We start from the raw sequence: 115,343 nt of genomic DNA, 5'->3' as shown, positions 1-115,343 counted from the left end.
AGTGTCAGAAGCATTTAGGTCTGCATAAAGTCCTTCAGGTTCGCGCTGATAGCGACTAGTTTGGACTAATGAAGCGGCAATTTTAACGGGAACACCATGGTTCGTCAAGTTAGCTTGATATTGTTCATCTGAGATTTGTACCCATTGTAGATCGGGCATGTTTAAGGCGTCGCGCAGATCAGCAACGAATTGGTCACCGGTGAACGTATCACTGAAGGCATACTTGACGGTGATACCGGCTGGCGTGTGATCAATTAGGGGATAAACGACACTGGCAATGTCTTCGGGAGCAACGTATTTTTGTGCTGAATCAGCAGGCGTATTGGAATAGATTTTATGCTCAGCCTTGATTGTTGCTAAGTTACCGAACAAGTTAGCATAAAATCCGGTTGGACGGACAAAAGCCAGATTAACCCCGTCAAGTTGTCGTAATTCATGTTCAATTAAGTTGTAAGCATGTAGCGAGCCAGCCACTTCATCGGCGTCTGCGCCAATGCTACTGAGGTTGACGACGTTGGTGACGCCGGCATTTTCAATTGCTTGTTTCCAGATTTTAGCCTGAGCCACGGCCCCTTCGAAGGGATCGTCACCGATACCACCAGAAAGCATGAGGTAAACCACATCTTTACCGGTAAAAGTGGTGGATAAGAAATCAACATCAGTCATTGTACCGATAGCGGCATGGGCGCCGACAGCTTCAATTGAAGCTTGGCGCTTAGGGCTAGTTGAGATAACGGTGACATCATGACCAGCTTGGACGAGTTTAGGAACAACGATCCGATTAATGTTTCCTAATGAACCTAACATTGCAATTTTCATAATTATAGAACCTCTTTAAAGTTTGATTTTGTTTTAAAAGATAATATTATCTTTTTACATTTACTATCATAAAAGATAAAGTTATCTTTGTCAAGCTTGAAAAAGATATTTTTATCTTTTATACTGAAACCATGAAAAAAAAAGATATGAATAAACAAGTTAAGATTCAAGATGCAGTTGCGGCGATTATTCTGACTGAGGGTCCAGCCGGGGTTTCAACGACTAAGGTGGCTAAGCGCGTTGGGATTGCACAATCCAATGTTTATCTCTACTTTAAGAATAAACAGGCTTTGATCGATAGTGTCTATGCACGCGAGACAAACCGAATTCTTAGTACTACTGCTTTAGACCGGTTAAGTGACCCAGCAATCGATGTGACGACCCGGATTCGACTATATGTGCAGCAAGTATACGACTACTCGTTAGCCAATCCAGATAGTTTAACGATCATTCAACAGATCAAAGCGTTGAATGGACAGGGGATGACAATTTCGGTGGCGGATGCTGACCCGAACAATATTGTCGCTAGGCTATTGACATCAGCTATCGATGCTAAAGTAATCAAGCATTTACCGGTTAGTTTGCATATGGGGGTCGTGTTTTCAACTATTCATACGCATACGACGAATATTAGTAAAGGACGGTATGATCAGGGCCAATATACATTTGAAGATATTTTTCAAATGATTTGGGACGCGATGAAACAAGATTAGGCGGTTTAATGACAAAAGACGCGACTTTATTGATGGGTACGAGTGGTCATCCATCGAGTCGCGTCTTTTTTACTTTTATGTATGAGTTCATGCAGCGACTAGGTGTCTTGAAGTGATGGTTTAGTATCTTAAAGCCTGGTTGAATAATTCGATTCATTGTGTATTCTTTTCAAGCGTTGGTGAGTGTTTTAAACTGTAGATACCAGTTTGAATGACCAATATGTAAGGGGGACTTTGATGGCACAGTGGGTGAAGCAGTTCAGTGAAAAGAAGGGGCCGGTCATGCTAAACAGTTATAATCAAAATAGGCGTGTCAGCCAAATAGTGACGTTAATGATGAGTAGGTTGGAGTTGTGGGGTAGCTGATGAAGATTATTTTTGTGCAAATGCTGTTCCTGTTCTTGTTTGTTAAGGTGCTTTTGCGTGATTGGCGGGTATTTAGTATTTGGGATATTAGTTATGCGGTGGTCGGTAGCTTAGCGAGCGGCTGGATTTTTTCAGTAATCGGGCAATATGCAGCATTGCCATTATTGGTACTGGTGGTACTATTTACTTGGTGGCATACGCATAGCTTTAGTGAGTCATTATTTGTTAGCCTACAGGTGATCATCTGGTCAATTGTCGTCGATCATATCAGTTTACTTTTAATGTATATGTTGAAATTAGATGACGGGTATCTTTTGATTTTTATGGGATTACAGTTGGTTAGTTTAATCACATTGAATATAATTTTAATGAATACGCATATCCAGACGACGTTTAATCGTCCCAGACTGAACCGGGTTACGGCCTTACTATTACTCGCCATCTACTTATACATCATGGTCAGCGAGGGCCTCGACAGTGAATTGAGAATGGTCGTCAGTAACTTAGTCGTGTTGCTGGTCGTCATAGGCCTTGCAATTGCCATCTATGATGAGTATCGGATTACGATTCGGGCCAAGTACCAGGTGCAACAACAACGCCTACAAATTAAGAATGATACACGGTACATGCATGAAATCGAAACGCATTACAATGAATTACGACGGTTTCGTCATGATTATCAGAATATAATGTTGTCGATTAATGAGTATTTGAAAACAGATGATTTGGCAGGCTTGCAGCAATATTACCAACAAAATATTGCCCCAGTAACCAAGCGTGTCTCGGATGAGCAGTATAATCTTGAAGATTTAAGTCGCGTTCAGGTAAAATCGGTCAAGAGTATTCTGTTTAGTAAACTCAGCTATGCGCAATCGCAGGGGGTTAAAGTTCAATTTGACTTGAAGCAAGTGCTTGATGGGGTAGCAACGAATGAATTAGACTTGGCGATTGCACTAGGTATTATTTTAGATAACGCGATTGAAGCCACGGCCGGTCACTATCATGGCGAGTTGATGAGTGCCATTTTTGTGACGGCCCACAGTACGGTGTTTTTAGTTCAAAATAACGTTTTTGACTCCTTGCCACCCTTATGGCAACTAAAGGAAGCGGGTTATTCAACGAAGGGGCAAGAGCGGGGACTAGGATTGAGTCAGCTTAGTGCCATCGTTAATCGAAATGAAAATATGATATTAGAAACGCGGTTATTGGCCTCAGCCTTTGTCCAGCGTTTAACGGTAAAGCGGGAATGATAAAATGATCAAAGTATATATTTGTGAAGATGATACTAAACAGTTACAAACCTTGCAGCAACTGGTCAGTAAAGTGATTATTGATCACCAATTAGATATGGGCTTTGGCCTAACAAGTCCTGATCCACATGAAATATTAGCGCATGTTAAAAGTCAACAGCCCGCCCAAGCCGTCTTTCTTTTAGATATTGCGTTAAATTCGGATATTAATGGCATTCAACTTGCCAGTCAAATTCGCGATTTAGGTGTTCGGAGCAAGATTATCTTTGTGACAACGCATACTGAGCTATCATTGACGGTGTTTCAGTATCAAGTGGAAGCTTTGGACTTTATCTTGAAGGATTTTCCAGAGCGCTTATACGAGCGATTAAATACCGTCTTACGCGTGGCACAGGAGCGTTTCAAAGCTGAAGACAATGATCAAAATAGTTATATCCAGATCAAAATTGGTGAGACGATTCGATCGATGGACGTGCAACACGTGTTATTTTTTGAAAGTTCAATGAGTCCACATAAGATTATCGTTCATTTGGATGATGGTGAGCTCGAGTATTACGGTTTATTAAAGGACGTGCCGGATCTAAATCGTGATTTTTACCGGTGTCATAAGTCATACGTCGTTAATCTGACGCGCATTCGGTCATTGGATAAACGGTATCGTCGACTAACGATGGCTAACGGTGAAACCGTCCTGTGTTCCGCAGCGGCCAGTCGTTACTTGGCAAGGCAGATTGGCAAAAGCAATCGTTGATTGGAATCTTGGTCAATTTATATTGACAATGATGAAAGCCAAGTTGGTAAGAACTGGTTTACTAATCGGTAAAATAATCGTTTCAGAAATCCTATTTTTCTGAAACGATTATTTTTTTACGCCGTATTCAGGTGTACTGATATGGGCTTGAGCGGGGGCGTTCTGAGCAATTCGATTTTACTTATTTTGAAATTATCTTCAACGGGCCAAATAAGGTCTTAATGCGATGTAATTGCTAGTCGGCCTGTCTTAAAACGGCCGTTGCGACGGGTTGTACTAAATTATAATTAGAAGCAATCAGTTTGAATCAAGTAGTGTATGTCCACTACAAGTACGGTTGTCAATTATGGTCAAGTCTGGGGTGCTGTCATTTTAAAAGTCAAATCGCCGTACTAGGCATGGATTGTCTATGATTTAAGTGTGACTTGTGATGGGGCGCCAACGATAATGTTGGTAATCAGTAGCAATAACTTTAAGTGTGGGAGTGAGTAGAATGTGCGGCTTAGTTGGGTGTTTAACGGATCGGCGCAAGGCTGATAATGCCACGTATGATCAGGTTGTTCGGGAAATGACTAAAATGATTGTGCATCGGGGTCCGGATGATGAGGGTTACTTTGCGGATGATAATATCACAATGGGTTTTCGACGATTAAGTATTATTGATTTGGCGGGTGGTCATCAACCACTATCTTATGATAACGAACGTTACTGGATGACATTTAATGGCGAGATTTATAACTATGTTGAACTACGTGAACAGTTAATCCAAGAAGGCTACACGTTTAAGACGGATTCCGATTCAGAAGTGATCTTAGGAATGTATGCCAAATACCAGGCCAAGTTGACGACCTATCTGCGGGGAATGTTTGCCTTTGTGATCTGGGATAAGCAGGAAAAAACGTTATTCGCGGTGCGTGATCAATTTGGAATCAAACCGTTTTATTATGCGATTGCCGGGAATGATTTTTACTATGCGTCTGAGAGTAAGGCAATTTATAAGATTTTAAAAGATAAGCATTTTGATCAAGAGGCGTTACAAGATTATTTGACGTTCCAATATGTGCCGGAAACTGAGACCCTGACAAAGGAAATCAAGATGCTGGCGCCGGGCTGTTCATTAACAAAACAGTTGGGACACGCGCCGCAAATCAAGCGTTATTATCATCGGGAGTTTCATCCAGTCGTCCGTTCTGAACAGGACTACGCGACACGGCTTAAGGAGACGTTGATTGATTCGGTTAAGATCCATATGCGTTCCGATGTCCCAGTTGGGGCGTTCTTATCGGGCGGGATTGATTCGTCAATTGTGGTGGCGATTGCCAAGCAGTTCAATCCAAATCTCAAGACAATCTCAGTGGGCTTTGAACGACCTGGCTATAGTGAATTAGACGTCGCGCAGGAAACGGCTGCTAAGTTGAATGTCGATAACGTCCAAATGACCATCACGCCGGAAGCATTCATGGCAGCCTTTCCACATTTTGTCTGGAGCATGGATGATCCGTTAGCTGATCCGGCCGCTGTTCCGCAGTATTTCTTGACTAAGGAAGCCGTTAAACACGTTAAAGTTTGTCTCACCGGTGAAGGGGCTGATGAACTTTTTGGCGGGTATACGATTTATCATGAGCCCGAATCCTTGAAAGCCTTTCGGTATACGAAGCCAATCAACGAGGCCCTCCAACGGATAGCGGCGATGATGCCAGCAGGAATGCGGGGTCGTTCGTTGCTCATGCGGGGAACCACACCGTTAGAAAATCGATACGTTGGCAATGCGTTTATCTTCAATGAAACTGAGAAGCAACAGTTTATGAAGCATTACAATCTTAACCATTCGTTCCAACAGACAACCCGGGTATTTTATGATGAAGCCAAGCACTATGATTTAATCTCTAAGATGCAATTTATTGATATGCACACGTGGTTAAACGGGGATTTGTTGCATAATGCGGACCGGACAGCGTTAGCCCACAGCCTCGAATTGCGGACGCCCTTTGTTGATCGTGACGTGTTCAATCTGGCAGCGGAAATTCCAGCCAACTTGCGAATTAGCCACGGTACGACGAAGTACATTTTACGAAAAGCGGTTGAAGATATTGTACCAGCGCACGTGTTACATCGCAAAAAGCTTGGTTTTCCAGTACCGATTCGGTTGTGGCTCAAAGATGAGATGTACGATTGGGCTAAAAATATTATTGTGACATCGCAAACCGATCAGTATTTTGATAAGACTTATTTCTTAAAACTATTGGATGACCATCGAGCGGGTGTTCGTGATAATTCGCGTCAATTGTGGACCGTGTTGACTTTCATGATGTGGCATAAGCTATACGTGGAAGCTGATATGTTAATGGATAGTGTAACGGCCAATCATCTTGCTGAGCAAGTCGAGATCGGCTAGGCTGTTCATACTAAAACTAAATAAGAACTAGTTAACATGCCAATGATAATAAAAATCATCCAGCGACCTGATTGTCTTAATACAAATAGGTCGCTGGATGATTTATTTGGGTAGTTTTGTCGTTGTGTTTGTTAGTCGATGACGACTTTAGTGCCGTACTTGATATTGTTATAGACCCACTTGGAATCTGCAACGCTCAGATGAATGCAACCGTGTGAAGACGGTCGCTTGCCAAGATCAGCAGCGTCTGATTTGCTAAAGTGACCTTGGGCATCTACGGGTGTGGAGTGGAACAAATATTCACCATGGTTGAGCCATGAGACCCAGTAATAGGCACCTTCATCAACACTAGCACTATAAAAATATTTTCCCCGTTCGGCTTGCACATGATAGGTGCCACGGGGTGTTTTGCGGTCAGCAGTTGGCACGCCACTGGAAGCATACATCGTATACAGGACGTGGTGATGGTTCATCAGGTATAGCCGTTGTTTAGCGAGCGATACGTGAATCCATAAGTCCGGATAGCGGTTGGCATTGGGGTACGCGACTGTTTCGGACGATTTACGCCAGTTGATTGGTGTGCGCATGACCGTTGATTTAGATTTGGCTTTGGATTTCGTCTTTGAAGTAACTTTTTTGGTGGTTACCGTTGATTGGCTAGGTTTGTGGACATCGCCAACCACCTTGATCGTACCGACCGCCAGTAAGCCGATAATTAAAGTGATGCTAGTTAATAAAATTAATGTTGGTTTGCGTTGCATGTTGCTCCCCCATACCATAGTTGGTTGTTCTGTCCTGACTTGATAGTTAGTTGGACTGGTCAATATTGATTAGTCCATAAATGCCTTCTCAGTGAAAGACGAGTGAAGATGAAAATCAATTGTATATTACTGTTATAACTTTCTGAAAGTAAAAATGCAACCTAGTCAAATGACGGATAAGTCAGCTTTACCAATAAATCTTGATCGAGACGGCCAAAAAGGAGATGTATTTGGGCGTTAAGTTAATACAAGTAGTCTAAAAGGGCAATAATTGGACTTCAAAGAACATCATAAATAAGCAATACATTTCAACTAAAAGTTTGAATGGTGAGGGTATCCTCTTGCCAGCACTCTGAATTGCAAACTAATAGGATCACAGATTTAGTGGTGGCTAATTGGAATTAAACAGTCTTTAAAGAATAATTTACACAAAGGAAAACTAGTGATAAGGGTGACCTGATTGTCGGTCGTTGTTAAGCCACTAAGCTTAGTGTTTTCGATGGTCGTTTAAGACGACTATGTTTATTTAGTTATTAATCTTGAACGCAATGTCGTTCGGTACTTTTTGTGGGCCGTGCTAACCAAATTAGGCCTAACAATAGGACTAGGCTAACGGCGACCATGACGGCACCAAAGATCGGTGTCCAGTCTAAACCGAGATTGGTTGTGACTTGCCCACCAATACCGGAGCCGAGTGCGATACCGACGTTAAAAGCGGAAATGTTTAACGCTGAGGCCATCGTAATATCGTGTGGTGTATTCTGTTCAGCTAACTGAACAATATAGAGTTGGAGCCCAGGGACGTTCATGAAGGCAAAGATGCCCATCAGTAGGACGGTCAATAGCCCTAACCAGTGACTGTACCCGGTGACACTTAGAATGAGTAAGGTGATGAGTAACCCACTGAACATCTTGAATAGTGCAATTAAGGGCCGTGCATTGGCCCAACGACCACCCAGTGTATTACCAAGGGCGACCATTAAGCCGTAAACGACTAGAATCAAAACGACAGCGCTTGCTGACCAATGCATCTGCTGTTCTAGTAGTGGTGATAGGTAGGTGTAAACTACGAAGGTACCACCGTATCCCAGCGCCGTGACGAGTAAGGCGAACAGTAGTTGTGGATTAGTGAGTACGCGGATAATACCCCGAACCGTGGCTTTGCTGGGTAACGGCAGATTACGTGGAATCAACCAGTAATCTGCTAACAAACCAATGACACCAATCATGCTAATAAAGATAAAGGACCAGCGCCAACCGCCTAATTGACCAATCATCGTTCCCAACGGAACACCAGTAACCGTTGCGACAGTCAGTCCTGTAAACATGATGGCAATCGCCGAGGCACGTTTGGCAGGTGCGACCACGTCAGCGGCAATCACTGAGGCGACGGTCATAAAAATACCGTGGGCCAAAGCGGCCACGACCCGGCCTGCAAGTAGGACACCAAAGGTTGGGGCACTTGCTGCGAGTAAGTTACCAATAATAAATAAAATCATAATTAACATCATCAAGCGGTGACGGTTAAGCCGACCGGTGAGTAATGTCATGACGGGCGCGCCGATCATGATACCAATGGCGTAGATCGAGACGGTCAGCCCGGCTTGCGCCAAGTTGATGTGAAAGCTGCTAACGAGTAGTGGCATTAAACCAACGCTAATAAATTCCGTTGACCCAATGGCGAAGGCACTGATTGCGAGTGCCAAAAGTGTCCAACTGGGATTAAACTGTTTTGTCATAAGATAAGCCTCCTGCTATTGCTAAGTTGATAAATAATGATTATACTAGCAAGTAACTTTTAGACAAGTACCGACTTTAAAGTGGGATACCAACCAAAAAGTAAGTATAGAATGGAGGCACAATTATTGGAAATCAAAACGTATCATATTGGGGTTGAGGCCACAATGGAAATTATCGGGGGTAAGTGGAAATCAATTATTCTGTGCCATCTGCGTACTCAGACGATGCGGACGAGCGAACTGGAACGGGCGATTCCACAAATCTCGCAGAAAATGTTAGTGCAACAACTTAGAGAGTTGGAAGCTGCTAATATTGTGACGCGCAAAGTGTACCAACAAGTGCCACCGCGCGTGGAATATGGACTAAGTGATTATGGCCGGAGCTTGTCCGTTGTCTTACATGAGCTGTGCGTGTGGGGTGAGAATAATATTGATCGCCGCCGAGCCGCGGGTGAGGAGATTGCCTTGTTGCATCGCGACGATTTATAGACAATCACTGAGCTTAGATTAAAAATGATGCGTCAAGAATGAAACCATTCTGGTGCATCATTTTTAATTAGGGCGAGTTAACGTTGGGTCGGTTAACGACTAAATAAACCACACCTCATAGTCACTAATCTAAATGAAGTGAACTTGTTGCCACTAGCTATTGGGTAGTGATTCAGCTAGGAACTCAATTACGACTTCTGTTGAAAGAATTGCGGGACTATTTTGTCAACTGATTAGCATCTAGAAAGTCGTACAAAATTGGCAATAGTCAGATATAGCTTTAAAACTTTATATTAACAATGATGGTCTCGCTTACATTTATAAACGGTTATGATAAGCTTAGATTATTGACAATAAATAGACTGGAGTTGGCGAGTATGACGAAGGCAGTTATTTTTGATTTAGACGGATTATTGATTGATAGCGAGGTTATTTCATTAAAGATGTATCAACGAATCGTACAGGATTATGGACAGACGCTTTCCATGGCGACTTATGCACAGGAATACAGTGGTAAGTCGGCGGTGACGAATATGCAACACTTGATTGAACGTTTCGACTTGCCGTTTGATGTTGATACTGGATTGAAGCGGGCGTTAGCGTTGGAAAAGACGTTGATGCAGGATGGCGTTGAGCTCAAACCGGGAGCACGGGTGTTGTTACAGTTTTTACACCGGAATCATTATTCAGTGGCCTTAGCTTCATCTAGTATCAAGTCGCGGGCATTAGCCATTTTGACATCCCATGATGTGGCGCAATATTTCGACCAGTTTACCTTCGGACCAGATGTCGATCGTGGTAAGCCTTATCCGGATATATTTTTAATGGCATGTGCCAAACTCCAACAACAACCTGCAGATTGTTTGGTTCTGGAAGACAGTGAAGCTGGCATTCAAGCGGCGACGTCCGCGAAGATTCCGGTAATTTGTGTGCCGGATATGAAACGGCCTAACCAGCCCTATGCTGATCAAACAACTGCAATTGTGCCATCGCTAACGGATGTGATAGCTTACTTAAATTCAGTGCACTAAGCCTCATTTGTTATGTTTAAAAGGAAAATATTATTAAATTATTAATAAAGGTCAGTCGTTCGCTAAAAAAACTGCTATACTACGAGACGGTAAATAAATCACTGACAAGTAGGCCAGAGGAATGAAGGAGTTTTGAGCAATGAAGAAATTGATGATTGCGGTAACTGGGTTAGCCATAGCAGCAACGCTGGGAGCAACAGTACCTGTTACCGGGATTACAGCGAACGCTGCTACTAAGAAGACAACGGCCACGAAGAATATGGCACCGAGTTTGAAAGTCAATGCAATTTACAATAATACGAAGCAGATTACAGGGACGGCCACTAAGGGTGCTAAGATTACTGTCAAAAGTACGGTTAATGCCAAGAAAAATGTAGGAATCGCTACAGCTTCTAAAACAACGGGTAAGTATACGGTCAAATTAGCCAAGACGTTGACGGCCGGAAGCAATGTTTATGTGTATGCCACGAATCCAACAACCAAGGCTTATTTCTATCGCATCATTCGTATTCAGAATGCGAAAGCGACGGCTTCTTCAGCTAAAACAACGACTAAAAAGACATCAACGACTAAGAAAGCCACGACCTCGTCGGCTAAGAAGACGGTTACTAAATCGTTCAAGGTCAATTCACCAGCAGGTACTTGGAAATCAAATACCGCTAATAAGTATTCACAAACGTTAACATTTAGTACCAAAAATGGCTTTAATCAGATCCTTTATAAAAATGGCAAACAGGTCAAGAAACTTGTCTCATATGCGAACTATAGTATGACTGCCAAGACGCCAATGTTCTGGAAGGTCAATTATAAGTCAGGGTCAACAACCAAGACTTTATACTTACGGTACACGGCAACAAATAAGTTTACGGTTGTTAATGCTAAAAATCAGATTGTGAAAGTAAAAGTTGGCAACGCCCCAGCGGCAGTTTGGACTTTTACAAAGTAATCGGTTGCTATAAATGTTAATTTTATTAAAGCAGATTAAAAACAACTTCTCTGGAATTCTGGAGAAGTTGTTTTTAATTGTTAGGATTTCACTTGATGCAGACGGTTAACGAGAAGGATTTTTTTTGATGCCATCAGGATCGGTAAAGTCAATGAAACCAACGTTATCATCAATCATACCGCCCTCGCCATTAAGTTGCAGAGTATTCTGGTGAGAATTTAATCGGATTGTCATGGTTTGTTGCAGGTCTGCTACTGAATAGTCTTTGACAGCAACTGGCCCAAGATTGGAATCAAGAATTGTATTATAGCCATCGATTGGTGTTGTCGTTGTGACGATATTGAGTGTGAATTGAGTTTGCATGTGAAGCATGGCGTGTTGTGAAAATGCGCCAACGCCATCTTCAAAAGTTAATAGTAGTCTTTTTTGACCATCTAGTTTCGATGACAGCTTGTTAACAACAGCTGAATCGAATGTTAATTGACGATTAGACATAAATATCAGGCTCCTTGCTTACTTTTAATAAGTATTATAAAACGCTGCTTAATGAATTACTAGTATTAATACTAAAACATATAAAATAGTTCTATCATGAAAAAACATTATTAAAATTTTTTACTCTCGACGGCTTTGATTCCAGTATCTGGCTAACAAGCACAACCGCTATATCCCAGATGCCTAACGGGATAGTTGGTTTTCAAGGCGGTTTCGACAGTAAATGGTATGCTTGATACGGATGTATCAATGCATGGTGCAAGTGCCATGGCGAATAGCGGTACTTATCTAGATATACTTAATATGACATGAATCTGACAATGATAATTTCAAAATAGTAAGTGGTTCAGTTCAATTCATAATTACGACTTAAAGATCACTCATCAATTTAGACAGCAGTGTAGAGATTAAGTCGGGCTGGTTTGGTCATTGCTGATGATGTGATGAGGTAAAAATATAAATAGAGTTACCATATTATCCGTTAATTAGGTGAACGCGGTGCGAGAAGGCTTGTTTCTAAGTATAATGAAGGTGTGACTAACGTAAAGGATGTGAACAAAGATGAAATATGAATGGCGTAGACAAGAAAAAACAATTTATACTACCAAGAGGCAACCACAACTTTTAACCATTCCGGCCCAAACTTTTATAACCTTACATGGAACGGGCAATCCCAATGGCTCAGAATTTCAGGCGCAACTACAAACGTTGTATCCGGCTGCATATGGTTTGAAGCATGCGTACAAACAATATGCACAAGCGCAGGTGTGTGAATTTGATGATTACGTGGTTTTTCCGCTTGAAGGTGTCTGGTCATTGACAACTAAGGGGCAGCAACTTGACCATCTGGATAAAAATGAATTCAGTTATGATATTATGATCCGAGTTCCGGATTTTGTTCCCACTGAACTGATTGCACCGGCTTTAGCAGCCGTTAAAGCTCGAAAACAAGTGCCCACTGAGCAGATTGAGGTGCAGCAGTTTGCAGCCATGCAAGTTGCCCAGATCCTCCATATTGGTGCTTATGATGATGAACCAGCGAGCTTTGCTAAGATGGACCAACTGGTGGCTAGTCAGGCCATGCGCCGTACTAGTAAAATTCATCGAGAAATTTACTTATCAGATGCGCGGCGGGTGGCACCTAATAAACTGAAAACCATTCTGCGATATCGAGTGACGCCTAACTAACCGTGTAGCAACTTTTAACGGTCATTCTTCAGCAAACACCACTATAAGTTAAATGAATTAAAGACTATATAAAGCTACAATTTTAAAGTGTTGGCAATATGACTCAAGTAGCAATTAGTGATCAGTTACAAGTTATATTAGTTGTGAAGGGATTTGATCAGAAAATGTTGGTCTTAGTAGTGGATGATGGGTGGCAGCAAGTACTCGTTGCACAGGGGCATGCATTATTAAGGGAAAATTACGCTAATCATGCTTGATCCATCAGGCCTAGAGTATAATATTGCGGTGGTCAAGAATCAGAATGCCTCTCCGTATATAATCTTATCTTCTTTAAAGGCGGGATTAAGATGGCTTATGAGTAGGGACGAATTGTCATTAAAAATAAGGACGTTAAAATTGCCAAGAATGCGGGAGGATTAGTTGTTTTTGAACAAGGCGGCCCAGCTAATAATTTAAGTATCGGTAGTTATAATCGAAATATGGTTAAAGCTATTAATTACATGAGCCCGCTTATCTGGAGTGAATGTTTCAGATCATGATTTAGATGTAAAAGTGAAGGTCAGTTTACAAATGAGATGTCAAAAGGTCCAGAAAGCGGTGAACTAATACTGCTTTCTGGACCTTTTTAGTTTGTTATAACGGTTAACTCAGTAAAACATGTGTTGGACTGAATGTGGGTTAACGTCGTGAGAAAGCTAAGATATCTTAAAATAGTGACGATAAATAAAAATTAATTTGTTAGTGAAATTTGACGATCTAATTAATTTATTTGTTTTAGAAGGCAGACATTTAAAAGATCAAGTTTTAAAGGAAGTTCGCTTAATTATCTCTTGAAAGCCAACTATAATAGCGCTTTCATAGATGTACCGGGTTTGTAAATATAGTTAACGTTATACATTATTAGCGCTGTTTCTTATGGAATTATATAATTTAAATGTGGTCAATTGGTTCAACGTTAAAATTAATTAATAAATTAAAAATTATTATTGAGGGAGGTCACGAGTGATTTAATTCCTGTAGTTGACGCATTGTTGATAATGACCACCGTTCTTAGTTGATCAAGGTTGAACGAGTGCTGGTAAATGAAAAGGGGGATTTATATCATGAAATCGATGTTAGGACACTTATTAATGGCAGGAACTTTATTACTAGCAGGTAGCGTACCCATTGTGGTCAATGCCGCGGAGAATCGTAGTGGGAATACGGACATCAAGGCGGAATTCACCAAGAGTACGGAAACGGTGACGCCAGTCGATCCATCAAACCCGAATGTACCAAATACTGATGGTGACGGTGATAACGGGGCAACACCTGGTGGTGACTTATCTTTGATCTTTGTTTCCAAATCGTTAGGATATGGGACTCATGAATTGGACGTTTTAAATGATCAACAATACAAAGTTGATCCGACTAGTTCGTACACTTTATTGTGGCAAGATAAGATGGTCGTAGAAGTTTCTGATGTTCGTGGGACCAATGCCGGTTGGAAATTAACGGTTACTGGTTCAAACTTAACGGGAACTGATGGCACGGCGGCTAAAGGTGCAACATTAAGCTTACCAAAGGGTGATGTGGTTAACAGTGGTTCAGAGGCCAACGGTGCAGTAGCCACAGCTTCAGAAGTCGCTTTAAACAATAGTGTAGGGTCAAGCGCTGTCTTAAATGCTGATAAGGGCGGAGGTTCAGGTGTTACCGTTAGTCGTTTAGATCCAAAGACATTAACGCTGAATATTAAAGCCAATACGGTCAAGGCCCAAGCATATAGCGCTAATCTTAATTGGACATTGAGTGATTTACCAACTAACTGAGTGTCATGGGGGCGATGGATGCGCCCCAAATACATAACTTAGTGATGGAGGTGAGAAAATGCAGTCCATGAAGAGAATCATAGCAATTATTGGTACTATAATTTTAAGCTTACAGGTTGGCGGCGTTAATGGATTGACAGCCGGTCGTACAAGTAGTAGTAAAACTACTCAGAGTAATGATATTGGTTTTAGTGTTGCCGCCAAGATTCCCAATAATCAGATTGACCAATACAATTCTTACTTTGATTTAAAAATGACGCGTGGCCGGCAGCAACAGATTAAGACGACGATTTATAACGTCACTAATGCGGATATCAAAGTTCAAACTGCAATTCACACGGCCTATACAAATGGAAATGGCATTATCGAGTATGTAACACCGACTAAAAATTATGATTCTTCCTTGAAATATCGAATGGATCAAATTACAAAGATACAAGGTTCAACGACCGTCACGATTCCAGCTAATGGGGCGAAAGTAGTAACGGCGATGATCAAAATTCCAAAACGGGCAGTACATGGCGTGCTCCTAGGTGGGTGGTACTTCAAACGGGTGACGAATAAAGTGACTGGCAGTGTTAAGGGTTCTATGAACATTGCGAATCAGTATTCGTATGTAATTGGGCTGAAATACACAGTTGGTTCAGTGCCCAAACCGCAGTTGAAGCTCGACAAGATTACTGCGGGAATGCAGAATTATCGTCGGGGTGTTTTTCCACAACTACGTAACGTTACTGCGGTAATCGTGCCAAAGTTAACGGTTACGGCTGAGCTAACCAGTAAAAATAGCGGTCAGGTTGTCAAAAAACTGACACAGAAGAATATTCAGCTTGCCCCTAATTCAGTTTATAAAATGCCAATTTTGACTGGGACTAATCGATTACAGGCGGGGACATATCACGTACATCTGGTCGCAAAGAATGCAGATCATCACTGGGTTTTTGACAAAGATTTTATCATTAGTACGGTTGCGGCGGATAAGTATAATCAGGCTTCTGTTGATAATTCGGGGATGAGCGTTGGCTGGTTTATTTTATTCGGCGCGTTAGGAATGTTAATCGTTGGTTTAATGGGACTATTAATCTTTTTCTGGGTTAGAAAACGACGGCGTGCTTAGTTCTGCAGATAGAATGGGGGAAGAACGATGCCGATTAAATGGTGGCGATTAATATTAGGAGTGACGCTGATGCTGAGTTGGCCATTACCAGTACAGGCGGCCATGCACGGTCAAACCGAGATTGGCGTTGGTTTTTATGAGACCAGTTATAGCACTGACCGAATTGTTTCAACCCACGTGGTTCCCGATGGTGGCCACCCATATTTTGTTAAGTCAGTTTACCCAGGTATACAAAATGGTAGTAAGCAACCGCGAGCTAGTATGCTGCGACAGCCGGGAATTATTGCCGGTTGGATGGGTGATCCAACGCGCGATGCATTACGACTACCGCAAATGAGTGAACGACTCATTGTTGGTGGTATTCTTGGTGGGATGGGCTTGTTAGCCAGTACATTAGTTACTGCGTTGCATCGAATGCTAAAACAGCAAGATGGAGGTGCATGAGATGTTTAAAGGACGAAAAAGCTGGCTACTAATTCTTGTTCTCAGTGTACTTGGATTACTAAATATATTTAGTTTAGGCGGCATGGCAGCAACTTTAACGGATAAGATGACTGATGTGAAAGCTAACAAGGCCTTTCAGGCGGTGCCGTTGGGTAATGTTGTTGGGAGTAACGTTGATAGTGGTTTATCGTCGTATCCTGCACTCGGGGCCGTGACCGCTAATTATGCCGATAATGGTCGAATCACGAACCAGACGACCAAAATTACAATGACGATGACAGGTTCGATCGCACTAAGGTCTAGTAATACGATGGCAAAAGCTTATTTTGATATTATGACCAATCCAGCGAGCGGTAGCTATACAGGGACGACACTGGTCACGTCAACACCTACTAGTCTAGGTAGTGGTAATTCGATTACAATTAGTTCCTTAAAACAAACGCAGACGTTAGCAGTCAATTTTCAAAATATAAAAAGCAAGTTGCCAATCTATATTGGTTTCCGGATTATGGTTAATGGTGAGGAAGGAACTTATCAAATGGGGCGTTTCAATGTGCAGACGCTGACACCTAAGATTACGGGGACCCTTTATTCAACTGATACGCTGATCAAAGGAACTGGAACAACCGGCAACACGATAAGTAGTAATATTAATGGCGTGACAACAACGGTCGGGAGTGATGGCACATACACATTGAGTCTTGGGACTACTTTAGGAGCTTTGAGTAGTGTCACCGTTACTGAAGTCGATGAGATTACTGGTGATAAGGGAACGGCGACAGCAACGGTGACACTCAAAAAATTAAATATCACTAGTACGAAGTCGGAAATTGAGCTTTATCCCAGTGATTTAGATGCATTAACAAGTGATAATGCTGTCATTGCCTGGTTGGTTAAACAGGCTGGAATTGTCGTGACGAACCCAGATAGTGCAACTGATACGATTACTTATATGGCAAAAGAGACTGATTTGGCAAGCAAACTGAACAGTCTGGCCGCTGGTGGTAGTACAATGATCAATATTTATGGTCAAGGAAGCTCTGGGCTCAGGTCTGACGCCAAAACAATTACTGTAACGATGCGCGATGGAACTTTGAGCATCGAGACATTACCAACAAGTCTGACATTTGGAATATTGTCAATTCCGTTCAAGGAGACATTATATCAACCAACGAGTGGTTGGAACATCTCTATTAATGATACACGTAAAACTGGCTCACCGTGGTATTTGCGGGCGACGGCAACTGCAATGACGTCTAGTACGCGTACAATGAGTGGCAACTTGATTTATCTCAATGCGGGTAATAAGCAAGTTTTGACAAATGCCTCGGTAACCGTTAGTTCTGGAAAGAAGATTGCGGGGATAACGAGTACTAATGCGACGAGTGGTTGGTCAAGTGGTCAGGGAATTTTACTGGATGTCCAACCGAGCGTGCAGATTGATAGTTATAATGGTACCGTTAATTGGACGTTACAAGATATACCTTAAAATTAATATAAATGGTCAACAGATATTGCAAAAATGTATTAATTCGCAATATCTTTTTTTGTGAATATTCAATAATAAAATTGTAAGGGTTTTATTATAGGCTAATTTTAATTTATGTTTACAATGTGTAGTGGGAGGATTTGATGGATTCGTATTTTTAATATAGTAAGGTGAACTAACAAACGTGTTAATAACAATGAGGTGAGTAACATGTCAGCAGTACTCTTAGCGTTGTCTTTAATTTCTGGTAGTTATGAAATGCTATTTTTGATGATTGGTTTTAGAGAATATGTGACTTGGCGGATTGCAATTGTTTGGGTGAGTCTGGTTATGATAACAATGAGTTTGGGGGCAGTTGCTTCAAATCTGTGGCCTCAAGTTCCACTAGCCTATTTTTGGATTATTCCGATTGTTTGTGTGACAACTTTCATGAGTTCTAGATTATTGTACACACAATGGATATTAATGTTGCCGGTAGCCATTTTTTTAAACGCGCTTAAGCGGTTAATTGGTGCTATTATGGGGGTGGTTGCTAAGACGCTTGCGCACTCAGCGTCACCGATGTTGTTACGACAAGCAATTGGTTTGCATTCTACGGCTGATATTAATCTTTTTTTAGCATCGATGATGATGCTGCCAATTATCATTACTTTAGGACTGCTTGCTCATCGATGGCTAGTAAAAGTATCGGCCGCGGATTTCTTGCAGCGAGCCTATGTCAATATTAGTGATTATTTACTAGTTATATTATTTTTTGCGATTTACATCATGGCATATGTCTTTGCGCTGGAATGGTCGGTCAATGCACAAACGTATATGGCAATTGCGGCTACCATTACATTTGGTATTATTGGTTCGTATTTAATTAGCAACAAAAATAGTCATTTGAATGACGCACAGCTACTATTGCAGGTTTCAAACTACAACGAATTATTAAGTCACCATAATCGTGATTTGCATTTATTTAAACACGACTATGAAAATATTTTACTGAGTATGGCGGCGTTTATTCAGAATAATGATATGCCAGGATTAAAACGTTATTTTGATACTGAAGTAATGCCGGTAAGAGCAACGCTGAATCGACAGTCAGAACTGAATGATTTAAGTCAACTGGATATGCCCACAGTCAGTGGTTTAATTTATGCAAAATACGAGGCGGCTAGTGGACGGGATGTTCATCTGGTGGTGACAATCTTAGAGAAAATCACTTTGTCAGATATTCCACAGATAAAAGTGGTGCGGATTCTAGGCAATTTACTGGATAATGCTACAGATGCCGCGGTACGTACGAATCATCAAGTTCTTTTGACTGTCAACAATCGTGATGCCCACACAACGATATTCTCGATTACAAACCAAATTCCAATACATGAGTTGATTGATGTTTCAGTCATAAAAAAAAGCCGGTTTACAACTAAGCCGGGACATTTGGGTTACGGATTGAGTAGCATTGAACAATTAATCACAGATCAGTTGGTGGTCAATTATTGTATTGAGGAGGGTAACTTTATAGCGGAATTTGTTATAAAACATTAAGCTATTTTTGATAAATTGCAAGGAGTTGGTTTTAGTGACTGAATTAACAGCATTGCCTAATATTGGTTTAACATTAGCCAAACAGTTACAAGCAGTAGCAATTATGACACCTGAACAGCTAAAGGCAACGGGGAGTAAGGCCGCTTTTGCAGCTATTAGGGAAGTAAATCCACATGCTTGTATTCAATTATTGTATTCGCTACAAGGAGCAATTGAGAATCGGACTTATTCACAGTTAGCGCCAGCAACTCGGGAAGATTTAAAGCAATATTTTAGATCGTTGTCATAAGTTATGAATGGTAAGATGAGTTCACAATTTGCGACAAGAAAGGGTGTTGATTGCAGTTATTTCGAGTGACTGACGTAATCTTTTAGATAATCAAAATGTTATTTATGTGTTTCATGTGAAATAATTAATATTAAAAGCATCACTTTGGATAGCGGTTATCTCTGTTACTAGGGATAGCCGTTTTTGTGTATTGATTGTTAAATAAAAATTATTTGTTAGAATCATTAGTGTATAGCGGAATTGATTAGTATTATAAATTGTCAGATGGTAAATGTAAATGGTATTACCGCCGGACATCTGTTAAAATGAGCATTATTTTTGGGTTAACAAATTTTGACCAACAACGTAAAGGGGTTACAGATTATGGGGACAGAACTACAATTTGTACAATATTTACATCAAATGCGTGATTATAATGATCAGCACCCGACAACTAAAGGACTGATATTATTAGGATACTTAGAACGAGATTTCATTCGATTTTACCGGGCTGGCAAGATTGAAGAGGGCATTCAGTTTGCTAAGAAGAACTTAACCCGTTCACGAGACTTATTAAATAAATTATCGAGTGAGGAAAAGCAACTTCAACTTAGTGCCCTCGTAGATGTCTTAGCCTTTGAAGGAATTCAAAATCATGCTGAAATTTATGAATTTGTTAAGCTACGCAATGATTACCACCGTTGGTTAGTCAAGTTGCCAGTGACAACCGAACGCTACCAGCCATTAGTTGTGCAAATTATTCGTGATTTTGCGGCGATTGCGCAACCGAACGCTTTAGCTTACAACGCCCATTTGGAGTCGACGCTGGATGTGATGTACTATACCAACGCTCATTTGCACGATCAATTATCAGTGAAAAAGGTGTTGGCTCACGTCAATAATCGGTGCAATCCTGAGGCGGTTCGGCGATCTTTTAGTCAAGAGATGCATATGTCAATTCGCGATTATATCAATGCCAAAAAAATTCAGGAGGCTGAACATATGCTGCTAGCATCGGATTTAACCATTCGAGCGATTGCTGCCGAACTTTGTTTCTACGATGCGGCCGATTTTTCAAAACGCTTTAAGAAGGAGACCGGGCAGACACCATTAGAATTTCGACAACTTAATACACGAACGGACTGACACTTGTACTTTTGGAGATAACCTTGTTCACGTAAATACAAATTCTCGTTTTGACGTTTATAATGCGGGTATACTATGCCTCAAAATTCAAAATATGTCGATATTTGACTAAGATTAACAGGGGCAAGTAATGATGCAATATTCACGGGGAAATCAGCGTGTTCATAAACCAACGATATGGTTATTTTCAAGTGTTCTAATTTTAGGATGGGGATTAGCCCCAACAGCTGTTCAGGCAAGCCACATAGATACAACCGCGATGGCGAAGCAATCTGTTAGTGACCATTCTGGGAAGGCAGTTGTCAGGGAGACATCAGTATCAACGGCTAGTGGCAGTATGGACCCTGAACAGAGGCAAGCGACCAGTGCCATTAGTGCGGCTAACTCATCGATAGCTAGTGAAGGCCCACTGAGCCAGGCAATGCCAGTAACTAGTGGCATAACTAGTTCATCTGATAATCGTCAAGGGCCAACTAGTCAGCTAGAACGAGCGAGCAATACAGCAAGTCAAGTACAACCTGACAGTGTGAAAAGCCAATCGGCAACTTCAGTCCGAGCGATGACCGTTACTCCAAACGCTCATGCGACAGCTGAGGGAACTAGGGTATCAAGTCCAGTAACACGTGTGGCAAAAGAATCTACGCTCAAAAGGCATTTATCAGCCAGTTCAACTAATGCGTATGCCGTAAAAGCTAATGACGAGATAGGCGTAAAGTCACAGGCGGCAGTTCAAGTACCTAGTGTGATTCCAACAATGAAAAAGGCTCAAGTAATGCAACGTGCAGTCATGGCGTCATCATTTTTAACAACGGCCAAGAACTTATCAAATCAGGATTACCTTGACCAATACGTCAAACAGTATGGTCAGCCAGCTTTGATCGCGATGATTCAGGATTGGCTCGCGACCTATCGGATTATTTCATTAACCGGTATTACGATTGTTAATAGCTCATTTGATGGGAGTGTCGCTGCTATTAGTGGTGGTCTACATGTCATTAATACTAATGCTACGATTCGTGCTGGGCAGGACACTGAGTGGGCAACTATTGTGAATGGTGGTTTATCGGTCACGAATAATACCATCACTTTTACTACCAAAAATGCTTTGACTGACCGCTCCCTAACCAATCAGGAGATGGATTATGCTGAGGCACGACCAACGGGGAATGGAGCCATTAAGGGGGTTCCAACCGATAACTTAACCGTTGACGATACCATGGTTGATCCTCGTGAGTTCCACCGCGCACAAATTAATGTTAGCAACTTTTATAATCGATTAGTAACAACGGAAGCTGTTTTCCCGGCTGCGAATGGCGGCATATTGTCAAAGAATGTCATTGGTGAGCAGGGCACGGCCGATTTAGGTGTTTTTCAAGGTCGGCATTATTATGCCGTTAATCTTGATTTGAACGATTGGCACAGTGGCATTCGAACGATTGGTTTTACGGCGACTGACGTGGTGATTTATAACGTTGTAACGACGGCGCCTCAGTTGACAATTGGAGGTGGCTTTACCAGTAGTACCCCTAACTTGGTATGGAACTTTAATCAAGCCACTCGAATTATGAACACAACGGCCATCACTGGTAAAATGGTTGCGCCCCACGCGGTGTTGACAACGAATCAAAATGTTGATGCGGCAGCAGTTTTGCAATATGGGTTTGGTGATGGTAATAGTGCAGTGTGGCAAACAATTACGAGTCAAAATGAACATAATTATGGTTTTGGACAATTGGTGGGTGACAACCCACTAGCGTATTTGATTGCGGTCATTAAATCGGATGGTACGGTTGTTGATACTTTGACTGGCTTTCAAGAATTATTAGCAATGGGAGTCTTGAAGGTGGCTATTACAGATACAAACGGTAATCAACTATCAGGTCTAAAAGCAATCAATACGCATATTGCGGGACAGCATCGGTATCAAGTCACATATACGGATGGTACGCGTTCGGCGACAACTTGGTTAAACGTGTTACCAGCACAGGAGCCAGTAGCAACAGTTGAAAGTGTACCTGAATATCGAGCTGTGACGCGCACGATTCAATATCAAGATGAGCGGACGGGGGCTGTTGTTGCGGCGCCAGTGAAACAATTGGTCCGGTTTACTCGTCACGTGATTTTAAATAGTCAGACTAAAACTGTACTCGGGTATGATACTAATGGCGATGGTGTGGTGGATACAACTGATGGTGCGCTGGCTTGGCAATTCGTTGAGCCAGAAAATTCAGAATGGTGTGCCGTTGTTTCTCCAGACTTAACTGCTCAGGGTTATCAAGTTCCGGATTTGGTAGTTGTGCAGGCGAAAAAAGTTGCGGGTAACGGGAGTGATTTAACGGTGATTGTAAAGTATAAACAAATAACCCACGTGCAAATGACACAGCACGAAATTATACGTACGATTAATTATATGGATGGTGAGACGTTGCGCCCCATCGTAACACTGACACCCGTTATCCAGAAGGTGATCTATGAATTACTAACAGTTGTTGCCCATGATGGGACTGTACTCGGGTATGATACGGATGGCGATGGTCAAGTGGACACCCACGATCCAAAACAATCTTGGCTATTGGTCGGCTCAGCACCTTGGTTTACGGCGGTCAAGTCACCTGATTTAAGCGGTGCAGATTACGCAGCGCCAGATCTCAAAGTAGTACCACGTCAAATGGTGACCAGTGCTGATAGTGAGAATGTTACGATTAATGTTTATTACCGACTAGCAACACAGGCCATCACTGAATACAAAAATAAACGGCGGATTACCACGTATCTTGATCGTCAAAGTCATCAGACAATTGCCCCAGCAGTGCAACAACTTGTAGTTTACCGACGAACGGCAATTGTTGAGAAACGAACGGGATCTTTACTTGGATATGATTTAAATGGTGATGGAAAGGTTGATACCGGGTTAGCTAATCAGGCTTGGGTGTTAGAAGGGACTGGGCAGTACACGACTGTCCGCTCACCCGATTTAACGGCTAACGGTTATACAGTACCGGATATTGATGCCGTGACTTCCAAAAATGTGGCGGTTACCGATCCTGATTTAGAGACGATAGTGGTCACTTATGGTCATCGCTTGATGACCATAACACCGGATCAACCGGGAATGCCGGGTGTTCCAATTAATCCTAATAATCCAATCATTGTCTATCCTGATATTAGTGGTCAAGACGACTTAACACATGCAGTACGGCGGACTATTAATTACGTCTATACAGATGGTAGGTTAGCCGCTCCATCAGTAAGCCAAACCGTTTATTTCCAACGAAATGCAACGATTGATCTAGTGACGGGTCAAGTGACGTATGAGAAGTGGATGCCAGTAACAACAGCTACTATGGCAAAAGTCATATCACCAGTCATTGTGAATGCGACCACGATGCTAACAGAAGTTGCGGCACAAACTGTTAGCCTGACAACTGGTAATCAAGTGGTTACGGTTAGCTATCAAAGAGCACCAGTTAGTCCCAATCAGCCAGCCGGTAAACCAGGTCAACCCGATAATCATAATGATCAGTCGAATCAGCCAGCCGGTAAACCAGGTCAACCCGATAATCATAATGATCAGTCGAATCAGCCAGCCGGTAAACCAGGTCAACCCGATAATCATAATGATCAGTCGAATCAGCCAGCCGGTAAACCAGATCAACCCGATAATCATAATGATCAATCGAACCAGCCAGATCAATCCGGTAATTGGCCAAGTCAAGTTGATGATCATGTCAGCCGGTCAAATATCCCGGCTGACCCAAGTCACCAATCAGCGGTACCCATCAAACTAGGGCAACATCAGCAGATTACCGAGCAAAATCAAGTTGATACGATAACAACGGTAAAGGCACAACCAACAAAGGGTGCTAGGTCGACAAGTCAGGTTACACCTAAACCAGCGCTGACTAATACTTCAGTGATCGGTTGGGTCAGTGCACAACCTGCTAAGAATAAGACAACTCGACAACAAAACCAAATGTCAACGTTACCTCAGACTAGCGAACGTCATAATCATTTATCAATATGGGGTATCATTGTGTTGGTACTTAGTTCAATTGTTAGTTGGTTTAAGATTAAACAACGGGACTAAGCTGTTGCTCAAAAATTGGCTTAGAAGAAAGTAATGGCTTGATATCGAGCTAATCTAACATGTCTCTTTTTTGAAGTGTTGTTGTTCAATATCAATCTATTAATGCACGAACGAAAATTTAAGTGATTGTATTCCACGACTAGTGTTTTATTGGTCATTCAGCCGATTTCAGAAGTTGAATGAGACTGGAGACGGTATGTTGATATATGAAAACTGGTATGTAGCACATACGTTGCTAAATTATTGGTGACGTGATAATCAACAATTGAGGGCAAGAATGAATTTTACATTCTTGTCCTCAATTGTTTTATTTTAGTTTCATATACAGCGATATTGAGTTAGTTGTGATAGAAATTATAGTGTTGTGGATTACGATGTAATTAAAGTGCATAATTTGCTAATGCCGGTACATCTTAGCTGAAATTTACATCAAAAGCTGGATAGCCTGAGGGGTTATCTAAAAATAGCATTTATCGTTGACAAATGTAAACGATGGTATTATGATACTTATATCGATTACAAATGTAAACGAAGCGGCGATGTGAAAGGACTGGTAATGATGGTTATTAAAGGATTAGTTTTGTTAGTTGGCTTATTAGGGATTGGTTTTATTCTGTGGTGGTTTTTTGGTAAACATACCACGACCACAGCGACTGCAAGTGCAGCTGGTGGCTTACAACGGGTTGACGTCGAGGTTAAGGGTGGTTATTCGCCAGAACAAATTGTCTTAAAAAAAGGAGTTCCTGCGGTGCTTAACTTTACGCGCAAGGATGCATCTGGTTGTCTTGATCACGTGGTATTTAGTGATTTTGGAATTAATCAGGAATTACCACAAAATCAAGTTGAAGCAATCACGATTGACACGAGTAAGTCTGGTGAATACCAGTGGGCCTGCGGTATGGATATGTTTCATGGCAAATTAATTATTAAATAGTGGAGGAAAAAATAATGGTAGCACAACAACATATTAATGTAACAGTGAACGGTAGTTATGAACCATCAACAGTGACTTTACAACAAGGTGTACCGGCCCAATTAACGTTTACGCGCACGAGTACGCAGGGGTGCTTAGAGCAAGTACATTCAACCGACTTGCACTTTACGACTGAGTTACCCCTTGACCAACCGCAAACGGTGACGGTACCAACTGATCGAGCCGGTGAATTTCACTTTAGTTGTGGGATGGACATGGTGAGTGGCAAGGTGGTGATTGTGTGATGAGCACGACGAAACGGTTTTGGATTTCATTAATATTTTCCCTGCCACTACTGGCTAATATGATTTTGATGCCCTTTGGCTGGATGCTTCCGGGTGGTGATTGGACGCAGTTGATTCTGACGACCATCATTATGGCTGTTTCGGCTCGGCCGTTCTTGCAAAGTGCGTGGGCGTCTTTTACTAAGCACCATGCCAATATGGATACTTTGGTGGCAATTGGCACCGCGACTGCTTATTTTTACAGCTTATACGCAATGGCAACGGGGCAAGCAGTCTTCTTTGAAAGTGCCGCACTTGTGACCACTTTCGTTTTGCTCGGCCAAGTCTTTGAAGAACGAATGCGGCACAACGCGTCCAGCGCGGTCGCAAAGCTAGTGGGCTTACAAGCCAAGGAAGCGGAAGTGTTACGCAATCAAGAATTTGTAAAAGTGCCGTTGGATCAAGTAGTAGTCGGCGACATTATTCGGGTCAAGCCAGGGGAAAAAATTCCCGTTGATGGTGTAATTACAACTGGCCGTTCAACGGTTGATGAGTCAATGGTGACGGGAGAAAGTATGCCGGTTCAAAAAACGGTGGCGGACGCTGTCATTGGTTCAACGATTAATAGTAATGGGACCTTTCAGTTCAAAGCTAGCAAGGTCGGTGACCAGACAATGCTGGCTCAAATCGTTGAGCTCGTTAAAAAAGCACAAAACAGTCACGCACCGATTCAAAAGCTGACCGATAAAGTTTCTGATATCTTTGTGCCGATTGTGCTAATTATTGCTATCGTTACCTTCTTGACCTGGTATGTTTTCTTGAATGCTAGTCTCGCGAATGCCTTGATTTTTGCGGTCGCTGTGGTCGTGATTGCCTGCCCGTGTGCGCTAGGTTTAGCTACGCCGACCGCACTAATGGTCGGTACCGGCCGTGGTGCCAAGATGGGGATCCTGATTAAAAATGGTGAGGTCTTGGAAGCTGTCAATGACGTTAAAACGGTGATCTTTGATAAGACGGGAACGATTACGGTTGGTCACCCACAAGTGACCGATGTTATCGGCGACGAAGCCCAAGTACTGCGCGTTGCCACTAGCTTAGAAGCGGCTTCGGAACATCCTTTAGCTGCGGCAATATTAAAACGTGGCACGGCCCGTGGTATTCAAGCACCAACCGCCACGAACTTCCAAGCCATCGAGGGTAAAGGTGTGACTGCTCAAGTTGAAGGCCAATTAGCGGTGGTCGGTAATCATAAATTATTAACTGATGAGCCGATTAGTGCTGAATTACAACGCCAAGCCACCGAGCTTCAGGACGCGGCGAAAACGGTCGTGTACGTGGGCTTAAATCACGAAATCATTGGATTGATTGCCATTCAAGACGTCGCCAAATCGACGTCTGAGGCAGCCATTGCGAGTTTGAAAGCACGTGGCTTGAAGACGGTCATGTTAACCGGCGATAACGAACGGGTCGCACAAGCTGTGGCGGATCAAGTCGGTATTGATGAAGTGATTGCTGATGTGCTGCCAGGTGATAAGGCTGAGCACGTTCACACGTTCCAGAAGGCTGGCAAGGTGGCCTTTGTCGGCGATGGTATTAATGACGCCCCCGCGTTGACGACGGCGGATGTTGGGATTGCCATGGGTTCCGGAACTGATATTGCAATCGATGCTGGTGGCATCGTGCTCGTTAAGAACGATCTGCGTGATGTTGACCGGGCGTTGGCATTGAGTAAGAAGACGTTTAACCGTATCAAACTTAATCTGTTCTGGGCTTTCGTGTACAACGTGCTCGGGATTCCAGTCGCGGCGGGTCTCTTCTTTGCCATTGGGCTGACGCTTAGCCCCGAATTGGCCGGATTAGCAATGGCCTTTAGTTCATTGTCCGTAGTCACGAGTTCGGTATTGCTAAATAAAGCTAAGATCAGTTCGAACGCCCAACCTGCGTAGACGATGAGCAGATAGCGTCGGATGAAATCGGGCTTGTTAAACAAGCAGAAATGTGTGTTAATGGTACAAAATATGCGGGTGTCTAACGCCAGTTCACGTTGTTGAGCTGGCGTTAGACACCCGCTTTTTGAGTCGACAATTTAAGAAAGGAAACTGGCTATAAATTCCTCACAATCAGTAAAAAAAAAGTATTAGATTTACACTAATTAAGTATCATATCGTTAGTGTAAAATTAGAAGAATGCCCATTTAACGGAGATAAGTGTGGTGTTAGATGCTTTTGTAAGCGCTTGAATCAAATTGTGTATTGTGTAACAATGTTAATTGTAAGCGGTTTACATACTATTTGAAACGAGGGTTTGAACATGAAAATTAAAGCAGCAGTGGTTGATAAAGTAAACGATCCATTTGTCATTAAAGATGATATTGAATTAGCTGAAATGAAAGCAACTGATTTACAAATCAAAATGGTTGCGACTGGAATTTGCCATTCTGATGAAGCAATTCGGCGGGGTGATGCGTCGCTAGGTTATCCAGTAATTTTAGGACACGAAGGTTCTGGAATCGTCGAAAAGGTCGGTTCAGAAGTAACTAATTTTGAAGTGGGCGACCATGTTATTCTATCATTTTACGCTGACGGAACATGTGATAACTGTCTGAAAGGCATGCCAACTAAATGTCGGAATTATGCCGACTATAACTTGAGTGGGACTCGTCCCGATGGTTCCGACCATTTCCAAGAAAACGGGCACCATATCAGTGATATGTTCGACCAATCTTCCTTCACGACTCATACGGTAGTTGACCAACGTAATGCGGTTAAAGTACCAAAAGAACTAGATTTACGTCGCTTGGGACCTTTAGGCTGCGGCTATGTCACCGGGAGTGGCACTGTTTTGAACAGTTTACAGCCGCGCCCAGGACAAACAATTGCAGTCTTTGGGACTGGTGCGGTTGGTTTAGCGGCAATGATGGCTGGTAAGATTTCAGGTTGTACTGAAGTGATTGCGGTCGACATTGTTGATTCACGGCTAGAACTTGCTAAGGAATTGGGTGCCACCCATGCCATCAACAGTAAGGAAGAAGACCCCGTTGAAGCCATCAAGAAGTTAACGCACGGTTACGGGGTCGACTTTGCCGTTGATACGACTGGGGTAGAACCAGTTATGGTTTCTGCAATCCATGCACTTGCTCAAGGTGGGACTGCGGCCTTGATTGCCGTTACGGCCAAAAATATCACCATTAGCTCATGGAACGATTTGTGTGTTGATGACAAGAAAGTCATCGGTGTTAACATGGGTGATGCCATTCCTGGCGTTGATATCCCACGGTTGATCGATTTCTATCAACATGGTATGTTTCCATTTGAAAAGACTGAAAAGTTCTATAAGTTTGAAGATATTAATCAAGCCAATGCTGATTCCGGGAGTGGTAAGACCATTAAGCCGGTTTTGATTATTGATGAGGATTATCAACCCGGCAAATAGCTGACGGGTTGGTGTTATTAGTGAGTTTTACAGGCGGCTGTGCTAAAAGTTAATTTTGGGGCAGCCGCTTTTTAGTATGTCATCATGTTGAGAATCTAAGGGCATTGATAAAGAATACTGAACCAAGTTAATTGGTGACTTTGGAGATTTATGCCGTAGTTTCACAATCATACATAGGAAAGTCCGCCTAATTACAACAGTTGTGATTAGGCGGACTCTTATGCAATATTGGAAGTTATATCAGTCTAGTACCAGTGATGATGTTGCCAGAAACGTTTAGCGTTGACCCAAGAACCATAGCGAGCAGCCACGTAGGTATTAGCGCGTCTTTCTTGATTCAGTGGCGATAAGTTGCCGTGCAAATATGAGCGTAATAACTGGTAGCGACCATAACAGCGGCCGTTACGAGCCGTGTAGCTGTAACCAGATTCACGATAAGCAATCCAATTTTTGGCGGCGCGGTTAGCCTTGGAAAGCTTAGCGTTGACCTTAGTAATTTGCTGGGCTTGACTAGGCTTTTTAGCAGCCTGAGCTGTTACTGTGATTGAGGGCACAAAACTAGTGGTAATGTTAGCGGTAATTCCGAAGATGCAACTAGCCAGAGCGAATAAGAGTATGGTTTTTAACTTGAACTTTTGCATTGTATGTATGACCCCGTTTTTTATAAGCTGATAACCGTAGCTTACGCTAATTATGTTTCAGTGATGTTAAAGAAAAGTTACCATGCTATTAAATGGAAGTTGTTCCGAATAAAACAGGGATCATTACTAATTATGAGAGGGGTTGTTTAGATTAATAATGGTACTAGTTATCACATAGAAAAATCATAATATTGTTAGGAAAACTAAAGCGCTTTATTGCATTCTTACGGTAATCTTAAAATTGAAACAACTTTATAAAAGTATTGAAGGAGTAAGGGAGTGCAATAATGGCAGAAAAAGATAATGAGAAGATTACACTGATGGCTTTAGTCATGATGATCTTCACCACGGTTTTTGGATTTGCCAATAGTACGGTTGCCTATTACTTGATGGGTTATAGCTCTATTTTATTTTACTTAGTAGCAGCAGTATTATTCTTTATTCCGTTCGCGCTAATGATGGCGGAGTTCGGGGCGGCAGTTAAGTCCGATAGTAGTGGAATGTACAAGTGGTTGGAAGTGAGCGTGAATGCGAAGTTCGCGTTTGTGGGCACGTTCATGTGGTTTGCCTCGTACATCATTTGGCTAGTCTCAACGTCGGCTAAAGTCTGGATCCCGTTTACGACCATCTTCTTTGGGAGCGATCAGACCCAACGCTTTGCGATGTTTGGCCTGAATGCGACGCAGATGATTGGACTTTTATCCTGTCTATGGATGGTGCTGGTGACGTTCGTTTCCATCAAAGGGATGAAAGGCATTGTCCGGGTCACAAGTTTAGGTGGCCTGGCAGTAACGAGTTTGACGGCGATTCTATTAGTCGTTTCGGGTATTGTTTTAGCCTTGAATCACGGGCAGTTTGCACAGCCGTTACAACATGTCATGACTTCGCCTAATCCGAGTTATCAACACCCAGTCGGGTTACTTGGATTTGCCGTTTTCGCCATTTTTGCTTACGGTGGGCTCGAAGTTCTCGGTGGGATGGTTGATAAGACCAAGAACCCCGAAAAGACCTTCCCACGCGGAATTATCATTTCGGCCATCGTCATTACCTTAGGCTATGGCCTGGGAATCTTCTGCTGGGGGATTAGTACGAACTGGCAAGCCGTTTTGTCGAATCCAACGACTAACCTTGGTAATATTAGTTATGTCATGATGCAAAACTTGGGTTATGTCTTAGGGCAAGCGCTTGGTTTGAGTACAGCGGCGGCTAAGACAATGGGACTGTGGTTCGCACGGTACACCGGCTTAGGGATGTTCCTCGCTTACAGTGGGGCGTTCTTCACCTTAACTTATTCACCATTGAAGACGCTTATCTTGGGAACACCTAAGGAACTGTGGCCGAAGAAATTTACGAAGCTCAACAAAGCTGGTATGCCAAGTTATGCCATGATGGTTCAATGTGCCATCGTGATTGTGATCATCTTGGTGGCGTCTTTTGCAACGGCAGACGCGTCGGCCTTCTACAATGTGTTGACGTTAATGGCGAACGTTTCGATGACGTTACCATACCTCTTCTTGCTATACGCGTTTCCGAAGTTTAAGGAAAACCAGAACATTGTTAAGCCTTTTGAAGTGTACAAGTCATTGACTTGGACGAAAATTATTAGTTGGGTCGTGTTCATTGTCGTCTTAGGTGCGAATGTCTTCACGTTGATCCAGCCAATCTTGGAAACTGGGCAGATTCAAAATACGATTTGGATGCTAGTTGGACCAATTGTCTTCGGTGTGGCCGGGATTATCTGGTATCAAGTGCGAGAACGGCATGTCAATTAAATAAACATTTTAAAAATATCATTCGATTGATTTTGCAAGCGAATGGTATTTTTTTGATGTCAAAATGCTTGGAATTTAGTACACTCATTAGTAAAAGTTACCTGAGGAGGAATGATCATGTCATTGGGGACTACGTTAAAACAAGCACGTAAAGCCCAGCGACTCAATCAACAGCAAGCCGCGCAGGGAATTTGTGCGCAATCAATGCTTTCGGCAATTGAAAATGATCACTATGTGCCGAATGCTCGCCTGTTACTCGCGCTGTGCCGGCGATTAGGAGTCGCGGTAAGTACATTGAGCTTAGCGGACGATTTTGAAATCAGTGCCGACCTGGCGTTTAATGCTCGCGTTCAGCAAATTTGCAATGCTCATCAATACCAGCAATTGAAGAATTGGCTATTACAACCAGCAGCGTTAGAGCATGTTCAAACGGATGAGCAGACGCAGGCTTACTATTATTATTTAGGTGTGGCTTGTTGGCAGGTTGACCGTACCTCAGATGTGGCGCAACAAAATTTACGCTTGGCGATCGGCATGGCTGCGTCCAATACGCCACTGACAACGTTGACGCGCTTAGCACTGATTTCACTAGCCGTCGTCAAGGCTAGTCACCATCCGCAAGCTAAAGTCACGACTCTGGTCACACGGGCATTAACCGGTATTGACGAAGGGGCGTACGCAGAAAACGATAATATTGTCTTTTACCTTGCTGGATTAGTGGCCTACGAACAACACGACACCCAACTGGCATTGACTCGTTTGACGCAGGGCTTGGCCTTTGCAACGACGCATAATTCGCACTATATGCTGGCAAATATTTATCAACTGATGGCGCAACTCGCAATGTTGGCGGGGGAGAGCGCCACGGCACAGGTTGCCAGCCAACGGTCACAAGTTTTTAAAGACCTATTTAAAGAACAAGTTAACGACCGCTTGTAAATTATCAGTATTCTGATTTTATGTTGGCGTCCCCACCGTGTATTTTATAATCACCAACTAAATACATGTGCACTTGATCTAACGGCCCGTTATTGATTTGGAGTGGTTGGCCGTAATAACGATGACCGGGTCAGGGTGAACATTGGGGGTTATCAAATGACAACAGCATTATTTACCAATCAAGTATTAACACAGGCAACTCCAGCAACGGTGCGAGCATTGCTAGCAGATCCGCTGAACTTACCAGCATGGGCGACTGCCATTACCACGGTCAAGCCAACCGCGACGGGGTACGTGTTACAGCGGTCCGGTTCGGCTTTTGATCAGCCGGAACAGTTGCAGGTTACAGTCGGCGCTGACCAGGTCGTTTATCACAGTGAGGGGGGCCAATTGGGATATGAAATTGTGTTCACCATGACGCCATTGGCCGAGCGAACTGCGGTCCAGGAAGAAGTCTCCCTTACGACTACACCGCCGAGCTGGCTACCGTTGCCACTAGTGAAGCCCGTCATGCAACGAGACTTTCAGCGGAAGTTGGGTCAATTGGCAACATTAGCGGAGGAACAGCCGAATGACGATTAATGATGGGATGACGTTAATAAAAGTGTTAGTGACGTGGTGGTCTGTCAGTTGGTTATTACGGGCCACTTTGATCGGCGTTGTTGGAATAATTGCCTATCGTTTTTTGAAGCAGCGTCAATTTAAGTGAGTTAAGACGATGACAGCTTTTATGCCTAATATCTAATCGTAACTATTATTATTTAGTGTGCGTTTAACTATCATCCGAAAACTAATTCCGGTATTCTATGGGTATTCTTTTGAAGGAGGAAATCTCATGAATCAACCAGAATTACGTGACCCACGCTATTTATATAAGACAGATGGCTTTGATAAGCAGGATCAGGAGACGCCCGCACTACAAGCTAAGATGCGTCCTGAACCCGATTGTGGTGAGAAGAGTTACCAAGGACATGATAAGTTGTTGAATCGACGCGTTTTGATCACGGGTGGTGATTCGGGAATTGGCCGGGCCACTGCGATTGCTTTTGCACGGGAAGGCGCTGATGTTGCAATTCAGTACTTGCCGGGCGAGGAGACGGATGCTGAGGCGGTTGCCGAACTAGTGCGCGCTGCGGGCCGTCAAGCGTTATTACTACCTTGTGATTTTAAGGACGTTGACGTTGTGACCGACCTCGTGAACCGAACGATTGCTGAATTCGGTGGTATCGACACGCTTGTCTTAAATGCCGGCCAACAGATTTCACAACCTTCACTGACTAAGCTGCCAATCGAACAGGTGCGTGCGACCTTCGAAGTGAATATCGTCGCGATGTTTGCGTTAGCTCAGGCGGCCTTGCCAAAGATGCCCGCTGGCGGTAGCATCGTCACCACGACTTCGATTCAAGCCTATGCGCCGAGTGGTCATCTATTAGATTATGCGGCGACTAAGGCGGCTATTAAGAACTTTACGATTAATTTAGCAGCCGAAGCGGCCGAAAAGGGGATTCGGGTCAATGGCGTTGCTCCCGGGCCAATCTGGACGCCCTTACAACTAGATCAAGGTCAACCAATTGAGGCATTGCCAAAGTTTGGGCAAGACACCTTGCTCAAACGAGCGGGACAACCCGCAGAACTAGCACCAGTGTACGTCTTTTTAGCTTCTAACGACGCGAGCTATGTGACCGCGCAAATTTATGGCGTGACTGGTGGCGGCGTGATTAATTAAGCTGTCAATGTAAGTTAAATACCGATTGACTTAAATAATTAATAAGCGGCTATCTTGAATGAGTTGGATTAACTCATTCAAGATAGCCGCTTTAGTAGGCTGAACGATTGAATTATGGGTGCATTAAATAGTCTAGCGTCGCGGTTCCCACCGCTTTGGCTGCAATCAACAAGCAGTCTTCATTCATCATAAAATCGGGGCTGTGATGCGGATGATTCTCGCCTGGCGTCGTTTGACAGCCGGCGTAGATAAAGGTGCTGGGCTTGACTTGTGCAAAATAGGCGAAGTCCTCCGAGGGGTCTTGGGGACCGCAGTCGAAAATTTTAGTAATCTCTGGAATTTGAGCAGCCTGAATACTCCTGACGACGCGCTGTGTCAGACTCGCATCATTCATGAGGACCGGATAATTATCATCATAATCAAGCACAACTTGGACGCCGAAAGTCGCACCCACGCCGTTCGCAATTTTAGTAATCTGGTCACGGATTGTCTGGCGTGTGTTTTCATCCATAATCCGCACATCACCTTTAAGGGTGACTTGCGCTTTGATAGCATTGAAGGAACCGACGCCATCGAACGAGCCAATGGTGACACTGCCGGTATCAAACGGGTCAATCCGACGGGAAACGACGGTTTGTAAGGCGGTCACAAAGTAACTCCCGGCAACAATGGCATCGTTTGAGAGGTGGGGCATCGAGGCGTGCCCACCCTTACCCGTGAAGGTGACCGTAAAGTTAGCCCGCCCGGTCTGCGTCGCATTTAAGTGATAGGCAATTGAGCCCGTCGGCATGGTACTCATAACGTGCAGCCCAATGACGTTATCGATGCCGTCTAGGACGCCAGCGGCCAACATGCCCTTAGCACCACCTGGTGAAACTTCTTCAGCGGGTTGGTGAATAATGCGGATGCGACCACGCAACTGGTCTTTCAGACCTAGCAAAGTCTTCGCCAGTACCATGAGATAAGCAGTATGACCATCGTGTCCACAGGCGTGCATGACGTTTGTGTTTTGTGATTTGAATGATAAGTGGTTGTCTTCTTGGATCGCTAAGGCATCAAAATCAGCGCGTAATGCTAATTGAGGTCCAGGGTGACCGCTATCAATGTCGACAACGAAGCCGTACCCATCACCATAAGCGGTGGTTGGAACCCCCAGTTCACGATAGAATTGTTTAATGTAAGCCGCGGTTTGTTTTTCATGAAATGAAATCTCGGGGTGGGCGTGTAAGTGGCGACGAATCTTGATCATTTCCGATTCGGCCGCTGTTAGTTGTTGCATGAGTTGTGCTTGAAGGGACATTAGAATCTTCCTTTCTGATCGTTAGTCAGCGCTATCGCTAGTGTAGCATCAAATAAGAAGATTAGTGGTAATTATGCAACGGGTCAGGTCAATAAATTGGGGAACGTGAGGGGCATTAAGAATATTGAGTATTAGGAGGCGCGATGACTTCAAAATAAGCCAATGGATTGTCACAACCCACTGGCTTATTTTGAATTTGATTATTATTAGAATTTGCAGCTCCTTTTAACATTAATTTTTACTATGGAGATTACAGTAACTGAGTTCGATAACTGAATGATGTGACTAGGCAGGCTATAATCGAACATTGTATTCATTAATTGCGCCCACACATACCGAATTATTAACATTGTAATCTGTTTTTGCAAAAGATATGATATATTGATTGTCCTGACTGTTAATTTCAGGTACCCTAAACAGGGAGACCACAATTATGAGGAGGAACGATTGATGAAGATTTTGATGCCATATTTTAAGCGGTATCGACTAGACGTCTGGATTGCGATGTTGTCGGTCATCGTCTTAGTGTTTGCGACGTTATGGCAACCGCGATTATTGCAAGTCATTATGGAAGCTATTATCAAGAATGATCAGGCTACGGTATTCCGTGAAGGGCTGATGTTACTTGGTTTAGCCGTACTGGGAATTATCGGTGGGATTGTGAATACGATATACGCAGCCCGGGTGGCCCTTGGTGTGGCGACCGACTTGCGAGCTGACCTATACGCTAAGGTCCAGTCATTAGCCTACGCTGACGTGGAAAAATTTTCACCGTCCAACTTAGTGGTACGAATGACGAATGATATTAATCAAGTCCAACAGATCGTGATGGCTGGCTTTCAGCAGATTACCCGGATTCCATTACTATTCATCGGGGCACTGATTCTCGCTGTGATGACGATGCCTGAGCAGTGGTGGGTTATTGTTGTTATGATGGCGGTAATCTTAGGGGTCGCACTGATTGCAGTGCGGCGGATGACTAAATACTTTGCACAAACGCAACAAGATATTGAAAACGTTAATACGGTTGCCCGCGAAAACTTAATGGGGATTCGGGTCGTTAAATCGTTTGTTCAAGAACCAAATGAGATCAAAAAGTTTTCAGCTGCGTCCGACGAACTAACCGCCGTGACCGCTAAAATTGGTTACTGGTTCGCTATTCTAATGCCAGCATTCTTTCTGACGGCCAACGTGGCAGTTGGGGCAGCGGTATACTTGGTTGGTCAAACGATTACTACGCACCCGTCTTATTTATCAGCTATTACGAGTTTTATTTCTTATCTAATGCAGATTTTATTTGCCGTAATCAATGGTGGCTTTCTCATGACTTTTGCGTCGCGGGCCGTTATCTCACTTGGTCGGATCGGCGAAGTGATGGTCACCGAACCAAGTATGACTTACGTTGATGGCGACGCAGCGCCCGTAGCTGGTGATATTCATTTTGACCACGTGACCTTTACTTATCCGGGGGATACGCAACCAACGTTAAAAGATGTGACCTTTACGGTAAAAGCAGGATCCATGTTGGGAATCGTTGGCGCCACTGGCTCTGGTAAGACGACGTTGGCGCAGTTGATTGCCCGGCTATATGACCCGGATAGTGGGACGGTCTCCATCGGTGGGATTGATGTGCGGGCCTTACCGGAAAAAGCACTTCGGTCCACAGTGGCCTATGTCTTACAACGGTCCACGTTGTTTTCTGGCACGATTGCGGGTAACTTACGGCAAGTTAAGCCGGATGCCCAGCCTAGTCACATGCAATGGGCGGCTAATATCGCGCAGTCCGCTGAATTCATTGAACGGTTGCCGCAGACGTACGATGCCCCTGTTGAAGAACGGTCACAGAACTTTTCGGGTGGTCAGAAGCAGCGACTGGCGATTACGCGTGGCGTGATTGCCAATCCAGAAATCTTGATTTTAGATGATGCCACTTCAGCATTGGATGCCCGTTCTGAAAAACTCGTTCAGGAAGCTCTGGACCGTGAATTGAAATCAACAACGACTGTGGTGATTGCTGAAAAAATCGCCTCCATTATTCGTGCGGATCAAATCTTAGTCTTAGATAGTGGTCGGATCTCAGGTAGTGGGACCCACCAAGAATTGTTACAAGACAGTGCGATTTATCGCGCTATTTATCAAACGCAAAAAGCACGGGAGGAGGGCTTACATGAGTGATTTACGCAATGCTGGTAAATATTACTGGCACTATTTAAAACGCTACTGGTTAGGCTTCTTGCTAAGTGTGATTCTGATTGCCTTTTCAACTTGGTGCATTGTCATCGCACCGACTTATTTGGGACGGGCCGTGGAAGAACTGACGCAGTACTTGCAACAGTGGACCAATCAAGCGACCCGGACACAAGCGAGTTTGCAACCGTTCAACCGGACGCTGATTATCTACGTTTTGTTGTATGTTGGTGATGCTAGTACGATTTTTATTGCCAGCTTGATTTTGGCACGCGTGACGGCCTTTTCGACCGGGACAATGCGGGTGGGCCTATTTCGGAAGATGCAACGGATGAAGGTTCAGTACTTTGATACGCATAGTGATGGCGATATTCTGGCTCGCTTCACCTCTGACCTAGATAATATTTTTAATGCCATGAATCAAGCTTTGCTAGAAATTTTATTAGCCGTGGCGCAGTTTGTTGGTCTACTAATTGTGATGTTTAATCAAAACACTACGATGGCGTGGGTGACGATGGCTTCTACGCCGGTTGCATTAATTATCGCGGCGTTTGTCATGCACAAGGCTGGCGTCGCGGTGAACCAACAACAGGATGATATCGGTCAACTGAATGGTTATATCAATGAACAAATTACCGGTCAAAAAGTCTTGATTACCAACGGCTTACAGCAGGACTCCTTGAAAGGCTTTCATCAGTATAATGGTAAGGTTCGGCAGTCAGCGTTGACGGGTCAAATCTGGTCAGGTATTTTGAATCCACTGATGCAAGGGATGTCACTGCTTAACACGGCAATCGTTATCTTCTTTGGTTCGTGGTTGGCGTTAAATGGGAGTATGTCGACTGGGGCAGCCTTGGCGCTGGTTGTGGTGTTCGTTAACTATGCTCAACAGTATTACCAACCAATTATGTCATTGACCAGTTTATATAGTATGATTCAGTTAGCGATTACTGGTGCGCGGCGGGTCGATGAAGTCCGTAATCAACCGGATGAAGTGAGCCCTGCTAACGGTCAAGCGCTCGACGGGATTCATGATGAATTACTGATTGATAATGTGCGCTTTAGTTACTTACCAGGTAAAGAAATCTTACATGGGGTGTCGATTCATGTGCACCGCGGTGAGATGGTGGCACTCGTTGGCCCGACTGGTTCGGGGAAAACAACGGTGATGAACTTATTGAATCGCTTCTATGATGTTGATAGTGGTGCGATTACGTTTGATGGGGTGAATATTCAAGACTTTGATCTCCAGGTGCTACGGCAAAATGTCGGGATTGTCTTACAGGAACCCCAGTTATTTACGGGCACGATTGCGGATAATATTCGTTACGGGGACCCAACGGCTAGTATGGATCGGGTCATCGATGCGGCGAAGCAGGCTAATATTCATGACTTTGTGATGAGCCTGCCAGATGGCTATCAGACGCGCGTTTCCGACGAACAGAGTATTTTTTCTGCTGGTCAAAAGCAGTTGATGTCGATTGCCCGGACGATTTTAACCAATCCGAAATTATTGATCTTGGATGAAGCGACTTCGAACGTTGATACGGTGACGGAAGCCAATATTCAAGCCGCAATGGACAACGTCATCCAAGGGCGAACCAGCTTTGTCATTGCTCACCGCTTGAAAACAATCCTGAATGCCGATAAAATCGTTGTATTGAAGGATGGTCAAATTATTGAACAGGGGAACCACCATGATTTATTAGCGGCAGACGGCTTCTATGCGGAACTGTATCGTAATCAGATGGTCTTTGAGTAATGAAAGTATAAGGAGTCGGACATGGCAGGGCAAGAGCAACAAGTACGGGTCTCAATTCCAGTCTCAGCATTAAAACGAGCCGGGATTGACCGTGATGATCAGTTACAGTTAAAGGTGCGTAATGACGCACTAGTCTTAGAGAAAATTCAGCCACGGCAACCGCAGTGGCAGCAATACTTGATAATCTGGCCGCTGTTAGTTGCAATCCTATCAGGGTTAGCCAGTTACGGGTACTGGTGGTTTCAAAAAGTTCGGCCAGTTCCACTGACGGGCGCACAATCAATCGGGAGCTTGACAATTGTGGCCGGCGTGGTTACCGGCGCCGTGTTATTTATTGGGTTCTTCTTAAAAACACGTAATGATCCAGAGAATCGATTTTCGCGGCATATTTATTGGCGGAACTTCCCAGTCATTACGATTGCATTTATTATGATCTTAGCCTTTGCACTAGTCGGGGCTTTCTGGGTATTAGAATTATTGTTTCCAGATGTCATTTTCGATCGCTTTACGTCTATGTTGCTACTGGTCTTGTTTACGTATTTTGCGGATGCGTTCATGATTAGTGCCGCGCTGACGATTAATGCGCGGTCGCTATCAACGATTTTAACGGTGGTGATTGTCAGTGGCTGTGTTATCTCAATGGCGGCTAATGGTCAACGGCGGTGGTGGCAGCATAATTTAAGCTTTCTGGGAACGCATGCCGCTGAAAATGCTTGGCAATTCAATCTCACACTGATTTTTTCGGCGCTGTTAATGGTCGTGTTAATCGATTACCTGTTTGTCTCGCTTAGCCGAATTTATCCACGTACTTGGCGGACATCAACGTTGCGGATACTATTGACGTTGACCGCCATCGATTTCGGAGCGGTCGGGCTATTTCCTAACAACCTGACGTTTCACTGGTTACATGACTTAGTCGCTGGTGGCTTGGTCACGTTACTAGTCTTGTTGATTGTGGGGGTGCGCTGGTTATTACCAGCCGTGACGAAAGATTTCCTGTGGTTATCTTACGGCGTTGGCGTGGTACTATTATTGCTCAACTTCGGCTTTCGCTGGTTTGGCTACCCGTCACTAACGGCATTTGAAATTCAAGCCTTTGCGATTTCGTTTGGCTGGTTGCTGATGTTATTTTCACGCCTGCAAGCGTTAGTTAATGAAGATCCGGGATTACTGACGATTAAGTTGGAACAGGAAAGTGCAGCAGCTGATAATTAGGTCGTATAGTCGATGTTCTCAACTTATCGAAAATCAATGTTTTAAAAATAATCTTGTAAGTCACGGTGGATAGTGAATTACAGGATTATTTTTTGATAAAAAACTAGTATTCACATGAGTTTTATTTTATAATTATGGGTGGGGAACAAGTGTTCTGACACGTTTTAAATTAGGAGGTGGTTACGATGCAGCGTACTTACATGGCAATTGATTTAAAGTCATTCTATGCTTCAGTAGAGTGTGTTGCGCATCACTTAGATCCGCTGAATGCGAACTTAGTAGTAGCGGATGCTAGCCGGACTGATAAGACGATTTGCCTGGCAGTTTCACCGGCCTTGAAACAGTTTGGTGTTCCAGGGCGGCCCCGCTTATTTCAGGTCGAACAACGGGTGACTGCTTTGAATCGTGAACGCGGCCGCCAAACGTCATATCAGTATGTTCAACGACATCGATCCATTTATCGTGACCAACTATTACGTCAGCCCAAGCTAGGGATTGATTACCAGGTCGTTCCACCACGAATGAGTTATTACATGCAGCAGAGTGCGGCTATTTATGATATTTATCTGCGATTCATCAAGCCTGAGCATATTCACGTTTACTCGATTGATGAGGTTTTTATGGATATAACCGAATATTTACAAACCTATCAGGTGACACCCCATACGTTAGCTAAGGCCATGATTCATGAAATTCAAGCAGAGACGGGGATTACGGCGACTGCTGGGATTGGAACGAACCTGTACTTGGCCAAGGTCGCAATGGATATTGTGGCTAAGAAGATGCCTGCCGATGAAGATGGTGTACGGATTGCACAGATGGACGAATATCAGTACCGTCACTATTTATGGGCTCACCAACCGTTGACTGATTTTTGGCGCGTGGGGCATGGTTATGCCAAACGATTAGCGGCGCTGGGGTTACATACGATGGGGGATATTGCACGTTGTTCATTAGGAACTTTATCAGATTCGTGGAATGAAGAAGTCTTGTACCGGGAGTTTGGGAAGAACGCTGAACTTTTGATTGATCATGCTTGGGGGGCAGAGACTGCCACTTTAGCTGATATTAAACACTATCATGCTAGCGAACATGGAATCTATGCCAGTCAGGTACTCATGCGGCCATATACTTATGCAGAAGGTCGATCAGTTTTGCGCGGCATGGTGAATAATCTAGTTCTTGAACTCGTTAAGCGCCAGGTTGTGACTGATCAACTGGGGATACGGATTGATTATGATGCGCAACGGTCGGAGAATGCGGCTGATTATCAGGGGACGATGACTGAAGATTATTATGGCCGACGTGTGCTTAAGCCAGCTCATACAACCGTAAAATTGGCGCAGGCAACGGCTTCTCAGCGAGAATTAGGGACAGCGTATCAACAACTTTATCAGCAAGTGGTTAACCAACAGCTGCTAATTCGGCGAGTAACGGTGATTGCTAATCACCTTGTTGATGAACAGCAATTAAGCCAGCAACCGCGGTATCAACAGACGAACTTATTTGAAAATCCAGACATTGCAAAAAAACGCGATCAGATTGCTCAGCAGCAACGTGAACGCGACCAGCGTTTACAACAAGCGATTTTAAACTTACAACGAAGCTCCGGTAATAAAAATGTCGTGATCCGTCTGGCCGATTTAAAGACCGGTGCAACCACGATTGAACGTAACGAGCAGATTGGAGGTCATCGCGCATAATGACAACTGATCATCAAACACAGACTGCGGCGTTATTCAATGATACGAGCCAGTACGCCGATATTATTGATCGACCACAGCCAGTGGCAAAATGGCACATACCAATGCCACAAGCTGATCGCGCCGCTCAGTTTGCCCCGTTTGCTGCTTTGACCGGCTATCATGAACTAATTGGACAACGGGCAGCAATCTATGCCCATAAACATTATCCAACCAAGCAGGCTAAGCAACGGGTTGTCGCACAGTTAAAAGCGATTATGGCTTTGCCAGCCACGACGCAACTGAATCTTGATTACTTTAATGATGCGGTCGGTTATTATCAGACGGCGACTAGCCAATTATGTCGGTTGGACTGGAAACGTGGACGCGTTTATTTCACAACGATTGCCAGTATCGCCATGGCCAACATCCGTAGCGTTTCTATAGCGAATCCCAAAGATAAATGAGCACCCAGTAGCAAGCAGCTACCTGGTGCTCATTTAGGTTCCTTACTTAGTAGAGTATGGCACGATACTTACTTAGCGGTAATCTGCATGCGACCATTGCGTTTCGATGTGTACAAGTTGCTATCAACGCGTTGATAAAAATCCGTTGGCGTCTGATCGTGTGCAGCTAATTCCGATAATCCCACTGAAATTGAGAGTTGAATCTGGTGATCATTAACTGGAACGTCGATGTGATTAATGGCCATGAATAACTGCTCGGCGATGGGTCGTGCTTCGTCCAATTCATAGCCGGGAAAAATTACGTTGAATTCTTCGCCACCCGTTCGGTATAACGTGATTTGGGGATTGTTGGCTTGGAAGATCGTTTCAGCGACTTGGGTAACGTGTTGTAAAATCTTATCACCGGCGAGATGACCATAAGTGTCGTTCACCTGTTTAAAGTGATCGATGTCAAACATCATCATAGTTAGCTTTAAGCCGTTTTTACGACTAACCGTAAATTGGTAATTAATCGCGTTAGTGTAAGCGGCAAAATTTTCGGTTTTGGTGAGGGCGTCGTGATTCGCAAACGAGACAAGATTCTGTTTAAGCTGAGCATTGGCTGATAACATACTAGCGTAAATGTAGAGGAGGACTTCGAAGACTAGCAAGTAACTCCATTCTTGCAAGTAAGTTTCCCAGGATAAGTTGAATTTAAGTTTCATTAACCACCATAAAATGGCGCCAAAGCTTGCACATACTGACAAATAAATTGCGATTTGGCCGTTTTTAGTTTGTAACGGTACACGCTTACGGAGCCGCCCCAGTACGGTAAAGAATCCAATCAAGACGATTGCGTGAGCCCATGATTGCCAGTAACCAGTTGACCGATTATAGATCATGAAGATGAGGATGAGTGGATACAAGTAATAATAGCGAACCCGAATATTAAGAAAGTAACCACAGAAGGTTAGGGCGATCAGTTGAAAATTCATAAAAGCCCACGCGTCGCTTTGACCGATAATTAAAGACTGCATCCCAAAAACAAATACCATCATATAGAGTAAGCCGTACCAGTCATTGATTATTGATTCATCGACCGAGTGGTGGTGTGTTTTTATGAATGTGAGCAGCCAATTTTGTGATACCCAATAGAGTGTCAAGACACCAAGAATAAAAAAACACTAGTAATAAACGGTGAGATCGTCCAATGTGACCAAGTCATACGCCAAACACCTTCCAAGTTACTAACCATACATTGGTTTAAATTGAATTACATAGGACTAAGTATAGCCCTTTAACCGCTAAATAGCGACCATGATTGTGCCGCTTTGGACATTTTTTATCAATGATGATGGTGACTGTTAATCACTGGGACGGCGCGTTATGAATTGTTGGTATTAAATGGGTTATCGTAATTGGGTATCATGTGGATTGTCAAAGTGACCGAGTGGATGGGGTTGTGTGCGTGGGCAACGATGATCGTATGGCTGCTTGGGGATTGGATGGCATTTGAATGATTCCTCGGTGATCTGGCCGGGCAGTAATGAAGCCGGTGTTTACTAGCCAAGCATTGACAGTGACTGGGCCGACAAATTGAAAGCCTATTTGACGTAATTGACGTGCAACCTGGTCACCGGTAATGGTCGTACGTGGTAGGTCGCTAAAATATTGGCAATTTAAGACGAGTTGTTGATAATGTAGGTGTTGCCAGAGATAAGCTTCGAAGGATTGCGTGCGTTGAATTTGTTGGATCAATTGTGCATTGTGAATAACAGCTTGGATTTTACGTTGATTACGGATAATACTGGGGTCCTGGCATAACTGGATGATTTTGGACGCATCATAGGCGGCGACGGCCGCAATGTCCCAATCTTGAAATGCGGATCGAAAGGCAGCCCGTTTATTTAAGACTAACGACCAATTTAGACCAGCCGCGAAGTTGCCTAGGCTTAGAAATTCAAATAGACGTTCGTCACAGTGTAGAGGCATCCCCCATTCGTTTTCAAAATAATACTGATAGTCCGGGTAATACGGATAGTAGCGATTAAATAGGGGGTCATCATCGAACCAAGTAGTGATCATCAGGACAGTCCTCATTTCTAAATTATTGGTAGGATATATCAATACGCATTGTACTAATGATTGTTTAATCATGCTTCCTGACAGTTGAATTAGCACAACGTGTATCAGGTAGTTACGTTAACTGGGCTGATCGGCATGTCCTTAACTAAAAAATTGCCCAACCGATGAGCGGCGAGCAATTGGTGAGCTAGCGGTGATCTTTAATGACTAGATTGGTTGGCATGTGGCGAACCAGCTTGGCCGCGTGATCACGCTTGATTTGTGTCACAATGGTGGTCAAATTGACCGTTGCTGTCAAATCCTTTTGAAAAGTATGAACGCCGAAACTATCATAGGTTACCTGCCCATTTTTGAATGTAAACCAGTTGGGCTGTAGTTGCTTGGCACCAGCCTGAATGTGTTTATCTGGCCAAACTAAATACTTGGTTTGCCCATTTTCAGTATAGATTTCAACTTGCCAGCCTAATTGAAAATCACTTACTTCCTGCCAGCGCTGAATTTTAAGATGCTTTACGGCGTAGTAAATAATACAGCTGAATCGTAGCGCATCATTATTTTTTACGGCCGCCATGGTAATCGGGGGAACGTGATGGCGAACCTGTGTTTTGCGAACGTCTGGCGTGGTGGCTGGTGGCTGGCGTAAGGTGAACAGACCGACAATTATCCCAATAATAAGAATGGTTAGGCTAGTAACTAAAATTTTTTTCATTATAAACTCCTCAGAACAGAAATGTAAAACGTAAAAATTACTATTTACAATGCGACTAAATATTGCTATGCTTTAAAACGTAATTATTACTATTTAAAAAAGGGGTGTCAATTATGCAACGATTTTGGCGATTATTAGTTGGATTAATGATTAGTGGGGGCATACTGGCGGGATGTCAATCAAAGCAGCCAGCCGCCGACACGGCTAAAACTAACGTCGTTACAACAACGGATTTTTATGGGAGCGTGGCCAAGGCGGTTGGTGGCAAACACGTCACGGTGACGTCCATTATTAATAAGCCGTCCGTGGACCCACATGATTTTGAACCGACGCCAGCTGTGGCTAAGACGGTTAGCAAGGCGGACATCGTGGTTGCAAACGGACTGGGCTATGATGGCTGGATGAATAAGGTCGTTCGGTCAACAAAGCAGGCTAAGTTGATTCGGGTCGGCGAAGATGTGTTGCACCGTAAAGCCGGCGTTAATGAACATCTGTGGTACGATGCTCAAACGATGCCAGCAACCGCGAATTATCTTGCCAAGCAGTTGGCTAAGCAACAACCGCAATACCGAGCTTATTTTAAAGCGAATGCCAAACGATATATTGCGACGCTTAAGCCGATTCAACGCGAACGAGCAAAGTTACAAGCTAAAGCGAAAAAAATGCAGCATCGGCAAGTTCTAGTTAGTGAACCCGTTTTTGACTATGCACTCACTAGTTTAGGTTTTAAAGTCGTCAATCGCGATTTTGAAAATGCTGTTGAAAAGGGAACGGATCCATCGCCACAAGTAATCCACAAGATGCAACGGGCATTGAAACAACGCCAAGTAGCCTTTTTTGTGAATAACCAGCAAGTCAGTGATAAACTCGTTGCTAACATGGTGTCCTTGGCTAAGAAAAATCACATACCAGTACTATCGGTCACTGAGACGATGCCCGCACATCTGACCTATCAACAGTGGATGCTCAAACAGTACCGGCAGCTTAACCAGTTACTATCCGATTAACGTTTGCACCTGCAAGGCAACGACGCCATATTGACGGACTTGGGCTGGTGAGTACAATGTTTGCATTTCTTGAACCATTTGCGTTACCGACGTTTCAGGGGCACTACCAACTTGAATGGCCGTGTACTGGCTCAGGAGGGACTCAAAATCAATATATGTCTCAATTCGCATGATTTTAGTCGTCAGGGGTTGACCAGTTGCTAAATCAATAAAAGTTACTAATTCATCGACGTGTAAAGCTTGACGTTTGGTGTCGTTCAACCGGATCTCGATTGTTTTAATGCCAGCTTTTATCAACAACCATTGTGAATGAACTAATTGCATCGTTACCATCAATACCACTTCCTGTTAGTTTAGCCTTAATTATAGTCGATAACTAACAAAATAGGTGCGTAAACATTGGCCCTGCCTCTTCTGAGTGTTGCTTAATAATGATTGGTAAGTTAATACCGTCTATAATTGGAACCAAGCGACAGGGGGAAATGACAAAACGAACACCGATTCCAGTAAGACTTTGGATCGTGGGGATTGTGAACACCTTGATTATTATGTATGCGTGGAGTCGCTCACTGTTAGGTCGACCGTTGCAATTGGGTAATCAACGTTTTACTTGGCTCGGGCTAGTTTATTTAACTGGCGGCTATCTTTTTCCGTTAGTCGCACCATGGCTGACGAATCCCTTAGCGCTGATGTCTTTTGAATTTATGGCGCTGACTGATCACTTGGCACTCGGTTGGTTGGGCTATCTGGTCCTAATATTAGTCGTACTGTGTGGTTTCAACGGGCTAATTCGAGACTTGTACCTAGCATGATCTTCGTAATTGTTGGGGGAATTTGTATTGACGTTCCGCGCAATGGTGCTTGGGGCATCTGCATACCTTGGATGTACGGTTCACCGGTGATTTGAAAGAAAGTGAACGGGTTGATGAGGCGATTGTTGTTAGTAACTAGCTGCGGTATGGTTGGTGTTGGCTGGGTTTGGCCAGCAGCTTTTCCAATATATCAAGTGATTGTGGGAATGCTTGTTTTAGTAGTGGCCTACGCGCACCAGTTACACTTAACATTATAAGCATGCGCCAAAAAAGGCTGGGAATTTCCCAGCCTTTTTGATGTACGATTTTAATAAAGCGCCCAGGCTTGCATGCCTTGTGCGTGGTATAAATTAACGGCAGCGTCGATTTGTTGTTGGACGGAGCCACCGCTAATATGAATGTTTTGGAATAAACCGTAGGCGCCACTTGCGCCGTTAACGACGTGGGGTTGCCAGTTGGATTCACGATTGATAATGTGATTCCAAGTTCCAGCATCAACGCCAGTTCGCGCTTGCATTTGACCCAGCACGTAACTTTGTAAGTTATTGCCAGCGTTACTTTCAGTTGTTGGTGTCGTCTCTGGGGCTGTTGTTACTGGTTCACTAGTTTGAGCCGGAGCCGCTGGTGTTTGAACTGGTGCAGTCGAGTCGTTGGATGTTTCAACTAGTTGTGTCGATGCCGGTTGAACCGGTGCGGAAGTGACGGGTATTGCTGGTGCCTGATTAGTCAGCGATTGGTTGGTCGCACCCGGAATCCGTAATTGTTGGCCTGGTAAAATTAAATGGCCGTGAATGTTGTTGGCCGTTTCGATTGATTCAATGGTGGTTTTGTATTCTTGTGAAATTGTCCAGACACAGTCACCCTTCTTAACGGTGTAAGTTGCGTCGGCGTTCGCAGAAACAGCTCCAGCCATCAATAAGCCAACCGTTGCAGCAGATGTTGTTAAGATTGTGGTTAATAATTTTTTCAAGTTAAACTCTCCTATTTTTGTAAACAATCAGCGTGTCGTGACGATTTGTTGATCAACAAAAATTAGTATAGCGGCGTTTTGTTACTTGAACGTATCGGTAATTTTAAGAAGGGATTGCGAGATTCTGAGAAAATAATGGCGGCAGAATATTTTCCGCGAGTATTTATTGTTGTGCTGACTGGCTGTAACCGATTCAATATATCGCTAATTAATATAAACAATGTAACAAAAATATGTATAAAATAATTTCAAAAAGCAGTGATGATTGAGCCTATTAGCTAAAAAAGCCGATATAACTGTGATTCAGGCGACGTTCTCTATACCGAAAAGTTAATAGACATCATCATAAGTAACTAAGCTGGTGGCAATGAATTGATGGGCGTATCTTAATGTGCACAAAAAAATCGGGAGATGTCTCCCGACTAGTCATTCATTTATTTTAGATTAAAGGGCCCAAGCAGCCATACCTTGTGCTTCATATAAAGCAACGGCAGCGTTAACTTGTTCTTCAACAGAACCACTGCTGATGTGCATGTTTTGGAATAACCCGTAGGCACCACTAGAACTGTTGCGGACGTATGGTTGCCAGTTGGATTCACGCGTAATGATCGTTTTCCAAGTCGAAGCTGAGACACCAGTCCGTGATTGCATCTGACTTAAAACGTAACTCTTCAAATTGCTACCAGTGTAGCTTGAAGTCGTGGAGTCAGTTGAACTCGTTGAAGTGGTCGTCACAGTTGTGTTGCTAGTTGAACTAGAACTAGTCGTTGAAGAACTTGAACTCGTTGTGTTTGAAGTCGTTGACGAGGTGTTGTTATCAGAACTGGTTGAACTCGTCTTAATAGATAGTTTTTGACCAGGTAAGATGTAGTGACCCTTGATGTTATTAGTCGTTTCAACATGATTGATAGTTGTGTTGAATTTTTGTGCGATGGCCCAAACGGAATCACCGCTCTTAACGGTGTAAGTTGAGTCGGCATTAGCGTTGAGGACACCGGCGAATAATAAACCAGCGGCTGCAGCTGAGGTAGTTACGATCGTACTTACAAGTTTTTTCAAATTAGACACTCCTATAAATTTTGTGATTAGCGATTAAATAAGTTACTGACAAAAATCTTAACTGCGATGTCGTTCGCAATCAACAGAACCCAGTCTAACGCCTGCGTGTTACTTATTAGTGTCGTCAATTTTAAGAACGCAATGCAAAGATTACATTCAAGGGGACTTTTGTAATCTTCGTAACTAAACTGTGACGTTCATAATTGCTTGTTAAATCGGCTGCTGGGGGACAGTGACAAGCCAGATTGACTAAGTTAAGGCTTGCCTAAAATTAATATTGTGACGTAAAAATCACTGAAATTTAGGGATGAAAAAAGCCGATTATTTTAGGATAATCGGCAATTAGTACTCAATGGTGGCGTGAAACGCTCGATATGAATGGACTATTCAGTAACAGGAAAAGGATCTGCTAAGCCAAGGGCGTGCTTTTCAGACTTAGCTTGGGCAAGTTCTTCGTGGACTAAGTCGCTCGCACGAGGATCACTGTAAAGTTTTAATTTGTAATCCACTTCTTGCAGATTGGTCATAATGCGTGCTTGCTGAGCAAGAATGTTATCACGATGGGCGCTCAGCAGTTGTCGACGTTTAGCGATTGATTGAGGGCCTTCCATCACATAGTCGATATATTGACGAATATTACTGATCGCCATGCCGGTATTTTTTAGACAAATAATCGTGTGTAATAAGTGTAGATCGCCATCAGTAAATGCTCGGTAGCCAGATTGGTTGCGGCTGACAAAGGGTAGTAAACCTTGCTTATCATAGAAACGCAAGGTGTATGCGCTAAGTCCGACTTTATTAGCGACTTCTTTAATGGTATAGGTCAAAAAAATCCTCCTTACGCTTGCCTTAGAGTGTTATCTAAGGTTTATAGTGGCTATATTAACAAGTCATGATAAAAAAAACAACCAAATATTACGGGGGACTTAAATATGAACAAAGCATTAGTATTAGTTACTGGTGGCAATGGGTTTCTAGCAAGCCATATTATTAAACAATTACTAACAGCGGGCTATCCGGTGCGGGCAACGTTACGGTCGTTAGATAAAGTACCTAGTGTCAAAAAAACGCTGGCCGGCACGCCAAACTTGGATCAGCTTACCTTTGTCGCGTTAGATTTGACGCGGAATCAAGGGTGGGAGCAAGCAATGCATAATGTCACGTATGTCATGAGTGTTGCGGCCCCCGTGTTTGTTAATCAAGGTCAAGCGTCAACTGAAGTGACCAGTGCGGCTAAAGTTGGCACGCTGCGTGTCCTAAAAGCGGCTACGGCAGCCGGCGTGAAGCGCGTTGTTATGACAGCTAACTTAGGTGCGGTTGGCTTTAGTCGTCTTGATAATGCTCGGCCCGTCACTGAAGCGGATTGGACGCGTGAAGATCAAGTGGGCCTTTCATTATATGAAAAGTCGAAGTTGGTCGCTGAACGGGCTGGCTGGGCCTATTGTCAAGCACATACTGACAGTCCGGAATTTACAACAATCAATGCGGGGGCCATGCTCGGGCCATCGTTAAATGGCCACGTGACGGGTAGCTTTAACCTGGTCAGTCGGCTACTAACAGGTCAAGCGATGCCTAATCTCAAGGTAAATGTCGTTGATGTTCGTGATGTTGCCGACCTGGAAGTACGAGCAATGACTGCCCCGGAAGCTGCTGATCAACGATTTTTAGCAGTAGCTCCCAGTTCGGTTTCAATGAGTGGGATCAAGACCTTAATTCAACATCAACGCCCCCAGTTAGCTACTGGACTGACTAAGCATTTGATTCCGGACTGGTTCGTGCGGGCCCTAGCACCGGTTAGTGGTCAATTGCGCGAGTCTAACCTAATGATGCGGATTAATCATGATGTTAGTACGCAAAAAGCTCAACAATTATTAGGATGGCAGGCTCGACCGACAGATGTGGCGGTGCTGGCGGCTGTTGATACGTTGGTTGAAAATGGATTGAACAAGTAAATAAAACTGGTCTAACGGTAACTAGCACTGTTAGGTCAGCTTTTTTAGTGTGTTTGAGATTAGGGGGCAGGGTCAATTTCGATAAAAGTATACATTTTTAAAGTAAAAGTATTGATTTTGAAATAGAAATAGGTTAGTATTATTTCACGAGGAAAGCGTTTTCCAAAATAATTGTTAAAGAGGAGGAGTTTGATGGATAAGGAGCGACGGATGCCCAAGGATTTTTTCTGGGGTAATTCAGTGTCAAGTATGCAAACTGAGGGTGCTTGGGATGAGGATGGTAAAGGCCGCTCAGTCTATGATGTTCGACCAGCAACGTCAACCACTTCGGATTGGCATGATGCCATTGATGAATATCATCGTTACGAAGAAGATCTTGACCTAATGAAAGATCTGCACTTGAATATGTATCGCATTCAGATTTCATGGTCGCGAGTTGTGCCGGATGGCGATGGTGAATTCAATGAGGCTGGGATTGCTTTTTATGATCGGTTAGTTGATGCCATGTTAGCGCGGGACATTACGCCGATGATTTGCCTGTATCACTTTGATATGCCGTTAGCATTGGCTGAAAATGAAAACGGGTTCATGTCGCGCCACACTGTCGATGCGTTCGTTCGTTTCGGCGAAAAGATGATTGCCCACTTTGCTGACCGGGTTAAATATTGGATCGTGTTCAATGAACATAATTTATATTTTACCGATGAGGTCTTCAATATTTCAGGTTATACCAAGGGTGATCAGAGTGTTAATGATTTGTACCGGATTTTCCACCACACCATGTTAGCGCACGCTCGCTTAGATGACTTTGTACATCGCAACTACGACGACGTTAAGATTGGTGGCATGTTAGCCTATACCCCGGTTTATCCAGAAACGGCCAAACCAATTGATATTATGATGGCCCGTAAGAGTGACGAATTTTTAAATAATAATTTGAATGACGCTTACGTGCATGGTCATTATTCGCCAGAAGTACTACGTTACATCGAGCAACAGGGGATTGATTATGATTTACAACCAGGTGATGAAGCGATCATTGGTAAAATGAAAGCGGATTTTTTAGCCTTTAGTTATTATCGTTCAACGGTTATCAATGGCGATAAGGTGCCAGTTGATGCTGTACCGAACCGTTATCTCAATTATTCATTTGAGGCTAATCGCTTTTTGAAAGCTAATGAGTGGGGCTGGACGATTGATCCGCTCGGCTTCCGGAACTTGATTACCAAATTGTACGATCAATACGAAGTACCAGTGTTCCCAATCGAAAACGGGATTGGATTACGCGAGCATTGGGATGGCCAGCATATGATCGAAGATGATGAGCGGATTACTTATCACGAAGAACATATCAAGGCAATGAAAGATGCTATGCTGATTGATGGCGCTAAAGTACTCGGTTATCTCGGTTGGGGATTGATCGATATTCCAAGTTCGCATGCGGATATCGAAAAACGTTACGGGGTTGTCTACGTTAATCGGAGTAATCATGATCTAAAAGACTTAAAGCGGGTTCCTAAGAAGTCATATTATTGGCTGCAAGGGGTCCTAGCAAAAAATGGAGATGAATTGTAATGGAAAATAGTAGTAATGGCGCTTTTAGCAATTTCATTAACAATAAAGTTTTACCACCAATAATGAAGTTCGTTAATACTAAGCCAGTTAAAGCCTTACAAGATGGGATGGTTTACGCTTTACCGTTTATTATCATTGGTTCTGTATTCTTAATCTTATCGAATATTCCAATTCCAGCCGTGGCCGCCGTCATCAAAGCATCTGGTTGGGCTGCGTTCTTTAACCAAGCCTATACAGTAACGTTTGGGGTGCTCTCACTCTGGGCGGCCGTTGGGATTGCGTATGTCTACGTCCGTAACGAAGGGTATGAACCACTACCCGCTGGGTTAACTTCGATGGCCGTATTCTTACTTTTGCAAACGCTTAACATTGCTAACCCATTAGTTGCTGCAATGGGTAAAGCCGGTTCTGGGATTACTAATGCTGCCGGTAACGTGGTGATGTCTGGTAGTGCGGTTTCACAAAATATTGATAAGTTACCAAAAGTCCTTCAAGATTTTGTGCAAGCACCAGTTACTGGGGTCGTTAACATTACTTGGCTAGGTGGCCAAGGGATGATTGCTGCTATTATTGTTGGGATTTTAGTTGGTTGGGCGTATTCCGCTATGATTCGTAAGGGCTGGAAGATTACCTTACCAGAACAAGTACCAGCTAGTGTTGCCAACCAATTCACTGCCATGATTCCGGCCGGGGTCATCTTGATTGTTGCAATGTTGATCTTTGCGGCCTTCAGTGCTTTCGGTAATACTGATATGTTGCAATTTATTTACAAGGTTCTTCAAACACCACTTCAAGGATTATCCGATTCACTCGGTGGTGCCTTAGTTATTGCGTTCTTAGTTCCATTCTTCTGGTTCTTTGGGGTCCATGGTGGGTTAATCATGGGAGCCATCACCAGTGGGTTACTGATTCCGAACACGTTCGACAATGCAACGTTAATGCATGCAGGTAAGTTGACCGTTGCCCAAGGTGCCCACATTGTAACTAATGAATTCTACAATAACTTCATTAACTTAACTGGTTCTGGGATTACGATCGGGCTGGTTATCTTTACGTTGTTTGCTGCTAAGTCCGTTCAATTTAAGACGATTGGTAAAGTTGAATTTATTCCAGCATTATTCAACATTAACGAACCATTCTTGTTCGGGTTACCGATCGTGATGAACCCATTCTTGGCGATTCCATTCTTCTTGACACCAGTGTTAGTTGCATTGTCAACTTACTTAGTTATCTACTTTGGAATCGTGCCACCACTGAATGGTTTTGCGGCCCCATGGACAACGCCAGCGATTATTTCCGGCTTCCTAATTGGTGGCTGGAAGATGGCTATCTGGCAAACAATTACGTTGGTTATGTCAACGGCAATCTACTTCCCATTTGCTAAGAAATATGATGCAATTTTGACGAAACAAGAAGGCGAAAAGGCTGCTGCGGAAGCTGCTGCCGGGAACGCTGAAATCGAAAAGATGTAATTTGGAAAGGAATTAAACGATTATGGCTGAAAAAATTATTATGTTGGCATGTTCTGCAGGTATGTCAACATCATTGTTAGTGTCTAAGATGGAAGCTGCGGCAAAGCAAGATGGTGTTGATTACAAGATCTTTGCCACCTCAGCGGCTGATATTGACCATCAACTGAGTCAAGATCCACATCCCGATGTCTTGTTATTAGGCCCACAAGTTCGCTATATGGCAAATGACGTGAAGAAGAAGACTGATAAGGCTGGGATTCCAATGGATATCATCAATATGTCTGACTATGGCATGATGAATGGTGAAAATGTCTTACAAGCAGCCGAAAAGTTACTCGGCGATAGATAATTAGGATTTAACCGGGAAAGTCAATGCGATTGTGAATCACCAACGTGTGCGGTGGTTGCTTTAACATGGTCGCGACTTATCCGAGTAATAATCAAACACTAACCAAATCCTAGATCGTTTTGGTGGTGAGTATCTCTGGATACCAATATGTGTTACGGTTCCCCATTAGTTTGATGCTGGTGGGGAACTTTTGTGTAGACCAGAAACTGGTGTCAACGTGCATGGTTAGAAAGCCTGTGATCTCAGACTGGTCTGATTATGAATCTCTAGAGTGTTTTGAGGTTGATTCTAGGTGCAATTTTGAGCCTTGAACTGAGGGTGATAATCTAAGCAGACCGGTAGTAATTTAAAGAAATTAAACAAAACCCTTGACCTGAAACCCGTTCGAGCAGTTAGGATAGAGATAATCAAAGAACGGTAGCTGGCCAGCGCCATTATGGAGATCTAGTCATCAAATTTGGGAGGGTTTTATCATGGGACTATTTTCATTCGGTAAAAAAGTTAAGTTGTACGCACCAGTTGATGGAACGTTGCACGATTTATCCACAGTGGCTGCGAATAAGACTGGTTTCGCGGTGGTACCAGAACGACACCATATTTTCAGTCCGGTGTCGGGGACGGTCAGCGCGTTGATGCCTGAACAAAACGCGATTGAACTATCGACGGGCAAACTGACAGTAATATTGCAGATGGGGGTCAACACTAGTGTGGCGCCTGCGACCTATGTGCATGAAGGTGACCAAGTGACCCCAGAGACGCCGTTAGCATTTGTGGATCAAGAACAAGCAGCTGAGAATGATGAGGATATGACGGTAATGGTGACTGTGGATAAAGGTGGCCAACCGGCTGAAAAAATCAACCTATCCACAAGTGGACAAGTTAGTCATGATCAAGAAGTTGCAACGGTTGTTGATAAGTAGTAATTGATCAGCGGTTAGTTATGTACGGTTAAAATAAGTTAAGTGGGCGTCAACGATACCAATTAAACAATTGAATTTAGTGCGGTACCATTGTCGTGGAAAACAAAACGCGTAAATTACTCAATTTACTTTGGGTAGTTTACGCGTTTTGAAGTTTTGTCCAAATCCTTTTTAGACAGCCAATCGAGTCTGAACTAATTGTCAGTAGCTGAATCAGGCTGGCGACCTTCAGTAGCAGCTAGTTCAGCTTGATAAGCAGCATTGATTTCATTAAGTTGTTGATGAAATTTAGTCATTAATTGGTTCATTTGGCGCTGATATTTCTCGTCCAGTGAGAACCCGTTACGACTATCTTCTTTTGGTGTCGTTGTTTGATTTAAGTAAGCTTTAAAATCATCATCGGGCTGTAGCTTTTCGTATAGATCTACGTTATCGAGTAAGCGGACGATTCGATTATATTTGCCAGTAAAAGTACGCCGGATAATCTGAATTCGTTGCCGAAACACATAGCAACCAGCCTGAATGATCTCTTCTGGTTCTGGATAGGTGACGGTCGTATCCTGATAATGCTGCACAACGGCGGGAACGATTTGTTGGATGGCATGATTGATGGTTGGTGCGATCAAGGCCGTTGCAATCTTGGTTTGATTTGATTGTGCTTGTTCAGTATGAGAAGTTGGGCTGAAGACATCACTGGATAGCACATTGGGATTAGTTGTTGTTAAATCCACGTATTCCCATAATAAGACGTTAAATTCTGAGTGATTAAGGCCATTTTTTTGGAAGACAGTGGTCACGTATTCAGTCAGGTTACCATACAGAAGATAGTTAGTTGAGACCTTGAAAAACACAGCTAATTTAGTCATTCGTTCAGTGCTAGCTAAGGTTCGTCCTTTTTCCCAATCATTAATGGTACTTTTACCAGCTAAACCAACTGCGGATGCGAGTGCAGCCATACTTAAACCGGCTGCTGTTCTAAGCCGATGAATCCGCTTGCCGACTTGTTGTTTATCAATCTGCATGTCAGCTTCCTCCCCCTTGGTTACTTCTCTTTATTTTAACATAGGAGTTGAAGCGCCAGCAGTTTTATCAACAAATTTAGCAGTGATACTTGATCGAATTGGTGATGGTTGGATAGACCTGTGGTGTAGTTATAAATTGGTCAGCGATATTTCTGAACAATCGTCAGCAACGTCATACTATCATCGACGGGCCAACCATCTAGTGATATATGGTAGGGTTGGGTGGTACCAGGATAAATGTGACCCGGAATCGCTATTTTTTGACGATGGTCATGAATAATCAATAAGAACATGGATGTCTCATAAAGAATCGTCACATGAGCGGCAAGACAGTCGCTAAGTGCGGCCGCCAAAGGTTGTTTGATAGTGACTAATCCTGAAAGGCCTTCGTGAGTGATGATGGCCCAATAGTGGGATAAAGCAGAATAGGTCGCTAATGGTGTTAGTTGTTGCATAGTAATGCCCTCCCCCAAGGTATTAATTAATCTAAATGTTATTATTAGCATAAAAGCGAATACTTATGAAGGCGACTATCTGCGCTTATTCAACGACATTAATAAGGTCGCTTTACAGATGCGACATTCATGATGTGCCGGCGTATACTGGAAGTAATAAGTTACATAAGGAAGTGGCAAGAGATGTTACACCGAATTGCGGTATTAGCAGATGTTCATGGCAACTTAACGGCACTTAACGCCGTGCTTGCTGATGCAAACCAACGAGCAGTGACGGACTATTGGTTTTTGGGTGATTTATTCTTACCCGGTCCGGGTGCGGAAAAGTTATATCAGACGCTTGCGGCGCTGACACCATCGGTATGGTTGCAGGGCAATTGGGAACAAGGCATCAATGCTATTATGACGGGAATGGGACAATTAAATGATCCGTCGCAAGTTTATTTTGCGCGTTTGACGGAATATTTGGTGACACACCTAAGTGCTGATCATTATGCTGAATTGGTACAACGACCGATTGCAACGACCGCGACTGTGAATGGGGTGACCTTTCAACTAGCCCACAATCAGCCAGAACGTTCGACCGGTCATGATTTGTACCCAGATGAACAGCAAGCTAATTTTGACCACTTGGTTGGGGCTGCGGATGTGGCTATTTATGGTCATACGCACCAACAAATTATGCGAGTTAGCAAGCGGGGCCAACTTATTATTAATCCTGGTGCTGCGGGTCAGCCTTATAGCCCGTATGCTAAATTCATGGCTGACCAGCGGGCACATTATGCGATTTTAACGATAGATGAAGCGGGCCGACTCAGTGTTGATTTTTGCAAAGTTGATTATGATATTGAGCTTGAGTTGGCGGTTGCCCGTGATCAGCAGTTACCGTACTTGGATTTATATGAACATCTTCGCCGAACTGGGTTCACCAGCACTCATGATCAAGCACTATTGGCTAAGGTGAACGCTGATAATGACTATATTGCTGAGGTACAACATTTTTTTGATGCCCGAGCGTGACCATTAGTGGCAAGTTAGCTAGTTAACTTTTATAATGAACTGAGTATCATATGAGGAGGATTTTCATGAACTTTGCACCATCAGAGTGGTTTGGCTTCAATAAGCGGGCCAGACATGACATGACGTTTACTAAAACAATCAATGGGGAGACTAGCACCAAAAAAGTGTATGGGCACTTTAACGTGTGGGCCCTATTATTCACGTGGTTTTATGCGTTATTCAGTGTACGGTGTCGGACACCATTTTTTATGCTGAAAACAGCGGTACCGTTTTTAGGGATGGTTTTGTTGAATATGATTGCTCAGTTGTTTTTTACTGATCAGATCGTACTAGGTATTGGATTACTCGGTGATATTTGGTATGGATTTATGTTTGAGACTTGGTTTAGAAATCAGCTGGTGGCTAACGGCTATCAACAAGCAGCTTAATACGATGATCATCTAGGGCAGTACGGCTTTCCAGTATTATTACGGGAAGCCTTTTTAGTATCTAGAAGTGAACATGATTAAGCTGGGGTAAATGGCATAACACAAATAATATCGTTTCTTTACAAATATCTGACTAAACACTTTACATTCTTTAACTATCCTTAAAAGTGCAGTTTGTTTTACGATAAAAAGGATGGAGTGATGATTTTATAATGAAGCCGCGTGTTTTAACGACCTTATTAGTTTGTTCAGCAATCTTAACAACGACAGTGACCCCGGTGATAGCCGCAGGGACCTCGATGACAACTGCGACTGAGCAAGTGGTAGAACCAGTTGCTAATACAGCAGTTCCGACAGCAATACTGAGTTTAGCAGTTCAGGATCAACATTTGATGGATTCGATTGGACAGACGCAGTGGCAACCAGTTGGTCAACCTGCCGTGACTAAGGATCCTGAATTTGACGACCAGGTGCTGAACTTAGATGGTAAGTCAGCATTCTATACGACGTTTACGGACCAGCAGTTAGCACAATTACAAAATGGGATGGCAATTGAAGCTTATTTCAAATATGATCCGGCCGCTGATGCTAGTGCCGAACACGAAATTTTTTCCAGTCAACAAGGTGGTGGGCTAGGGCTTGGTGTTCAAAATGATCAAGTCGTCTTTTTTGCTCATGATGGTTCTGGCTACAAGACGCCCAAAGGAACGTTGCAAAAGGGCCAATGGGTTCATGCGGTTGGGGTGATCGACAAGCATAAGACAGCGAGCTTATATTTAGATGGTCAACTGGTCCAACAAGTGGCTATGCCAGGTGATTTGAAGCTGGCCCAGGGAACCAAGGATTTCGTACTGGGCGGTGATGCGGTACCGGGAGGAAGTCATGTCCAATCAATGATGACTGGGAAAATCAAGCAGGCTCGCTTGTACAATCAAACTTTGACGCTGCAACAAGTGCGTCAATTGAACGATGCCGCCCAGGTCGGTAAGCGACCAGTTGCGCCAGTGCCAGTGGAACAAACAGTTGCGACTAAGTTTGTTGGCCCTAAACAGATTGCTAATGGTCATACATATGGACTGAATGTGCATGCCCGACAAGTTAAGGCTACGGGTTCAGAGCCAGTCACGATGGATATTGTTTATGACGCGGCTAAGTTTGATTATGTTGGTGCTGAACGCTTATTGCAAGGTGATAAGACGCGGGTTCAGCTTGTTCAGCCAGGACGCGTACGTTTGACCACCACGGCCAACCTATCAAAGGCTGATTTTAAAACTTACGCTCAAACTCGGTTAGCACATCTTAATTTGAGAGCGAAAGCGGCTGGTGAAACCCAGATTAAATTTGAGCAGGTAACTAAAAATACAACAGTCGAATTAGGTCCGGCCCAAGCCATTGAAATTCAAGGCAAGTATGTGCTCGACTATAATGGCGACGGGATTGTTGGTATTGGTGACGTCGCACTGGCAACCGCAACTGACAAAGTTGCGGCAGCCAAGCAAGCTGAAATTAGACCGTATAAACACGTTGTCGTTTTGACAACTGATGGTGGGGGTAATCCGTGGGATCCTAAGGGAATGTACTATGCACAAGGCGCTGAACAAAATACTAAGACCCCAGTATGGACGACGAATCCAGATATTATGAAAAAGCGCCGGAATACGTATACGATGGACTTGTTCAACAAACAGTTTGCAATGAGTACATCGGCGCGGGCGGTCTCGCCAGCAATTTCGGCGCAAAACTATATTTCCATGTTACACGGTCGGCCATGGGATACATTACCTATGGAATACCAAGGAACTAATGCGACGATGGGGCAAGAGTATTTTGCGGATTTTGATAAGTCCCAGGCACTGTTCCCCTCAGTATTCAAGATATTGCAGGCCAATAATCCCACGCGGGGGGCTGCAGCTTTTTCAGAATGGGGCCCTATTATCAATAGTATTGTGGAGCCCGATGCGCCAGTGATGACTAAGCAGTCGGCGTCATTGAAATCCTTTGATGATGTGGCCGATTATATTGGCACGCCAGCGTTTAAGAATACCGGCTTGGTCTATATGCAAAGTGACTACATGGATGGTCAAGGCCATGGTCATGGCTGGTATAACGATAATTATTGGGATAAGTACGCCCAGTATGATGCGCTATTTAAGCGGGTCATGGATAAGCTCGAGGCGACTGGTCATATTCATGAAACGTTAGTGATTGCCAATGCTGATCACGGTGGTTCTGGTAAGAGCCATGGTGGTTGGGATGAATATAATCGCAGTATTTTTATGGCGTTGGGCGGCGAAACCGTTGATAGTGGCCGTCGATTACATGGTGGTAGTAATGCTGATATTAGTGCACTGATTTTAAACGCTTTACAAGTACCGCAAGCACCGCAGATGTTTGATAGCCAAGTCTTTGATTCATCAGCTTTTCTCAAGCAAACTGATTTGGCTAAGAAGAAGCGTGCCGTTGAAACATTAAAACTTAGTCGCAATGACCAAGTAGCCCAAGTCCAATTAGTTGGCAAACAGAACCGACAATTAACTGCTTTTGATCTACAATTTGATTTAGCCGGTCGGGAAGTCGCTGATATCAAAGTTCCAACTGGCGTTCAAGTTTTACGGCAGACCGTTGCGAATGGCCAACTGCGACTGACAATTAGTGTGAGCCAACCAGTGACTGAGTTGGTAACGGTCAAGTTGCTCCCAATCAAAACACGGGCGGCCAAGACGATCACGTTAAGTCAGGCAATGGCCGCGACTGCAACTGGTACGGAGGTGTTAGTTGATTTGGATAATGATAATCCACTAACTAGTACGACCAAACCAGATGGTAACGGTAATGCTGAAAAACCAGATGAGAACGGAACCGGTACAACCAAACCAGGTGGTAACGGTAATGCTGAAAAACCAGATGAGAACGGAACCGGTACAACCAAACCAGGTGGTAACGGCAATGCTGAAAAACCAAATGAGAATGGAACCGGTACAACCAAACCAGATGGTAACGGTAATGCTGAAAAACCAGATGAGAACGGAACGAGCGCAACCAAACCAGGTGGTAATGGACACGTGGTTAAGCCTGATGAAAACAACAGTATCGCTAACCCGAATGGTCATGGGACAGTCGCTGAATCTAATGCAGATAAAGCAAGTGCAACGAAGCCAAACAGTAATGGTACACCAGTGAAGTCGAATACTGCCAGTTCGCAGGCAGATACGACTAGCAATAGTACGATTACCGGAAAACTGTTACCTGAAGTCGACGCAAGTACAACGACTAATCATGCTAGTAGCACGGCTGGACACCATAGGGGGAGTTGGTTACCGCAGACAGGTGAAGCTGTGCAACGATGGTTGGCAGTAGCCGGTAGTGTATTGCTCATGATTACCGGTGGTATTGTAGTTTGGTGGCGTAAACGACGGGCATAAATAAGCATATTTTGTCAGCGTAATTTGCTGATTACATGTAGCTGGGCAGTTTCTGAGAACAACTTGTTTCTCGAAGCTGCCTTTTGTGCGTGTCAGATTGATTAACCCAGGAAAGCTTGACCGAATGGCGAAGTAAGCAAGCTGGATTCAAAATAGTGCTAGCAATTATATAGATACGTATTGTGCTAGCTATTTAGTATGAATTATGATTAAAACGTGTCATTCCTAAGTTCAAAGGCTGCCAGCTTAGACCCACAGGAAAAAGTTCAATTTAGTGGCAACTTTTTTAGTTGGGACGTTCCACGCCGACTTCCAGGCATTCCAGCCGGGACAGGATTCGAAAGGCAGGTATTGGTGTCGCTACTTTTAGTTAAACTAGTCGTTATTTCATATGTAGCAATCATTTCAAGATTCAATTATAGGATCGATAGTAATTGCAACAATTCATTTGTTTTTTGGTTACTACATTAATATTTGAATGTTTCAAATCGACAGGTTACACTGACGCGAAGTTTAGAATAAGACTCGTATTTGAGATTGTGCAGTGGGTTTATGCGTGAGCTCAAATCGACGTCGGCTACGTTCCAGCAATTGGCAACCAGCCCCGGAGGTCGGAATAGGACGCATGTATGTTGATGAACAATAATTCAACTAACTGGTCCATTTTCATCATGATTCATGACAGTTTAACTAACCGTAATATATTTAGAAATATAGTTAGTTTTCGTTGTTTTAGACTAACTAAAGTGCTATGATAAGCTTCATTCAATTAAAGCTTAAGGGTTTTACCCGGGCAGTATTTTTGTTAAACTTAGTGACTAATAGTCACAGTTAAAGTCCTTTATGAAGTTGCACACACGATATTGACAGTAAGGTAGGGTGAGTTAGCGTGAGTTACTTAGAATTAAAAGATATTCACAAAGCCTATTATTTAGGTAAAGAAGCTTTCCCAGTTTTAAATGGGATTAATTTAACTTTTGAACGTGGCGAATTTGTCGCAATCTTAGGTGAATCTGGTGGTGGTAAGTCAACGCTAATGAATATCATTGGTGGCTTAGACCGTCAATTTGAAGGCCAAGTGTTATTACAGGGAACGGTTTTAGATCATCATCAAGAAAAGCAGATGGATCAGTATCGACGTGAAACGGTCGGCTATATTTATCAGTCGTATAATCTGATCAATCATTTGTCGGTGCTAGATAATGTCCTGATCTCATTAGATATGACTAAGCTAGGCCGCTCAGAGCGTGACCAACGGGCGAAAGAACTCTTGACTCAGGTCGGATTAGCGGATCAAATTAAAAAGTATCCTAATCAATTGTCTGGTGGTCAGAAACAGCGAGTGGCCATTGCTCGGGCATTGGCCAGTGACCCACAAATTATTATTGCGGATGAACCAACGGGCGCACTGGATTCTGAAAATACGGCCGAAGTTTTGAAAATCTTGGATCAAATTGCAGCGGAAGGTCGGCTCGTGATTTGTGTAACCCATTCGCAGGATGTGGCCAATGCTGGCACGCGTATCGTTCGGCTAGCTGACGGAAAAATCACTGATGATGAGCGGTTAAAGTCAGCTTATCCCGTAGATGAAAACCGACAACAGATTCCAGCACGCAAGTTACCATGGTATGTACCGCTGAGTACGGCGTTTAAACACCTTCGTTATACGTGGACTTGGAATTTGATTATTATCATTGGGACGGCGATTGGTCTATTTGCAGTAATGTTATTCAACGGTTTAGGCAACGGGTTGAAAGGTTATATCAATCAGGAAATCAATGATATGGTTAATCCACGGGTTGTGACTGTGAGTCGGTATCAGAAATCCAGTCAAGGTCAACGAGGTGGTGATCAACAGGGCAATCAGCAGGCGGCTGCAATGGGAGCCAGTGTAATGACTACTAGTCAACCAACTTTTAGTACGGCCCAGTTGAACCAATTGAAAAAAGTTAAGCATGTCACAACTGTTCAACCGATTTTAAGCGCCAGTAATGCGACTATTTCAGTTGGCAGTAAGGATTACAGTGCTTCCTCAGTAACAACATGGACAGCGTCAAATCGTCAATCGATTATTAAGACCGGTCATGCGGCTGGTAAAGATGAGATTGTCGTCGATAAGAGCAGTATTGCGAAAAAATGGTCATCTAAGAATTGGAAGCAATTGGTAGGTAAAAAAGTCACGGTGGCTTTTCAGACAACTAACAAGCGTGGCAAGAGTGTTACGGTTAAACGGCAATTAACGGTTTCTGGGATTACGGATAGCACGACTGGGAGTAGTGTGAACGCGGTAACTTATGCGACGATGAAGGCCATGCGTTCAGCGAAAGACTTGAGTACACAGCCAACCTCAGTAGCAGTTAAAGTTGATTCACGTAAGCATAATGATGCCGTGACGAAACAGATTAATAAGTTGAAGACTGATAGCAAACGGGCTTACAGTGCTACTAGTATTGCTAGTATACTTGATACGGTAAACACGTACGTAAATTTAGCGACGACCATTCTAGCAGCTATTGCTGGTATTTCATTGTTAGTGTCAGCATTGATGATTATCGTTACGATGTTCATGTCGGTCAGTGCCCGAAAGAAGGAAATTGGCATCTTACGTGCCCTTGGTGAAAGTCGACGTGATATTCGCCGGTTGTTTACGAGCGAATCGTTGATTATTGGGGTTATCAGTGCTTTACTGGCCACTGGTATTGCTTATGGTATTGGGGCGGTACTGAATAAAGCCTTGTACCAAATTGCCAGTTACAATATGATTGAGATTCAAATGAGCAATATCATTTCAACCTTTATTATTGCGCTAGTGATTGCACTACTGGCAGCCATTTTGCCAGCTTGGCGGGCAGCACGCTTGAATCCAATCGATGCGCTAGCTGCTGATTAAGGTGTTCGTGATAAATTAAATAGTGTTTGATTTGAACGGTAACAAGGCCCTCAGAGGCTTATTGTTACCGTTTTTTGTCGTTTGTCGAGCTTGGCTGAGACGAGCTGAATCTAATTTATTGGAAAGGCGGAAGGTTTCAAAGTGGGTTATAATTAGCTTTACATATGTCGAAACTGACATATAATAGGGTTAACTAAATGGAGTGGGTGATCAAATGCATTATGGAATTTTGGCGTTAACTTTTCTGAGTGTCAACTTGGATTTTTTTCTGATGTTAGTTTTTTTGTTGAAAAAGTATCAGTTGCGACAAGTATTAGTCGGCTATTTATTAGGTAATCTGATTCTCCTAACAGCTAGTTTTTTTGTGGGTAAAACATTGACTTTATTTTTGCCAGAATGGGTATTAGGCGTGCTAGGCGTACTGCCTATTTGGTTGGCATTTCACGATGATGATGATGACGCGACTGATCGATCGGGCCGTTCACCAGTGATTAATGTGCTAGTTACTTATTTAGCTGTTTGTGCTGGCTGTAATTTATCGATTTTCTTGCCTATCCTCGTTGGTGAAAGCATGTTACACTTTTTGATGACTTTAGGTTTTATCGGAGTGCTAACAATTTTAGTGGTGCTTATCATTAACCAAGTTGCGGGAATAAGCGCTGTTCAACGACAGATAGCGGCCCACGGCGAATGGCTAATGAAGGTTTGTTACGTTGTGATTGGTTTGTATGTTTTCTGGGATAGTGGCTTGATCAGTCATCTGTTAGCACTCCTATAGTTCAGCAAGACAGGAGGAGCCGATGTGGAAGTCAGTGAACCGCTGCTAACGGAAGCAGCCAGGATTTATAAAGTACTCAGTAATGTTAATCGGATTAAAATATTGATATTTTTAGAGCAACATGAGGCAGACGTCACTAGTATCGTTGCACACGTTCATTTGGCACAACCATTAGTATCTCATCAATTAGCAATTTTATTTCAGTATCAGCTAGTTTCTAAGACCAAACGAGGGAAGCACGTTTATTATTGCTTAGATGATCCCCATATTTTAGAAATGGTCGATGCAATGATTGGACATGTGGCACATGAAATTAAGCATGAGCCACATCATGATTAGTGGTGGGAGGATTATCTTGAAGGATAACGTAATGAAGCGACGGCTTATCAGGGGTGCTTTATTATTAGCATTACTATTAATTGGTTTGCTAATCTATCGATATCATGGGATGTGGGCGTTGTTGCAACACCGGATGTTTGATCAAGCAACGCTGGTTGCACAGGTCCGGCAGCATCAAGCTATCGACATTTTGTTAGTAGTCCCCTTACTAATCTGTTTTTCAATTATTCCCGGAGCACCTGTGGCGACGGTTAGTGTTGTCGCTGGTATCTGTTTTGGCAAGGGACTAGGGGCGGGGTTGAACGTTGTTGGGATAACCCTCGGCAATTTAATTGCGCAACGTTTTTTTGGCCGTGTAACGGCACGCCGGGAGCAACAGCCTTCGAGATTAGTGACAGCCATTAGTAAAATGCGACATCCCTTGTTAGGTATCATGATTGGCTATACAGTACCGTTTATTCCAACGTCGTTAGTTAGTTTGGCAGCCGTTGAAACGGCAGTGACGCAGCGTCAATTAGCAATTGCTACGCTGATTGGGAGTATGCCCACAGCAATTATTTATGCTTGGGGTGGGGATGAGTTAATCAACGCCCATTTTAAAAATGCTTTGTTGTTGATTGGTGTCTTGATATTATTGGTTGGATTGTTGTGGTTGATTCACCATGATCGCCAGTGAGCAGTCGATGTGGATACTGATCGCTCATAAAATAAATGACTAACGTAGCACTTCAATTGGTTGAGGTGCTGCGTTAGTCATTTATTGTTCAAATTGCTGTTATGAAGTAATTGGCTGGTTATGCTGCCATTGATTGATTTGAGCCGCAGTTAACTTAATCGTCTTGAATGGTAAGAAATGCTCGGAAAGTTCCGAACTTGGGTCGGCTTGAAAAATTTCAACCGTGGTGTTAGCTAAGTCTAGCCGGTATACACGGTGAGAGTGAGGAGTATCAACGTAAATAGTGGTAGCAGTGAAGGGCCGCCAAGTGAAATTAGTTGCTGGTAATAAGTGCCATTGTGCTAATGCTGTGTAGGTTTCGTTAGGTGTCATAATTGAATCCCCCTTCAATCATTATTATAGTAACTTTGGCAAAATAGTCAAATAATATTAGGCTAACCTAAAAAACTCTCTTTCGGTTTAGAAAGAGAGTTTTTTAGGTAACATTGTATGGAATTAACGAACCACTAGGACTGAGACAGGTGCGTATTTTGCCATGTATGCGGCTTGACTACCGAAATGCTTGGCAATCCCTTTTTTAGCTAGTGAACCAATAACGAGCAAGTCCGGGTGAACATGTGGAATAACTTCCTTGACGATTGTTTCACCAGGTTCGCCTTCCGCAATCATGGCATGAACTTTTGTCACACCAGCAGTTTGAGCCTGTTTTTGATATTTTAAAATATGCTGTTCAAGTTCTTGACGTTCGCCATGGATATAATCCTTGCTAAGGGCTTGATAAACATTCATTTCATCATTTTCAAGAATTGAGACGATGACGAGTTCTGCGTCATCTTGCTTGGCTTGATGAATCGCATAGTCAAAAGCTAATAATGCATCAGCTGAATCATCGACACCAACCAATATGCGTTTGAATTTTGTTGCCATTATTTGTTGGCCTCCTTAGCTGCAGCAGCGAGTTGTTGTTCAACGTAACGCTTGTTACCACGTTGCAAATCGAAGATAGTCCAAGCAAGTAGGGCAAGAATAGCAGCGATTAAAACGTAAGCTAAGATTTTAGAAAAAGTCTGTTCTCCAGTTGAAGGATTATCACCAAAGAATCCTAGAATAGAATCAGGTAGCCCGAGTAGATTTAAGAAAGTTAAACCAATAACGGATAACCAACCTAGACCCTTAACCCAAAGTGAGTTTTTGAATCGTTTGCCCATTTCGGCGGCGCTGTCAGTCATCATGAGTAATGGCAACATGGAAAATGGTAGGGCAAAGGCTAAAAAGACTTGCGAGTTATTCATCAGGTTATTCAAAGCAGTGTGTTCATCAATGGCACTTTTACCACTAGTTAATAGCACACAGATAAGTACGGGAATAACCGAGATCAACCGGGTAACTAACCGTCGTAACCAAAGTGGCATCCGCATGTGAACGAAGCCTTCCATAATAACTTGACCGGTCAAAGTACCAGTAATAGTGGAGTTTTGACCAGAAGCTAGCAAGGCGATTGCGAAGAGCGCGGATAGGGCCCCCGACTTGGCAACGCTAATTAAAATGCCGTTGCTTAACATGGACGTGTTCGATAAAGCTTCATATAAACCGAAGAATGATGGATCTTTGACGGCACCACTCTTGAAGACGGCTACCCCCATGATTAAGAGTAATGAGTTAACCACAAACGCAAATGAAAGCTGAATGTTAGAGTCCCAAGCAGCAAATTTCACGGTTCGTGCAACGTCTGCTTCATCAGTATGGTCGATTTTGCGCGTTTGTGAAATTGCCGAGTGCAAGTACAAGTTATGCGGCATAACGGTCGCCCCAATAATTCCGAGGGCACCGGATAATGGCGTCATCCCATTGACTGAACGGCTCGTAGAAAAAGTATCGGCCGTTGGCACTAACCCTTTAATAACGCCACCCCAATCGGGATTGGATAATGCAACTTGATAAACGAAAACGAATAAGATAACTAAGATCAAGCAAACCACGATGGCTTCAATTTTACGGAAGCCGATTTTGGTCAATAATAGCAGAACTAAAACGTCTAAGACGGTAATAAACACCGCGATGACTAACGGAATGTTGAATAATAAATACAGGGCGATCGCAGCACCAATAACTTCGGCAATATCGGTCGCCATAATAGCTAATTCAGTTAAAATCCATAAAACAATTCCGAGTGATTTACTCGTGCGAGCCCGAATTGCTTGGGCCAGATCCATCTGACTCACGATACCAAGTTTAGCGGCCATGTATTGTAATAACATCGCAATCAAACTTGAAATCAAGATGACAGACATTAGCATGTACTGGTAATTTTGCCCACCAGTAATGGAAGTTGACCAGTTACCAGGATCCATATAGCCCACAGCAACTAGGGCACCAGGACCAGAATAGGCAAAGAGGGTTTTCCAAAAACTTAAATTTTTAGGAACCTCAATCGTACCGTTGATTTCCTCTAGTGAGGGGCCGTTAGCATATTCAATCAATTTATGCTTCCGGTTTGGGGTGTTCGTCTTTTCGCTCAATTAAAAGACCACCTTTCTATTCATCTAAAACTTTGAGCCGTTGTCATTGTACAATAAATAAAAGTAAATGGAAACACTTTTTTAGGTACGCCTACAAAATAAATAAAATTCTTTAATCTAAAATTATTGTTTTAAAAATAATAATTTTAACTTACTAATCGGAACTAATTGTGGGCAAACGCTATGATGAGAATAATACGAATAGCGTTTGTTCTTCCGTAAAGCTGCGTGTTTTTAGTCACCGTAGATACGTGCAAACTACCGGAACAATCGCAATGCTTAGAAAATTAGCTTGTATCCTAGTCACAAATTACATACGCTATTCTGGGAGGTGCGCGATGCGTTTTGCGGATAATTTAAAAGTCGTTCGACGGCAGAAGCAGATGACACAAACTGACATTGCCGCGCAATTACATGTTTCACGGCAGACTATTTCAAGTTGGGAAAATGGTCGGAGTTATCCAGATATTGGGATGTTGGTTCAGATTAGTAAAGCTTACGATCTTTCGATTGATCGTTTACTAAAGGAGGATTTGGGTATGTTGGAACACTATGAGGCTCAGGCGACAAGTAGTCGCCATCAACGGCGCTTGGTTGTGGTTAGTTACTATTTGGTCGTTGGGTTACTGTTTTTAAGTTACTTGTGTCATTTTATGAATTGGTCGGTTGGAACGGTGCTCGTGATTATCAATGGGAGCTTAATTGTGACGACTGTGACGTTAATAATGAATTATCCTTATTTTGATGATTGGGTCCCTACTAAAAGGCGCGGCTGGGAATTGTTTGGGGTAATTGCAATGTTAGCGGTGTTGAATATTGCGCTAGAATGGCCGGTACTTGCCCATCAAATTCCGACAACGAGTTTTTTGAATGCGCACGCTGGAGCTTATTTGGCGGGTAACGCCAGCGGTAAGTTGGTTGGCGACTTTCTGCACTTGTTTATTTGGACTGCTGCTGTCATGGCCATTGAAATTCCGTTACAACAAGCGAGAAAAGCTGCCAGTTAATTGGTGACGAATGGACAGCGCGCCAGTGACTGGTTTATTGACCGTCGTCCGGCTAATTTTTAGCGCCAGTCTTTTTTCAAAATGACGGATATTAACAAGGGGACTGCCAGAATTGATAATTAATTCTGGCAGTCCCCTTGGTCTTGAAATGATTTGTTTGGTGTGGCCTGAACGTTGACAGTCAATGTGAGTATGACGGCACTAGTCCACGTGTTCCGAACTGGTATGGTGGTACATCGTTTCGCCGAACAAAGTTTGTTTGGCGGCGGGCGACCGGTGTGCTAGCCATAAGGTGTAAGCGAGACTAGTCCCGCCAGTTAAAGCCCATAGTGTCCAACTAGTATGACGACCGCTAGCTGAAAAACGGTAAAAAGTGATCAAATCCGCGAGCACTTCTTGGAAGAATTCCTGGTTGATTTTAGTCCAAGAGAGATGTTCGTGAAGATAGGTGATTTCGATGATGAATTGTGCACCGAGTGTCATTAACCAGCCTAAAAGATAAGGGCGACCACCTTGAGCGGTAATGACCTTACGATAAATCGGAATCTCGTGCTGTTCAGAATCGCGAAAAAAAGTGGTGGCCGTCTCTTCTAGGCGGATTTTAGTGTGGCGAGCTTGATAATGACCGATCCAAGTAGCAAAACCAATGATAATCATTAGCACAAGTCCGTTGATTGGTGACCAAGTGAAAGTTCGACCAAACTGATAAAGAGTGAAGATGGGAATAATCCAGTAGCCTAAACGGGTAATTTTACTGAATTCAAATTGTTCGTGTAAGAAGTGGTAAATAATTAAGCCAATTAATAAGGCACTCATTAGTAACATCCTTGTCGTTGAATTTTTAATCTATTGACTTGCACACCGGCAAAGCGATGTGCAGATATTGGCCCTTGACTGAAAATTGCGGGATAATTATTGGAGATAAACACAATAGTTGTCATCGCCAATAGTTAACTGCTGTGATAAGATTAAGTTGTGTTGAATTTTACTCATAAAGTAATAAAGATGCAACTTAAAATAAATTATTTCATGATAATGACGTTTAAGTGAAGAAAGTCAGGTGTGGTAACCATGAGTAAACTGAATTCAGTTAATATTGATCAAACTGAAGAAACCGCTACTGAAATTTTAGAACCGGTTGCTGAGTTAGATAAGCAAATTGTGTCACCCGTGAAAGAAACGCGCAATCAAGCGATCCGTTATATTTTGTGGGGGTTAATTAGTGTGGCCGTCAATTTTGCAACGTTCTATACGACGTACCATCTAATTGGGCTTGAGTACCAAGTAGCAAATATTGTGTCCTGGGTAATTGCTGTGCAAGTCGCTTTTTGGGTCGACCGCCTAAAGGTATTTGATCACCATTCTAATCATGTGTATCGGGAAATGGGTAAATTTTATGGGACCCGAGTCGTGACGTACGTGGTTGAAGCCATTATTTTATGGCTGTTGATGTCGGTGCTTGGTAGTTCGGCGGTATTAGCCAAGGTGCTTGGTCAAGCCGGCGCAATTATTGGCAACTTTCTCTTTTCAAAATTATATGTTTTCCGAAATAAATAAAGTCGATTAGGTCACGAATATTAATTCGGGCCTTTTTTGATAGCCGCAGTTATTGAGCTGGTCAAGACCGTAGATAGTGAAAACGGATTAAGATTACAAGTAGATTGCGGTAATCCTAAATATTCTTAATGATTCACTAAGAGCAGTGTCTAAGCACGGGATCATGTGGTTTAATAAACTTAAATGTGGCGTAGTCCCCATTTGAAAAATTAAGAGGAGCGCGTGCCATGTTAAAAAATCTAATGCGTGGGATTAAAGTGCTATGTTTAATTGGGCTATTAATCTTTGGTTGGAGCCACTATGATACATTAGCACCGCGCGCAATTGCATTATATCAAACGAGCCGCCAAAATCTGGCCGCGGCTCTATCCGGTGATTTATCAAGTCATCTGCTTGATGCGGACGAAGCAAGTCAGTCAAGCACGAGTAGCGGGGCCAGTGCGACTAAGCAATCGCACAGTTCAAGTACTACTGTGAACACGGATGCCAGTTCACAAGTGACCAGTTCAACTACGTCCACAACGCGTGCGATGACCCCGATTGAATCAATCGTCCAAGAGGCCACGTTAAAGAAGACGTATTATTACAGCTTTGCCAGTGATTTACCTAAGGCGGGGCGCCAAGTCTTTCAAGCGGCAATCACGGCTTATAATCAAACGGGTTTAGTTCACTTAGTAGCGGGCAAAGCGAGTGGTTCTCAGAATTCAATTACCTTCTCGTTGTACCATAAGAAGATGGTCGCCGGTTCGACTAGTGTTGAGCTCGGGCATGGTGGTCCTGACATCACGAAGCAAGTTAGCTGGCGTGGAACTCAGTATTGGAACAATGCAACGGCCAGTCTCAATGGCTCATACACGGCGGCCTATAGTAAGGCAGTGGCGGTTCATGAACTTGGTCACGCTTTGGGATTAGATCACAGTTCATCGACTGAGTCGGTCATGTACCCGGTCTCACAAGGCAAATGGACGCTCTCGTCAGCGGATGTTGCGGCCTTACGGGCCATTTACGCGAAGGATGCATAACAAACGGGACGTAGTACAAACAGAATTTAACCACTTTTCAAATAATGACCTATAATCAAGGTGTATCAAAAATTAGAAAGGAAGTTGTTTTAGTATGGCTGCAGCAGTTGAAATGAACAGTATGTTAGACGAAAAGATGACGGACGTGTTTGATTGGAGTGATTCCAAGTTACCCGTACGGGATGCGATTTGGAATCATTTCATGGATGCGGATAGTCATGATACTGACAAGACGGCTGACGAAGTAGCGCCTTATATGAGTATGGATGAAGCTAAGCTCAAGAGCGAAGTTGAAAAACTCCTAAAGGCTTAACTAAAATAACGACCATAATGGCCTAATTTTTGCACCGAGATATCTGGGATAACGACCCGGACACACCGATTAAAATAGTGGTGATCATCTGTTATTGATGATCACCACTATTTTTAGTCAGATCTGGGCATTTGATATGCTCAATCGAATCAGAACAATCCAGGGTCAGTTATTCAGCCTAGTCTGATTATAAGTTTTAATCTGGATGCTGAGCTTGCCCGCTACGGTTTGATTCAGTGTCAGTTGCGTTAGTTTGCCGTTTTCAGGTGTGATTGGATCGAGTTGTGACGGAGCGTACCGGGCAACCAGACTGCGAATGATGGAACTGTGAGAGATTAGTAAGACGTGGGCCTGGTCGGGTTGCTCAGCCATGATAGCCGTTAAGCCAGGTAAAAAGCGTGCCCAAAACGCTTGGCTAGTTTCTGTTAAATGACTGGGATCAGCGGCGCTTAACCAGTCTTGGGTCTGATCGACACCGTATTGAGTGACTAAGTCTTCGTAGGTTTGGCAACCGTGGGCCTGAGCAATTGGTTCCCAGACAGTAGTCATTTTTTGACCTTCAAAGCGGCCGTAGAAATGTTCACGTAGAGCCGAGCGAAAATGAATGGTAGTGATGGGCCACGTTGCGTCATGACAGAGGATGGTGGCTGTTTGGCGGGCACGAGTGACGTCGCTTGCGTAGACCGCGGTAATCGGTAAAGAACGTAATTGGTGCGCCAATTGATGGATTTGCGTTACGCCTGCCGGGGTCAGCGGGGTATCCGACCACCCTTGAAATTCATGAAAAATATTAAAGTAAGTCTCGCCGTGACGAATCAAAGATAGTGTGATTGATTTCATTGTTGAACCTCCTAGGGGATACTAGCTGTTAATTTTAAAGTAACATAAATGGTTAGCTGGTTCTCAAGCCCTTATTTAAGCTAGTTAATTAGTTTAATTTTAGGTGGGTAAGCTGCCGTGAATTAAGACTTGTGAACAAGAATAGCGGTTAATTATTTTTGATTAATATAAAAATAATTAAAAAATCACTTGACTTATCATTGAAAATTAATTAATCTAAGAAACATCAACATTACAAAAACTTTTGAAAGCGAGGCGCGTCAATGATGAAAATTCAATTTAACCTAACCAATTTGTTGACAACCCTTGCTGTTCAAAATTTAGCCTTATTATTAACGAAGAAGGACCCGGTCGCTTGACCTTGAGTATAACTCAAAATTCAAGTGAACTGAGCCCTTCTTTCCCATTGTGGTAATGAGGCTCAGTTCCGGGTAAAGGCCTCATTCACTACGGTGGATGAGGCCTTTTTGTGACTTAAGGAGGATCGGGGTCAACAACGTAGCAATAAAAAAACGAAAGTGGGAATAATTAATGAAAAAATGGGAACAACAAACGATGAAGATTGTAGCAGTTGGAGCGATGGCGTTGACACTCGCGGGGTGTGCAACCGCAAAATCAAGTTCAAGTCAGGGGAATAATTCTGGTAAGACCATCAAGATTGGGGTCAATATGGAATTATCTGGATCTGCAGCCGGTTACGGAGAACAGCAAAAGCAAGGAATTCAATTGGCGGTTAATAAAATCAATAAGAGTGGTGGTATCAAGGTTGGGGGGACCAAGAAAAAGATTAAGCTGGTCATCCGGGACAACAAGACGTCCAACACGACGGCGGCCTCGGTTGCGGCTCAGTTGGTTAATAACGATAAGGTCGTAGCGGTAGTTGGGCCAGCAACCACCAGTGCCGGAACAGCTGCGATTCCTAATATGACTAAGGCGGCGGTGCCATCAGTTAGCCCATCGGCAACTGATCCGGACTATACGTTGCAAAAGAGCGGTAAAGTCCAAAAGTACATATTCCGAGCTTGTTATCAGAATAATTTCCAAGGTTCAACGGCTGCAACTTTTGTGACTAAGAATTTGAAAGCCAAACGCGTCGCTATCTTGACCGACAACTCAAGCGATTACGGCACGGGGCTAACCAAAGCATTCAAGAAGCAGTACAGTGGCAAAGTCGTTAGCAGCCAAACTTTCCAAGAGGGCGACAAGGACTTTAATGCCATCCTGACTTCTTTGAAGCATAAAAAAATTGATGCGATTTATGCGCCAGGTTATTATTCAGAAATCGGTTTGATCGTTAAGCAGGCTCGCCAAGCGGGCATTAAAGTCCCAATCGTTGGTAGTGACGGCATGGCGGATGCTAAGCTGGCCCAAATCGCTGGCAAGTCCAATGCCACTAACGTTTATTACACGACGCCATTTTCTACTAAGGCTTCGGCAACCAACAAGCTTGCTTCAAACTTTATGAGTGCTTATAAAGCAAAATATGGTAGCACGGCGCCAACCTTCTCAGCATTGGCTTATGATTCAGTTTATATGATCAAAGCGGCGATTGAAAAAGAAGGTTCGGCTAATTCCGTTAAAATTGCCGATGGCTTGGCTAAGCTTAAGAACTTCAAGGGTGTCACTGGGACGACAACAATTAACAAACAACATAATCCTGAAAAGACGATTTCGATTGAACAATTGACCAACGGTGCTGTTAGCAAGGTATATAACGTCAAGTAATCTAACTCGTTAAAGCGTGGGGGAACACATATGCAGACATTTGGACAACAACTGATTAACGGACTATCACTGGGCAGTATCTATGCGCTATTGGCGCTGGGCTACACGATGGTTTACGGTATTATCAAATTAATTAACTTCGCGCATGGTGATATTTATATGTTGGGCGCCTTTTGGGGCTATTACAGCCTGAAAACACTACACTTTAATTTTATTGCAGCGCTCCTCTCAGCCATGGTGATTTGTGCGATTAGTGGTGTGATCATTGAATACTTTGCGTACCGACCATTGCGACATTCGCCGCGTATTACGGCGCTGATTACGGCAATTGGTGTCTCATTCTTACTTGAAAACGGCATGTCATACTTTGTTGGTGCGAGTGCCCGCTCATTCCCGCAAGCGATTAAAGTGGTGACCTACCACTGGGCGGGGCTACGAGTGTCGAATGTCCAATTATTGATTCTCGGTACGGCCTGTTTATTAATGGTTTTATTGGAATTAATCATTAAACATACCAAGATGGGTAAGGCGATGCGAGCAGTCTCGGTTGATCCCGAAGCGGCCCAGCTAGTGGGAATCAGCCTTAACCAGACGATTTCGTTCACCTTCGCATTAGGTTCCGCAATGGCGGGAGCCGCAGGGGTCTTGATTGGATTGTACTATAACTCGATTGATCCATTGATGGGCATGACACCTGGTATTAAAGCCTTTGTGGCTGCCGTTATTGGTGGAATCGGTTCAATACCAGGAGCCTCACTAGGTGGCTTGATTATTGGTGTTCTGGAGACCGGGGTGCAAGCAATTGGACTATCAGCGTATAAAGATGCAGTGGTCTATTTCGTTTTGATTGTGATTCTACTAGTATTACCGGCTGGTATTTTTGGCAAACGAACTAAGGAAAAAGTCTGAGGGAGGTGGCTGATGATGAAAGCAAATTTGAAAACTAACTTGGCATGGCTAGGCATTATGGTCGCTGGTTTTGTCATTATTGATGGCTTGGAACTGATGGGTATCATCAATTCGTTCATTGAAAATATGTTAGTGACGATTGGAATCAATATCATTTTAGCAGTTGGACTCAATCTGGTTATTGGTTTTGCGGGTCAATTTTCACTCGGTCACGCCGGCTTTATGGCGATTGGCGCCTATGCGACTGGTATCATGACGCAAACGATGGCGACCCCCGCTGGCTTTTTCATTTCGATGATTGTCGGCATGGTGATTGCTATGATTGCGGCAGTGATTGTTGGTATCCCAACATTACGGCTCCGTGGTGACTACTTAGCCATTGCAACGATGGGGGCAGCGGAAATTATTCGCATTCTCATTAATAATTTAAAAATTACGAATGGTGCGGCCGGCCTATTCAACATTCCGGCTTTGGCATCCTGGGCGACCGTGTACGTTTTAATGTGTCTCACGACGATTGTGACGGTTAATTTTATTCATAGTCGCGGTGGTCGAGCCGTGATGGCTGTTCGTGATGATGAACTCGCTGCCGGCGCTATGGGTATTAACACGACTCGCTGGAAGCTAGCGGCCTTCGTCTTTGGGGCAGCGACTGCTGCCATTGGTGGGTCGTTACACGCGGCGTATATTCAAACGATTGCACCGGGTGACTTTAATATCATGGCCTCCATTGCAATTCTGATTATCGTGGTGCTTGGTGGTGTCGGCAGCATTACGGGTACCTTTGTCGCGGCGATTGTCTTAGGCGCACTTGATACGATTCTACAAAATTTCGGTACGATTCGAATGATTATTTATTCATTAGCACTGATTTTGATTATGATTTTTAAACCAGCTGGATTGTTAGGAACATGGGAATTTTCGTTTGCGAACCTGTTTAAACGTCGGCCAGCTAAGGAGGCGGTTAATCATGACTAGTCGGTTATTGGATGCGCAAGGCTTAGTGAAGAATTTTGGTGGGCTGACGGCCGTTGCTGATGTTTCAGTTCACTTTGATCAAGATGAGTTGATTGGACTAATCGGCCCCAATGGTGCGGGCAAAACGACCCTGTTCAATTTGTTGACCGGCGAGACGCCGGTTAGTTCGGGGAGTATTAGTTTTTATACGGATCAAGGCGTGGTGTCGTTAAATGGTCAGCGACCAGCTGCTATCGCCCGTGTTGGTATTTCACGAACGTTTCAAAATATTCGACTATTCAAAGAGATGAGCGTGTTAGATAATGTTCGGATTGCGATGACTAATCATTACCGTGAAGGATTTGTGACTAGCGTGTTACGGTTACCTAAATATTATCAAACTGAACGAATGATGACCAAGGCGGCCCAAGAATTGTTGTCAATGTTTGATTTAACGGCGGTGGCTGATCAACCTGCGAAAAGCTTGCCCTATGGTATTCAGCGACGATTAGAAATCGTACGGGCACTGGCAACTAAACCTAAATTGCTCTTTCTTGATGAGCCAGCTGCTGGTATGAATCCCGAAGAAACGGCAGCTTTGACGCGGTTGATTCGGCGAATTCAGCAGGAATTTCACATTACCATTGTATTGATTGAACATGATATGTCACTTGTCATGAACGTCGCTGAACGACTTTATGTGTTGGAACACGGGGCCTTACTGGCAACTGGCACTCCGCAAGCTATTCAGCATGATCCGGCCGTTATCAAAGCCTACTTAGGAGGGGTGTAAATGCTTAAAGTACGTGACTTAATCGTTAATTACGGTGCGATTCAGGCAGTCAAAGGTGTCAGTTTTGACGTGCATCAGGGTGAAATTGTGACGTTGATTGGTGCTAATGGGGCTGGAAAGTCCACCTTGTTACATACGATATCGGGATTAATGCGACCAGTTAGCGGCACCATTCACTACTTAGGTCGTCCGATTCAAAAAGCAGCCGCACCTAAAATCGTTCGCGCTGGCATTTCACAAGTCCCAGAAGGCCGGCATATTTTTCCCGGCTTATCAGTCCAAGAGAATTTGCAAATGGGGGCTTTTTTACGGCAGGAACGTAGTCAGCTGATTCAGACTTACCAGCAGGTTTATGAGTATTTTCCAATTTTAAAGAAGCGTCGTCATCAAGATGCGGCGACTTTATCAGGTGGTGAACAGCAAATGTTAGCGATGGGGCGGGCACTGATGGCCCAACCTAAACTAATGTTATTAGATGAACCATCGATGGGTTTAGCACCAATCTTTATTAATGAAATTTTTGAGATTATCAAGGCAATCAACCAGGCCGGAACGACGGTCTTATTGATTGAACAAAATGCCAATCAAGCACTCAAAATTGCGGACCGTGGTTATGTCTTGGCTAGTGGGCAGGTCAAGCTTAGTGGTCGTGGTTCAGAATTGTTGGCTAATTCAGAAGTTCAAAAAGCTTACTTAGGGGGTTAAGTATGAGTGTTGCAGATTATATGACACCACGACTGGTAGTTGTTAGTCCGAAAACGACGATTAGTGTGGCGGTCGAATTAATGAAGAAGAATGCGATTCACCGATTACCGGTTATGGCAGGACATCGAATGGTTGGTATTATTACGCATGGTATTATTCAGCGGGCCATGCCATCACAAGCGACCAGTTTGTCAGTTTACGAGTTAAACTATTTACTCAACAAGACGACCGTGGATCAAATCATGGAGACTGCGGTTCAAACGGTAGCAGCGGATGCACAATTGGAAGTGGCGATTGCCACGATGCGTCGACATAAGATCGGTGTCTTACCGGTGATGACGGCTGATCAAGTTGTGGGCATTATTACAAACAATGATATCTTGGATGCCTTCTTGAATATTGCTGGTTACGGTGAACCAGGTATTGTGACGCGGGTCGTCGTTCACCATGATCATGTTGGCGTTATTTTTGAAATCGGTAAGGTCTTAGCGGAGCATGATTTGAGTATTCAGACATTAATGGTAGTGAATCACCAAGCAACTAAAGTCATTGAGTTGCATGTTAACAGTGAGCAAGCCGTAGCAGTTAATCAAGTCTTATCACGTGCCGGCTTTGAAGTGCAACCAGTCAGTGATTGATGATGATTAGACGCGCATGTGGAATAACGTATGACGGGTCTTAAATATAGAGAAATAGTTGAAAGTGGACTAAAGGTGGTCTGCTGACAAGCATTAACATAAATCCGGCAATTATTCTGAGGCTTGGAATAATTGCCGGATTGGGATTAAACGAACCAAGTAATGTTGGTCAATCAAGGACAAAAAACGGCCGGGATGACTGACACGGTGGTGACCGACGATTGGGCAGCGACGAAAGGCATCGGATTAGCAGCTCAACCAGGTATTTATGCCGATATTTATCAAGGCACCTCGAGTTGGACATTGACCGATACACCAGATAAATGATTGGTTGGGTATCGGCTCAGTGACGGGTGTTTCATCGTTAGCCAGTGAATTTTTTACTAGTTGGTAGTTGACAAGTTAGGTGTCGCCATGGTTTACTATAAGCTATAAATTGAAATGGAGGATGACTAATATGTCATTAGTAACTAACCTTCAATTAAATAATCAATTTGCCTTTAGCTTTTTCTTTAGATAGCGTTTGTATTCGTTTGATGGATACAAACGCACGCAACGCGTTTGTATCTATCGGGAGCTAAAGTTATTCAACATGACTTAAATGCCAGGTAGATGCAGGGACAATCTATCTGGAAAACTATCGGGCCCGATAAAACACCAGTTAGATTCTTCCCAGAATCTAACTGGTGTTTTTTATTTTCGGTCCACTTCGTCAAGACGTTGATGAAAGTTGGGCGGAACACACAACTTTTAAGGGGAATCTCAAGATGAAAAAGACAATTTTAAGTGGATTAATTTTAGGTGCCGGGCTACTTTTGGCCGGCTGTGGTCAACAGGCGACCAGTAGCAAGTCAAGTGTGTCGGTGGGAATCTTACAAGTTGTTCAACACGGTTCATTAGATCAAGCGCGTAAAGGATTCAAGGTAGGACTGCAAAAAGAACTCAAAGCGCACGGTAGTAAGGTGACCGTTAAATATCACTATCTGAATGCGCAAGGTGATCAGAGTAATCTGAATACGATGAGTCAACAACTCGTCCAACAGAAGAATGATTTGTTAGTGGGAATTGCAACGCCCGCTGCTCAGGCCCTCGCTAAGAAAACGACAACGGTGCCGACCTTGGTTACGGCTGTCACCGATTTGAAAGCGGCGGGGTTGGTCAAAAGTGATGCGAAGCCCCAAACTAATGTGAGCGGCACGAGCGATTTAATGCCCGTTGGCAAACAATTACAGTTATTGAAGAATATAACCACTGGTAATAAACCGTTGGGAATTATGTATAACTCGTCAGAAGAAAATTCGGTGCTACAAGTCAAGCTGGCGAAGGCTTATGCGAAAAAGCACGGTATCAACTTAAAGGTTGTTAGCGCAACGAGTACCAATGACGTTGCCAGTGTTTTGGCCGGTTTGACGGGTAAAATATCAGGGCTCTACTTACCAACCGATAATTTGATGGCGAGTGCGATGAAGACGATTGGTCAGAAGACCAAGGCTGCCAAGTTGCCAGTGGTAACGGGTTCGATTGAGATGGCTGAAGATGGTGGGACTGCGACGTATGGTCTTAACTATTACGAATTAGGTGAACAGACTGGAAAAATGGCTTACCAAGTATTAATCAAGAAGCAGAAGCCGCAAACGATGGCGGTTCAAACAGCTGACAAGTTACACCTTTACATCAATAAAGCGAATGCTAAAGCAATCGGCTTACAACCAAGCACAATTAAGCAACCATAAGAGGGGAGCGAGGTAATATGTTAATCACGAGTATTGGACAAGGTTTATTATGGGCGCCACTGGTCATCGGGGTGTTCCTCACCTTCAGAATTTTAAACATTCCTGATTTGACCACCGAGGGTAGTTTTCCATTAGGGGCTGCCGTGACGATTAGTAGCATGTTGGCGGGACAGTCAGCTATCGTGGCGAGTTTATTAGGATTTGTCGCTGGGTGTTTGGCCGGTTGGGTCACGGGGGTACTGGATACCAAGCTTAAGATGCCGTCATTATTGGCCGGAATTCTAACGATGACGGGACTATATTCCATCAACATGCACATTATGGGCAAGGCCAATATTCCCTTGCTTGACCAGAAAACGTTGATGGGGTGGTTACCAACGAATTGGTCTTTGAATTTACAAACGATTGTGATCGGTGCTGTGGTTACGCTGGTCGTCCTGGCCGGGTTGATTTGGTTGTTCCAAACGCGTTTGGGACTGTCCTTGATGGCAACGGGTAATAATCCTGCGATGAGTGCTGCGAATGGGATCTATACCGATCGGATGGTCATTATTGGGTATATGTTATCAAACGGCTTGATTGCCTTGTCGGGTAGCCTGATTGCACAGAGCAATGGCTACGCGGATATTGGGATGGGGATTGGGACGATTGTCATCGGGCTGGCTTCAGTCCTAGTTGGTGAGATCTTCTTACATGGTCGTCAAATCTGGGTCCGTTTGACCGGCATGGTCGTGGGCGCCATTATCTATCGTTACTTACTGACTTTGGCAATGGGCTTAGGTTTTCCCGTCAATGATCTAAAGATTTTATCAGCGGCGATTCTTGTCATCGTCATCTGCTTGCCACTATTACAAAATAAATACCGGACAAAACGGCAGTTGCGCCGGTACCTTAAAGAGATTGGAGTCGATCAACATGTCACAACCAACTATTCTGAACGTCCAACACTTACAAAAAGTCTTCTTTCCAGGAACCAGCAACGAGCGGCACGTCTTAAAGGACGTGAATCTAACGATTGAGCCTGGCGAATTTGTGGCGGTTATTGGGAACAACGGCGCCGGCAAGTCGACCTTGCTCAATACGATTGCGGGCACGTTAAATACGGATGCTGGCGAGATCACACTAGCTAATCATCGGGTGACCAATCGCCCCGTCGCGTATCGGTCACGGTGGGTGGCTCGGGTTTTCCAAGATCCTAAGTTGGGTACTGCTGGCGAATTAAGCGTGGCTCAGAATCTTACGTTAGCCCAACGCCATACGGGGAGTTTGAGCCTGCGCCGTTACCGTCAACGTGGACAGGAAGAACGGCACTTAAAGTTGCTGGCTAGTCTTAACATGGGGTTAGAGGCGCGACTGAATACGCAAGTGAAGTATTTATCCGGGGGGCAACGGCAAGCCTTATCTCTATTGATGGCCACCTTAAGCCAACCAGAGCTCTTGTTGCTGGATGAGCATACGGCGGCGCTTGACCCGAAGACGAGTGCGGAAGTGATGGCGCTGACCCAACAAATTGTGACGTCTAATCACCTGACAACGATGATGATCACGCACAAGATGAGCGACGCGTTGACGTACGGCGATCGGCTGGTGATGGTGCAGGATGGTCAGATCAAGTTGGACGTGCGTGGTGCCGAGAAGCAGGCGTTACGGGCGGATGATTTGGTGACGATGTTCGCAGCTGAGGGGTGAGGTTGTCGTTGCGATTGTGAGAATCGTTTGACAATAGCCCAGTGTCAGTTGGCATCCACATGTAATCTTGCTTAGCGTAACTTTGCAATTGAATAAATAATAAGTCTTAGGTCATTGATGATAAATAAAGTTGTCTCAATGGTATCGGGGGCTAGCAATAAATTTCTCGAAAGCAACTAGCGTAAAAATATTGGTCGGAACAGTAAGTGGTGACGATAGCGCTGGCAAAAAAAATTGTGAAAATAAATACAAAATCAGTTATAATAAGATTGATTGATGAATTTGTTATTTTTTAAAAGAGGAGCTGTTTAGAATGCCAACAACCATGACGACTAATATTAAAAATAATGATTTTAAAGACGTGGTGTTTAACCGTCAATCAGTACGGCAGTTTGATCCGACTGTTAAAATTGACCGTGAAGAATTGCAAACGATGATTGATGAAGCAATCAGTGCGCCATCAGCATGTAACTTGCAATCTTGGCATTTTGTGGTTGCTGATAGTGCGGCCGGCAAAGCGAAGGCCAAGTCGGTTTTAATGCCGTTTAATTATCCACAAATTGATTCTTGTTCAGCCATGATTTTTGTCCTGGGCGATACGCAATCGCATTTGGTCTATCGGGACGTGTGGAATAAAGCTTGTGAAGAAGGACGCATTACTGCGGAAAAACGAGATCAGATCTTCAAGACGTTCTTACCAATGTATGAAAATGCGAGTCCTGAATTCCTACAAGCCGATGCGATGATTGATAGTAGTATGGCCGCAATGCAATTACTATTGATTGCCCGTGCACATGGCTATGATGCTAATCCAATTGCGGGCTATGCGGCAGATAAAGTCGCGACGACCTTTGGCTTGGATGCCAAGCGCTATGTACCAGTGATGGCTATTGCAATTGGTAAGGCAGCTAGCGAACCGATTACGACGACGCGCTATGCTGGCACACAAGTCTCTGAATTCATTTAATTGAGCTAACCTTTTCAACTCGCGAAAATATCGCGAGTTTTTTTGTCATCGGGCTTGTTCTCGAACGCGTTTGAGCATGTACACTAAGAGCACGATTAATAAAATAATTTAGGGGAGTATATTGACATGATTAATTATTTGTTTTCAGATTTAGATGGGACATTGTTGAATTCCCAAGGGACTGTGAGTCCGCAAACTGTTCAAGCGGTGCGAAAAAGTGGCTTGCCAATGACGTTGGTGTCGGCGCGTGCACCTATTGAAATGCGTGGTGCGATTCAGGCGCTAGGGTTAACTGGGCCCCAGATCGGCTTTAATGGGGGCTTGATTTTTGACTATCGTCAGAATCAAGTCCAGGCATTACAAGCAGCGCCGTTAGAGCAAGCCTTGGCACTGCAGGTGCTCGACTTTATTAAGGCCACCGCACCAACAGTCAGCTTGAGCTGTTACACTCAGTCGGAGTGGCTGACGGAAAAAGTTGATGCGGGAACGCGAGCTGAAGAGCAACTGACGGGACAAATAGCAACACCGATTGCGAGTTATGCCGCTCAATTTAGTCAACATTCAGCTGCTATTTTTAAAATCATGATTATGACTTTAGACAATCAGGTGATGGCGACGCTTGCGATGACCCTTAAACAAATGGTCGGTAGCAGCGCTAGTGTTAAGTTGTCTGGACAGACGTATTTAGAAATAACTAGTGCTCAGGCACAAAAATCCCGTGGCATTGCATTTATCAAGGAACGATTTCATCTAACCACTGGTGAACTTGCGGCCTTTGATGATGGTGAAAATGACTTACCAATGCTGAAGGTGGTCGGCCTGCCGATTGTGATGGGGAATGCTGATCTAACCATTCAGCAATATGGTCAACACGTCACCAAGTGTAATGATGAAGATGGCGTGGCTTATGCCTTGGAACATTTGATTGGGAGGTAGCGTGGATGACGAATATTCATGATATTGCCCGCTTATCTGGCTACTCGGTCTCAACGGTTTCGCGCGTGCTGAATCAAAAAAATTATGTTTCGGCCAAGACCCGTGCCGATATTGAGGCGGTGATTGATAAATTGGATTATGTGCCAAACGCAGTCGCTCGTAATCTAAGTCGGGGGGCAACGCTAACGATTGGGGTCGTGTTACCACACGTGGATCACCCGTACTTTACCCAACTGTTACATGGCATCATGCGCGCTGCGTTTGCTGCTAATTATCATATTGTGTTGTTGCCATCCAAGTGGGAGCCACAATTAGAATTGAAATACTTGGAGGCGCTACGGCAGCATGCTTATGATGCGTTGATTTTTACGTCACACGGATTACCGCTACAAAGGCTGGCAACTTATCAACGGTATGGGCGGATTGTGCTGTGTGAGAATCCACACGACTATTCCTTACCGGCTGCTTACGCTGAGCGCACTGCGACATACGTTGAGGCGTTCACATATCTCAAACATCGACGGCACCAACGAGTCGCAATTTTAACAAGTCGACCACTTGAGGCTAGCGCTACAACTAAGGCGATGGTGAGTGCCTATGAACAAGTGTATCAGCGGGCGCTACCAACTGAATTATTGTATACCGGGATTATTACGGCGGATGATGGGGCCCGTGCTGGCACTTATTTTGCCCAACTTACTGAACCGGTGACTGCGGTACTGACGAATGGTGATGATATTGCAGTAGGAATGCGCCGTGCGTATTTGGCGGCGCACCAGCCCGTACCATTTTTGATTGGCCAGGAGAACCAATTATCTGGTGAAGTATTAGGCATACCAACCATTGACCATCACTTTGAGACCGTGGGGGCCCGGGCACTGGATTTAGCAATCAGTGAGCAGCCACAAAGTATTGCGCTACCAGCTGAGCTCATTATTAATCATTAAGGATCCAAGATTGAATCATCGTAAGTCCGGTCTTTCTGAGAACTGTTTGTCAGAAAGACTGGATTTTTCAGTTATTGCGCGATCGTCAGCATTGATCATTAATTTAAAATCAAAGTTGGTGATGATAATTGCCGTTAGATCGCGGCTGGTTGACGCAATGAAAAATATATTTACTAATTTAGTTAGTTTTTGTTGTATTAATCTAACTATCGTGCTAACATAAGCATCATTCAAATCAAGGAGGACAAAAAATTCATGACAGTTAATAATCGTGATTTATTTAGTAGTTTTGGGAAGTTATTTCAAAATCGGGCCTTCGTCATGGCGGTCGCGCAACAATTTCATTTTGGCGACCGTGGTTCTGAGCGTGGCGGGCGTGGTCAAATGGGCATTTTACGGGTGTTGGCGGATGCCCCCGCTGGTTTAACCAATGCGGAGATTGCTGAAATTTTGGATATTCGACCAAGTTCAGTTAGTGCCACGTTGAATCGGTTAGAAGATGGCGGTTTGATTGAACGTGAACCCAGTGCTCATGACAAACGCGTGGTGATCGTGCGATTAAGTGACCGTGGTCGTGAGATGGCGGACCATCGCGCGCAGGGAACGAGTGATCTGGCGGATCAGTTATTTGGCAATCTGACGGATGATGAGCGCGATCAGTTACAACACTTATTAGATAAGTTGCGGGCCAATGCGGATGACATCGATATTCAAGATTTAATGCAATTTGGTCAACAACACGGTTTTGGTCCACGTCCCGGTTGGGGTCATGGGCATCATTGGTTTAATTAAACTTTAGAAACACGAGGCATAAGAGCAGATGGAACGACCACAAGCAGCATACTCGCGTCCGGCGGGTGGTAAATTTGATTTAAAACAATTCTTACAATTGATTCGGCACGCTAGCCCTCGTTATTGGCAACTCTGGTTGGGCTTGACATTAGGCTTATTGGCGACTGGTGCGCAGTTGATGGTGCCCAAGTTTGCCCAAACGTTGATTAATGGGTTTAGTCACGGCGTTAATCAGACCTTACTAATTGGTGTGATTGGCTTATTCCTAATCAGTGCGGTCATCAGCGCGTTATCCGGTTCCTTATTGGGGATTTTTGGTGAAAATGTTGTTGCTAACTTACGGGGGACTTTGTGGCATAAATTAGTGCGGTTGCCGGTTAGCTACTTTGATAACGTTAAGACGGGTGAAATGACATCGCGGTTGGTCAATGATTCGACGCAGATCAAAGACTTGCTCGCTAACGCGTTTCCGCAAGTCGTGACGTCGTTGATGCAACTAGTGGGGGCGATTGCCATCATGGTCTTGATGGATTGGCGGATGACCTTGATTATGGTCTTGGCGATTCCAGCTGTCCTGTTGGTGATGTTCCCAATTATGCGTCAAACTGGCAAGATTGGTCATGAACGCCAAGATGCTCTAGCTAATTTTAGTGGGACGGCAGAAGAAACGCTGAGTGAGATTCGCTTAGTGAAATCGTCAAATGCTGAACCCGTCGAAACGACAACGGGTGCACGCCAAATCAAGACGTTATATCGGATTGGGCTACGCGAAGCCATCTATGATTCCATTTCGAGTCCAGTCATGACGGCAACGATGATGGCGTTATTCGTCGGGGTACTATTGTATGCGTCTGCGCGGGTTGCCAGTGGAACGATGACGATGGGGACTTTGGTCTCATTTCTAATGTATCTGTTCCAAATCATTGGCCCAGCTGGGATGCTTGGTCAGTTCTTCACCACGTTAGCAAAGGCCAGTGGCTCGACGGCTCGGATTCGGGAGTTGTTGAATGAACCGGAAGAACAATTAACAGTTGGTGTTGAACACGCAGTCGCCAATGAGACTTTGGCGATGCACCATGTTGACTTTGCCTATGATGATGATCAACAAATTTTGCACGATGTCAGTTTTGAAGCTAAACCAAATACAGTGGTGGCGTTTGCGGGACCGTCTGGTGGTGGTAAGTCGACTATCTTTGGCCTTCTGGAACGTTATTATCAACCAACTGCTGGTGAAGTTAGTATTGGCGGGCAAGATGTTAATGAACTAAGTCTCAATAGTTGGCGGTCACAAATCGGGTATGTCAGTCAGGACTCGGCAATCATGGCCGGCACGATTCGTCAAAACTTAACGTACGGTGCTGATCGGTTATACTCCGACAATGAGTTGTGGCACGTCTTAGAATTGGCTTCTGCGGCTGACTTTGTACGTGCCATGGCGGATGGCCTTGAGACGCAAGTTGGCGAACGTGGGGTTAAAGTCAGTGGTGGTCAACGGCAACGGTTAGCCATTGCACGGGCCTTTCTACGGGACCCCAAGATTCTGATGCTCGATGAAGCGACTGCTAGTTTGGATTCTGAATCAGAAGCGATGGTCCAACAAGCGCTCGGTGAGTTAATGAAGGGCCGGACGACCCTAGTGATCGCCCATCGGCTGAGCACAATCGTGGATGCGGATCAGATTTACTTCATTGAAGATGGGCATGTGAGTGGTTCAGGTACGCATCAAGAGCTGATGGCGAACGTTCCACTCTATCGGGATTACGTTAAAATTCAATTTAAAGATTAACTGAAAATAGTTGGTTACCATGACGTGGGCACGTGGTAATCAACTGTTTTTGTTGTCCAGTATCGGTTAGAAAAGCATAATTTGATATAATATGTCGGGATGAATTGTCATTATAAAAGAATATACATTTACTGGATTAAGCGCTATCATTGTTATGATAACTAGTTTAATTGATAAAGGAATGATAAAACGATGCAGTCATTAGGAGTTATTGATATTGGTGGCACGACCATTAAGTTTGCTGTGTGGCAAGATCAGCAATTAGTTGCTAAGGCCAAAGTGACGACGCCCACAACACTAGCTGAATTTTACACTTTGCTAACCACGCAGGTCGCGCAGATGAAACGCGATTATCAAATTGCTGGCGTAGGCATTAGCTCGCCCGGGGCTGTCAACAAGGCAACTGGAATTATTGAGGGTGCCAGCGCACTGCCGTATATTCATAATTTTCGGATTCAGCCGGAATTACAACGACGCTTTGAATTACCGGTCAGTATAGAAAATGACGCCAATTGTGCGGCGTTGGCTGAATTGGCGGATGGGGCTGGGAAACAGGTTGCTAGCCTGTGCTTCTTAATTGTGGGAACCGGTGTTGGTGGGTCGGTCATTGTGAATCATCAAATTTGGCACGGCGCGCACTTATTCGGTGGTGAGTTTGGATTCACGCTCATGAATGACCATCAGATCTTAAGTGAGTTAGGTACCGCGGTAGCTGTTGCGAAGCGATACAACGCGAGCCATCCAGCTCAACCTGAGCTAGACGGGCAAACCGTGTTTGAACTGGCTGCCAAGGGTGATGCTGATGCTCAAGCCGAAGTTCAAGTTATGGTTCGGGCCTTAGCGCGGGCCATCTACAACTTACAATACAGCTTTGACCCGGAATTGATCGTGATGGGCGGGGCGGTCTCGAATAATCCGCACTTACTCCCAGCAATCAATGCTGAAATTGAAAAATTGCGGGCAACGGTCAAAATTGCTTCTATAAAACCAGAGGTTGTGGCTTGTCATTTCACCGATGAAGCTAATTTACGAGGAGCGGTCGTTGACTTTTGTCAGACGTATCCGGATATTCGAGAATAAAAGTCTGGAAAGTCGATGCCAAACAAGTTATTCGCATTTCAACGCCAACTTACTTAGAATAGTCATAATAATTATAAATTCTAAGTAAGGAAGTATGGACTGATGGTAATGCGTGATCTAAATATTGGCACGAAAGTCGGGTTAGGCGTTCTCAATGACCGGTGGGCTGCGTTAGTGCTGATCAACCTGAAGGCGGCGCCAACTGAGATTATGAATTTGCGCCAGCGAGTTAGGGGTCTTAGCACGCTTAAACTACTGAATGTTTTAGCTAAATTAACCGAATTAGGATTAGTTGCGACTGGAGGGAACTATCAATTTCAGTTGACGACTGCGGGCATTAGTTTTCAAAAGCAACTGCATCAGTTGGAAGTGTGGGGCGATCAAATGATCGTGGCCATGCACTGAATATAATAAGTATTGACTGTCGTGACTAAAAGCTGGTCGTAATCCACAATTATGGGATTATGACCAGTTTTTAGTTTGGTTTCTAGTTATTATCGTCCCCAAGCGGACGATCGGAAAAGAGATGGTAAGCTGCGGTGTAGCGGCTCTGAACGATAATGTTGGCGACCACTTCAGGTGGCTCCGGATGGGACTTGGTCAGCCAGTGCTGAATAATTGCCAGTACGCCACTAAAGTAGATTGGCATGGCGTAGTCAGCCGGAATCGACTGGAAATATTGATGATTTAAGGGCGCCTGCTCAGTAGTGGCGAGTAAATTATCAATGAGACCGGCCTGAAACTGATCAAGAAACTGTGGATCACCATGGGGGCCAAGCAAGGCCTGAAAACTAGCCAATTGGGTGTTGATATTCGTTGTTAGTTCCAGATAGGTTGGATAAGCATTCCGCGGGTCAGGATGAACCAAGGCAGCTTGAATCCCTTGGTTAAGGACTTGCTTTGAAACGGTTGCTTGTTCGATTAAAGCATGTTCGAAAGCGTGAATGAAGTCGTAAATATCTTGAAAGTGACTGTAAAAACTCCCACGACTAACGTGTGCTGCTTTGACGACCATGGTGACAGTCAATTTAAAGATGGGGGTCACTGTCAGTAGTGTTGGGACAGTTGCGAACATTTTCTGTACGACAAGCGGATAGTTAGTTGTCATCATGTCACCTCCTGTAAATGGTCAATTCGACATCAATTGTACATTTCCAACGCACTCGTTTGGTCTTAGACTATGGTTATTCTAAAAAACGAGGTGCAGATAATGTCAAAAATTGATTTTCATACCCACTATTTACCAACGAGTTACGTTGAGGCACTAAAGCGTCATGTTCCAGGTGATCCTGATGGCTGGCCGACACCTGAGTGGACACCACAACTTACGCTTAACTTTATGCGTGATAATGATATTAGTTACTCGATTTTATCGTTATCATCCCCACACGTGAACTTCGGTGATAAGGCGGAAACCATACGCTTAGTTGAAGCGGCTAACGACGATGGTAAAAGCTTAGCCCAGCAATATCCAGATCAATTAGGATACTTGGCGAGTCTACCAATCCCTTATGAACTGGATGCTGTCAAAACGGTGCAACAGGCTTTGGACCAGGATGGTGCTTTAGGCGTCACAGTGCCAACCAACTCACGTGGACTTTACTTTGGATCACCAGTCTTGGAACGGGTCTACCAAGAACTAGATGCTCGCCAAGCGATTGTGGCTTTGCATCCAAATGAACCAGCAATCTTGCCTAAAAACGTTGATATTGATTTACCAGTGCCATTGTTGGGATTCTTCATGGATACCACGATGACGTTTATTAATATGTTGAAATATCATTTCTTTGAAAAATATCCTAATATCAAGGTGATTATACCGCATGCTGGTGCTTTTTTGGGAATTGTTGATGATCGAATCGCACAATATGCTCAGAAGGTTTATCAAGTGGATGTTTACGATGTGATGCACCACGTTTATTTTGATGTAGCTGGAGCCGTGCTACCAAGGCAGTTGCCAACTTTAATGAGCTTGGCTCAGCCTGAGCACCTACTTTACGGGAGTGATATTCCATATACGCCGTTAGATGGCTCGCGGCAATTAGGTCACGCTTTAGCAACGACTGATCTATTAACAAATGAGCAGAAACAAGCGATCTTTTACGATAACGCCCATCGCTTACTGACTGAGTAAGTGATGTTAGGATAACTGTTAAATTTTTGGCGTGACCAATATTAAAAGACCGGAACACCTGTTAATTACTGGTGTTCCGGTCTTTTACGTTGTTGTTAGCATAATTAGTTGGGCTAATCTGCTGTACGGGTAATGCAAGTAATCAGAACCCTCGTCTAATAATAAAGTGGCTATGGTGTTGCTGTTTTAGCCATTGTCTGACCGACCGTTGCGGTATATTCACGTTCACCAAGACTGTTGGGATGTAAATTATCTTTGACAAACCAGTTGTCGTTGTCTTGCGCAACGTATAGCCAATCAATGAGATGCACATTGTTATATTTTTTAGCGGCCGCGGCAATCAATTGGTTGTTAGGGTCTTGCCAATCTTTGCCTGGAACGCGGGTGTTGACCCAGTAAATCTGGTGGTTGCTGCCAATCTGATCAATGATCCCATCGATTTCGGCGGCACTCGTTGGACCGTTCGTCCCCAAGTTGATTAGCACGTTTTTCTGAATTGCATTATCAGCTTTTAATTGGCTAATGACGGCTGGTGCTTCCGACACTTGGCGACCAACCTTGGCGTCAACGTTAAAATGGCCAAAGATTTGTTTTAAGTCACTCGTGGTGCGGACCATGATTGAATCACCGATACCGGTTACTTTAAGTTTGCGTAGTGCGTGAATTTCACTCGTTGATAATTGATATTTTTCGCCAAGGGCACTATCCGAGACGGTATGCGTGGCGCCCTTAGTTTTAGTATTCCCCGTAATGGCATTGCCAATGCTGACAACTTGTTGCTTAATGGTTGGTGTTGGAATAATCAATGCGCCACCAATGAAGACGACAGCAAAGATCCCAACTAACCAATAAATTAATTTTTGATGTTTCATTTGACACCTCCATACCCCGCTATAAGATTAGCCTACCACTTTAGCGGTGTCAATTATGAAATTAATTATATGGTCATCAAAGTTGCATCAGCGTTAGTTTGTTAAGTAAGACATTCAAGCCAGTTTTGAAAAGGCCATTGGAAAGTTAAGGTGTGCTTGTTAGACTAAGACTAGTGACTTTTGGAGGTGGATTGAATGCAAAAGAAAACGGTGGGGTTATTGTTAGCCAGTGTGGGCCCCTTTTTGTGGGGGAGTTCGGGAACGGTGGCGCAGCATTTATTTGATACGACGGTCATCTCACCACTGTGGCTAGTTGCGGTGCGGATGCTAGTATCAGGGGGGCTATTAATATTATATGGACTTGGTCGTCGGTTACCCGTAATGGCGGTGTTTCACGACTCGCGGGCAACAGTGCGTCTGATTGTGTTCAGCCTGTTCGGGATGGCTGGTGTTCAACTGACTTATTTTATGGCCATTAGTACGGGAAATGCGGCGATGGCAGCGATTCTGCAATTTTTGTCACCGGTCATGATTATTATTTTCATTACCGCCACCACTTGGCAGCTCCCCAGTAAGGTAGACGTCATTTCTGTAATCTCGGCGATTATTGGGACGATTCTAATCGTTACGGAAGGCCGGACTCATTCGCTAGCTTTACCAGTAATTGCAATTATTTGGGGCTTGTTGGCTGCAGTTGGGGCGACGATTTACACGTTGATGCCGACCAAGTTACTAACGAGGTATGGCGCCACGCCTATTGTTGGGTGGTCGATGTTAATTGGTGGGTTCCTAGTGCTGATTGGAACGGGAGCTTGGCGTCATTCACCACAGCTAACCTGGGCTGCATGGGGGCAAGTCAGTTTTGTAGTGATTTTTGGGACGATGCTAGCCTACTTATTTTTTCTGCAAAGCCTCGAATTTATCTTACCAACGACCGCGAGTGTTTTGGGGGCGATTGAACCATTAGCAGCCACTATTTTAAGTGTCTTCTTTTTACACGTTCACTTTAATTGGGTCGGACTGATTGGTGCGATGATGATTGTTGGGGTGACTATTTTGCAATTTGCCGCCACTCGTGCGAATCAGTTTGTCCCCAAGTGAGTACTAAGTGATTTGAATGGAACACAGAATCAATTAATGGCTCTATTCAATAGACACACATGCTATTGAAAGGTCATCAATCGCCTTAGCATCATTATTCGCAATTAATAATAGATTATTTAAAGGGAGTTGCTTTAAACTTGATAATAGGGGTAAAGTAACGGTTAGATAGAAACGGAGGTGGAGAGATGATTGAGCGCTTAATCTTTGATCCTGACTGGTTGGTTCCTGAACAAGTCCAAGTTGCAGGTCAAACGGTCCATTACTATGCGGCCCGAGATATTCTGTATGTTCAGCATCCGGTGGCAAGTATTCAGGTGTTAAATGTATTTGTGCCAGCAGCTTATTTGCATGATGGTTCAGTTAATGGTTATCAAAGAACGACTGCGCCAATCTTGATGCCTAATACGGTTGGTGGCTACATGCCTGGTCCAGCGGATGATCCACAGCGAACGGCATGGCCAACGAATGCGACCACGATTCAGCAGGCGCTAAAACGAGGCTATGTGGTGGTGGCCGCCGGGATTCGAGGACGTACCACGCTTGATGGGTCAGGCCAACGGGTCGGACAGGCACCGGCCTTTATCGTAGATATGAAGGCGGCTATTCGCTACGTTAAGTATAACCAGAAGCGGCTGCCAGGTGATACGAATCGGATTATCACGAATGGAACGAGTGCCGGGGGTGCTACTTCCGCTTTAGCGGGGACTAGTGGAAATAGCGCCTATTTTGAAACGGCGTTAACCGCGCTTGGTGCGGCACCAACGACTGACGATATCTTTGCGGTGTCGGCTTACTGCCCGATTCATAATCTGGAACACGCAGACATGGCCTATGAGTGGCAATTTAACGACATCAATGACTGGTACCGATATCAACCAGTAGCGGGAACCGCTGTGAACGGGCGTCCGCAATTTGAACCAGTTAGTGGTGTGTTGGATTCTGAAGCGCAGGCACTTTCAGCGACTTTAAAACGCCAATTTAGGGATTATTTGAATCACTTGGGGTTAAAAGCGACTGACGGAACGACGTTGACCGTGACAGCGGCTGGTACTGGCCCTTTTCGTGAAGTCGTCCGCCACTTATTGATGGCTTCGGCACAAAATGCGCTGGACCAAGGAACTGATATTCATAAGTATGCGGGTTTTACCGTCACGGCTGGTCAAGTGACTGAACTAGATTTGACAGCCTATCTGAAATCGTTAACACGGATGAAAGCCGTACCAGCATTTGACCAATTGGATTTGGACAGTCCTGAAAATAATTTGTTTGGTGATGCGCTGGTGCTAGGCAAGCACTTTACAGCATTGTCGCAGGCACGAAGTACGGTTACGGCTCAACTGGCCGATGATGATCTTGTCAAGGCGGTTAATCCAATCAGCTACTTATTAACACAACAGGCACAAGTTGCTAAACATTGGCGGATTCGTCATGGCGCAGCTGACCGGGATACGAGTTTTGCGATTCCAATCATTCTAGCAACGATGCTCAAAAATCAGGGCTATGATGTTGACTTTGCGTTACCATGGGACATTCCACATAGTGGCGATTACGATTTAGGGGAATTATTCGCCTGGATTGATCACTTGTGTCAATAATTTGAATGTTTTAACCTGAATGAGAATGACCAGCAGCTGTACCAAAGCTTGCTGGTCATTCTTTTTATGATGTCGTTATTAGAACAATGCTGAAAATAACGTTGACAATTTTCATAACTCATGGTTAAATGTAGCTATTCTCATATTTCTCTAATCATATTCTTATTAATTTAAATGGAGGCTTACATATGGAAACCAAAACTACCGCGGATAACGCGACACATAAGATGAGTACCATGGATTACGTTTATAAAGTTTCAGCCGGTGTTTCTAATGCAATTTTGGTTTGTTTGGGAATTGGGTTGCTATTGCAATCACTTGCTAATTTTGTTCACTGGACGGCGTTGTATCAAATAGGGGCGATTGCGCAAGTATTACTAGGACCAGCCTTTGGGGTCGCCATTGCGACGATGCTTAACAGTAATACGCTGGTCACGTTTAGTGCCATGATTTCATCCACGATTGGTGCCAACGCGGTGTATTTCTCACAATCAGCTACTAACGGCGTAACGGCTACTGGACATACATTAGCTCAGGCGGCCCAGAGTTCTGTTTTTACCACTGGACAACCGATTTCAGCAGTTGCGGCTGGGCTGGTAGCGGTGCTGGTCGGTAATTATTTAACGGGTAAGACACCGCTTGATATGATGCTAGTGCCATTAGCGGCTACCTTTGTTGGTGCGGTGGTTGGTTTGGGATTAGCAGCAGTGACGACACCAGCGCTTGTCTGGTTGAGTAAATTCATTGCGACCTCGATGAAAGTTAACCCGTTGATGGGGTCAATGGCGGTCTCGCTCGCTTGGGCCTTATTCCTGATGACGCCAGCCTCTTCGGCGGCACTGGCCGTTGCTGTGATGTTGGATCCAGTGTCGTCTGGCGCAGCCTTGATTGGAACGACCGCCCAGTTCGTGGGCTTTACGATTATGTCTTTTCGCCAAAACAACTTGGGGGCCAATATCGCGCAGGGGATTATTACGCCTAAAGTCCAATTTCCAAACTTGCTGGTGAATCCGCGTTTAGCGATTCCACCAATGGTTGCGGCCATTGTTTCTGCGCCAGTTGCGACAATGGTTTTCCACTTTTCAACGAGCTACAAGTTAGCAGGCTTAGGTTTGAATTCACTGATTGCGCCAATTTCGTTAGCTTCGACTAACTTTAACCAGTTTGTGGTCTACCTGCTGACGGGCGTCCTGATGCCAGCCGTTATTTCAATCGTACTGTACCGCGTACTAGTGGCGGCGAAGTGGGTTGAATCGCGGCAGTTACAGTTGGAAGTGGTTTAATGTGAGATTTGGATGCTCAAACTAAGGCCTGTTTCTATGACTAATGATTACCGTCATAGAAGCAGGCCTTTTGTATGGTATTAGCTGATTGCCTGAGGTTAAGTGATCAATCCAATTAATTACTTGTCAATCAGAATACCAATCCACTATATTAAAAGTGTAAGTAATGAAAAGTGAGATGACAACTAATGGATTTCAAAATTAAACGGGATGGGTTGGCTTTACAAGCGAGGCTGGAGACACCAATAACGCCAAGCACGACGTTGGTTATCTTGATGCATGGTTTTACGGCTGATATGGGTTACGATACAACTCAATTCGTCCCCCAACTAGCACAGGCCCTCGTTACCCATGGTCTAGCAGTTCTGCGTTTTGATTTTAATGGTCATAGCCGTAGTGAGGGGCGTTTTCAAGATATGACGGTTGTTAATGAGATTGCGGATGCTAAAGCTGTTTTGGATAAAGCCTTAGCCTTGCATTATTCACGCATCGTCTTGGCTGGTCATTCACAAGGCGGAGTGGTGGCAAGTATGCTAGCGGGATATTATCCAGACGTAATTGACCAACTTGTATTAATGGCGCCAGCCGCAACGTTAAAGACTGATGCGCAACAAGGTGTCCTGCAAGGTGCGACCTATGATCCACAGCACATTCCGGCTTATTTAAATATTCGTGATGACCTAAAAGTTGGTGGCTTTTATTTGCGGACCGCGCAACAGTTGCCGATTTATGAGGTAGCTCAGCAGTATGCTGGTCCGGTGACGTTGATTCACGGCACGGCTGATACGGTGGTCTCACCGCGTGCGTCTGAAAAATATCATGAGGTTTATCAGCACAGTCAGTTGCATTGGGTTCAGGACGGTGACCATCGCTTTAGTGGGGATGCGCGGTCTACAGCGATTCGCTTAGCCCTAGGAGTTTTCAAATAACAACTGCCACTTGCTAGTAAAAGGTTGAGCTGGTTAACGTTGATATTATTAGCTACAGTAGACTCAAATTAGATTTAGGTTTAATAAAAATAACCTTAATCTTTTGATGTGAGACGCCTATACTAAGAGTAGTTATTTTTCTGAAAGTAAGGTGTGCAACGTGAAAAGTGAAGTACAGGGAATTATTCAAGATTTATATCAAGAATTAGCACCAACTGCAGCGAATCAAGAAATTCGGGTAGCACTCTTGAAGGCACACCAACAATTGAAACAGGCGCCTCAGCTTGACCATGTCCTGATTAAGCAGTTGACGAGTAAGCTGACTTATAATATTTTTACCAAACAATTATGTTTGACGCCAACTGAAAATTTATTAGTCAGTGAATTGTTATCTGTCAGTCATCGTTTGAGTGCGTAATGGGCCAGTTGCACGTCTTGGAGGTGGTGCGACCATGCGAAGAATCTTAGCAATCAGTAAAGCGCTACTGACGACCGGGTGGTTAATTACGATTGTTTTGGCATTATACGAGTTTAGTCGTCAGGTTAAGCGGTCGTTTTTCATGTAGTGTATTTGGTACGAATCTGCTGACCATCCTTAGTAGTAAGTAATAAAAGCCCCATGAATTAACTAGTTACAAAACTAGTTAATTCATGGGGCTTTAGTCATGCATGATTTACTCATTAATCCTACTAAATGATAACTAGTATCATATGTACTCGTTATTTTACTTAGATTGTTATGGCAAATCTTAGGAGACTGTAACTGCTGATTAGATCGACGATGCTTTCAATTGATTATGGTAATCAGTCGAAACTTTATTATTCCATTCATGAATAACACATCCGCTGAATCCGAATTGAACCCGCTTACGACTGGCCGTATGATAGTCTTGTAAACTTTAAGGGAGATGAATGAAATGGCAGAACAACCATGGGATTTACGCCGGGTACTTGATGAAATCAAGGATGATCCAAAGAACTATCATGAAACTGACGTAGAAGTTGATCCAAATGCAGAACTTTCTGGTGTTTATCGGTACATTGGTGCTGGTGGGACCGTTCAGCGGCCAACTCAAGAAGGCCCTGCAATGATGTTTAATAACGTTAAAGGATTTCCTGATACCCGGGTTTTAACCGGATTAATGGCTAGTCGCCGACGCGTTGGTGAGATGTTCCATCATGATTACCAAACGTTAGGTCAATATTTAAACGAAGCAGTTTCACATCCAGTTGAACCAGAAACGGTCGCTGAAGCGGATGCACCTGCTCACGATGTTATTTATAAAGCGACTGATGAAGGCTTCGATATTCGAAAGTTAGTTGCTGCCCCAACGAATACGCCTCAAGATGCTGGCCCTTACATTACAGTCGGTGTTGTGCTTGGCTCAAGTATGGACAAGTCGAAGAGTGATGTTACAATTCACCGAATGGTACTTGAAGATAAAGACAAACTAGGTATTTATATTATGCCTGGAGGTCGGCATATTGGTGCTTTTGCTGAGGAATATGAAAAAGCTAACAAACCAATGCCAATTACTATTAATATTGGTTTGGATCCGGCGATTACCATTGGTGCGACTTTTGAGCCACCGACCACGCCATTCGGCTATAACGAATTAGGTGTTGCTGGTGCGATTCGGAATCAAGCTGTTCAGTTAGTTGACGGGGTGACCGTTGATGAACAAGCAATTGCACGTTCTGAATACACGTTGGAGGGCTACATCATGCCTAATGAACGTATTCAAGAAGATATCAATACGCATACGGGTAAAGCAATGCCTGAATTCCCAGGGTATGATGGTGATGCTAATCCGGCCTTGCAAGTGATTAAGGTGACGGCGGTGACGCACCGGGAAAATGCCATTATGCAAAGTGTTATCGGGCCATCCGAAGAACATGTCAGCATGGCTGGGATTCCAACTGAAGCAAGTATTTTGCAATTAGTTGATCGGGCTATTCCTGGCAAAGTGCTCAACGTCTATAATCCGCCGGCTGGTGGTGGGAAGCTAATGACCATCATGCAAATTCATAAAGAAAATGAAGCGGATGAAGGCATTCAACGGCAAGCAGCTTTGTTGGCATTCTCAGCTTTTAAGGAATTAAAGACCGTTATCTTAGTTGATGAGGATGTTGATATTTTCGATATGAACGATGTGATTTGGACGATGAACACCCGTTTCCAAGCGGATGAAGACTTGATGGTCTTATCCGGGATGCGAAATCATCCATTGGATCCATCTGAACGGCCACAATATGATCCGAAGTCGATCCGTTTCCGTGGCATGAGTTCTAAACTAGTGATTGATGGGACCGTCCCATTCGATATGAAGGATCAATTCGAACGGGCCCAATTCATGAAAGTTGATGACTGGGAGAAATATTTGAAATAGGCTGCGCAGCTTAATTTGATTCATAATGCTGTTTAGCTCGTAATTTTAAAAGATTAAATTTCTAATAGTGCAAGGAGCCGCCAGACCAACGGAAGTGTGCTGGTCGGGGGGCTTTTTTGCTGTCAAAATGAAGGGAGCATTTACCTCGTGAACAAGAAAACGATTGGCTTTTTCAGCGGAATCGCTGTGTTTGCTATTATTTACTTCCTACCGATTGCCGGCTTATCAGCTAAGGGTCAGATAGATTTGGCGCTTAGTTTGATGACGGTCGTCTGGTGGGCCACCCAAATTGCGCAACCCGCGTTCGTTGGTGGGATTTATTTAATGTTACTTATTATTATGAATGTGGCGACGCCATCCCAGGTTTTCTCGTCGGCATGGACCGGTTCGATTATGTGGCTTGTGATTGGGGCGTACTTGATTGCCGGTGCAGTTAATGAATCTGGACTGGGCCAACGAATCGCGTACGCATTCATTATTAAGTTTGTGCGTAGTTGGAAAGGAATTGTGATTTCGATTTTTGCACTGACTTTTATCTTAGCACTATTGATTCCTCATCCATGGCCACGGGCTTTCATGATTATGTCTGTCATTACGGTGGTCGCAGAAACGGCGAAGATGCCGAAACGCGACTTGGCTAAATTAGGGCTAGCAGTATTTGCAGCATCCTGTCCACTATCGGGAGTATTCTATACTGGTGATACATCATTGAATCCGCTAGCCGTACAAGCTTCTGGTCAGAGCGTCAACTTCGTTTCTTACTTCATTTACATGGGTGTCCCAATGATTATTGCGGCCGTCTTAACGATGTTTCTTTTCTTATTCCTTTTCAAGCCTAGTCAAGAAGTTCATATTGACGTTGAAGCTTTAAAGCAACAACAAGCCCAATTAGGTGGTATGACGGGGAAGGAAGTTCGGACGATTATTTGGTTGATCATTGCGATTGCACTTTGGTTAACGAGTGGTATCACTGGCTTGGATGTTGGTTGGTTAACGTTAATCGTTGCGCTGATGATGAGTCTTCCAGTCGTGGGTGGTATCTTAACAGCCAAGTCGTGGGAAGGCGTGCCCGTAAACGTGCTCGTGTTCTTGACTTCGGCGATTGCGATTGGGAATGTCGGTGGTGTAACTGGTATGAATAACTGGATTGCTAAGACCTTGATTCCAAGCAATTTACCAACCAATATTTACTTATTAGCGATTGTGATTACCGTCTTCGCTATGATTATCCACATGTTCATGGGTTCAGTTATTGCGGTAATGGGGATTACGATTCCGGCCTTCGTGGCAGCGACAGCCCACATGGGAATTTCACCGTTGGCCGTCTCGTTATTAGTCTTCTCAGTAACGAACTTACACTATATTTTACCGTTCCATAACCTAGCTGTCTTAGTTGGGAGTGACCCCGATACTGGTGGTGGTTACACACAAAAAGACGTGATGCGCTTAGGAATTCCACTGACAGCGGTTGTCTTTGTCGTCGCGTTAGTTGAAATGTTCTGGTTCCATTTAGTTGGGTTAGCATAAGCGAATCAGTGTTAAAAACCTCCTTTCAAACGGCTAATCTGTCGGTTGGAAAGGAGGTTTTTTTAGGATTGCTGGTTAGTCTGAACGGTCAAGTAGTCGATCAAGTCAGTCAGTAATTGATTACCCGCACGCTGGGGATAAATAAAGTTCAGTTGACTGATAAACGGGATAGCCAGTGAGCGCATAACCACGTGTTCCGTCATGAATGGAAGGACCGACTGTTTAAATAAAAAGGTCACGTTATTGTGGTTGAGAATACCTAAGAGCGTTTCGATGTGTGTACTTTCAAAGAAAAATTGTGGGGTCATTCCTTGACGTGTAAAAAGTGCATTAATAGGTTCGTAAACACCAGAGCCTGGCGGTAAAGTAGCGATTTTTTGACTGGCCAAATCCTGTATCCGAATGACAGGTCGGGTAGCTAAGGGGTGATCACGCGGCAGAATGATTTTTAGTTCATCTGCGAGTAGTGGCTGCTTTTGAAATTCGGTGGGTTGCAGTTGGGTCGTCTGAGTGTCACGAATAATGGCCGCTTGCAGTTCACCGTTCAGCAAACGCTTAACGATTTGATCGCCTTCATCTTCGATAATTTTGATTGCGGTATCGGGATGTTGATTGTCAAAAGCAGCAATTTTTTTGGCGATATTATATTGACCTGAAATTGGGATGGCACCAATGATCAGGTTGGCAAACGTGGTTGGTCGGTTCGGTGCCAAATCGTGCATCATGGTCTCGTAATCAGTAATCATTTTATGCGCGTGATGATAAAACGTTTCACCAGCTGGTGTGATTTGTAAGCGACGTTTGTTGTGTGTATCTAGTAATTTGATATTAAGTTCATTCTCGAGGGCGCGCATTCGTTTGGATAATTCTGATTGTGATAAGTGGAGTTCGACGGCAGCGTTAGAAATGTGGCGTAAATCGTACACCATCACAAATGCTTGGAGGTCATTAATGGTCATGGCAGTCACACTTTTCTTTAGGTTAGATTCTATTTTAACACCGATTAGGAGGACAGCCTAATTAAGCAATGGTATAAATTAGTATGAATATTATGGGGCAGTTACGGTAATCAAAATATTAATTATATTTTTTAATGGGAATGGGTCGTTAATAAAATTGTGGTGTCGATGAACAGTTGCTAGTGCTAATGATTATGAGTCGTGACTCGATCATAGATGGGAGCTAGTGCCGTGACACTGACTAATTCTGAGCAGATATAATAATGTTAGTGTTGTAATTAGAAATTGGCGAATGGTTGGTAATTATGAAGAAGTGGAATAGCTAATTTTACTTGCTTTTGGTACCGAATCCGGCAAAATGAAAGGGTTCCAGTGGCTGTTATTTTTGATCAGGACGCTGGTCATGGACTGGACAATACTTTGTAAAAGGGGATTGGTTGAGCATGTCAAAAGCGCTTAGAGTAATGATGGGGATTACGATGTTGACTGGGGGAGTCTTGGGTCAAGCAATCGCGGTGCACGCCGCCGTTGGTACGACGCAAACCAAGCAAGTAAGGTAAGTGGCGCCAGTGGGTAATCTTGCAAGTCAGGTTGAAAACAGTCCGGTAGTTAAGGCTGCAGGCAACCGAGTAACACTAGCAGCCCAAGCGTTAACAACGGCTAGTACGGCATTAACTACAGTAACGGATGCGTTGCCAGCAGCGCAAGCAAATTTAGATGCAACCAATAAAATCTTAGCAAAGAATCAAAAGATTCAGGCACACATGGGGGCCCTTAAACAAGCAGCAATGGTACGCCAAGTTCAGGCACAAAAAGAATTGACTGAACAATTATCAGGACAGACCACCGCACAAACTGCGGTTACTAAGTCGCAAGCCGAAGCGACGCGGTTAGCAACCGCTGTGCAGACGGCCCAAAGTAACTTTGATAAGGATAATAGCGGCGCTAATAAGGTGACGTTACAAACCACGCAGACTAAGTTAAAGGCTGCCCAGCAAACGTTACAAATAGCGCAGTCCACTCTTGATAAAATCAATACGCGTGTTAGTGCGGCTAAGGAAGAGTTAGTTAATGCGAAGATGGAAGTCAGTGGTTCGACTCGTGATTATCAAATTGCGCAAGTTGACTATGATATCATTCTGCCACAAGCAGCTGTTGATCAGGCTAAAGCCAGTTATATGACTAAGATTCAGCGGGTTGCTACTGCTAAGACTAAGCTAGCGGCGGCCCAACGGGATTTAGCTCAGGCCCAAGAGCAGTTAGCGACGGCGCGGGCCCAGACTTTGGCGGCATTGACAGCGGCGACTGAAAAACCAGTGAGTGAACAGCCAGCAATTGAACAACCAGTGAGTGAACAACCAGTGGCTGATCGTGCCACTGACACGTCTGCGGCCGCTAACCAAGCGACTCATCGAGGAGCAGTGGGCAACCAGTCACTGCAACCAGCCAAGCTAACTACAACATCAACACCATATCGAGTGGTTACTAAGTCACGCCAAGCAATCCCAGCCTTAAGAACGACAGTTAACCCGGTAGTGGCCAAACCGGTTACTGAGCGAGCGCAGCCGCGCGTTTCAGCCAAACCGGCTACCTTGCCACAAACTGGTGAACAGACGAACCGTGCGTTGACGGTAATGGGCTTGATATTGTTAACGGCTACTAGTTTGTTAGGATTCAGCAGGCAACGGCAACGTCATCAGACGACTGATTAACGTTAAAATGTGTATGCACGGTACTAGAGTTAAATAAGCGATGATGGTGGGCCAAAATCATGACTAATCAGTTTGGTCGTCGAAACTGAGTAAGTAACTTATCGTTCATAATTAAAAAGTTTTTTCGGAATTTTAATGGTTCCTGAAAGGACTTTTTGAGTGTAATGAGCGGACTCGTTTAGTTAATAAAAAAATGCTAAGAACGCCGGCTTTTCGGCCGGAAATGCTTGCTTGAAAGTGGTCACTGGACTACCATAAACATGGTTTTGAAAAGCCGTAGAATTTTATCAAATAAGGAGTTGAGTTTGTGATGATGATGACGGGAATGATGGTTCTATTTGTATTATTGGTTGGTTTAGTTTTAAGTGGGATTTTCTTCCGATACATGGATACGACTGCCGGTATCTCATTCAGCTCACTGAAATTGACTGATTTGCGGATGGAATTTTTAAACCTAGTACTCGTAATCGGATTATTGATGTGGGCACTGTTTTTAATTCATTAAAATTAATTATTTGAGCTATTTTAGTCAGTCCGGCCGTGGCCGGACTTTTATTTTGGCTAATATTTTAACAATAGCCTGAGGTGGACCACCAAAATACTTGCACTTCAACGTGGAACATCGCTATTATGGTTAAGTGATTATCTATTTAGAAGGGAATGACTAACTATGACGCAGTCGGCATATTGGCAACGGATTGCGGCCAAAGCACAGGCAGAACAGCGACCGTTTTTCAGTTTGGCGCCTATGGAAGCTGTGACGGGGTCCGTTTTTCGCCGCGTTGTGATGCGCGCCACAGCACCAGATGTTTTTTATACTGAATTTACGAATGCGTTGAGCATTACCCACCCGAAAGCTAAGTTTACGACACGAGGTCGATTATACATTGATGAGACTGAAAAGCCACGCCCCATTGTCCAACTTTGGGGTAATAGTGGCGAGGATTTTACCAAAGCTGCGTATGAGGTAAAACGTCAAGGTTATCAAGCGATTGATATCAATATGGGCTGTCCGGATATGGCCGTCATCAAGAATCACAGTGGGAGTGATTTAATTCGACATTTTGACCGGGCCAAAGAAGTGATTGAAGGTGCTCGACAAGCTGATCTTCCTGTCAGTGTTAAGACGCGCTTAGGTTTTGATGACGTGCATGAATATGAGACTTGGATTCCGTTTTTGCTACAACAACAGGTGCCAGTACTGACCGTTCATGTGCGGACTAAGCAGGAAATGAGCAAAGTGCCGGCTCATTATGAATTAATTGATAATTTAGTTCAGATGCGTGACACGTTAGCACCAGCGACACTATTGCAAATTAATGGGGATATCTTGGATTACCAAGCTGGAGTGAAGTTAGCCCAAGCCCATCCTGGTGTTGATGGTATCATGATTGGACGCGGTATTTTCCAAAACCCCTATGCTTTTGAGGCGACCCCACAGGATCATTCAACTCGCGACATGCTGGAGTTGCTACGTTATCAGGTTGATTTATATGATCAATTCATTGGCTTAGGCTTGCAGGGCCACTTTGCGCCACTACAACGTTTTTTTAAGATCTATGTTCGTGGGATGCGACACGCAGCTGAATTGCGTAATGAATTAATGCAAACTAAGACGACTGACGACGTGCGAGCGATTATTGACCGGTTAGAGGCAGCGTTACCAACGGATTAGAACGAATCCTTGTTGACGAACAAACAAGTAAACTCAGGGCACGTTTTAGCATTTTTGCAGAGTGGCAAAGCTTAATATCGTGTATATGCATTGTGCTAGTTAATTTGTCATGAATCATGATTAAAAATGGCTATTTCTAAGTTTAAAAGCTACCAGCTGAAAACCGTGCAATTTAGCGAAAAATCACTTGATTAGTACTTCCTACGCCGGCTTCCAGGCATTCCTGCCAATTGCTGGAACGTGGTGGACGCAGATTTGAGCCGAAGTCCACGTCTCAAATACTGGTCTTCCACTAACCAAGCCAAAGACGCTTGTTAAGTGGAATTTCACCACTGAGCATTGTCAGAAATACCTTCCAGCCGGGATTGTATTTGAATGCAGTTATTGATGGTCTCAACTTTAATTAAACTAGTCGTTGTTTCATATACAGCAACAGCTTAAGATGCAATTGTTAGGGTTGGCAATAACTACAATCAGCTATTCGTTTTTTAGTTGCCATGCTAATATTTAAGCGTTTCAAACCAGTAGATTCAGACTAATGCCATGGTTAGCTAAAAGTTCCACACAACAAATATTCCACAATCAATTGTATCAAGGAGCGTGATTGTTTATCAGCCATTCGAGCGGCCTACCGAAATGTGCCCGGCTTCAACCCGTGGCCCCGCACAGTCTTTTAGACCGGAGGGGCTGGGGGACAATGCTCAGTAGCCAAATTATTCTTAGCTGGAAGCGAATTTCTTCCGGCTTAGAATAAGACTCGTATTTGAGATGACGCGGGTTGGGCGTTAGCTCAAATCGACGTCGGCTACGTTCCAGCAATTGGCACCCAGCCTCGGAGGTCGGCATAGGGCGCGCATATACTGACGAATAGTAATCCAACTAACGGGCATGGTTTAATCATGATTCATACTAAATAATAACAAGCATAATGCATAGTGTATGCACCGCTGAAATAAGCGAGTCATTTCAAGAAAGACTTTTCTTGAAGCGACTCGCTTATTTTTTTGGGATTTAAATTAAAGTAAATCGTTTATCAAGTAAGGTGACCCGTTCAGTGGGAAGGCCAACAACCTGAATCTCACGTTGTTTAGTAACAAAGATAGCACCGTAAATATCAGAACGGTTGGCCGCCCAGCCCGGAATTGGTTGACCCGCAAAGAAGAGTCGGGTGGTTTCGATTTCACCATCAATAGAAGTCTTTGAAAAAACAGTGACACTTTCAAGATCGTTCTGTCGTGGGTATCCCGTCTTAGAATCCAAAATATGGTGATAGGACTGTCCATTAAATTCAAGGTGTCGTTCGTAAATGCCACTAGTAACAGCCGAACAAGGCCCAATGGTGACACTGGCAATGGCGTTGCCACGATCAGTAGTGGGATCTTGGATGCCAACGCGCCATTGACCATCAGCGTGCAAGGGGGAAGTACCGACCATTAGTAGATTACCGCCGAGATTGATCATACCGGCCCGTTGTCCGAATGATTCCCAGTAATCTTGGATGCGATCAGCAATGTAGCCCTTAGCAATCGCACCGAGATCAAGTTCCATCCCTTTAACTTTGAGATAGACACTAAAGTCGTTATCATTGCAGTTGACTTGATTGGGATCAGTCAAGGTTAAACGTTCATTAATGGCTGGTTGTTCAGGTACGTGAGCATTATCAAAGCCAATGTGCCATAGCTTAACTAGCGGTCCAATGAGTGCGTTGAAGCCAAAGTTCTGCCGACTGAGCGCAACAGCTTGATGAACGAGCGTATAGGTGGCGGCACTCACTTGAACTGGGTGTTGACCAGCAGCGTGGTTGATTGCCATAACTTCCGAGGCGGTACGATTGACAGTTAAGCGGTCTTCATAATGGTCAATAAGTTGGCAAGCCGCCTGCAGGTAATGGTCACTATCACTACCAAAGAGGGTTAAATCAATATCAGTACCGAGTGCATGGTGCGCTTGGTGCTGACGTTGCTGGGCGAATGCCGGGATAGCCGATTCACCGTTATAAGCTAAAGTTGTCATGATACCAGTCCTATCTTTCATAAATATCAATTTGTTCAGCAAACTGTACAAAGCTCATTTCGATACTAGTCATCAGATGAATTGTTGGGTTAAATTAGTTTTCCCGCACAATGATCCAACTCATGTTGGATGATTTGAGCCGTAAAGTCATTGAATCGTTGCTGTTGGGGTTTGAAGTGTTGATCCTTGTATTTTACCGTTATCTGATGATACCTACTAGTTGGGCGATCACCTGGTAAGGATAGACAGCCTTCTTTAGTGTCATAGGCCCCATGCTGATCAACAATTTTCGGATTAATCATCACAACGGCGAAGGGCCCCAACTGAACGACAATAATTTGTTTGTTAACACCAATCATATTAGCAGCCATTCCAACACAATTATCAGTGTGGGCGGCAAGGGTATCAAGTAAATCGGTCACGACCTGAGCATCCGCCGGTGTCGCCAATTCGGCGGGGATGCTCAAGGCAGCAGGGTCATGCACAATAGGTCGAATCATTTGACGTTCCTCCATTGTAGTTATTGATGGTGTGCTAGTTTGTCATGGAGCATATTAACTGGCAGACCATGTTAAGTTATTTTATTAGTTTAATTATAGGGAGCGTAGTTCACAGAAGCAAGTTGTTTGCTAGACCGTTAGTGATAAAAAGCTGCTAACGGCACATAACCATGTGTGCCAGATAGCAGCTTTCTTATTCTAATAGGATAATTTAATTGTTGGTGTTAAGGTCCCCGATTTTAATGCTTCATTGGTTGTTGTGGGGATGGTGCTGTGATTAGGGTGCCAGTTAGGGTCCTTGATCAGTGTGATACTGGTTCCTTGATAGTCCAGAGTCAAGCTATTAGCGTTGTTCAGGGTCAACTTAACAACATCATGATCAATTGTAAATGTTGCTTGGGTATCATTTAGTGCCAGATTTGCGTGGCGATGAACTGGTGCGTATCCATCTTGAAACCAAGCAATTTGATGATTAGTATTCAAATATAAGCTTATTGCTGGATTAGCGCTGACCCAGCGGCCTAAAAAATCGTGGGTCGTTACTGAGCGGACAGCACTAATCTTAGACGGCGTTGGTTGAACTGTTTTTGATGATGTATCACTGGTTGAAGAGTGGCAACCAGCAAGTAGTCCGACCAGTAACAGTCCCCCAATCATTCCCCGTATTTTTTGCATAATTATTCTCTCCTCCGATGCCCACATCCCTCAATGAGGACTTAATATTATTATAGCGAATACGTTGGAGGAGTTAAACTAAATAGTCATAAGTTAATTAGTCTGCAACAATTTGGTTGTGTTCAGCTTAATTTTTAACGAATTAAAATACGGTTTAAGCGCAATGAAAAATTTTGAAATCAAGGTATGTCAATGTTAACCAGGTAGTTAATGAGATTGATTAAATATTCTTATTTTAATTCAAAAATGACATAAAAAATAATTTGTTAATATTCGCATGGCGTGCTAAACGGGTGACCAAAGCGATTTGGCGTACACAACTGATTATGTCAGTTGAATTAAGCCATGGGCAAGTTGATAAAAATGAGCTACTATATATAGTATTGATTCAAACAGAACGCACTATCAATTGTATTCAATCAATGACTTTGAAAAGTGGGGAATTAAGATGCTGACAACGACAACTAACGATATATTAGACCAATTACGGTCACTGACTGTTACCAAGCGGGGTGGAGCTCAAACAAAGTTTCATCCGTATAAAATTGACTTTGTCTTACAACAGTTATTGGCAACTGAAGATGAAGTACGAGTTGTCAAGGAGGCGCTGGTTGCGCATTATCAACAGGCAACTGGTATTGATACGCGGGAATTGCGGACAACGGTGATGCAGATTTTGAATGCTCAGGGGCTAACGACGGCGGCTGAAGCTTATCAGAATTATTTTGAGGCTGAACAGCAACGTTTCGCAGCAGCAACGAATGTTCAAGGACGAATTAAAAAGTTGTTTGAGCGCGATGCTAGCGTAGTGCATGAAAATGCAAATAAAGATAGTACCATTTTTAATACACAGCGGGACTTAGAGGCTGGTGCTGCCAGTCGGGCGATGGGGTTAAAGATGTTACCAGATGTCGTTGCTAAGGCTCATCTGCGTGGTGATATTCATTGGCACGACCTGGATTATTCGCCAGTAACTCCTGAGACCAACTGTTGTCTGATTGACTTTGACGGTATGTTCAAGAATGGTTATAAGATTGGCAATGCGGAAGTTGCTTCGCCACGGTCAATTCAAACGGCCACGGCACAAATGGCACAGATTATTGCCAATGTGGCTTCTTTACAGTATGGTGGCTGTTCTGCCAATCGAGTCGATCAATTATTGGCCCCCTACGCGGCAATCAATTATCAAAAACATATGGCTGATGCTGAAAAGTGGGTGGCAGCTGATCAACGCGAAGCTTATGCGCAGGCTAAAACTAAAAAAGATATTTATGATGCGATGCAAGCGTTAGAATATGAGATTAATACCTTGTATTCATCACAAGGCCAAACGCCTTTTACGACGGTCAACTTCGGTCTCGGGACTAGTTGGATTGAACGCGAAATTCAAAAGGCCATTCTCCAAATCCGAATCAAAGGGCTGGGTAAGGAGCATCGTACTGCTATTTTTCCTAAGTTGATTTTTACAATGAAGCGGGGCTTAAATTTGAGTCCTGATGATCCCAATTATGACATTAAGGAATTGGCAATTGAATGTTCAACGAAGCGGATGTACCCCGATCTTTTGATGTATGACAAAATCAAGGAACTAACAGGGAGTTTTAAGACCCCGATGGGCTGTCGATCTTTCCTACAAGGATGGCGCGATGAAGACGGGGTTGAAGTAAATTCTGGTCGTATGAACCTAGGTGTTGTGACGGTCAATTTACCGCGGATTGCGTTGGCGGCACACGGCGATCAACAACTATTCTGGGAAATCTTTGAAGAACGCATGGCTACTTGTCATGAAGCGTTGGCTTACCGAATTGAACGAACCAAGGAAGCTAAGCCAGAAAATGCGCCATTGTTGTACATGTACGGTGCTTTTGGTAAACGACTACCGGCGGGTGGTAATGTGGATGAGCTCTTTAAAAACCAGCGGGCGACCATTTCATTAGGATATATTGGTATTTACGAAGTATGCGCAACCTTTTTCGGTCCTAACTGGGAACATGACGAGCACGCATTGGCATTTGCTGAGACTGTGGTGAAAGCTTTACGTGACAAATGTGCACAATGGGCAGCTGAGAGTGGCTATCACTATAGCCTATATTCGACGCCAGCCGAATCATTGACTGATACGTTCTGCCGTGATGACATTGCTAAGTTTGGTCGCATCGCAGATATTACTGACAAGGAATATTACACGAATAGTTTTCATTACGATGTTCGTAAGCATCCGACGCCATTTGACAAATTGACGCTTGAAGAACGGTTCCCCAAATATGCATCGGGTGGTTTTATTCATTATTGTGAATACCCTAACCTGACACAGAACCCGAAAGCTTTGGAGGCCGTCTGGGATTGGGCTTATAATCATGTTGGTTATTTAGGAACAAATACGTCGATTGATCAGTGCTTTAAGTGTGGTTTTAAGGGAGAGTTCAAAGCGACTGCCCGTGGGTTTGTCTGCCCTGAGTGCGGTAATCACGACCCTAAATATTGTGATGTTGTTAAGCGGACGTGTGGTTATTTAGGAAATCCACAACAACGGCCAATGGTTCACGGCCGTCACGTGGAAATCGCGTCCCGTGCTAAAAATATGTCTCCGGAGATGATTAAGAATGCCGCGCGTTACGAAAGAACCAAACAATCCGATGCCCAAAGAATGGTTAGCAAAGGACTTAAGTGAACAATACGTTGCTGATTATAAGGCATTTAACTTTGTTGATGGTGAGGGGGTCCGGTGTAGCCTGTACCTAAGTGGTTGCCCGTTTCATTGTCCCGGTTGTTACAATGTGGCTGCTCAAAATTTCCATTATGGACAGCCTTATTCACAAGCGCTAGAAGATCAGATTATTGCGGATCTCAGTCAGGACTATGTACAAGGGTTAACATTGCTCGGTGGTGAACCCTTTCTAAATACTCAGGTAGGAATTCGAATTTGCAAACGGGTGCGTGCAGAATTTGGTCACACGAAAGATATTTGGTCGTGGTCAGGGTACACGTGGAACGAGCTACAGCAAGAGTCTGAAGATAAACTTAAAATGTTATCGTTAATTGATATTTTAGTGGACGGACGATTTTTGCAAGATAAGATGGATCTTTCCCTACAATTTCGGGGGAGCTCTAATCAAAGAATTATCGACGTTCCGAAGTCATTAGCAAATGGAAAAGTTATCATCTGGGATAAGTTGGTTAAATAATATCGAAATCAAAAAAACGTTGTGACGTGGTGGTCACAACGTTTTTTGTCGTGGCTGATATAAGGCTTAAATATAATTAGAAATAATTTTTTTAATTAAAGTGTGCAACTATGTCTCGATATTTTAGTTAAAAGCGGTTATACTTTACAAGAGTCATCAATTTATATTGACATAAATAAATCATTAAAAGCGAGGCTTTATGAATGTATCGTTTTTTTGTTCAACCCCAAATTGATCATAGCCAAAAAGCTGTTTTTGGTTATGAATTATTACTACGTAAAGAGATGAATGGTCAGTGGGCCGTTCCCAAATCATTTACTGAATTATCATTAGATAAACAGGCCAAGCTTCTAGAACAACTTGCTAGTCAGTTGCAGACTAAGGTAACTAATCAAGTTTTAGCGCTTAATTTAAATCGGCAACAAGCTGAAGACGACCTCATGTTAGGCACGATTATTTACTTAAAGAAGCGCTTGAATCCTGCTGCGCTAACAATTGAATTAACGGAAAGTTCGTCGTTAGCTGAGATTCAAAAATATAGCCTCTTTTTTCATCAACATGACATCAAGTTAAGTATTGATGATGTTGGTACGGGTTCGAACACGTTTGAGAACATTCAACACGCGCTACCATTTATTGATCAAATCAAGTTTGCAATGCAAAACCTGCGGATGAGTGGGCAAGCAGACCGTATCCCACGAGAATTAGCTTTTTGGCGGGATGTTGCTCGCGCCTATCACTTAGAGTTTATTCTGGAAGGTGTTGAAAACCTGGGGGATCAAAAGATGGCAGAAAAGCAAGGTGTTGAATGGCACCAAGGCTATTATTATGGAAAACCGCGGTTAGTCGACGATGGTCGTCAGTTAGTGAATGGCGGCTGCTAGGAAAGGATTCTTACGATGACATGGTCTAATTGGCGGATTTCGCCGTTCGTAACGAGCATTTTCTTCATACTAGGAGTGTTGACACTTTACTGGGTTCTTTATAATTGGATTACGACTTGGCTTCACGCCCGACATATTAATATTGATGATGATACGGTCAATGCTTGGCATGGTGTGATTTACATGCTGACCTTCGTATTTGTCATGCAACTGTCGGTCGTTGGTCAAGCGGATAGTTGGGAGTTTGTCAACTTTCACTTGATTGCCGTGGTATTTTGCTCATTTTTCTTGAATATTCGAATGCCGTATTATTCATTGTTACCGGTAGTCATACTGTACATGGTTTTTGATCGTTCCATCTTTTTTTGGGAGTCGTGGGGCTATGCCGTAGTCTTCGTCCTATTTTTCTGGAGTATGAACTATTTACGGCTGTGGGTGCCTAAGCATAAACATTCCTGGCTATACTACTATGGTGCGATAGCTTTTTATGGCGGTTTTCTGTGGTGGCTAATCAAAACCAAGTATTCATTGGATTGGGATACTACCTTACAAGAATATGTATACCTCATGATTTTTGCTGGTCTATTGTATGCTTACGTTAATATGCTGACGCAGGATAGTGAAATCAAGTTGCGGTTGGCACAATTTGCTAGCCATGATGCGCTAACTGAAACGGAGAACTTTGCGGCTTATACGGAACACATTAAGTATTTGTTCGATGACAGTGCTAAGAATAACCTCAACCTTTCGATGATGATGTTTGATATTGATCATTTTAAACAAGTCAATGATACGTACGGACATTTAGCCGGCGACCGAGTCTTACAGGAAGTTGCCGCAACAGTCAAGACTGTTTTGGAAGCGAATGATGAGAAAGTCAAGCTTTATCGGACGGGCGGAGAAGAATTCAACGTGTTGTTTCCTGGATATGATTTAGCTAGTACGCGAGTAATTGTTCGACAGGTCTTTGACGCGGTCAATCACCTTGTTATTAAGTACGAAGATCAAGAAATTGTTGTTTCGATTTCCGTTGGCGTTTCCACATTACATCAAGCTGATGGTAGTCCGGTTGATTTCTATAATCGGGTCGATCAAAACCTCTACTTTTCAAAGCGGCATGGGCGAATGCGCGTGACCTTTGAGTAGCTAAGTCTTTAACCTTGAAAAAGGCATGATAGTATTAACTAGATGAGTTAGCAGATTAAATTCTGATAGCTCATTTTTTGCAACTAATTGTAGCAGTGCTTGCCAGGTTTCAAGCGTAAGTTGGCCTTGTCAGTCAGACCGAATGGTAAGTCGAAATATTTGATAACTTACTATTGACACATTCGTTAATCTAGAGATAAATACGAACCTAGGAAAATATTGGTGGTATTAATCAATGATACTAGCTAATTAGGGGCATCGTTCGTTAATTGAGTTTACAAATGAACGCTAACAAATGTAAACCTTGGTTAAAACTGTTAATTATGCTGGTATTCTAGTTTAATTATGGTATGGTTTATGGTGTGAAGATAACAATCAACGACTTAAACTAATTGATTTACATAGATAAAGGACAAGTTTTGTGTATTACGTTTGTTAAGGTTATTTAAATACGGATAAGTAGCAATTCAAATATTAAGGAAGTGAGAAGTGTGCCAGTAACAATTAGCTCATTAATTCCCGTCGTTGCACCGGTTAAACGTCAAGTCATTAATGTGACGACCCTGGCCAATACGGTTCACTTATATGGGTTACTGGGTTTTAGAAAGCAAATTCTACCAGCAACGGATCAAATCGTTGCCCCCTTTGCTGGGGTTATTACAGCAGTTGCGGTTGACCAACGGTTAATTGGATTTTGCGCAGCTAATGGGCTAGTAGGCTGGTTGCGGATTGGGCAATTGACAAGCGTTTTGGAATCGCCTACAT

At 43.8% G+C, this 115,343-nt stretch carries 108 protein-coding genes and 1 pseudogene (2 of these 109 running past the window's edge); 83 read left to right on the top strand and 26 right to left on the bottom strand.

Going from position 1 to position 115,343, the window contains the following annotated elements; translation table 11 throughout:
* On the bottom strand, positions 1-819 hold the 5' portion of the coding sequence (locus tag RXV91_RS06130) for an NAD(P)H-binding protein (protein ID WP_316439136.1). Its footprint begins 96 nt before the window's first position; only the first 819 of its 915 coding nucleotides appear in the window; its start codon is at positions 817-819; its stop codon lies off the left edge, out of view.
* 131 nt (positions 820-950) lie between these two features.
* Between RXV91_RS06130 and RXV91_RS06125 the strand changes: the two genes are divergently transcribed.
* From RXV91_RS06125 to asnB, 4 genes are all read left to right on the top strand, one after another.
* Positions 951-1,532, top strand: coding sequence for a TetR/AcrR family transcriptional regulator (locus tag RXV91_RS06125; RefSeq protein WP_316439135.1), 582 nt, complete (start codon positions 951-953; stop codon positions 1,530-1,532).
* A 365-nt stretch (positions 1,533-1,897) separates the two neighbouring features.
* Positions 1,898-3,148 (top strand): GHKL domain-containing protein, encoded by a 1,251-nt coding sequence (locus RXV91_RS06120; RefSeq protein WP_316439134.1) that lies wholly within the window; start codon positions 1,898-1,900, stop codon positions 3,146-3,148.
* A gap of 4 nt (positions 3,149-3,152) precedes the next feature.
* Positions 3,153-3,899, top strand: a complete 747-nt coding sequence (locus tag RXV91_RS06115; protein WP_316439133.1) for a LytTR family DNA-binding domain-containing protein — start codon at positions 3,153-3,155, stop codon at positions 3,897-3,899.
* A gap of 493 nt (positions 3,900-4,392) precedes the next feature.
* Positions 4,393-6,294: an asparagine synthase (glutamine-hydrolyzing) gene (gene asnB, locus RXV91_RS06110; RefSeq protein WP_316439132.1), complete on the top strand. Its 1,902-nt coding sequence runs from the start codon at positions 4,393-4,395 to the stop codon at positions 6,292-6,294.
* A gap of 131 nt (positions 6,295-6,425) precedes the next feature.
* Here the strand turns inward: asnB and RXV91_RS06105 are convergent, their stop codons facing one another.
* Entirely contained in the window at positions 6,426-7,055 is a 630-nt protein-coding gene (locus tag RXV91_RS06105) for a L,D-transpeptidase (RefSeq protein WP_316439131.1), read from the bottom strand.
* 533 nt (positions 7,056-7,588) lie between these two features.
* A complete protein-coding gene (locus RXV91_RS06100; protein ID WP_316439130.1) occupies positions 7,589-8,794 on the bottom strand; it encodes an MFS transporter in 1,206 nt (401 codons plus the stop codon).
* 111 nt (positions 8,795-8,905) lie between these two features.
* Here RXV91_RS06100 and RXV91_RS06095 point away from each other — a divergent pair, with 111 nt between their 5' ends.
* The 3 genes from RXV91_RS06095 (at position 8,906) to RXV91_RS06085 (ending at position 11,260) form a co-directional block, all read left to right on the top strand.
* Complete coding sequence (locus tag RXV91_RS06095; protein ID WP_316439129.1) at positions 8,906-9,283, top strand: helix-turn-helix domain-containing protein; 378 nt, start codon at positions 8,906-8,908, stop codon at positions 9,281-9,283.
* 377 nt (positions 9,284-9,660) lie between these two features.
* Positions 9,661-10,314: an HAD family phosphatase gene (locus tag RXV91_RS06090; protein ID WP_316439128.1), complete on the top strand. Its 654-nt coding sequence runs from the start codon at positions 9,661-9,663 to the stop codon at positions 10,312-10,314.
* A gap of 139 nt (positions 10,315-10,453) precedes the next feature.
* On the top strand, positions 10,454-11,260 hold the full coding sequence (locus tag RXV91_RS06085; protein WP_316439127.1) for an Ig-like domain-containing protein: 807 nt from the start codon (positions 10,454-10,456) through the stop codon (positions 11,258-11,260).
* Between the two features lie 105 nt (positions 11,261-11,365).
* Here RXV91_RS06085 and RXV91_RS06080 read toward each other — a convergent pair whose 3' ends face one another.
* Complete coding sequence (locus RXV91_RS06080; protein WP_316439126.1) at positions 11,366-11,755, bottom strand: iron-sulfur cluster biosynthesis family protein; 390 nt, start codon at positions 11,753-11,755, stop codon at positions 11,366-11,368.
* A gap of 561 nt (positions 11,756-12,316) precedes the next feature.
* Between RXV91_RS06080 and RXV91_RS06075 the strand changes: the two genes are divergently transcribed.
* The 14 genes from RXV91_RS06075 to RXV91_RS06010 all read left to right on the top strand — a co-directional run bounded on the left by RXV91_RS06075 (position 12,317) and on the right by RXV91_RS06010 (position 29,470).
* Positions 12,317-12,943, top strand: a complete 627-nt coding sequence (locus tag RXV91_RS06075; RefSeq protein WP_316439125.1) for a GyrI-like domain-containing protein — start codon at positions 12,317-12,319, stop codon at positions 12,941-12,943.
* Positions 12,944-13,041: 98 nt separating this feature from the next.
* Positions 13,042-13,200 (top strand): hypothetical protein, encoded by a 159-nt coding sequence (locus RXV91_RS06070; protein WP_316439124.1) that lies wholly within the window; start codon positions 13,042-13,044, stop codon positions 13,198-13,200.
* A gap of 846 nt (positions 13,201-14,046) precedes the next feature.
* Positions 14,047-14,751: a WxL domain-containing protein gene (locus RXV91_RS06065; RefSeq protein WP_316439123.1), complete on the top strand. Its 705-nt coding sequence runs from the start codon at positions 14,047-14,049 to the stop codon at positions 14,749-14,751.
* A gap of 58 nt (positions 14,752-14,809) precedes the next feature.
* Positions 14,810-15,868, top strand: a complete 1,059-nt coding sequence (locus tag RXV91_RS06060) for a DUF916 and DUF3324 domain-containing protein (RefSeq protein ID WP_316439122.1) — start codon at positions 14,810-14,812, stop codon at positions 15,866-15,868.
* 27 nt (positions 15,869-15,895) lie between these two features.
* Complete coding sequence (locus RXV91_RS06055; RefSeq protein ID WP_316439121.1) at positions 15,896-16,312, top strand: cell surface protein; 417 nt, start codon at positions 15,896-15,898, stop codon at positions 16,310-16,312.
* A 1-nt stretch (position 16,313) separates the two neighbouring features.
* Positions 16,314-17,801, top strand: coding sequence for a cell surface protein (locus RXV91_RS06050; RefSeq protein WP_316439120.1), 1,488 nt, complete (start codon positions 16,314-16,316; stop codon positions 17,799-17,801).
* Between the two features lie 210 nt (positions 17,802-18,011).
* Positions 18,012-19,340 carry a GHKL domain-containing protein gene (locus tag RXV91_RS06045; RefSeq protein ID WP_316439119.1) on the top strand — a complete coding sequence of 443 codons (1,329 nt, stop codon included), beginning with the start codon at positions 18,012-18,014 and terminating at the stop codon, positions 19,338-19,340.
* Positions 19,341-19,374: 34 nt separating this feature from the next.
* Positions 19,375-19,629, top strand: a complete 255-nt coding sequence (locus tag RXV91_RS06040; RefSeq protein WP_316439118.1) for a TfoX/Sxy family protein — start codon at positions 19,375-19,377, stop codon at positions 19,627-19,629.
* A gap of 363 nt (positions 19,630-19,992) precedes the next feature.
* Entirely contained in the window at positions 19,993-20,754 is a 762-nt protein-coding gene (locus RXV91_RS06035; RefSeq protein ID WP_316439117.1) for a helix-turn-helix domain-containing protein, read from the top strand.
* 130 nt (positions 20,755-20,884) lie between these two features.
* Positions 20,885-24,841, top strand: coding sequence for a mucin-binding protein (locus tag RXV91_RS06030; protein ID WP_316439116.1), 3,957 nt, complete (start codon positions 20,885-20,887; stop codon positions 24,839-24,841).
* A gap of 559 nt (positions 24,842-25,400) precedes the next feature.
* Entirely contained in the window at positions 25,401-25,775 is a 375-nt protein-coding gene (locus RXV91_RS06025) for a cupredoxin domain-containing protein (protein ID WP_316439310.1), read from the top strand.
* Positions 25,776-25,789: 14 nt separating this feature from the next.
* Entirely contained in the window at positions 25,790-26,059 is a 270-nt protein-coding gene (locus tag RXV91_RS06020) for a cupredoxin domain-containing protein (protein ID WP_316439115.1), read from the top strand.
* Complete coding sequence (locus tag RXV91_RS06015) at positions 26,059-27,984, top strand: copper-translocating P-type ATPase (protein WP_316439114.1); 1,926 nt, start codon at positions 26,059-26,061, stop codon at positions 27,982-27,984. Before RXV91_RS06020 ends, RXV91_RS06015 begins: the two co-directional genes overlap by 1 nt.
* Before the next feature lie 364 nt (positions 27,985-28,348).
* Complete coding sequence (locus RXV91_RS06010; RefSeq protein WP_003642307.1) at positions 28,349-29,470, top strand: NAD(P)-dependent alcohol dehydrogenase; 1,122 nt, start codon at positions 28,349-28,351, stop codon at positions 29,468-29,470.
* Positions 29,471-29,715: 245 nt separating this feature from the next.
* Here the strand turns inward: RXV91_RS06010 and RXV91_RS06005 are convergent, their stop codons facing one another.
* A complete protein-coding gene (locus tag RXV91_RS06005; RefSeq protein WP_316439113.1) occupies positions 29,716-30,111 on the bottom strand; it encodes a transglycosylase in 396 nt (131 codons plus the stop codon).
* Positions 30,112-30,398: 287 nt separating this feature from the next.
* Here RXV91_RS06005 and yjeM point away from each other — a divergent pair, with 287 nt between their 5' ends.
* The 5 genes from yjeM to RXV91_RS05980 all read left to right on the top strand — a co-directional run bounded on the left by yjeM (position 30,399) and on the right by RXV91_RS05980 (position 34,548).
* The gene (gene yjeM, locus RXV91_RS06000) at positions 30,399-31,883 is read left to right on the top strand and encodes a glutamate/gamma-aminobutyrate family transporter YjeM (RefSeq protein WP_316439112.1); all 1,485 of its coding nucleotides are present in this window, start codon (positions 30,399-30,401) and stop codon (positions 31,881-31,883) included.
* Between the two features lie 117 nt (positions 31,884-32,000).
* The gene (locus RXV91_RS05995) at positions 32,001-32,822 is read left to right on the top strand and encodes a helix-turn-helix transcriptional regulator (protein ID WP_316439111.1); all 822 of its coding nucleotides are present in this window, start codon (positions 32,001-32,003) and stop codon (positions 32,820-32,822) included.
* Positions 32,823-32,978: 156 nt separating this feature from the next.
* Positions 32,979-33,404, top strand: coding sequence for an SRPBCC family protein (locus RXV91_RS05990; RefSeq protein ID WP_003644883.1), 426 nt, complete (start codon positions 32,979-32,981; stop codon positions 33,402-33,404).
* Positions 33,394-33,531 (top strand): hypothetical protein, encoded by a 138-nt coding sequence (locus RXV91_RS05985; RefSeq protein ID WP_003642299.1) that lies wholly within the window; start codon positions 33,394-33,396, stop codon positions 33,529-33,531. Before RXV91_RS05990 ends, RXV91_RS05985 begins: the two co-directional genes overlap by 11 nt.
* Before the next feature lie 126 nt (positions 33,532-33,657).
* Positions 33,658-34,548, top strand: coding sequence for an SDR family oxidoreductase (locus RXV91_RS05980; protein ID WP_316439110.1), 891 nt, complete (start codon positions 33,658-33,660; stop codon positions 34,546-34,548).
* Positions 34,549-34,660: 112 nt separating this feature from the next.
* On the opposite strand, the gene RXV91_RS05975 is transcribed toward RXV91_RS05980, so the two are convergent.
* Positions 34,661-35,848: an amidohydrolase gene (locus RXV91_RS05975; protein WP_316439109.1), complete on the bottom strand. Its 1,188-nt coding sequence runs from the start codon at positions 35,846-35,848 to the stop codon at positions 34,661-34,663.
* Positions 35,849-36,298: 450 nt separating this feature from the next.
* Between RXV91_RS05975 and RXV91_RS05970 the strand changes: the two genes are divergently transcribed.
* The 5 genes from RXV91_RS05970 (at position 36,299) to RXV91_RS05950 (ending at position 43,161) form a co-directional block, all read left to right on the top strand.
* Complete coding sequence (locus tag RXV91_RS05970; RefSeq protein WP_316439108.1) at positions 36,299-38,023, top strand: ABC transporter ATP-binding protein; 1,725 nt, start codon at positions 36,299-36,301, stop codon at positions 38,021-38,023.
* A complete protein-coding gene (locus tag RXV91_RS05965; RefSeq protein WP_316439107.1) occupies positions 38,016-39,797 on the top strand; it encodes an ABC transporter ATP-binding protein in 1,782 nt (593 codons plus the stop codon). The genes RXV91_RS05970 and RXV91_RS05965 overlap by 8 nt, the downstream gene beginning before the upstream one ends.
* 21 nt (positions 39,798-39,818) lie before the next feature.
* The gene (locus RXV91_RS05960; protein ID WP_316439106.1) at positions 39,819-41,012 is read left to right on the top strand and encodes a hypothetical protein; all 1,194 of its coding nucleotides are present in this window, start codon (positions 39,819-39,821) and stop codon (positions 41,010-41,012) included.
* A 185-nt stretch (positions 41,013-41,197) separates the two neighbouring features.
* The gene (locus tag RXV91_RS05955; RefSeq protein ID WP_316439105.1) at positions 41,198-42,715 is read left to right on the top strand and encodes a LytTR family transcriptional regulator; all 1,518 of its coding nucleotides are present in this window, start codon (positions 41,198-41,200) and stop codon (positions 42,713-42,715) included.
* The gene (locus RXV91_RS05950; RefSeq protein ID WP_316439104.1) at positions 42,715-43,161 is read left to right on the top strand and encodes a hypothetical protein; all 447 of its coding nucleotides are present in this window, start codon (positions 42,715-42,717) and stop codon (positions 43,159-43,161) included. Before RXV91_RS05955 ends, RXV91_RS05950 begins: the two co-directional genes overlap by 1 nt.
* 68 nt (positions 43,162-43,229) lie before the next feature.
* Here the strand turns inward: RXV91_RS05950 and RXV91_RS05945 are convergent.
* From RXV91_RS05945 to RXV91_RS05935, 3 genes and pseudogenes are all read right to left on the bottom strand, one after another.
* Positions 43,230-44,365 (bottom strand): annotated as a pseudogene (locus tag RXV91_RS05945) (GGDEF domain-containing protein).
* 212 nt (positions 44,366-44,577) lie between these two features.
* Positions 44,578-45,225, bottom strand: coding sequence for a DNA-3-methyladenine glycosylase I (locus RXV91_RS05940; RefSeq protein ID WP_316439103.1), 648 nt, complete (start codon positions 45,223-45,225; stop codon positions 44,578-44,580).
* 187 nt (positions 45,226-45,412) lie between these two features.
* The gene (locus RXV91_RS05935; protein WP_316439102.1) at positions 45,413-45,934 is read right to left on the bottom strand and encodes a hypothetical protein; all 522 of its coding nucleotides are present in this window, start codon (positions 45,932-45,934) and stop codon (positions 45,413-45,415) included.
* Positions 45,935-46,047: 113 nt separating this feature from the next.
* Between RXV91_RS05935 and RXV91_RS05930 the strand changes: the two genes are divergently transcribed.
* Positions 46,048-46,941 (top strand): metal ABC transporter solute-binding protein, encoded by an 894-nt coding sequence (locus RXV91_RS05930; protein WP_316439101.1) that lies wholly within the window; start codon positions 46,048-46,050, stop codon positions 46,939-46,941.
* Here the strand turns inward: RXV91_RS05930 and RXV91_RS05925 are convergent.
* A complete protein-coding gene (locus tag RXV91_RS05925) occupies positions 46,930-47,274 on the bottom strand; it encodes an ASCH domain-containing protein (protein ID WP_316439100.1) in 345 nt (114 codons plus the stop codon). The genes RXV91_RS05930 and RXV91_RS05925 overlap by 12 nt on opposite strands.
* A 149-nt stretch (positions 47,275-47,423) precedes the next feature.
* Between RXV91_RS05925 and RXV91_RS05920 the strand changes: the two genes are divergently transcribed.
* Positions 47,424-47,753 (top strand): hypothetical protein, encoded by a 330-nt coding sequence (locus RXV91_RS05920; RefSeq protein ID WP_316439099.1) that lies wholly within the window; start codon positions 47,424-47,426, stop codon positions 47,751-47,753.
* Between the two features lie 307 nt (positions 47,754-48,060).
* Here RXV91_RS05920 and RXV91_RS05915 read toward each other — a convergent pair whose 3' ends face one another.
* The 3 genes from RXV91_RS05915 to RXV91_RS05905 all read right to left on the bottom strand — a co-directional run bounded on the left by RXV91_RS05915 (position 48,061) and on the right by RXV91_RS05905 (position 50,609).
* Positions 48,061-48,723 carry a LysM peptidoglycan-binding domain-containing protein gene (locus RXV91_RS05915; RefSeq protein ID WP_316439098.1) on the bottom strand — a complete coding sequence of 221 codons (663 nt, stop codon included), beginning with the start codon at positions 48,721-48,723 and terminating at the stop codon, positions 48,061-48,063.
* 444 nt (positions 48,724-49,167) lie between these two features.
* Positions 49,168-49,782 carry a LysM peptidoglycan-binding domain-containing protein gene (locus RXV91_RS05910; RefSeq protein WP_316439097.1) on the bottom strand — a complete coding sequence of 205 codons (615 nt, stop codon included), beginning with the start codon at positions 49,780-49,782 and terminating at the stop codon, positions 49,168-49,170.
* Between the two features lie 383 nt (positions 49,783-50,165).
* Entirely contained in the window at positions 50,166-50,609 is a 444-nt protein-coding gene (locus tag RXV91_RS05905) for a MerR family transcriptional regulator (RefSeq protein ID WP_316439096.1), read from the bottom strand.
* 105 nt (positions 50,610-50,714) lie between these two features.
* Here RXV91_RS05905 and RXV91_RS05900 point away from each other — a divergent pair, with 105 nt between their 5' ends.
* The 5 genes from RXV91_RS05900 to RXV91_RS05880 all read left to right on the top strand — a co-directional run bounded on the left by RXV91_RS05900 (position 50,715) and on the right by RXV91_RS05880 (position 56,050).
* Positions 50,715-51,734, top strand: coding sequence for an aldehyde reductase (locus RXV91_RS05900; protein WP_316439095.1), 1,020 nt, complete (start codon positions 50,715-50,717; stop codon positions 51,732-51,734).
* A 192-nt stretch (positions 51,735-51,926) separates the two neighbouring features.
* Positions 51,927-53,309, top strand: coding sequence for a glycoside hydrolase family 1 protein (locus tag RXV91_RS05895; RefSeq protein WP_316439094.1), 1,383 nt, complete (start codon positions 51,927-51,929; stop codon positions 53,307-53,309).
* Positions 53,309-54,781, top strand: a complete 1,473-nt coding sequence (locus tag RXV91_RS05890; protein WP_316439093.1) for a PTS sugar transporter subunit IIC — start codon at positions 53,309-53,311, stop codon at positions 54,779-54,781. The genes RXV91_RS05895 and RXV91_RS05890 overlap by 1 nt, the downstream gene beginning before the upstream one ends.
* 22 nt (positions 54,782-54,803) lie before the next feature.
* Entirely contained in the window at positions 54,804-55,130 is a 327-nt protein-coding gene (locus RXV91_RS05885; protein WP_003642267.1) for a PTS sugar transporter subunit IIB, read from the top strand.
* 473 nt (positions 55,131-55,603) lie between these two features.
* Entirely contained in the window at positions 55,604-56,050 is a 447-nt protein-coding gene (locus RXV91_RS05880) for a PTS glucose transporter subunit IIA (RefSeq protein ID WP_021730041.1), read from the top strand.
* A gap of 194 nt (positions 56,051-56,244) precedes the next feature.
* On the opposite strand, the gene RXV91_RS05875 is transcribed toward RXV91_RS05880, so the two are convergent.
* Together RXV91_RS05875 and RXV91_RS05870 are read right to left on the bottom strand one after the other, a co-directional pair.
* The gene (locus tag RXV91_RS05875) at positions 56,245-57,072 is read right to left on the bottom strand and encodes a helix-turn-helix transcriptional regulator (protein ID WP_316439092.1); all 828 of its coding nucleotides are present in this window, start codon (positions 57,070-57,072) and stop codon (positions 56,245-56,247) included.
* A gap of 140 nt (positions 57,073-57,212) precedes the next feature.
* Complete coding sequence (locus tag RXV91_RS05870; protein ID WP_316439091.1) at positions 57,213-57,527, bottom strand: hypothetical protein; 315 nt, start codon at positions 57,525-57,527, stop codon at positions 57,213-57,215.
* A 183-nt stretch (positions 57,528-57,710) separates the two neighbouring features.
* Between RXV91_RS05870 and RXV91_RS05865 the strand changes: the two genes are divergently transcribed.
* From RXV91_RS05865 to RXV91_RS05835, 7 genes are all read left to right on the top strand, one after another.
* Positions 57,711-58,547 carry a metallophosphoesterase family protein gene (locus RXV91_RS05865; protein WP_316439090.1) on the top strand — a complete coding sequence of 279 codons (837 nt, stop codon included), beginning with the start codon at positions 57,711-57,713 and terminating at the stop codon, positions 58,545-58,547.
* A 65-nt stretch (positions 58,548-58,612) separates the two neighbouring features.
* A complete protein-coding gene (locus tag RXV91_RS05860) occupies positions 58,613-58,975 on the top strand; it encodes a hypothetical protein (RefSeq protein ID WP_021730045.1) in 363 nt (120 codons plus the stop codon).
* 209 nt (positions 58,976-59,184) lie between these two features.
* A complete protein-coding gene (locus tag RXV91_RS05855) occupies positions 59,185-62,397 on the top strand; it encodes a LamG-like jellyroll fold domain-containing protein (protein WP_316439309.1) in 3,213 nt (1,070 codons plus the stop codon).
* An 889-nt stretch (positions 62,398-63,286) separates the two neighbouring features.
* Positions 63,287-65,287, top strand: coding sequence for an ATP-binding cassette domain-containing protein (locus RXV91_RS05850; protein ID WP_316439089.1), 2,001 nt, complete (start codon positions 63,287-63,289; stop codon positions 65,285-65,287).
* A gap of 214 nt (positions 65,288-65,501) precedes the next feature.
* Entirely contained in the window at positions 65,502-66,065 is a 564-nt protein-coding gene (locus RXV91_RS05845) for a cadmium resistance transporter (protein WP_316439088.1), read from the top strand.
* A 24-nt stretch (positions 66,066-66,089) separates the two neighbouring features.
* Positions 66,090-66,404, top strand: coding sequence for a metalloregulator ArsR/SmtB family transcription factor (locus RXV91_RS05840; RefSeq protein ID WP_316439087.1), 315 nt, complete (start codon positions 66,090-66,092; stop codon positions 66,402-66,404).
* Between the two features lie 31 nt (positions 66,405-66,435).
* Positions 66,436-67,080, top strand: coding sequence for a VTT domain-containing protein (locus tag RXV91_RS05835; RefSeq protein WP_316439086.1), 645 nt, complete (start codon positions 66,436-66,438; stop codon positions 67,078-67,080).
* 99 nt (positions 67,081-67,179) lie between these two features.
* On the opposite strand, the gene RXV91_RS05830 is transcribed toward RXV91_RS05835, so the two are convergent.
* From RXV91_RS05830 to RXV91_RS05820, 3 genes are all read right to left on the bottom strand, one after another.
* Positions 67,180-67,452, bottom strand: a complete 273-nt coding sequence (locus RXV91_RS05830) for a hypothetical protein (RefSeq protein WP_316439085.1) — start codon at positions 67,450-67,452, stop codon at positions 67,180-67,182.
* A gap of 123 nt (positions 67,453-67,575) precedes the next feature.
* A complete protein-coding gene (locus RXV91_RS05825) occupies positions 67,576-68,007 on the bottom strand; it encodes a universal stress protein (RefSeq protein WP_316439084.1) in 432 nt (143 codons plus the stop codon).
* Complete coding sequence (locus RXV91_RS05820) at positions 68,007-69,599, bottom strand: Nramp family divalent metal transporter (RefSeq protein ID WP_021730053.1); 1,593 nt, start codon at positions 69,597-69,599, stop codon at positions 68,007-68,009. Before RXV91_RS05820 ends, RXV91_RS05825 begins: the two co-directional genes overlap by 1 nt.
* 338 nt (positions 69,600-69,937) lie before the next feature.
* Between RXV91_RS05820 and RXV91_RS05815 the strand changes: the two genes are divergently transcribed.
* Complete coding sequence (locus RXV91_RS05815) at positions 69,938-70,606, top strand: helix-turn-helix domain-containing protein (protein WP_275091051.1); 669 nt, start codon at positions 69,938-69,940, stop codon at positions 70,604-70,606.
* Positions 70,607-70,807: 201 nt separating this feature from the next.
* Here the strand turns inward: RXV91_RS05815 and RXV91_RS05810 are convergent, their stop codons facing one another.
* Positions 70,808-71,422: a hypothetical protein gene (locus RXV91_RS05810; RefSeq protein ID WP_316439083.1), complete on the bottom strand. Its 615-nt coding sequence runs from the start codon at positions 71,420-71,422 to the stop codon at positions 70,808-70,810.
* A gap of 255 nt (positions 71,423-71,677) precedes the next feature.
* Here RXV91_RS05810 and RXV91_RS05805 point away from each other — a divergent pair, with 255 nt between their 5' ends.
* The 3 genes from RXV91_RS05805 to RXV91_RS05795 all read left to right on the top strand — a co-directional run bounded on the left by RXV91_RS05805 (position 71,678) and on the right by RXV91_RS05795 (position 73,498).
* Positions 71,678-72,163 (top strand): GtrA family protein, encoded by a 486-nt coding sequence (locus RXV91_RS05805; RefSeq protein ID WP_021730056.1) that lies wholly within the window; start codon positions 71,678-71,680, stop codon positions 72,161-72,163.
* A 227-nt stretch (positions 72,164-72,390) separates the two neighbouring features.
* Complete coding sequence (locus RXV91_RS05800; protein ID WP_316439082.1) at positions 72,391-73,185, top strand: matrixin family metalloprotease; 795 nt, start codon at positions 72,391-72,393, stop codon at positions 73,183-73,185.
* A gap of 94 nt (positions 73,186-73,279) precedes the next feature.
* A complete protein-coding gene (locus tag RXV91_RS05795) occupies positions 73,280-73,498 on the top strand; it encodes a hypothetical protein (RefSeq protein WP_003642248.1) in 219 nt (72 codons plus the stop codon).
* A 165-nt stretch (positions 73,499-73,663) separates the two neighbouring features.
* Here RXV91_RS05795 and RXV91_RS05790 read toward each other — a convergent pair whose 3' ends face one another.
* Positions 73,664-74,338 carry a histidine phosphatase family protein gene (locus tag RXV91_RS05790; RefSeq protein WP_316439081.1) on the bottom strand — a complete coding sequence of 225 codons (675 nt, stop codon included), beginning with the start codon at positions 74,336-74,338 and terminating at the stop codon, positions 73,664-73,666.
* 531 nt (positions 74,339-74,869) lie between these two features.
* Here RXV91_RS05790 and RXV91_RS05785 point away from each other — a divergent pair.
* The 17 genes from RXV91_RS05785 (at position 74,870) to RXV91_RS05705 (ending at position 90,400) form a co-directional block, all read left to right on the top strand.
* On the top strand, positions 74,870-76,063 hold the full coding sequence (locus RXV91_RS05785; protein WP_316439080.1) for an ABC transporter substrate-binding protein: 1,194 nt from the start codon (positions 74,870-74,872) through the stop codon (positions 76,061-76,063).
* Between the two features lie 30 nt (positions 76,064-76,093).
* Complete coding sequence (locus RXV91_RS05780) at positions 76,094-76,972, top strand: branched-chain amino acid ABC transporter permease (protein ID WP_316439079.1); 879 nt, start codon at positions 76,094-76,096, stop codon at positions 76,970-76,972.
* Between the two features lie 15 nt (positions 76,973-76,987).
* Positions 76,988-77,950, top strand: a complete 963-nt coding sequence (locus RXV91_RS05775) for a branched-chain amino acid ABC transporter permease (protein ID WP_316439308.1) — start codon at positions 76,988-76,990, stop codon at positions 77,948-77,950.
* Complete coding sequence (locus RXV91_RS05770) at positions 77,943-78,722, top strand: ABC transporter ATP-binding protein (protein WP_316439078.1); 780 nt, start codon at positions 77,943-77,945, stop codon at positions 78,720-78,722. Before RXV91_RS05775 ends, RXV91_RS05770 begins: the two co-directional genes overlap by 8 nt.
* On the top strand, positions 78,723-79,427 hold the full coding sequence (locus RXV91_RS05765) for an ABC transporter ATP-binding protein (RefSeq protein ID WP_316439077.1): 705 nt from the start codon (positions 78,723-78,725) through the stop codon (positions 79,425-79,427).
* A 2-nt stretch (positions 79,428-79,429) separates the two neighbouring features.
* On the top strand, positions 79,430-80,065 hold the full coding sequence (locus RXV91_RS05760) for a CBS domain-containing protein (protein ID WP_021731046.1): 636 nt from the start codon (positions 79,430-79,432) through the stop codon (positions 80,063-80,065).
* A 162-nt stretch (positions 80,066-80,227) separates the two neighbouring features.
* On the top strand, positions 80,228-80,392 hold the full coding sequence (locus tag RXV91_RS05755) for a hypothetical protein (RefSeq protein WP_316439076.1): 165 nt from the start codon (positions 80,228-80,230) through the stop codon (positions 80,390-80,392).
* Positions 80,393-80,832: 440 nt separating this feature from the next.
* A complete protein-coding gene (locus tag RXV91_RS05750; RefSeq protein WP_316439075.1) occupies positions 80,833-81,798 on the top strand; it encodes an ABC transporter substrate-binding protein in 966 nt (321 codons plus the stop codon).
* 17 nt (positions 81,799-81,815) lie between these two features.
* Positions 81,816-82,817 (top strand): ABC transporter permease subunit, encoded by a 1,002-nt coding sequence (locus RXV91_RS05745; protein ID WP_316439074.1) that lies wholly within the window; start codon positions 81,816-81,818, stop codon positions 82,815-82,817.
* The gene (locus tag RXV91_RS05740; RefSeq protein WP_316439073.1) at positions 82,714-83,487 is read left to right on the top strand and encodes an ATP-binding cassette domain-containing protein; all 774 of its coding nucleotides are present in this window, start codon (positions 82,714-82,716) and stop codon (positions 83,485-83,487) included. Before RXV91_RS05745 ends, RXV91_RS05740 begins: the two co-directional genes overlap by 104 nt.
* Positions 83,488-83,800: 313 nt before the next feature.
* Positions 83,801-84,454: a nitroreductase family protein gene (locus tag RXV91_RS05735; protein ID WP_316439072.1), complete on the top strand. Its 654-nt coding sequence runs from the start codon at positions 83,801-83,803 to the stop codon at positions 84,452-84,454.
* A 126-nt stretch (positions 84,455-84,580) separates the two neighbouring features.
* A complete protein-coding gene (locus tag RXV91_RS05730) occupies positions 84,581-85,390 on the top strand; it encodes a Cof-type HAD-IIB family hydrolase (RefSeq protein WP_316439071.1) in 810 nt (269 codons plus the stop codon).
* Between the two features lie 5 nt (positions 85,391-85,395).
* Positions 85,396-86,337 (top strand): LacI family DNA-binding transcriptional regulator, encoded by a 942-nt coding sequence (locus tag RXV91_RS05725; protein ID WP_316439070.1) that lies wholly within the window; start codon positions 85,396-85,398, stop codon positions 86,335-86,337.
* 255 nt (positions 86,338-86,592) lie between these two features.
* Positions 86,593-87,129: a MarR family winged helix-turn-helix transcriptional regulator gene (locus tag RXV91_RS05720; protein ID WP_021731037.1), complete on the top strand. Its 537-nt coding sequence runs from the start codon at positions 86,593-86,595 to the stop codon at positions 87,127-87,129.
* Between the two features lie 28 nt (positions 87,130-87,157).
* The gene (locus tag RXV91_RS05715) at positions 87,158-88,915 is read left to right on the top strand and encodes an ABC transporter ATP-binding protein (protein WP_316439069.1); all 1,758 of its coding nucleotides are present in this window, start codon (positions 87,158-87,160) and stop codon (positions 88,913-88,915) included.
* 192 nt (positions 88,916-89,107) lie between these two features.
* Positions 89,108-89,995, top strand: coding sequence for an ROK family protein (locus RXV91_RS05710; RefSeq protein ID WP_316439068.1), 888 nt, complete (start codon positions 89,108-89,110; stop codon positions 89,993-89,995).
* A gap of 102 nt (positions 89,996-90,097) precedes the next feature.
* Positions 90,098-90,400 carry a winged helix-turn-helix transcriptional regulator gene (locus RXV91_RS05705; protein WP_316439067.1) on the top strand — a complete coding sequence of 101 codons (303 nt, stop codon included), beginning with the start codon at positions 90,098-90,100 and terminating at the stop codon, positions 90,398-90,400.
* 82 nt (positions 90,401-90,482) lie between these two features.
* Here RXV91_RS05705 and RXV91_RS05700 read toward each other — a convergent pair whose 3' ends face one another.
* Entirely contained in the window at positions 90,483-91,106 is a 624-nt protein-coding gene (locus tag RXV91_RS05700) for a TetR-like C-terminal domain-containing protein (RefSeq protein WP_316439066.1), read from the bottom strand.
* A gap of 99 nt (positions 91,107-91,205) precedes the next feature.
* Between RXV91_RS05700 and RXV91_RS05695 the strand changes: the two genes are divergently transcribed.
* Complete coding sequence (locus RXV91_RS05695; protein WP_011101982.1) at positions 91,206-92,129, top strand: amidohydrolase family protein; 924 nt, start codon at positions 91,206-91,208, stop codon at positions 92,127-92,129.
* Positions 92,130-92,299: 170 nt separating this feature from the next.
* Here RXV91_RS05695 and RXV91_RS05690 read toward each other — a convergent pair whose 3' ends face one another.
* Complete coding sequence (locus RXV91_RS05690; RefSeq protein WP_316439065.1) at positions 92,300-93,001, bottom strand: esterase; 702 nt, start codon at positions 92,999-93,001, stop codon at positions 92,300-92,302.
* A gap of 195 nt (positions 93,002-93,196) precedes the next feature.
* On the opposite strand from RXV91_RS05690, the gene RXV91_RS05685 reads away from it, so the two are divergent.
* The 8 genes from RXV91_RS05685 (at position 93,197) to RXV91_RS05650 (ending at position 101,829) form a co-directional block, all read left to right on the top strand.
* On the top strand, positions 93,197-94,102 hold the full coding sequence (locus tag RXV91_RS05685) for an EamA family transporter (protein ID WP_316439064.1): 906 nt from the start codon (positions 93,197-93,199) through the stop codon (positions 94,100-94,102).
* 188 nt (positions 94,103-94,290) lie between these two features.
* Complete coding sequence (locus RXV91_RS05680) at positions 94,291-95,700, top strand: subtype B tannase (RefSeq protein ID WP_316439063.1); 1,410 nt, start codon at positions 94,291-94,293, stop codon at positions 95,698-95,700.
* Positions 95,701-95,888: 188 nt separating this feature from the next.
* Positions 95,889-96,983: a PTS sugar transporter subunit IIC gene (locus RXV91_RS05675; RefSeq protein ID WP_316439062.1), complete on the top strand. Its 1,095-nt coding sequence runs from the start codon at positions 95,889-95,891 to the stop codon at positions 96,981-96,983.
* 188 nt (positions 96,984-97,171) lie between these two features.
* Complete coding sequence (locus tag RXV91_RS05670; protein WP_316439061.1) at positions 97,172-97,912, top strand: alpha/beta fold hydrolase; 741 nt, start codon at positions 97,172-97,174, stop codon at positions 97,910-97,912.
* 160 nt (positions 97,913-98,072) lie between these two features.
* On the top strand, positions 98,073-98,330 hold the full coding sequence (locus tag RXV91_RS05665) for a bacteriocin immunity protein (RefSeq protein ID WP_316439060.1): 258 nt from the start codon (positions 98,073-98,075) through the stop codon (positions 98,328-98,330).
* Between the two features lie 34 nt (positions 98,331-98,364).
* Entirely contained in the window at positions 98,365-98,478 is a 114-nt protein-coding gene (locus tag RXV91_RS05660) for a hydrolase (RefSeq protein ID WP_316439059.1), read from the top strand.
* 351 nt (positions 98,479-98,829) lie between these two features.
* The gene (locus RXV91_RS05655) at positions 98,830-100,302 is read left to right on the top strand and encodes a UbiD family decarboxylase (RefSeq protein ID WP_316439058.1); all 1,473 of its coding nucleotides are present in this window, start codon (positions 98,830-98,832) and stop codon (positions 100,300-100,302) included.
* 147 nt (positions 100,303-100,449) lie between these two features.
* Complete coding sequence (locus tag RXV91_RS05650; RefSeq protein ID WP_316439057.1) at positions 100,450-101,829, top strand: SLC13 family permease; 1,380 nt, start codon at positions 100,450-100,452, stop codon at positions 101,827-101,829.
* 62 nt (positions 101,830-101,891) lie between these two features.
* Here the strand turns inward: RXV91_RS05650 and RXV91_RS05645 are convergent, their stop codons facing one another.
* Positions 101,892-102,788, bottom strand: coding sequence for a LysR family transcriptional regulator (locus RXV91_RS05645; protein ID WP_316439056.1), 897 nt, complete (start codon positions 102,786-102,788; stop codon positions 101,892-101,894).
* A 560-nt stretch (positions 102,789-103,348) separates the two neighbouring features.
* On the opposite strand from RXV91_RS05645, the gene RXV91_RS05640 reads away from it, so the two are divergent.
* From RXV91_RS05640 to RXV91_RS05630, 3 genes are all read left to right on the top strand, one after another.
* On the top strand, positions 103,349-104,500 hold the full coding sequence (locus RXV91_RS05640; protein WP_316439055.1) for an LPXTG cell wall anchor domain-containing protein: 1,152 nt from the start codon (positions 103,349-103,351) through the stop codon (positions 104,498-104,500).
* 310 nt (positions 104,501-104,810) lie between these two features.
* Complete coding sequence (locus RXV91_RS05635; protein ID WP_021731016.1) at positions 104,811-105,005, top strand: hypothetical protein; 195 nt, start codon at positions 104,811-104,813, stop codon at positions 105,003-105,005.
* A 165-nt stretch (positions 105,006-105,170) separates the two neighbouring features.
* The gene (locus RXV91_RS05630; RefSeq protein WP_316439054.1) at positions 105,171-106,175 is read left to right on the top strand and encodes a tRNA-dihydrouridine synthase; all 1,005 of its coding nucleotides are present in this window, start codon (positions 105,171-105,173) and stop codon (positions 106,173-106,175) included.
* 1,011 nt (positions 106,176-107,186) lie between these two features.
* Here the strand turns inward: RXV91_RS05630 and RXV91_RS05620 are convergent.
* The 3 genes from RXV91_RS05620 to RXV91_RS05610 all read right to left on the bottom strand — a co-directional run bounded on the left by RXV91_RS05620 (position 107,187) and on the right by RXV91_RS05610 (position 109,363).
* Entirely contained in the window at positions 107,187-108,188 is a 1,002-nt protein-coding gene (locus RXV91_RS05620) for an FAD:protein FMN transferase (RefSeq protein ID WP_316439053.1), read from the bottom strand.
* Between the two features lie 89 nt (positions 108,189-108,277).
* Positions 108,278-108,688 (bottom strand): peptide deformylase, encoded by a 411-nt coding sequence (locus RXV91_RS05615; protein ID WP_316439052.1) that lies wholly within the window; start codon positions 108,686-108,688, stop codon positions 108,278-108,280.
* A gap of 198 nt (positions 108,689-108,886) precedes the next feature.
* Positions 108,887-109,363, bottom strand: a complete 477-nt coding sequence (locus RXV91_RS05610) for a hypothetical protein (RefSeq protein WP_316439051.1) — start codon at positions 109,361-109,363, stop codon at positions 108,887-108,889.
* Positions 109,364-109,811: 448 nt separating this feature from the next.
* On the opposite strand from RXV91_RS05610, the gene nrdD reads away from it, so the two are divergent.
* The 5 genes from nrdD to RXV91_RS05585 all read left to right on the top strand — a co-directional run.
* The gene (gene nrdD / locus RXV91_RS05605) at positions 109,812-112,034 is read left to right on the top strand and encodes an anaerobic ribonucleoside-triphosphate reductase (protein ID WP_316439307.1); all 2,223 of its coding nucleotides are present in this window, start codon (positions 109,812-109,814) and stop codon (positions 112,032-112,034) included.
* The gene (gene nrdG / locus RXV91_RS05600; protein ID WP_316439050.1) at positions 111,967-112,548 is read left to right on the top strand and encodes an anaerobic ribonucleoside-triphosphate reductase activating protein; all 582 of its coding nucleotides are present in this window, start codon (positions 111,967-111,969) and stop codon (positions 112,546-112,548) included. The genes nrdD and nrdG overlap by 68 nt, the downstream gene beginning before the upstream one ends.
* A gap of 203 nt (positions 112,549-112,751) precedes the next feature.
* Positions 112,752-113,432 carry an EAL domain-containing protein gene (locus RXV91_RS05595; RefSeq protein WP_316439049.1) on the top strand — a complete coding sequence of 227 codons (681 nt, stop codon included), beginning with the start codon at positions 112,752-112,754 and terminating at the stop codon, positions 113,430-113,432.
* Between the two features lie 15 nt (positions 113,433-113,447).
* Positions 113,448-114,578, top strand: coding sequence for a GGDEF domain-containing protein (locus RXV91_RS05590; protein WP_316439048.1), 1,131 nt, complete (start codon positions 113,448-113,450; stop codon positions 114,576-114,578).
* Positions 114,579-115,069: 491 nt separating this feature from the next.
* On the top strand, positions 115,070-115,343 hold the 5' portion of the coding sequence (locus tag RXV91_RS05585; protein WP_316439047.1) for a PTS glucose transporter subunit IIA. Its footprint extends 260 nt past the window's final position; the window shows 274 of its 534 coding nt (coding positions 1-274); the start codon lies at positions 115,070-115,072; its stop codon lies off the right edge, out of view.

The organism is Lactiplantibacillus sp. DA1 (genome assembly GCF_032681335.1).
Lineage (GTDB): Bacteria > Bacillota > Bacilli > Lactobacillales > Lactobacillaceae > Lactiplantibacillus.
This window is presented reverse-complemented; position numbering and strand designations above follow the sequence as displayed.

Coding starts and splice junctions, on each gene's coding strand:
- RXV91_RS05795 (WP_003642248.1), top strand. CDS start 73,280: ATGGCTGCAGCAGTTGAAATGAACAGTATGTTAGACGAAAAGATGACG.
- RXV91_RS05735 (WP_316439072.1), top strand. CDS start 83,801: ATGCCAACAACCATGACGACTAATATTAAAAATAATGATTTTAAAGAC.
- RXV91_RS06025 (WP_316439310.1), top strand. CDS start 25,401: ATGGTTATTAAAGGATTAGTTTTGTTAGTTGGCTTATTAGGGATTGGT.
- RXV91_RS06005 (WP_316439113.1), bottom strand. CDS start 30,111: ATGCAAAAGTTCAAGTTAAAAACCATACTCTTATTCGCTCTGGCTAGT.
- nrdD (WP_316439307.1), top strand. CDS start 109,812: ATGCTGACAACGACAACTAACGATATATTAGACCAATTACGGTCACTG.
- RXV91_RS05720 (WP_021731037.1), top strand. CDS start 86,593: ATGACAGTTAATAATCGTGATTTATTTAGTAGTTTTGGGAAGTTATTT.
- RXV91_RS05835 (WP_316439086.1), top strand. CDS start 66,436: ATGAAGCGACGGCTTATCAGGGGTGCTTTATTATTAGCATTACTATTA.
- RXV91_RS05705 (WP_316439067.1), top strand. CDS start 90,098: ATGGTAATGCGTGATCTAAATATTGGCACGAAAGTCGGGTTAGGCGTT.
- RXV91_RS06050 (WP_316439120.1), top strand. CDS start 16,314: ATGTTTAAAGGACGAAAAAGCTGGCTACTAATTCTTGTTCTCAGTGTA.
- RXV91_RS06035 (WP_316439117.1), top strand. CDS start 19,993: ATGGGGACAGAACTACAATTTGTACAATATTTACATCAAATGCGTGAT.
- RXV91_RS06045 (WP_316439119.1), top strand. CDS start 18,012: ATGTCAGCAGTACTCTTAGCGTTGTCTTTAATTTCTGGTAGTTATGAA.
- RXV91_RS05755 (WP_316439076.1), top strand. CDS start 80,228: ATGTTGGTCAATCAAGGACAAAAAACGGCCGGGATGACTGACACGGTG.
- RXV91_RS06095 (WP_316439129.1), top strand. CDS start 8,906: ATGGAGGCACAATTATTGGAAATCAAAACGTATCATATTGGGGTTGAG.
- RXV91_RS06060 (WP_316439122.1), top strand. CDS start 14,810: ATGCAGTCCATGAAGAGAATCATAGCAATTATTGGTACTATAATTTTA.
- RXV91_RS05975 (WP_316439109.1), bottom strand. CDS start 35,848: ATGTCCCTTCAAGCACAACTCATGCAACAACTAACAGCGGCCGAATCG.
- RXV91_RS05610 (WP_316439051.1), bottom strand. CDS start 109,363: ATGCAAAAAATACGGGGAATGATTGGGGGACTGTTACTGGTCGGACTA.
- RXV91_RS05995 (WP_316439111.1), top strand. CDS start 32,001: ATGTCATTGGGGACTACGTTAAAACAAGCACGTAAAGCCCAGCGACTC.
- RXV91_RS05890 (WP_316439093.1), top strand. CDS start 53,309: ATGGAAAATAGTAGTAATGGCGCTTTTAGCAATTTCATTAACAATAAA.
- nrdG (WP_316439050.1), top strand. CDS start 111,967: ATGCCGCGCGTTACGAAAGAACCAAACAATCCGATGCCCAAAGAATGG.
- RXV91_RS05780 (WP_316439079.1), top strand. CDS start 76,094: ATGCAGACATTTGGACAACAACTGATTAACGGACTATCACTGGGCAGT.
- RXV91_RS05955 (WP_316439105.1), top strand. CDS start 41,198: ATGCAGCGTACTTACATGGCAATTGATTTAAAGTCATTCTATGCTTCA.
- RXV91_RS05740 (WP_316439073.1), top strand. CDS start 82,714: ATGTCACAACCAACTATTCTGAACGTCCAACACTTACAAAAAGTCTTC.
- RXV91_RS05970 (WP_316439108.1), top strand. CDS start 36,299: ATGAAGATTTTGATGCCATATTTTAAGCGGTATCGACTAGACGTCTGG.
- RXV91_RS05895 (WP_316439094.1), top strand. CDS start 51,927: ATGGATAAGGAGCGACGGATGCCCAAGGATTTTTTCTGGGGTAATTCA.
- RXV91_RS06105 (WP_316439131.1), bottom strand. CDS start 7,055: ATGCAACGCAAACCAACATTAATTTTATTAACTAGCATCACTTTAATT.
- RXV91_RS05745 (WP_316439074.1), top strand. CDS start 81,816: ATGTTAATCACGAGTATTGGACAAGGTTTATTATGGGCGCCACTGGTC.
- RXV91_RS06090 (WP_316439128.1), top strand. CDS start 9,661: ATGACGAAGGCAGTTATTTTTGATTTAGACGGATTATTGATTGATAGC.
- RXV91_RS05985 (WP_003642299.1), top strand. CDS start 33,394: ATGACGATTAATGATGGGATGACGTTAATAAAAGTGTTAGTGACGTGG.
- RXV91_RS06055 (WP_316439121.1), top strand. CDS start 15,896: ATGCCGATTAAATGGTGGCGATTAATATTAGGAGTGACGCTGATGCTG.
- RXV91_RS05965 (WP_316439107.1), top strand. CDS start 38,016: ATGAGTGATTTACGCAATGCTGGTAAATATTACTGGCACTATTTAAAA.
- RXV91_RS05680 (WP_316439063.1), top strand. CDS start 94,291: ATGATTGAGCGCTTAATCTTTGATCCTGACTGGTTGGTTCCTGAACAA.
- yjeM (WP_316439112.1), top strand. CDS start 30,399: ATGGCAGAAAAAGATAATGAGAAGATTACACTGATGGCTTTAGTCATG.
- RXV91_RS05815 (WP_275091051.1), top strand. CDS start 69,938: ATGCGTTTTGCGGATAATTTAAAAGTCGTTCGACGGCAGAAGCAGATG.
- RXV91_RS05730 (WP_316439071.1), top strand. CDS start 84,581: ATGATTAATTATTTGTTTTCAGATTTAGATGGGACATTGTTGAATTCC.
- RXV91_RS05940 (WP_316439103.1), bottom strand. CDS start 45,225: ATGATCACTACTTGGTTCGATGATGACCCCCTATTTAATCGCTACTAT.
- RXV91_RS06115 (WP_316439133.1), top strand. CDS start 3,153: ATGATCAAAGTATATATTTGTGAAGATGATACTAAACAGTTACAAACC.
- RXV91_RS05760 (WP_021731046.1), top strand. CDS start 79,430: ATGAGTGTTGCAGATTATATGACACCACGACTGGTAGTTGTTAGTCCG.
- RXV91_RS05930 (WP_316439101.1), top strand. CDS start 46,048: ATGCAACGATTTTGGCGATTATTAGTTGGATTAATGATTAGTGGGGGC.
- RXV91_RS06100 (WP_316439130.1), bottom strand. CDS start 8,794: ATGACAAAACAGTTTAATCCCAGTTGGACACTTTTGGCACTCGCAATC.
- RXV91_RS05870 (WP_316439091.1), bottom strand. CDS start 57,527: ATGCAACAACTAACACCATTAGCGACCTATTCTGCTTTATCCCACTAT.
- RXV91_RS06120 (WP_316439134.1), top strand. CDS start 1,898: ATGAAGATTATTTTTGTGCAAATGCTGTTCCTGTTCTTGTTTGTTAAG.
- RXV91_RS05700 (WP_316439066.1), bottom strand. CDS start 91,106: ATGATGACAACTAACTATCCGCTTGTCGTACAGAAAATGTTCGCAACT.
- RXV91_RS05960 (WP_316439106.1), top strand. CDS start 39,819: ATGGCAGGGCAAGAGCAACAAGTACGGGTCTCAATTCCAGTCTCAGCA.
- RXV91_RS05765 (WP_316439077.1), top strand. CDS start 78,723: ATGCTTAAAGTACGTGACTTAATCGTTAATTACGGTGCGATTCAGGCA.
- RXV91_RS05620 (WP_316439053.1), bottom strand. CDS start 108,188: ATGACAACTTTAGCTTATAACGGTGAATCGGCTATCCCGGCATTCGCC.
- RXV91_RS06085 (WP_316439127.1), top strand. CDS start 10,454: ATGAAGAAATTGATGATTGCGGTAACTGGGTTAGCCATAGCAGCAACG.
- RXV91_RS06080 (WP_316439126.1), bottom strand. CDS start 11,755: ATGTCTAATCGTCAATTAACATTCGATTCAGCTGTTGTTAACAAGCTG.
- RXV91_RS05630 (WP_316439054.1), top strand. CDS start 105,171: ATGACGCAGTCGGCATATTGGCAACGGATTGCGGCCAAAGCACAGGCA.
- RXV91_RS05950 (WP_316439104.1), top strand. CDS start 42,715: ATGACAACTGATCATCAAACACAGACTGCGGCGTTATTCAATGATACG.
- RXV91_RS05880 (WP_021730041.1), top strand. CDS start 55,604: ATGGGACTATTTTCATTCGGTAAAAAAGTTAAGTTGTACGCACCAGTT.
- RXV91_RS05810 (WP_316439083.1), bottom strand. CDS start 71,422: ATGAGTGCCTTATTAATTGGCTTAATTATTTACCACTTCTTACACGAA.
- RXV91_RS05655 (WP_316439058.1), top strand. CDS start 98,830: ATGGCAGAACAACCATGGGATTTACGCCGGGTACTTGATGAAATCAAG.
- RXV91_RS05710 (WP_316439068.1), top strand. CDS start 89,108: ATGCAGTCATTAGGAGTTATTGATATTGGTGGCACGACCATTAAGTTT.
- RXV91_RS05990 (WP_003644883.1), top strand. CDS start 32,979: ATGACAACAGCATTATTTACCAATCAAGTATTAACACAGGCAACTCCA.
- RXV91_RS05825 (WP_316439084.1), bottom strand. CDS start 68,007: ATGGCAACAAAATTCAAACGCATATTGGTTGGTGTCGATGATTCAGCT.
- RXV91_RS06020 (WP_316439115.1), top strand. CDS start 25,790: ATGGTAGCACAACAACATATTAATGTAACAGTGAACGGTAGTTATGAA.
- RXV91_RS06070 (WP_316439124.1), top strand. CDS start 13,042: ATGACTCAAGTAGCAATTAGTGATCAGTTACAAGTTATATTAGTTGTG.
- RXV91_RS05695 (WP_011101982.1), top strand. CDS start 91,206: ATGTCAAAAATTGATTTTCATACCCACTATTTACCAACGAGTTACGTT.
- RXV91_RS05900 (WP_316439095.1), top strand. CDS start 50,715: ATGAACAAAGCATTAGTATTAGTTACTGGTGGCAATGGGTTTCTAGCA.
- RXV91_RS05805 (WP_021730056.1), top strand. CDS start 71,678: ATGAGTAAACTGAATTCAGTTAATATTGATCAAACTGAAGAAACCGCT.
- RXV91_RS05790 (WP_316439081.1), bottom strand. CDS start 74,338: ATGAAATCAATCACACTATCTTTGATTCGTCACGGCGAGACTTACTTT.
- RXV91_RS05800 (WP_316439082.1), top strand. CDS start 72,391: ATGTTAAAAAATCTAATGCGTGGGATTAAAGTGCTATGTTTAATTGGG.
- RXV91_RS05725 (WP_316439070.1), top strand. CDS start 85,396: ATGACGAATATTCATGATATTGCCCGCTTATCTGGCTACTCGGTCTCA.
- RXV91_RS05675 (WP_316439062.1), top strand. CDS start 95,889: ATGGAAACCAAAACTACCGCGGATAACGCGACACATAAGATGAGTACC.
- RXV91_RS06075 (WP_316439125.1), top strand. CDS start 12,317: ATGAAATATGAATGGCGTAGACAAGAAAAAACAATTTATACTACCAAG.
- RXV91_RS06010 (WP_003642307.1), top strand. CDS start 28,349: ATGAAAATTAAAGCAGCAGTGGTTGATAAAGTAAACGATCCATTTGTC.
- RXV91_RS06015 (WP_316439114.1), top strand. CDS start 26,059: ATGAGCACGACGAAACGGTTTTGGATTTCATTAATATTTTCCCTGCCA.
- RXV91_RS05925 (WP_316439100.1), bottom strand. CDS start 47,274: ATGGTAACGATGCAATTAGTTCATTCACAATGGTTGTTGATAAAAGCT.
- RXV91_RS05645 (WP_316439056.1), bottom strand. CDS start 102,788: ATGACCATTAATGACCTCCAAGCATTTGTGATGGTGTACGATTTACGC.
- RXV91_RS05785 (WP_316439080.1), top strand. CDS start 74,870: ATGAAAAAATGGGAACAACAAACGATGAAGATTGTAGCAGTTGGAGCG.
- RXV91_RS05595 (WP_316439049.1), top strand. CDS start 112,752: ATGTATCGTTTTTTTGTTCAACCCCAAATTGATCATAGCCAAAAAGCT.
- RXV91_RS05860 (WP_021730045.1), top strand. CDS start 58,613: ATGAACTTTGCACCATCAGAGTGGTTTGGCTTCAATAAGCGGGCCAGA.
- RXV91_RS06065 (WP_316439123.1), top strand. CDS start 14,047: ATGAAATCGATGTTAGGACACTTATTAATGGCAGGAACTTTATTACTA.
- RXV91_RS05885 (WP_003642267.1), top strand. CDS start 54,804: ATGGCTGAAAAAATTATTATGTTGGCATGTTCTGCAGGTATGTCAACA.
- RXV91_RS05590 (WP_316439048.1), top strand. CDS start 113,448: ATGACATGGTCTAATTGGCGGATTTCGCCGTTCGTAACGAGCATTTTC.
- RXV91_RS05770 (WP_316439078.1), top strand. CDS start 77,943: ATGACTAGTCGGTTATTGGATGCGCAAGGCTTAGTGAAGAATTTTGGT.
- RXV91_RS05685 (WP_316439064.1), top strand. CDS start 93,197: ATGCAAAAGAAAACGGTGGGGTTATTGTTAGCCAGTGTGGGCCCCTTT.
- RXV91_RS05865 (WP_316439090.1), top strand. CDS start 57,711: ATGTTACACCGAATTGCGGTATTAGCAGATGTTCATGGCAACTTAACG.
- RXV91_RS05845 (WP_316439088.1), top strand. CDS start 65,502: ATGCATTATGGAATTTTGGCGTTAACTTTTCTGAGTGTCAACTTGGAT.
- RXV91_RS05715 (WP_316439069.1), top strand. CDS start 87,158: ATGGAACGACCACAAGCAGCATACTCGCGTCCGGCGGGTGGTAAATTT.
- RXV91_RS05935 (WP_316439102.1), bottom strand. CDS start 45,934: ATGAAAAAAATTTTAGTTACTAGCCTAACCATTCTTATTATTGGGATA.
- RXV91_RS06030 (WP_316439116.1), top strand. CDS start 20,885: ATGATGCAATATTCACGGGGAAATCAGCGTGTTCATAAACCAACGATA.
- RXV91_RS05635 (WP_021731016.1), top strand. CDS start 104,811: ATGATGATGACGGGAATGATGGTTCTATTTGTATTATTGGTTGGTTTA.
- RXV91_RS05775 (WP_316439308.1), top strand. CDS start 76,988: ATGAAAGCAAATTTGAAAACTAACTTGGCATGGCTAGGCATTATGGTC.
- RXV91_RS05980 (WP_316439110.1), top strand. CDS start 33,658: ATGAATCAACCAGAATTACGTGACCCACGCTATTTATATAAGACAGAT.
- RXV91_RS05830 (WP_316439085.1), bottom strand. CDS start 67,452: ATGACACCTAACGAAACCTACACAGCATTAGCACAATGGCACTTATTA.
- RXV91_RS05875 (WP_316439092.1), bottom strand. CDS start 57,072: ATGCAGATTGATAAACAACAAGTCGGCAAGCGGATTCATCGGCTTAGA.
- RXV91_RS05615 (WP_316439052.1), bottom strand. CDS start 108,688: ATGATTCGACCTATTGTGCATGACCCTGCTGCCTTGAGCATCCCCGCC.
- RXV91_RS05660 (WP_316439059.1), top strand. CDS start 98,365: ATGCGAAGAATCTTAGCAATCAGTAAAGCGCTACTGACGACCGGGTGG.
- RXV91_RS05670 (WP_316439061.1), top strand. CDS start 97,172: ATGGATTTCAAAATTAAACGGGATGGGTTGGCTTTACAAGCGAGGCTG.
- RXV91_RS05920 (WP_316439099.1), top strand. CDS start 47,424: ATGACAAAACGAACACCGATTCCAGTAAGACTTTGGATCGTGGGGATT.
- RXV91_RS05690 (WP_316439065.1), bottom strand. CDS start 93,001: ATGAAACATCAAAAATTAATTTATTGGTTAGTTGGGATCTTTGCTGTC.
- asnB (WP_316439132.1), top strand. CDS start 4,393: ATGTGCGGCTTAGTTGGGTGTTTAACGGATCGGCGCAAGGCTGATAAT.
- RXV91_RS06125 (WP_316439135.1), top strand. CDS start 951: ATGAAAAAAAAAGATATGAATAAACAAGTTAAGATTCAAGATGCAGTT.
- RXV91_RS05750 (WP_316439075.1), top strand. CDS start 80,833: ATGAAAAAGACAATTTTAAGTGGATTAATTTTAGGTGCCGGGCTACTT.